107 protein-coding genes (2 of these 107 cut by a window edge) are annotated in these 111,861 nt (G+C 71.3%); 59 read left to right on the top strand and 48 right to left on the bottom strand.

Going from position 1 to position 111,861, the window contains the following annotated elements; translation table 11 throughout:
* A protein-coding gene (locus ABZ848_RS10435) for a LacI family DNA-binding transcriptional regulator (RefSeq protein ID WP_360828640.1) crosses the window boundary here: on the bottom strand, positions 1-202 show its 5' end (the start). It extends 809 nt beyond the left edge of the window; only the first 202 of its 1,011 coding nucleotides appear in the window; its start codon is at positions 200-202; its stop codon lies beyond the left edge, outside the window.
* A gap of 269 nt (positions 203-471) precedes the next feature.
* Here ABZ848_RS10435 and ABZ848_RS10430 point away from each other — a divergent pair, with 269 nt between their 5' ends.
* From ABZ848_RS10430 to ABZ848_RS10405, 6 genes are read left to right on the top strand one after another with little or no spacing between them, the layout of a single operon-like run.
* A complete protein-coding gene (locus tag ABZ848_RS10430) occupies positions 472-1,767 on the top strand; it encodes a sugar ABC transporter substrate-binding protein (protein ID WP_360828431.1) in 1,296 nt (431 codons plus the stop codon).
* An 8-nt stretch (positions 1,768-1,775) separates the two neighbouring features.
* Positions 1,776-2,708 (top strand): sugar ABC transporter permease, encoded by a 933-nt coding sequence (locus ABZ848_RS10425; protein WP_360828428.1) that lies wholly within the window; start codon positions 1,776-1,778, stop codon positions 2,706-2,708.
* Complete coding sequence (locus ABZ848_RS10420) at positions 2,705-3,535, top strand: carbohydrate ABC transporter permease (protein ID WP_360828425.1); 831 nt, start codon at positions 2,705-2,707, stop codon at positions 3,533-3,535. Before ABZ848_RS10425 ends, ABZ848_RS10420 begins: the two co-directional genes overlap by 4 nt.
* Before the next feature lie 28 nt (positions 3,536-3,563).
* Entirely contained in the window at positions 3,564-4,802 is a 1,239-nt protein-coding gene (locus tag ABZ848_RS10415) for a glycosyl hydrolase (protein WP_360828422.1), read from the top strand.
* A gap of 14 nt (positions 4,803-4,816) precedes the next feature.
* On the top strand, positions 4,817-6,850 hold the full coding sequence (locus ABZ848_RS10410) for an endo-beta-N-acetylglucosaminidase (RefSeq protein ID WP_360828419.1): 2,034 nt from the start codon (positions 4,817-4,819) through the stop codon (positions 6,848-6,850).
* Positions 6,851-6,880: 30 nt separating this feature from the next.
* Complete coding sequence (locus tag ABZ848_RS10405) at positions 6,881-9,901, top strand: glycoside hydrolase family 38 C-terminal domain-containing protein (protein ID WP_360828416.1); 3,021 nt, start codon at positions 6,881-6,883, stop codon at positions 9,899-9,901.
* Between the two features lie 13 nt (positions 9,902-9,914).
* On the opposite strand, the gene ABZ848_RS10400 is transcribed toward ABZ848_RS10405, so the two are convergent.
* Positions 9,915-10,784, bottom strand: coding sequence for a helix-turn-helix transcriptional regulator (locus ABZ848_RS10400; protein ID WP_360828413.1), 870 nt, complete (start codon positions 10,782-10,784; stop codon positions 9,915-9,917).
* A 95-nt stretch (positions 10,785-10,879) separates the two neighbouring features.
* Between ABZ848_RS10400 and ABZ848_RS10395 the strand changes: the two genes are divergently transcribed.
* Complete coding sequence (locus ABZ848_RS10395; RefSeq protein WP_360828410.1) at positions 10,880-11,578, top strand: SDR family NAD(P)-dependent oxidoreductase; 699 nt, start codon at positions 10,880-10,882, stop codon at positions 11,576-11,578.
* Positions 11,579-11,581: 3 nt separating this feature from the next.
* Here the strand turns inward: ABZ848_RS10395 and ABZ848_RS10390 are convergent, their stop codons facing one another.
* Entirely contained in the window at positions 11,582-11,983 is a 402-nt protein-coding gene (locus ABZ848_RS10390; RefSeq protein WP_360828407.1) for a PPOX class F420-dependent oxidoreductase, read from the bottom strand.
* Positions 11,984-12,131: 148 nt separating this feature from the next.
* On the bottom strand, positions 12,132-12,833 hold the full coding sequence (locus ABZ848_RS10385) for a FadR/GntR family transcriptional regulator (RefSeq protein ID WP_360828404.1): 702 nt from the start codon (positions 12,831-12,833) through the stop codon (positions 12,132-12,134).
* A gap of 165 nt (positions 12,834-12,998) precedes the next feature.
* On the opposite strand from ABZ848_RS10385, the gene ABZ848_RS10380 reads away from it, so the two are divergent.
* The 8 genes from ABZ848_RS10380 to ABZ848_RS10345 are packed head-to-tail and all read left to right on the top strand — an operon-like array spanning position 12,999 to position 20,800.
* A complete protein-coding gene (locus ABZ848_RS10380) occupies positions 12,999-14,069 on the top strand; it encodes a sugar ABC transporter substrate-binding protein (protein ID WP_360828401.1) in 1,071 nt (356 codons plus the stop codon).
* The gene (locus ABZ848_RS10375; protein WP_360828398.1) at positions 14,066-15,565 is read left to right on the top strand and encodes a sugar ABC transporter ATP-binding protein; all 1,500 of its coding nucleotides are present in this window, start codon (positions 14,066-14,068) and stop codon (positions 15,563-15,565) included. The genes ABZ848_RS10380 and ABZ848_RS10375 overlap by 4 nt, the downstream gene beginning before the upstream one ends.
* Positions 15,558-16,583 carry an ABC transporter permease gene (locus ABZ848_RS10370; RefSeq protein ID WP_360828395.1) on the top strand — a complete coding sequence of 342 codons (1,026 nt, stop codon included), beginning with the start codon at positions 15,558-15,560 and terminating at the stop codon, positions 16,581-16,583. The genes ABZ848_RS10375 and ABZ848_RS10370 overlap by 8 nt, the downstream gene beginning before the upstream one ends.
* Positions 16,584-16,619: 36 nt before the next feature.
* Entirely contained in the window at positions 16,620-17,960 is a 1,341-nt protein-coding gene (locus ABZ848_RS10365; protein WP_360828391.1) for an L-fuconate dehydratase, read from the top strand.
* The gene (locus ABZ848_RS10360) at positions 17,957-18,712 is read left to right on the top strand and encodes an SDR family oxidoreductase (protein WP_360828388.1); all 756 of its coding nucleotides are present in this window, start codon (positions 17,957-17,959) and stop codon (positions 18,710-18,712) included. Before ABZ848_RS10365 ends, ABZ848_RS10360 begins: the two co-directional genes overlap by 4 nt.
* Positions 18,709-19,653 carry an aldo/keto reductase gene (locus ABZ848_RS10355; protein ID WP_360828385.1) on the top strand — a complete coding sequence of 315 codons (945 nt, stop codon included), beginning with the start codon at positions 18,709-18,711 and terminating at the stop codon, positions 19,651-19,653. Before ABZ848_RS10360 ends, ABZ848_RS10355 begins: the two co-directional genes overlap by 4 nt.
* Positions 19,653-19,967 (top strand): L-rhamnose mutarotase, encoded by a 315-nt coding sequence (locus tag ABZ848_RS10350; RefSeq protein WP_360828383.1) that lies wholly within the window; start codon positions 19,653-19,655, stop codon positions 19,965-19,967. Before ABZ848_RS10355 ends, ABZ848_RS10350 begins: the two co-directional genes overlap by 1 nt.
* Complete coding sequence (locus tag ABZ848_RS10345; RefSeq protein ID WP_360828380.1) at positions 19,964-20,800, top strand: amidohydrolase family protein; 837 nt, start codon at positions 19,964-19,966, stop codon at positions 20,798-20,800. Before ABZ848_RS10350 ends, ABZ848_RS10345 begins: the two co-directional genes overlap by 4 nt.
* Here ABZ848_RS10345 and ABZ848_RS10340 read toward each other — a convergent pair.
* Complete coding sequence (locus tag ABZ848_RS10340) at positions 20,788-22,209, bottom strand: lipase maturation factor family protein (RefSeq protein WP_360828377.1); 1,422 nt, start codon at positions 22,207-22,209, stop codon at positions 20,788-20,790. The genes ABZ848_RS10345 and ABZ848_RS10340 overlap by 13 nt on opposite strands.
* 135 nt (positions 22,210-22,344) lie before the next feature.
* Here ABZ848_RS10340 and ABZ848_RS10335 point away from each other — a divergent pair, with 135 nt between their 5' ends.
* From ABZ848_RS10335 to ABZ848_RS10325, 3 genes are all read left to right on the top strand, one after another.
* Entirely contained in the window at positions 22,345-23,544 is a 1,200-nt protein-coding gene (locus ABZ848_RS10335; RefSeq protein ID WP_360828374.1) for a DUF6777 domain-containing protein, read from the top strand.
* Positions 23,545-23,619: 75 nt separating this feature from the next.
* Positions 23,620-25,707 carry a SpoIIE family protein phosphatase gene (locus ABZ848_RS10330; RefSeq protein WP_360828371.1) on the top strand — a complete coding sequence of 696 codons (2,088 nt, stop codon included), beginning with the start codon at positions 23,620-23,622 and terminating at the stop codon, positions 25,705-25,707.
* Positions 25,708-25,748: 41 nt separating this feature from the next.
* Positions 25,749-26,612: a DNA-formamidopyrimidine glycosylase family protein gene (locus tag ABZ848_RS10325; RefSeq protein WP_360828368.1), complete on the top strand. Its 864-nt coding sequence runs from the start codon at positions 25,749-25,751 to the stop codon at positions 26,610-26,612.
* Positions 26,613-26,615: 3 nt separating this feature from the next.
* Here ABZ848_RS10325 and ABZ848_RS10320 read toward each other — a convergent pair whose 3' ends face one another.
* From ABZ848_RS10320 to ABZ848_RS10305, 4 genes are all read right to left on the bottom strand, one after another.
* Complete coding sequence (locus ABZ848_RS10320) at positions 26,616-27,848, bottom strand: protein kinase (protein ID WP_360828365.1); 1,233 nt, start codon at positions 27,846-27,848, stop codon at positions 26,616-26,618.
* Positions 27,849-28,106: 258 nt separating this feature from the next.
* Positions 28,107-28,763 carry a zf-HC2 domain-containing protein gene (locus tag ABZ848_RS10315; RefSeq protein WP_360828362.1) on the bottom strand — a complete coding sequence of 219 codons (657 nt, stop codon included), beginning with the start codon at positions 28,761-28,763 and terminating at the stop codon, positions 28,107-28,109.
* A gap of 151 nt (positions 28,764-28,914) precedes the next feature.
* Entirely contained in the window at positions 28,915-29,430 is a 516-nt protein-coding gene (locus tag ABZ848_RS10310) for a hypothetical protein (RefSeq protein ID WP_360828359.1), read from the bottom strand.
* Between the two features lie 157 nt (positions 29,431-29,587).
* The gene (locus ABZ848_RS10305; RefSeq protein ID WP_242776238.1) at positions 29,588-30,133 is read right to left on the bottom strand and encodes a sigma-70 family RNA polymerase sigma factor; all 546 of its coding nucleotides are present in this window, start codon (positions 30,131-30,133) and stop codon (positions 29,588-29,590) included.
* A gap of 233 nt (positions 30,134-30,366) precedes the next feature.
* Between ABZ848_RS10305 and ABZ848_RS10300 the strand changes: the two genes are divergently transcribed.
* The gene (locus ABZ848_RS10300; RefSeq protein ID WP_360828355.1) at positions 30,367-31,512 is read left to right on the top strand and encodes a CapA family protein; all 1,146 of its coding nucleotides are present in this window, start codon (positions 30,367-30,369) and stop codon (positions 31,510-31,512) included.
* Between the two features lie 23 nt (positions 31,513-31,535).
* Here ABZ848_RS10300 and ABZ848_RS10295 read toward each other — a convergent pair whose 3' ends face one another.
* Positions 31,536-32,009, bottom strand: coding sequence for a MarR family winged helix-turn-helix transcriptional regulator (locus ABZ848_RS10295; RefSeq protein WP_360828352.1), 474 nt, complete (start codon positions 32,007-32,009; stop codon positions 31,536-31,538).
* 72 nt (positions 32,010-32,081) lie between these two features.
* On the opposite strand from ABZ848_RS10295, the gene ABZ848_RS10290 reads away from it, so the two are divergent.
* Positions 32,082-32,900 (top strand): alpha/beta hydrolase, encoded by an 819-nt coding sequence (locus ABZ848_RS10290; RefSeq protein WP_360828349.1) that lies wholly within the window; start codon positions 32,082-32,084, stop codon positions 32,898-32,900.
* Positions 32,901-33,274: 374 nt separating this feature from the next.
* The gene (locus ABZ848_RS10285; RefSeq protein WP_360828346.1) at positions 33,275-34,351 is read left to right on the top strand and encodes a 2-oxoglutarate and iron-dependent oxygenase domain-containing protein; all 1,077 of its coding nucleotides are present in this window, start codon (positions 33,275-33,277) and stop codon (positions 34,349-34,351) included.
* Here the strand turns inward: ABZ848_RS10285 and ABZ848_RS10280 are convergent.
* Positions 34,335-34,796 carry a universal stress protein gene (locus ABZ848_RS10280; RefSeq protein ID WP_360828343.1) on the bottom strand — a complete coding sequence of 154 codons (462 nt, stop codon included), beginning with the start codon at positions 34,794-34,796 and terminating at the stop codon, positions 34,335-34,337. The two genes, ABZ848_RS10285 and ABZ848_RS10280, sit on opposite strands and share 17 nt — an antisense overlap.
* 89 nt (positions 34,797-34,885) lie before the next feature.
* On the opposite strand from ABZ848_RS10280, the gene lysX reads away from it, so the two are divergent.
* Positions 34,886-38,164, top strand: a complete 3,279-nt coding sequence (gene lysX, locus ABZ848_RS10275; RefSeq protein ID WP_360828340.1) for a bifunctional lysylphosphatidylglycerol synthetase/lysine--tRNA ligase LysX — start codon at positions 34,886-34,888, stop codon at positions 38,162-38,164.
* On the opposite strand, the gene ABZ848_RS10270 is transcribed toward lysX, so the two are convergent.
* Positions 38,109-38,939, bottom strand: coding sequence for a hypothetical protein (locus tag ABZ848_RS10270; RefSeq protein ID WP_360828337.1), 831 nt, complete (start codon positions 38,937-38,939; stop codon positions 38,109-38,111). The two genes, lysX and ABZ848_RS10270, sit on opposite strands and share 56 nt — an antisense overlap.
* A gap of 139 nt (positions 38,940-39,078) precedes the next feature.
* Between ABZ848_RS10270 and ABZ848_RS10265 the strand changes: the two genes are divergently transcribed.
* A complete protein-coding gene (locus ABZ848_RS10265) occupies positions 39,079-39,918 on the top strand; it encodes a polysaccharide deacetylase family protein (RefSeq protein ID WP_360828334.1) in 840 nt (279 codons plus the stop codon).
* Positions 39,919-39,947: 29 nt separating this feature from the next.
* Here ABZ848_RS10265 and ABZ848_RS10260 read toward each other — a convergent pair whose 3' ends face one another.
* Positions 39,948-40,607, bottom strand: a complete 660-nt coding sequence (locus ABZ848_RS10260; protein WP_360828331.1) for a class F sortase — start codon at positions 40,605-40,607, stop codon at positions 39,948-39,950.
* A 332-nt stretch (positions 40,608-40,939) separates the two neighbouring features.
* Here ABZ848_RS10260 and ABZ848_RS10255 point away from each other — a divergent pair, with 332 nt between their 5' ends.
* Entirely contained in the window at positions 40,940-41,431 is a 492-nt protein-coding gene (locus tag ABZ848_RS10255; protein ID WP_360828328.1) for a hypothetical protein, read from the top strand.
* Positions 41,432-41,534: 103 nt separating this feature from the next.
* Here the strand turns inward: ABZ848_RS10255 and ABZ848_RS10250 are convergent, their stop codons facing one another.
* The 3 genes from ABZ848_RS10250 to ABZ848_RS10240 form a co-directional block, all read right to left on the bottom strand.
* A complete protein-coding gene (locus ABZ848_RS10250) occupies positions 41,535-42,065 on the bottom strand; it encodes a hypothetical protein (RefSeq protein ID WP_360828325.1) in 531 nt (176 codons plus the stop codon).
* A 199-nt stretch (positions 42,066-42,264) separates the two neighbouring features.
* Positions 42,265-43,029 (bottom strand): DUF4239 domain-containing protein, encoded by a 765-nt coding sequence (locus ABZ848_RS10245; RefSeq protein WP_360828322.1) that lies wholly within the window; start codon positions 43,027-43,029, stop codon positions 42,265-42,267.
* Between the two features lie 17 nt (positions 43,030-43,046).
* Entirely contained in the window at positions 43,047-43,595 is a 549-nt protein-coding gene (locus ABZ848_RS10240) for a hypothetical protein (protein ID WP_360828637.1), read from the bottom strand.
* A 316-nt stretch (positions 43,596-43,911) separates the two neighbouring features.
* Here ABZ848_RS10240 and ABZ848_RS10235 point away from each other — a divergent pair, with 316 nt between their 5' ends.
* The 4 genes from ABZ848_RS10235 to ABZ848_RS10220 all read left to right on the top strand — a co-directional run bounded on the left by ABZ848_RS10235 (position 43,912) and on the right by ABZ848_RS10220 (position 48,889).
* Positions 43,912-44,868, top strand: a complete 957-nt coding sequence (locus ABZ848_RS10235) for an SCO0930 family lipoprotein (protein WP_360828320.1) — start codon at positions 43,912-43,914, stop codon at positions 44,866-44,868.
* Between the two features lie 251 nt (positions 44,869-45,119).
* Positions 45,120-45,932 (top strand): SAM-dependent methyltransferase, encoded by an 813-nt coding sequence (locus tag ABZ848_RS10230; RefSeq protein WP_360828317.1) that lies wholly within the window; start codon positions 45,120-45,122, stop codon positions 45,930-45,932.
* Positions 45,929-48,064, top strand: coding sequence for an EAL domain-containing protein (locus ABZ848_RS10225; RefSeq protein WP_360828314.1), 2,136 nt, complete (start codon positions 45,929-45,931; stop codon positions 48,062-48,064). The genes ABZ848_RS10230 and ABZ848_RS10225 overlap by 4 nt, the downstream gene beginning before the upstream one ends.
* Positions 48,065-48,109: 45 nt before the next feature.
* Complete coding sequence (locus ABZ848_RS10220; protein WP_360828311.1) at positions 48,110-48,889, top strand: oxidoreductase; 780 nt, start codon at positions 48,110-48,112, stop codon at positions 48,887-48,889.
* Positions 48,890-48,893: 4 nt separating this feature from the next.
* Here the strand turns inward: ABZ848_RS10220 and ABZ848_RS10215 are convergent, their stop codons facing one another.
* Positions 48,894-49,781 (bottom strand): LysR substrate-binding domain-containing protein, encoded by an 888-nt coding sequence (locus ABZ848_RS10215; protein ID WP_360828308.1) that lies wholly within the window; start codon positions 49,779-49,781, stop codon positions 48,894-48,896.
* Between the two features lie 120 nt (positions 49,782-49,901).
* Between ABZ848_RS10215 and ABZ848_RS10210 the strand changes: the two genes are divergently transcribed.
* From ABZ848_RS10210 to ABZ848_RS10170, 9 genes are all read left to right on the top strand, one after another.
* A complete protein-coding gene (locus ABZ848_RS10210) occupies positions 49,902-50,573 on the top strand; it encodes a succinate dehydrogenase (protein WP_242776491.1) in 672 nt (223 codons plus the stop codon).
* Between the two features lie 2 nt (positions 50,574-50,575).
* Entirely contained in the window at positions 50,576-52,522 is a 1,947-nt protein-coding gene (locus tag ABZ848_RS10205; protein WP_360828304.1) for a fumarate reductase/succinate dehydrogenase flavoprotein subunit, read from the top strand.
* Complete coding sequence (locus ABZ848_RS10200) at positions 52,519-53,268, top strand: succinate dehydrogenase/fumarate reductase iron-sulfur subunit (RefSeq protein WP_360828302.1); 750 nt, start codon at positions 52,519-52,521, stop codon at positions 53,266-53,268. Before ABZ848_RS10205 ends, ABZ848_RS10200 begins: the two co-directional genes overlap by 4 nt.
* Before the next feature lie 16 nt (positions 53,269-53,284).
* Complete coding sequence (locus tag ABZ848_RS10195; RefSeq protein ID WP_360828299.1) at positions 53,285-53,689, top strand: protease complex subunit PrcB family protein; 405 nt, start codon at positions 53,285-53,287, stop codon at positions 53,687-53,689.
* A 137-nt stretch (positions 53,690-53,826) separates the two neighbouring features.
* Positions 53,827-54,600, top strand: a complete 774-nt coding sequence (locus tag ABZ848_RS10190) for a GNAT family N-acyltransferase (protein ID WP_360828297.1) — start codon at positions 53,827-53,829, stop codon at positions 54,598-54,600.
* A complete protein-coding gene (locus tag ABZ848_RS10185) occupies positions 54,600-55,409 on the top strand; it encodes a lysophospholipid acyltransferase family protein (protein ID WP_360828294.1) in 810 nt (269 codons plus the stop codon). Before ABZ848_RS10190 ends, ABZ848_RS10185 begins: the two co-directional genes overlap by 1 nt.
* Before the next feature lie 144 nt (positions 55,410-55,553).
* Positions 55,554-56,447, top strand: coding sequence for a hypothetical protein (locus tag ABZ848_RS10180; protein ID WP_360828291.1), 894 nt, complete (start codon positions 55,554-55,556; stop codon positions 56,445-56,447).
* 58 nt (positions 56,448-56,505) lie between these two features.
* On the top strand, positions 56,506-56,883 hold the full coding sequence (locus ABZ848_RS10175; protein WP_360828288.1) for a peptidase inhibitor family I36 protein: 378 nt from the start codon (positions 56,506-56,508) through the stop codon (positions 56,881-56,883).
* A 231-nt stretch (positions 56,884-57,114) separates the two neighbouring features.
* On the top strand, positions 57,115-58,287 hold the full coding sequence (locus ABZ848_RS10170; protein WP_360828285.1) for an alanine--tRNA ligase-related protein: 1,173 nt from the start codon (positions 57,115-57,117) through the stop codon (positions 58,285-58,287).
* Between the two features lie 17 nt (positions 58,288-58,304).
* Here the strand turns inward: ABZ848_RS10170 and ABZ848_RS10165 are convergent, their stop codons facing one another.
* Entirely contained in the window at positions 58,305-59,645 is a 1,341-nt protein-coding gene (locus tag ABZ848_RS10165; protein WP_360828282.1) for a jacalin-like lectin, read from the bottom strand.
* A 167-nt stretch (positions 59,646-59,812) separates the two neighbouring features.
* Here ABZ848_RS10165 and ABZ848_RS10160 point away from each other — a divergent pair, with 167 nt between their 5' ends.
* Positions 59,813-60,580: a class I SAM-dependent methyltransferase gene (locus tag ABZ848_RS10160; RefSeq protein ID WP_360828280.1), complete on the top strand. Its 768-nt coding sequence runs from the start codon at positions 59,813-59,815 to the stop codon at positions 60,578-60,580.
* A 9-nt stretch (positions 60,581-60,589) separates the two neighbouring features.
* On the opposite strand, the gene ABZ848_RS10155 is transcribed toward ABZ848_RS10160, so the two are convergent.
* Together ABZ848_RS10155 and ABZ848_RS10150 are read right to left on the bottom strand one after the other, a co-directional pair.
* On the bottom strand, positions 60,590-62,938 hold the full coding sequence (locus ABZ848_RS10155; RefSeq protein ID WP_360828277.1) for an excinuclease ABC subunit UvrA: 2,349 nt from the start codon (positions 62,936-62,938) through the stop codon (positions 60,590-60,592).
* A 99-nt stretch (positions 62,939-63,037) separates the two neighbouring features.
* Positions 63,038-64,051: an NAD-dependent epimerase/dehydratase family protein gene (locus ABZ848_RS10150; RefSeq protein WP_360828274.1), complete on the bottom strand. Its 1,014-nt coding sequence runs from the start codon at positions 64,049-64,051 to the stop codon at positions 63,038-63,040.
* A gap of 137 nt (positions 64,052-64,188) precedes the next feature.
* Between ABZ848_RS10150 and ABZ848_RS10145 the strand changes: the two genes are divergently transcribed.
* Positions 64,189-64,755, top strand: coding sequence for a TetR/AcrR family transcriptional regulator (locus ABZ848_RS10145; protein WP_360828271.1), 567 nt, complete (start codon positions 64,189-64,191; stop codon positions 64,753-64,755).
* Here ABZ848_RS10145 and ABZ848_RS10140 read toward each other — a convergent pair whose 3' ends face one another.
* The 4 genes from ABZ848_RS10140 to ABZ848_RS10125 form a co-directional block, all read right to left on the bottom strand.
* The gene (locus tag ABZ848_RS10140) at positions 64,756-67,110 is read right to left on the bottom strand and encodes an excinuclease ABC subunit UvrA (protein WP_360828267.1); all 2,355 of its coding nucleotides are present in this window, start codon (positions 67,108-67,110) and stop codon (positions 64,756-64,758) included.
* 108 nt (positions 67,111-67,218) lie between these two features.
* A complete protein-coding gene (locus ABZ848_RS10135) occupies positions 67,219-68,220 on the bottom strand; it encodes an LLM class flavin-dependent oxidoreductase (RefSeq protein WP_360828264.1) in 1,002 nt (333 codons plus the stop codon).
* A gap of 38 nt (positions 68,221-68,258) precedes the next feature.
* Complete coding sequence (rpmF, locus tag ABZ848_RS10130; RefSeq protein ID WP_360828261.1) at positions 68,259-68,429, bottom strand: 50S ribosomal protein L32; 171 nt, start codon at positions 68,427-68,429, stop codon at positions 68,259-68,261.
* 76 nt (positions 68,430-68,505) lie between these two features.
* Positions 68,506-68,928, bottom strand: coding sequence for a (2Fe-2S) ferredoxin domain-containing protein (locus ABZ848_RS10125; RefSeq protein ID WP_360828258.1), 423 nt, complete (start codon positions 68,926-68,928; stop codon positions 68,506-68,508).
* Positions 68,929-69,064: 136 nt separating this feature from the next.
* Here ABZ848_RS10125 and ABZ848_RS10120 point away from each other — a divergent pair, with 136 nt between their 5' ends.
* A complete protein-coding gene (locus ABZ848_RS10120) occupies positions 69,065-69,556 on the top strand; it encodes an HAD family acid phosphatase (RefSeq protein ID WP_360828255.1) in 492 nt (163 codons plus the stop codon).
* 18 nt (positions 69,557-69,574) lie between these two features.
* Here the strand turns inward: ABZ848_RS10120 and ABZ848_RS10115 are convergent, their stop codons facing one another.
* Positions 69,575-69,790 (bottom strand): dodecin, encoded by a 216-nt coding sequence (locus ABZ848_RS10115; RefSeq protein WP_242776144.1) that lies wholly within the window; start codon positions 69,788-69,790, stop codon positions 69,575-69,577.
* A gap of 229 nt (positions 69,791-70,019) precedes the next feature.
* Here ABZ848_RS10115 and ABZ848_RS10110 point away from each other — a divergent pair, with 229 nt between their 5' ends.
* Positions 70,020-71,276 (top strand): extracellular solute-binding protein, encoded by a 1,257-nt coding sequence (locus ABZ848_RS10110; RefSeq protein ID WP_360828252.1) that lies wholly within the window; start codon positions 70,020-70,022, stop codon positions 71,274-71,276.
* A 66-nt stretch (positions 71,277-71,342) separates the two neighbouring features.
* On the opposite strand, the gene ABZ848_RS10105 is transcribed toward ABZ848_RS10110, so the two are convergent.
* On the bottom strand, positions 71,343-72,497 hold the full coding sequence (locus ABZ848_RS10105; RefSeq protein ID WP_360828634.1) for a Gfo/Idh/MocA family oxidoreductase: 1,155 nt from the start codon (positions 72,495-72,497) through the stop codon (positions 71,343-71,345).
* A gap of 108 nt (positions 72,498-72,605) precedes the next feature.
* Here ABZ848_RS10105 and ABZ848_RS10100 point away from each other — a divergent pair, with 108 nt between their 5' ends.
* Positions 72,606-73,625 (top strand): LacI family DNA-binding transcriptional regulator, encoded by a 1,020-nt coding sequence (locus ABZ848_RS10100; protein WP_360828249.1) that lies wholly within the window; start codon positions 72,606-72,608, stop codon positions 73,623-73,625.
* On the opposite strand, the gene ABZ848_RS10095 is transcribed toward ABZ848_RS10100, so the two are convergent.
* The 5 genes from ABZ848_RS10095 to egtA all read right to left on the bottom strand — a co-directional run bounded on the left by ABZ848_RS10095 (position 73,606) and on the right by egtA (position 78,664).
* Positions 73,606-74,082, bottom strand: coding sequence for a hypothetical protein (locus tag ABZ848_RS10095; RefSeq protein ID WP_360828246.1), 477 nt, complete (start codon positions 74,080-74,082; stop codon positions 73,606-73,608). The genes ABZ848_RS10100 and ABZ848_RS10095 overlap by 20 nt on opposite strands.
* Before the next feature lie 205 nt (positions 74,083-74,287).
* Positions 74,288-75,250, bottom strand: coding sequence for an L-histidine N(alpha)-methyltransferase (egtD, locus tag ABZ848_RS10090; protein ID WP_360828243.1), 963 nt, complete (start codon positions 75,248-75,250; stop codon positions 74,288-74,290).
* A complete protein-coding gene (gene egtC, locus ABZ848_RS10085; protein WP_360828240.1) occupies positions 75,247-76,038 on the bottom strand; it encodes an ergothioneine biosynthesis protein EgtC in 792 nt (263 codons plus the stop codon). Before egtC ends, egtD begins: the two co-directional genes overlap by 4 nt.
* Positions 76,038-77,357 (bottom strand): ergothioneine biosynthesis protein EgtB, encoded by a 1,320-nt coding sequence (egtB, locus tag ABZ848_RS10080; protein WP_360828237.1) that lies wholly within the window; start codon positions 77,355-77,357, stop codon positions 76,038-76,040. The genes egtC and egtB overlap by 1 nt, the downstream gene beginning before the upstream one ends.
* Positions 77,354-78,664, bottom strand: coding sequence for an ergothioneine biosynthesis glutamate--cysteine ligase EgtA (egtA, locus tag ABZ848_RS10075; protein WP_360828234.1), 1,311 nt, complete (start codon positions 78,662-78,664; stop codon positions 77,354-77,356). Before egtA ends, egtB begins: the two co-directional genes overlap by 4 nt.
* A 292-nt stretch (positions 78,665-78,956) precedes the next feature.
* Between egtA and ABZ848_RS10070 the strand changes: the two genes are divergently transcribed.
* Positions 78,957-79,775, top strand: a complete 819-nt coding sequence (locus tag ABZ848_RS10070; RefSeq protein WP_360828231.1) for a TIGR02452 family protein — start codon at positions 78,957-78,959, stop codon at positions 79,773-79,775.
* Here ABZ848_RS10070 and ABZ848_RS10065 read toward each other — a convergent pair.
* From ABZ848_RS10065 to ABZ848_RS10050, 4 genes are all read right to left on the bottom strand, one after another.
* Positions 79,772-80,644, bottom strand: coding sequence for an alpha/beta hydrolase (locus ABZ848_RS10065; RefSeq protein WP_360828229.1), 873 nt, complete (start codon positions 80,642-80,644; stop codon positions 79,772-79,774). The two genes, ABZ848_RS10070 and ABZ848_RS10065, sit on opposite strands and share 4 nt — an antisense overlap.
* A 195-nt stretch (positions 80,645-80,839) precedes the next feature.
* Complete coding sequence (locus ABZ848_RS10060; RefSeq protein ID WP_360828226.1) at positions 80,840-81,286, bottom strand: type II toxin-antitoxin system PemK/MazF family toxin; 447 nt, start codon at positions 81,284-81,286, stop codon at positions 80,840-80,842.
* A gap of 21 nt (positions 81,287-81,307) precedes the next feature.
* The gene (locus tag ABZ848_RS10055) at positions 81,308-81,517 is read right to left on the bottom strand and encodes an antitoxin (RefSeq protein ID WP_360828223.1); all 210 of its coding nucleotides are present in this window, start codon (positions 81,515-81,517) and stop codon (positions 81,308-81,310) included.
* Positions 81,518-81,661: 144 nt separating this feature from the next.
* Positions 81,662-83,086 (bottom strand): amidase, encoded by a 1,425-nt coding sequence (locus ABZ848_RS10050; RefSeq protein ID WP_360828220.1) that lies wholly within the window; start codon positions 83,084-83,086, stop codon positions 81,662-81,664.
* Between the two features lie 240 nt (positions 83,087-83,326).
* Here ABZ848_RS10050 and ABZ848_RS10045 point away from each other — a divergent pair, with 240 nt between their 5' ends.
* Positions 83,327-84,706, top strand: a complete 1,380-nt coding sequence (locus ABZ848_RS10045) for a glycoside hydrolase family 43 protein (RefSeq protein WP_360828217.1) — start codon at positions 83,327-83,329, stop codon at positions 84,704-84,706.
* A 31-nt stretch (positions 84,707-84,737) separates the two neighbouring features.
* On the opposite strand, the gene ABZ848_RS10040 is transcribed toward ABZ848_RS10045, so the two are convergent.
* The 3 genes from ABZ848_RS10040 to ABZ848_RS10030 form a co-directional block, all read right to left on the bottom strand.
* Entirely contained in the window at positions 84,738-86,462 is a 1,725-nt protein-coding gene (locus tag ABZ848_RS10040; RefSeq protein ID WP_360828631.1) for a SpoIIE family protein phosphatase, read from the bottom strand.
* 212 nt (positions 86,463-86,674) lie between these two features.
* On the bottom strand, positions 86,675-88,153 hold the full coding sequence (locus ABZ848_RS10035; RefSeq protein ID WP_360828214.1) for an MFS transporter: 1,479 nt from the start codon (positions 88,151-88,153) through the stop codon (positions 86,675-86,677).
* Complete coding sequence (locus tag ABZ848_RS10030; RefSeq protein ID WP_360828212.1) at positions 88,153-88,596, bottom strand: hypothetical protein; 444 nt, start codon at positions 88,594-88,596, stop codon at positions 88,153-88,155. The genes ABZ848_RS10035 and ABZ848_RS10030 overlap by 1 nt, the downstream gene beginning before the upstream one ends.
* 106 nt (positions 88,597-88,702) lie before the next feature.
* Between ABZ848_RS10030 and ABZ848_RS10025 the strand changes: the two genes are divergently transcribed.
* Entirely contained in the window at positions 88,703-89,281 is a 579-nt protein-coding gene (locus tag ABZ848_RS10025) for a TetR family transcriptional regulator (RefSeq protein WP_360828209.1), read from the top strand.
* 23 nt (positions 89,282-89,304) lie between these two features.
* Here ABZ848_RS10025 and ABZ848_RS10020 read toward each other — a convergent pair whose 3' ends face one another.
* On the bottom strand, positions 89,305-90,711 hold the full coding sequence (locus ABZ848_RS10020) for an alpha/beta hydrolase-fold protein (protein ID WP_360828207.1): 1,407 nt from the start codon (positions 90,709-90,711) through the stop codon (positions 89,305-89,307).
* 442 nt (positions 90,712-91,153) lie between these two features.
* On the opposite strand from ABZ848_RS10020, the gene ABZ848_RS10015 reads away from it, so the two are divergent.
* Positions 91,154-92,461, top strand: coding sequence for a DUF3500 domain-containing protein (locus tag ABZ848_RS10015; RefSeq protein ID WP_360828204.1), 1,308 nt, complete (start codon positions 91,154-91,156; stop codon positions 92,459-92,461).
* A gap of 52 nt (positions 92,462-92,513) precedes the next feature.
* Here ABZ848_RS10015 and ABZ848_RS10010 read toward each other — a convergent pair whose 3' ends face one another.
* On the bottom strand, positions 92,514-93,215 hold the full coding sequence (locus ABZ848_RS10010; protein WP_360828201.1) for a TetR/AcrR family transcriptional regulator: 702 nt from the start codon (positions 93,213-93,215) through the stop codon (positions 92,514-92,516).
* 249 nt (positions 93,216-93,464) lie between these two features.
* Between ABZ848_RS10010 and ABZ848_RS10005 the strand changes: the two genes are divergently transcribed.
* The 5 genes from ABZ848_RS10005 to ABZ848_RS09985 all read left to right on the top strand — a co-directional run bounded on the left by ABZ848_RS10005 (position 93,465) and on the right by ABZ848_RS09985 (position 98,594).
* Positions 93,465-94,289, top strand: a complete 825-nt coding sequence (locus tag ABZ848_RS10005) for an SDR family oxidoreductase (RefSeq protein WP_360828198.1) — start codon at positions 93,465-93,467, stop codon at positions 94,287-94,289.
* Between the two features lie 313 nt (positions 94,290-94,602).
* The gene (locus ABZ848_RS10000) at positions 94,603-97,200 is read left to right on the top strand and encodes a nitrate- and nitrite sensing domain-containing protein (protein WP_360828195.1); all 2,598 of its coding nucleotides are present in this window, start codon (positions 94,603-94,605) and stop codon (positions 97,198-97,200) included.
* Positions 97,197-97,634 carry a roadblock/LC7 domain-containing protein gene (locus ABZ848_RS09995; RefSeq protein WP_360828192.1) on the top strand — a complete coding sequence of 146 codons (438 nt, stop codon included), beginning with the start codon at positions 97,197-97,199 and terminating at the stop codon, positions 97,632-97,634. Before ABZ848_RS10000 ends, ABZ848_RS09995 begins: the two co-directional genes overlap by 4 nt.
* Complete coding sequence (locus tag ABZ848_RS09990) at positions 97,631-98,005, top strand: DUF742 domain-containing protein (protein ID WP_360828189.1); 375 nt, start codon at positions 97,631-97,633, stop codon at positions 98,003-98,005. Before ABZ848_RS09995 ends, ABZ848_RS09990 begins: the two co-directional genes overlap by 4 nt.
* A complete protein-coding gene (locus tag ABZ848_RS09985) occupies positions 97,986-98,594 on the top strand; it encodes an ATP/GTP-binding protein (RefSeq protein ID WP_360828186.1) in 609 nt (202 codons plus the stop codon). Before ABZ848_RS09990 ends, ABZ848_RS09985 begins: the two co-directional genes overlap by 20 nt.
* A gap of 15 nt (positions 98,595-98,609) precedes the next feature.
* On the opposite strand, the gene ABZ848_RS09980 is transcribed toward ABZ848_RS09985, so the two are convergent.
* On the bottom strand, positions 98,610-99,650 hold the full coding sequence (locus ABZ848_RS09980; protein ID WP_360828183.1) for an LLM class F420-dependent oxidoreductase: 1,041 nt from the start codon (positions 99,648-99,650) through the stop codon (positions 98,610-98,612).
* 124 nt (positions 99,651-99,774) lie between these two features.
* Between ABZ848_RS09980 and ABZ848_RS09975 the strand changes: the two genes are divergently transcribed.
* The 6 genes from ABZ848_RS09975 (at position 99,775) to ABZ848_RS09950 (ending at position 104,594) form a co-directional block, all read left to right on the top strand.
* Positions 99,775-100,449, top strand: coding sequence for a response regulator transcription factor (locus tag ABZ848_RS09975; RefSeq protein WP_360828180.1), 675 nt, complete (start codon positions 99,775-99,777; stop codon positions 100,447-100,449).
* 155 nt (positions 100,450-100,604) lie between these two features.
* Entirely contained in the window at positions 100,605-101,078 is a 474-nt protein-coding gene (locus tag ABZ848_RS09970; RefSeq protein WP_360828177.1) for a VOC family protein, read from the top strand.
* A 48-nt stretch (positions 101,079-101,126) separates the two neighbouring features.
* Positions 101,127-101,951 (top strand): SDR family oxidoreductase, encoded by an 825-nt coding sequence (locus tag ABZ848_RS09965; protein WP_360828174.1) that lies wholly within the window; start codon positions 101,127-101,129, stop codon positions 101,949-101,951.
* A gap of 178 nt (positions 101,952-102,129) precedes the next feature.
* Entirely contained in the window at positions 102,130-103,308 is a 1,179-nt protein-coding gene (locus tag ABZ848_RS09960) for a hydroxylase (protein ID WP_360828172.1), read from the top strand.
* Positions 103,305-103,826 (top strand): flavin reductase family protein, encoded by a 522-nt coding sequence (locus ABZ848_RS09955; RefSeq protein ID WP_360828169.1) that lies wholly within the window; start codon positions 103,305-103,307, stop codon positions 103,824-103,826. The genes ABZ848_RS09960 and ABZ848_RS09955 overlap by 4 nt, the downstream gene beginning before the upstream one ends.
* 30 nt (positions 103,827-103,856) lie before the next feature.
* Positions 103,857-104,594: a hypothetical protein gene (locus tag ABZ848_RS09950; RefSeq protein WP_360828166.1), complete on the top strand. Its 738-nt coding sequence runs from the start codon at positions 103,857-103,859 to the stop codon at positions 104,592-104,594.
* A 66-nt stretch (positions 104,595-104,660) separates the two neighbouring features.
* On the opposite strand, the gene ABZ848_RS09945 is transcribed toward ABZ848_RS09950, so the two are convergent.
* Positions 104,661-105,317: a class I SAM-dependent methyltransferase gene (locus ABZ848_RS09945; protein WP_360828163.1), complete on the bottom strand. Its 657-nt coding sequence runs from the start codon at positions 105,315-105,317 to the stop codon at positions 104,661-104,663.
* Positions 105,318-105,374: 57 nt separating this feature from the next.
* Here ABZ848_RS09945 and ABZ848_RS09940 point away from each other — a divergent pair, with 57 nt between their 5' ends.
* Entirely contained in the window at positions 105,375-105,974 is a 600-nt protein-coding gene (locus ABZ848_RS09940) for a TetR/AcrR family transcriptional regulator (RefSeq protein WP_360828160.1), read from the top strand.
* Between the two features lie 18 nt (positions 105,975-105,992).
* On the opposite strand, the gene ABZ848_RS09935 is transcribed toward ABZ848_RS09940, so the two are convergent.
* The 3 genes from ABZ848_RS09935 to ABZ848_RS09925 form a co-directional block, all read right to left on the bottom strand.
* On the bottom strand, positions 105,993-106,751 hold the full coding sequence (locus tag ABZ848_RS09935; protein ID WP_360828157.1) for an SDR family oxidoreductase: 759 nt from the start codon (positions 106,749-106,751) through the stop codon (positions 105,993-105,995).
* A 7-nt stretch (positions 106,752-106,758) separates the two neighbouring features.
* Complete coding sequence (locus ABZ848_RS09930; protein ID WP_360828154.1) at positions 106,759-107,523, bottom strand: SDR family NAD(P)-dependent oxidoreductase; 765 nt, start codon at positions 107,521-107,523, stop codon at positions 106,759-106,761.
* 133 nt (positions 107,524-107,656) lie between these two features.
* On the bottom strand, positions 107,657-108,781 hold the full coding sequence (locus ABZ848_RS09925) for an acyl-CoA dehydrogenase family protein (protein WP_360828151.1): 1,125 nt from the start codon (positions 108,779-108,781) through the stop codon (positions 107,657-107,659).
* A 98-nt stretch (positions 108,782-108,879) separates the two neighbouring features.
* On the opposite strand from ABZ848_RS09925, the gene ABZ848_RS09920 reads away from it, so the two are divergent.
* Positions 108,880-110,052 (top strand): thiolase family protein, encoded by a 1,173-nt coding sequence (locus ABZ848_RS09920; RefSeq protein WP_360828148.1) that lies wholly within the window; start codon positions 108,880-108,882, stop codon positions 110,050-110,052.
* Positions 110,053-110,303: 251 nt separating this feature from the next.
* Here the strand turns inward: ABZ848_RS09920 and ABZ848_RS09915 are convergent, their stop codons facing one another.
* The 3 genes in view from ABZ848_RS09915 to ABZ848_RS09905 are tightly spaced (each overlapping or abutting the next) and all read right to left on the bottom strand, a layout consistent with a single transcriptional unit that may run on beyond the window.
* Entirely contained in the window at positions 110,304-111,029 is a 726-nt protein-coding gene (locus tag ABZ848_RS09915; protein ID WP_360828145.1) for an ABC transporter ATP-binding protein, read from the bottom strand.
* Complete coding sequence (locus ABZ848_RS09910) at positions 111,026-111,838, bottom strand: ABC transporter ATP-binding protein (RefSeq protein ID WP_360828143.1); 813 nt, start codon at positions 111,836-111,838, stop codon at positions 111,026-111,028. Before ABZ848_RS09910 ends, ABZ848_RS09915 begins: the two co-directional genes overlap by 4 nt.
* A protein-coding gene (locus tag ABZ848_RS09905; protein WP_360828140.1) for an ABC transporter permease crosses the window boundary here: on the bottom strand, positions 111,835-111,861 show its 3' end. The gene runs 1,908 nt beyond the window's last position; only the last 27 of its 1,935 coding nucleotides appear in the window; the start codon falls outside the window, past its right edge; its stop codon occupies positions 111,835-111,837. The genes ABZ848_RS09910 and ABZ848_RS09905 overlap by 4 nt, the downstream gene beginning before the upstream one ends.

The following is a 111,861-nucleotide window of genomic DNA, read 5'->3' as shown; positions in this document are numbered from 1 at the left end:
CGGCGGGCCGGGCCAGTACGAAACCGACGGTCGCCGCGCCCTCGCCCGACAGCTGGCGCGCCGCCGCGCTGGGTCGCCAGCCCAGCTGCTCGGCGACCCGGCGCACCCGGTCACGGGTGTCCTCGGAGACGCCCGGACGGCCGTTGAGCGCGAAGGAGACCGCGCTCTGGGAGACCCCGGCGTGCCGCGCGATGTCCTTCATCGTCGGCCGACGCGCGGGCGACCGCTTCCCTGACACGGTGATTCCCCATTCGTCCAGTGGATTCCAGGTCTGATTGCGGGCGGATTCTGGGTCGGGCTCCGGGAGCGTACGCACTAATGCGGTTCAGCTGCAAGAACCTAATACGCATTAGCAACTAATGAAATTAGCTCGGCCGGCTCCATTGACGGGCCGCCGAAACGGCGTGCAGGGTCTCGGTCGTTGGCCAACCCCACTGCACCAACTCCGTTGCACAAGGAGGCCGTTCCGTCGTGCCCGTATCCCGCAGAACCCTCGCCGCCGCCGCCGCCGTCGTCTGTCTCGTCCTGCCGCTGAGCGCCTGCGGCTCCGGGAGCGACGCCGGCGGCTCGACCGACGCCTCCGGCAAGGTCGAGGGCGACATCACCTTCCAGACCTGGAACCTGCGCGCCAACTTCAAGGACTACTTCGAGGGCGTCATCGCCGAGTTCGAGAAGAAATACCCCGAGACCCACGTGAAGTGGATCGACCAGCCCGCCGAGGGCTACGCCGACAAGATCAGCGCCGACGCCGCCGGCGGCACCCTCCCGGACGTCGTCAACGTCTCCCCGGACCTGGTCGCCCCGCTCGCCAAGGCGGGCCTCGCGCTCGACCTCGACAAGGCGGCCGCCAAGTACCAGAAGGAGTACCTGGCCGGCGCCTGGGCCAGCCACCGGATACCGGGGATGACCGGCACGTACGCCTTCCCCTGGTACCTCAACACCGGGCCGCTCTTCTACAACAAGTCCCTGTTCAAGGAGGCCGGTCTCGACCCCGACCAGCCGCCGAAGACGTACGACGACCTGTTCGCCGACGCCCTCCAGATGGCGAAGAAGAGCGACGGCAAGGTCGCCACCCTCGCCAACGTGCCCACCGTCGAGGACTTCGGCCGCTACGGCGTCGAGCTGATGAACAAGGAGGGCACGGCCTTCGCCTTCAACGACGCGAAGGGCGTCGAACTCCTCACCAAGTACAAGGAGTTGTACGACGCCAAGGCCCTCGACCCGCAGGCGCTCACCGCAACCCCCGAGTCCTCCGGCAAGAAGTTCCTCACCGAGGCCGTCGCCATGAACCCCGGCAGCGCCCTCGACCTGGACAACTTCAAGAAGCAGGCGCCGAACCTGTACAAGAACATCGGCATCACCGACCAGATCACCAGCACCGGCCACGTCAACATGTACGTGATGGGCGTGATGGTCAACTCCAAGACCAAGCACACGGCTGCCTCGGTCGCCTTCGCGCACTTCGTCACCGACGCCGAGCACCAGATGTCCTTCGCGAAGAAGGTCGCCATCTTCCCGAGCACCGCAGGCTCGCTGGACGACCCGTACTTCACCGAGGAGGACGGGACCGACGTCACGCGGGTGCGGATCGCCGCCGCCAAGTCCCTGAACAACGCGGTCAATTACACACCCGTGCTGTTCAGCGAGCAGATGAAGACCGCCCTGCGCAACGAGGTGGCGAAGGCCCTGCAGGGCAAGGAGAGCCCCAAGGCCGCTCTCGACAACGCTGTCAAGCAGTGCAACACGCTGCTGCAGCAGCAGGGTTAGGTACGGAGATGGTCTCGTCCACCGTCACCGAGGCGCGGCGCGTTGCCGGAGGCGTCGAGCGTGTGCGCCGCGTCCGGCGCCAACTGCCCACCAGTCCCTGGCTGTTCGCCGCCCCCGGGCTGCTGATCACCGGCGCGTTCATCCTGTACCCGTTCGTCTCCACGCTGGTGAACGCCTTCACCGACCGGCGGACCCTGATCCCGGGCGAGTTCGTCGGGTTCGCCAACTTCCGCGAGCTGCTGCACGACGACATGTTCTGGATCGGCCTGCGCAACAGCACCCTGTACGTCCTCGGGGTCGTGCCGGCGCTGGTGATCCTGCCGCTGCTGCTCGCGCTGCTCGTGCAGAAGAACATCCCCGGCATCACCTTCTTCCGGTCCGCCTTCTACACCCCGGTCGTCGCCTCGATCGTCGTGGTCGGGCTGATCTGGGTATGGCTGCTGGACGAACGCGGCCTGATCAACTCCCTGTTGGAGACGGTCGGCATCGGCCGGGTCGGCTTCCTCAGCGACCAGTGGCTGCTCCTGCTGAGCGCCATGGCCGTGACGGTCTGGAAGGGCCTCGGCTACTACATGATCATTTATCTGGCGGCGCTGGCGAACGTGCCGCGCGAGCTGCACGAGGCCGCGGCCGTGGACGGGGCGGGAGCGGTGCGCCGGTTCGTGACCGTCACGGTGCCCGCCGTGCGCTCGACCATGGCTCTGGTGGGCGCGCTGTCGTCGGTGGCGGCCTTCAAGGTGTTCTCCGAGGTGTACCTGATGGCCGGCCCCAGCGGCGGACCGGCGGGCGAGGACACCACGCTCGTGATGCTCGTCCAGCGCACCGGCACGGGACTGACCGGGCGGGTCGGCTATGCCTCCGCGATCTCCGTGGTCGTCTTCGTCGTCACCGTCGCGCTGATGCTGCTCGTACTGCGGACCGACCGGAGGGGCGAGTCATGAGGGTGGTGCGGACGCGCGAACTGGTGCTGCGCTACGTCCTGTTGCTCGCCGTACTCGCCCTGACCGTGGGTCCGTTCCTGTGGCAGCTGTCGACCTCGCTCAAAGGCCCGACGGAGGACATCTTCAGCTCGCCGCCCAAGTTCCTGCCCAGCCATCCCACCCTGCACAACTACGAACGCGTCGCCGGCACCATCCCGGTCTGGGACTACGCCTTCAACTCCCTGAAGGTCGCCACCGCCAACGTCGTCACCAACTGCGTCGGTTCGGCCCTCGCCGGATACGCCCTGGCCCGGCTGCGCTACCGGGGCCGCCGGGTGGCCACGCTGGTCTTCATCCTGGCGATGCTCGTGCCCGTGGAGGGCATCATCATCGCCCAGTTCACGACCATGCGGGAGCTCGGCCTCAACAACACCCTCATCGGCGTCGTCCTGCCGGGCTGCATCGGCGCCATGAACGTGCTGCTGATGCGCAACGCCTTCCTCAACCTGCCGTACGAGATCGAGGAGGCGGCCTACGTCGACGGCGCCAACGCCTGGCAGCGGTTCCTGCGCATCGCGCTGCCCTCGGTGCGGGGGACCGTGGCCGTCGTCGCGATCTTCGCCTTCATGGGCGCCTGGGACGACTTCCTGTGGCCGCTGATCGTGCTCAGCGACCCGTCCAAGTTCACCCTGACCATCGGCCTCAACTATCTGCACGGCACCTTCGCCAACGACGAACGCCTCGTCGCCGCGGGCACGGTCATCGCCGTGGCACCGCTGATCGCTCTCTTCGCCTGTCTGCAGCGGTACTTCTTCCGCGGCGTGGGCGAGGGCGCGGTCAAGGGCTGACCGACGTCTACGAGTTCAAGGACACCGCATGCCTCCTGCCGTGCGCTTCGGCGTCAACTACACCCCCAGCGAAGGGTGGTTCCACCACTGGCTCGACTTCGACCTCGACTCGGTACGGGCCGACCTCGACTCCATCGCCGCGCTCGGCCTCGACCACGTCCGGGTCTTCCCGCTGTGGCCGTACTTCCAGCCCAACCGGACGCTGATCCGGCCGCGCGCGGTCGAGCAGCTCGTGGCGCTGGTCGACGCGGCCGCCGAGCGCGGGCTCGACGTCAACGTCGACGGTCTGCAAGGGCACTTGAGCAGTTTCGACTTCCTGCCGGCGTGGACCCGGACCTGGCACCGGCGCAACCTCTTCACCGACCCGGAGGTGATCGAGGGGCAGGCGACCTACCTGCGCACCCTCGCCGCCGCCCTCGCCGACCGGCCGAACTTCCTCGGCATGACCCTCGGCAACGAGGTCAACCAGTTCTCGGCGGGCCCGCACCCCGACCCCGACCGGGCCTCCGAGGCGCAGGTCGACGCGTGGCTGGAGCGCATGCTGGCCGCCTGCGCCGAGGGCGCCCCCGGCCGACTGCACCTGCACGCCGAGTACGACGCGACCTGGTACCAGGACGACATGCCGTTCACCCCGGCCCAGGCCGCCCGGCACGGCGCCGTGACCGCCGTACACTCCTGGGTCTTCAACGGCACCGCCCAGCGCCACGGCCGTACCTCCGTCCCGACCGAACACCACGCCGCCTACCTCGTCGAACTGAGCAAGGCCTGGTCCGACGACCCGCACCGGCCCGTGTGGCTCCAGGAGGTCGGCGCACCCGCCCCGCTGATCCCGCCCGAGCACGCCGCCGCCTTCACCGCGGCGACCGTCGCGAACGCCCTGGACTGCCCCGACCTGTGGGGCGTGACCTGGTGGTGCTCGCACGACGTGTCGCGGGACCTCGCCGACTTCCCCGAACTCGAGTACGGGCTCGGCCTGTTGACCAACGACCGGCGCCCGAAGGACACCGCTCGGGTGCTGGCGGAGGCGGCGGGACGGACGCACGCACCGGCCGCGCCTCGCACTACCGCACTCGTCGTGCCGGACGATCCGGCGGTGCGCTCCCGCTGCGCCCCCGGCGGGCCGGTCTTCGACGCCTACTTCCGGCTCGTCGCCGACGGCACCCGGCCCACGACCGTCCTGGACACCCGCGCCGACGACAAGGACCACCTCGCCGCGCGCGGCATCACCGAAGTCGTCACTCCCGAACAGGTACTCCCCACCCCATAAGGAGGCACCAGCTCGTGAACCCCACCAGACGCACCGTCCTGCTCGCCGGCGCGGCAGCCGCGTTCCTGCCGCCGCTGCCCGCCTTCGCGGCGGTCCCGAAGGCCGACGCGGCCGCCACCACGCCGTACGCCTCGTACTGGTACCCGGACTCGCTGCCGTCGGGGACGCCGGGCTCCGGTATCACCTGGCGCAGTCTGAAGACCTGGACGGCCGCCGGTGACGCGGACCTCGCCTTCAACGCCGCGTCCGTGCCGCTCGCGCCCCGCTTCACCCCGGCGCCGGTGAACACCACCGCCCGGTCCGGGCAGGCCCGTATCCAGTCGCTGGTCTCCTTCGGGCCGACGTCCAGCAATCCCTCGCAGGGCTCGGCGACCGCCGACTACTACGCCTTCACGCACTGGGCGTACGTGGACGAGCTGGTGTTCTGGGGCGGGTCGGCGGGGGAGGGGCTGATCCTCGCGCCGAACGCGCCGATCGTCGACGCCGCCCACCGGCACGGGGTGCCGGTCCTCGGGAACATCTTCCTGCCGCCGACCGCGTACGGCGGTCAGCTGCAGTGGACGCGGGACCTGGTACAGAAGGACTCCGCCGGGCACTACCCGCTCGCCGGTCAGCTGGTGGCGGTCGCCGCCGCGTACGGCTTCGACGGGTGGTTCGTCAACGCCGAGACCGGGGGCGGGAACGCCACGCTCGGCGCCGACATGCTCGGCTTCGTCAAGGAGCTGAAGTCGCTGGCCGGTGCGCGCGGGCAGCGGGTGACCTGGTACGACGCGATGACCGTGAACGGCAGCGTCAGCTGGCAGGGGGCGCTCAACAGCCAGAACCAGGCGTTCTTCCAGGCGGCCGACGACATGTTCGTCGACTTCCGGTGGAGCACGAGCTCGCTCGCCTCGTCCGGGACGAAGGCCGATCAACTGGGGCGCAGCCGCTACGAGTTGTGGGCGGGCGTCGATGTCGAGTCCAACGGGTCCAACACGAGTGTCAGCTGGGACGCCATCGTGCCGAGCGGCAAGGCGCATGTCGCCTCGATCGGCTTCTATCGGCCCGAGTGGACGCGGAATCATCTGCCTGCCTCGCGGACGCCGGGGGACTTCCACGCCGCCGACCAGCGGTTCTGGACGGGGCGGTCGCTGGATCCCTCGCAGCCGGATACGAGTGACCCGTGGCGGGCGCCTGCGGTGTCCGTGGCGGACCGGTCGGCGGTGGACTCGCTGCCGTTCGGGAGCGTGTTCAACACCGGGCACGGGCTGCGGTGGTACGAGGACGGGGTGGTCACCTCGGACGCGGCCTGGAACCACCTCGGGCTGCAGGACCGGCTGCCGTCACGACAGTGGGTGGTGCGGACGGAGGGGGAGCGGCCGGCGGTTTCCTTCGACTTCGCGGACGCGTGGCGGGGTGGCAGCAGCGTGCTGGTGGACGGTGAACTGGATCAACCGACGGTCGTGGATTTGTACGCGACACAGCTGCCGATCGGTGTGAACTCGGTTGTCGAGCTGACGCATCGGACGGACGCGGGGAGTGTGAACGTCGAGCTGGCCGTGGCGACCGCGGAGCCGAGCGCGCCGGGGGCGACACCGTCGTACACCTATCTGCCTGTGAACTCTGTGAACTCGGTCAACCAGTGGGAGACGATGACTGTGCCGCTCACGGGGGTGGCCGGGAGTCTGCGGAGGGTGGGGGTTCGGCTTACGGGGGTGGACGGGCCGGTGCGGTGGCGGCTCGGGAAGCTGGTGGTATGTGACATAGCACTGTCCTCCGAGCCTCCCGCGCTGTCTCCCGCGCCTCCCACCGACCTCCGTATCACCGCGGCCACCGCCGGCGACCTCCGCTTCGCCTGGAGCGCCGCCCCGGGCCCCGTCCGCCACTACGAACTCCACCGGCTCCTTCCCGACGGCACCCGGCGCTTCGTCGGCGGCACCTGCCAGCAGGCGTACTTCCTCGCCGGCCTCCAGCCCGAGCAGGGCGAGCAGGCCGCACAGTTCGAGCTGCGGTCCGTGGGGGAGCTGTACGACACGTCGGATCCCGTCACCGTGACCCACACCTGGTAACCGTCCGCCACCAGCCTTGGAGCACCCCGCATGCATGACGACCGCAGCCTGGTCGAAGCCCGTCTCAAGCGCGTTCTCGACGAGCGCATCCGCCCCGCCGTGTATCCGGAGTCCGTGCCGCTGGAGGTCGCGGTGTGGCACGCGTCCAGCGAGCCGGTGCCCGTGGAGGAGGGGCTGGCGGCCGAGTGCGAGCCGATCGCGGTCGGCGCCCGGTGGGGTGCTCCGTGGGGGACCAGTTGGTTCCGGGTGACCGGGACGGTCCCCGAGGCGTGGGCCGGGAGGACCGTCGAGGCGGTCCTCGACCTCGGCTTCGACGAGAACATGCCGGGCTTCCAGTGCGAGGGCCTGGTCCACCGGCCCGACGGCACCCCGGTGAAGGGCCTCAACCCGCGCAACCAGTGGGTGCGGATCGGCGCGCCGGTCGAGGGCGGCGAGGAGGTGCGCCTGCACGTCGAGGCCGCCTCCAACCCGGTCATCCTCGACTACCACCCTTTCCTGCCCACCCAGTTGGGCGACAGGGAGACCGCCGGCAGCGAACCGCAGTACACGCTCACCCGCATGGATCTCGCCGTCTTCGACGAGTCGGTGTGGCAGCTGGTGATCGACCTGGAGGTGCTCGGCGAGCTGATGGCCGAGCTGCCGGTGGAGTCGGCGCGGCGGTGGGAGATCCTGCGGGCGGTGGAGAAGGCGCTCGACGCCATCGACCTTCAGGACGTCAACGGCACGGCGTCCGCGGCCCGTTCGCGGCTCGCGGGTGTCCTGTCCGCGCCCGCCGTCCCCTCGGCGCACCGCATCAGCGCCGTCGGTCACGCGCACATCGACTCGGCGTGGCTGTGGCCGCTGCGCGAGACGGTCCGCAAGGTGGCGCGTACGACCTCCAACATGACGGCGCTCCTTGAGGACGAGCCCGAGTTCGTGTTCGCCATGTCCCAGGCCCAGCAGTGGGCGTGGGTGAAGGAGCACCGGCCCGAGGTGTGGGCGCGGGTGAAGAAGGCGGTCGCGGACGGGCGGTTCGTGCCGGCCGGCGGGATGTGGGTGGAGTCGGACACCAACATGCCGGGCTCGGAGGCGATGGCCCGTCAGTTCGTGCACGGCAAGCGGTTCTTCCTCGACGAGTTCGGCATCGAGAACGACGAGGCCTGGCTCCCGGACACCTTCGGCTTCGCCGCGGGACTCCCGCAGATCATCCGGGCGGCGGGCTCCAAGTGGCTGCTGACGCAGAAGATCTCCTGGTCGCAGACGAACAAGTTCCCGCACCACACCTTCCGTTGGGAGGGCATCGACGGCACCCGGATCTTCACGCACTTCCCGCCCGTCGACACCTACAACTGCTCCATGAAGGGCAGCGAAATCGCCCACGCGGCAAGCAACTTCAAGGACAAGGGGGTCGCCCGGCACTCCCTCGCCCCCACCGGCTGGGGCGACGGGGGCGGCGGCACGACCCGCGAGATGGTCGCCAAGGCGGCCAGGCTGCGGGATCTGGAGGGCTCGGCCACCGTCGTCTGGGAGACGCCGGGGGAGTTCTTCGCGAACGCCGAGGCCGAGTACCCCGAACCGCCCGTCTGGGTCGGCGAGCTCTACCTCGAACTCCACCGCGCCACCCTCACCAGCCAGGCGAAGACCAAGCAGGGCAACCGCCGCAGCGAACACCTGCTGCGCGAGGCCGAACTGTGGGCGGCGACGGCCGCCGTACGCACCGGATTCCCTTACCCCTACGAGGAGTTGGACCGCATCTGGAAGACGGTCCTGCTGCACCAGTTCCACGACATCCTGCCGGGCTCGTCCATCGCGTGGGTCCACCGCGAGGCACGGGCGACCTACGAGCGCCTCGCCGCCGAGCTGAACGCGATCATCGACGCGGCCCAACGCGCCCTCGCGGGCGAGGGATCGACACCCCTCGTCTTCAACTCGGCCCCGCACACGCGGAGCGGGGTGGCGGCGGGCGGTGCGGGCACCTCGGTCGTCGAGGGGGAGACGGTACTCGTGCCCCGCGCGGGCGGTGGGTTCGTGCTGCACAACAGCCTGCTCAGGGTGGAGATCGACGAACACGGCCTCGTCGTATCGGCCTACGACATCGCGGCCGACCGCGAGACCATCGCGCCGGGGCGGGCCGCGGGCCTCCTCCAACTCCACCCGGACTTCCCGAACATGTGGGACGCCTGGGACGTCGACGAGTTCTACCGCAACACCGTCACCGACCTGACGGACGCCGACGAGGTGACCGCCGGCGCGGACGGGTCGTCGGTGCGGATCGTCCGTACCTTCGGCGCGTCGCGTGTCACGCAGGTGCTGTCGCTGCCGCCGGAGGAGCGGCGGCTGGTGCTGGACACGGAGGTGGACTGGCACGAGACGGAGAAGTTCCTCAAGCTCGCCTTCCCGCTCGACGTGCACGCCGAACGGTACGCGTCCGAGACCCAGTTCGGGCACTTCCACCGGCCCACCCACACCAACACCTCCTGGGAGGCGGCCAAGTTCGAGGCCTGCAACCACCGCTTCGTCCATGTCGAGGAACCCGGCTGGGGCGTGGCGGTCGTCAACGACTCGACGTACGGCCACGACGTGACCCGCACGGTCCGCACGGTCGGCGACCGCGGTACGACCACCACGGTCCGGGTGTCCCTGCTGCGCGCCCCGCGTTTCCCGGACCCCGAGACCGACCAGGGCGTCCACCGCTTCCGGCACGCCCTGGTCCCGGGAGCGGGGATCGGCGACGCGGTGCGGGAGGGATGGCGCATCAACCTTCCGGAACGACGGCTCACCGGCGGCGACGAGGTCGCTCCACTGGTGACGATCGATCAGGAAGCCGTTGTCATAACGGCGTTGAAACTCGCTGACGACGGCAGCGGCGACGTGGTGGTCCGCTTCCACGAGGCACACGGCGGACGGACCAAGGCGGTGCTGACGGCCGGCTTCGAGGTGGCCGAGGTGACGGTCACCGACCTCCTCGAACGCCCGTGGACCGAGTCGGCCGCGCCGGAGCGCGACGGCAACCGCATCGTCGTACGACTGCGTCCTTTCGAGCTGGTGACGCTGCGGCTGCGGCGGGCCTAGTCACCTTCCGGCGTCACCGTGTGTCCGGCACGCCGACGAGCGCGGCGAGGCGGAGTTTCGTCTCGTCCGCGCTGCCGGGCGCGGCGCTCATGATCACGATCTTGAGTTCGGAGTCGCCGTCGGTCAGGACGTCGCAGTCCACCGTGACCGGGCCCACCGAGGGATGCTCGATCGTCTTGTGGTCCTCGCGGTGGGTGGCCACCGTGCCGCTCGCCCACAGCTCGGCGAACCGCCCGTTGCCCGCGGCCAGTTGGCGGATCAGCTCCGCCAGACGCGGGTCGTGCGGGAAGCGGCCGGTGGCCCGGCGCAGGTCGGAGACGACGGCGGCGTCGGTGGTGTCCGGGTCGAGCTCGGTCACCGGCCACTGCGCCAGGCGGGGCGGGTCCGAGTCGAGCGGGAACCTGTCGCGGGCGAAGTTGCGCAGCTGCGGTGGCGATGAGGAGGGGTCGCCGAGCAGGGCGGCCCAGCCGCGGTTCCACCAGACCAGCTGCCAGTCGGCCGCGAACACGGCGACCGCGACGTCCGCGAGCCGGCTGAGGACGCGTTGGACGCCGGGGGTGATGTGGCCGGAGATCGTGCCGTCCGCGGGCGGGGCGAGGTGGGCGAGGCGGTAGAGGTGGTCGCGCTCGGCGGCGGACAGCTGGAGGGCACGGGCCAGGGATGCCACGACCTGCGCCGAGGGTGTCGTCGCCCGCCCCTGTTCCAGCCGTACGACGTAGTCCACCGACACGCCCGCCAGCTCGGCGAGTTCCTCGCGGCGCAGACCGGCCGCGCGGCGGGTCCGGCCGACCGGCAGTGCGGCGGCGGACGGGGGCAGCCGGTCCCGCCAGGTGCGGATCATCGCGCCGAGCTCGGTACCGGGGGTCGTCGTCATGGTGTCCATCGTGCTGCACCGGGGGCGTGGACGGGTGGTACTGCTTTTCCTACCGTCGAGCCGTCCCTGGCCCGGACGTCAGGGGGCGATCGAGCATGGACGGCATGACGATCACCTTCATCACCGGAGCGAACAAGGGTCTCGGCCGCGAGACCGCCCGCCGGCTCGTCCGACTCGGGCACACCGTGCTGGTCGGTGCCCGCGATCCCGAACAGGGGGCGGAGGCGGCGGCCGCGCTGGGCGCGCGGTTCGTGCGCGTCGACGTCACGGACGACGCGTCCGTCGCCGCGGCGGCCGCCGACGTCGCCGAGCACGAGGGCCGCGTCGACGTCCTGATCAACAACGCCGGCGTCCACGGACCGTCCGGCGACCCCGGCGGCCTGACCGGCGCCGACGCCCTCGCCGTCTTCGACGTCAACCTCGCGGGAGTGGTCCGCACGACGACCGCGTTCCTGCCGCTGCTGCGCCGGTCCGCGGACCCGGTCATCGTGAATGTCAGCAGCGGCATGGGCTCTCTGGCGTACACCCACGACCCGTCCCGCCCCGAGTCCCACGTCGTCGCGCCGATCTACACCGCCTCGAAGGCGGCACTCACGATGCTGACCACGCAGTACGCCAAGGGCCTCCCGGACATCCGCGTCAATGCCGCCGACCCCGGCTACACGGCCACCGACCTCAACGGCCACAGCGGCCCGCAGACCGTCACCGAGGGCACGGACGCGATCGTGACGCTGGCGACCGAGAAGCCGGGCTCCGGCTCAGGGCGCTTCGTCGACCGGCACGGGGAGATCGCCTGGTCCTGAACGTCACGGCACGTTACGGGCGTTACGGCCGGGCCCGTCGAGATTCCACGCGACGAGCCGGTGGGCGTGCAGCCGGATCACCTCGTTGGTGAAGCCGGGCAGGAGCGGCCGGTCCAGGTCGAGGAGTTCGGCACGCCCGCGGAGCTCCAGGCCCCGGCCACGCTGCCCGCCGGGGCCGACCGGATGGTTGGCGTTGTCGTCGACGACGAACGAGATGCGCGGGTCGGCCTGGATGTTGCGGTACTTGCGGCTGCCGGCCAGCGCAGGTCCGCCGATGTCGATGGCGTCGCCGTTGAGTCGGAAGGCGACCGGGTTGACCTGCGGAGCGCCGTCGGGGCCGAGGGTCGCCAGGCGGCCGAGCGGTTGGGCGGTGAGGTAGGCGCGCTCGGATTCGGTGAAGGTCATGCCTCCACGGTGGAACCTCAAGGGTGATTGAGGTCAAGCGGGTGGGTTGGCTCGGTCGAGGCGTGGCGCGGTTGGGGCGAGGGCGTGGCGAGACGGGTCGTCTGGGTCCAGGGCGTCGCGAGGCAGGGCGGGTCCGGGCCGTGGGCGATTAGCCCCCCAACTGCGCCCGCAACCACTCCTCGACCTCCCCCACATGCGCGGCCGCCGCCGCCCGTGCCGCCTCCGGGTCGTGGGCCACCAGGGCGCGGTGGATCGCCGCGTGCTCCCGGCGTGTGCGGGCGAACGCGCCCTCCTCCTGGTAGCCCCGCCAGACACGGGCCCGGAACGTCCTCGACGACAGGCCCTCCAGGATCGCCGCCATGGTCTCGTTGCCCGCCGCCGTCGCGATCTCGCGGTGGAAGGCGAGGTCGTGGGCGAGGATCTCCTCGGGGTCGTCGGTCGCGTTCATCGCCGTGAGGTGTTTCTCGACCTCGGCCAGCTGGTCGGGCGTGATGCGGGCCGCCGCCAGGGCCGTCGCCGTCGACTCCAGGATGCGGCGGACCTCCAGCAGCTCCACCAGACGCGGGCCCCGGGAGAGGTCGGCGACCACGCCGAACGTCTCCAGCAGGTCGCCGGCCTCCAGCTGGGTGACGTAGATGCCGGAGCCATGGCGGGCCTCCAGCACGCCCAGCACCGTGAGCGCCCGGATCGCCTCGCGCATCGAACTGCGGGAGATGCCCAGCTGGACCGCGAGGTCGCGCTCGGTGGGCAGCCGCTGGCCCGGCTCCAGCCGGCCCCCCGCGATCATCGCCTTGATCTGCTCGATGGCGCGCTGCGTCACCGTGCCCTTCTGCGGGGCGATCTCGTCCACGCCGTTCCTCCCGTCGACCGGTGCGCCGAAGTCTAACCGTGGAGGTGGTCCGACCAATACCGTCAGGAACGGCGAAAATCTGCTGCCGGAGGGTGTTGCGCACCGGAAGTGGTCTGATAAGTATGCGGGCATCTGCTCGAACACGCTCAATGAGGAGCCGCCCACATGCCCGGCACAACAGCGCGGAAGCAGAACAGGTCAAGATTCCTCGGCGCGATGGCCACGCTCATCGGCGCCTCGCTCGCCCTCACCGCTTGCGGCAGCACGAAGGACACCGGCTCCGGCAGTACGGGAGGCGGCGGCACCGGCAAGGTCGGGGTGATCCTGCCCCTGCTGACCTCGCCGTTCTGGCAGTCGTACAACGACTACGTGCCCAAGATGGCCAAGTCGGAGGGCGTCGACGCGCTGAAGACGGTCAACTCCAACAGCGACCCCTCGCAGCAGATCACCGACATCAACAACCAGCTTAACCAGGGCGTGAAGGGCCTCGTCGTCGCCCCGCTGGACAGCGCCGCCATCGAGGCAGGCCTCGACCAGGCCGAGCGCAAGGGCGTCCCGGTCGTCGCCGTCGACGTCGCGCCCGACAAGGGCAAGGTCGCCATGGTCGTACGTGCCGACAACGTCGCCTACGGCACCAAGGCCTGCGACTACCTCGGGCAGCACGTCACCAGTGGCAAGGTCGTGCAGATCATGGGCGACCTCGCCTCGGTCAACGGCCGCGACCGCTCCGAGGCCTTCCGGGACTGCGTCAAGAAGAAGTACCCGAAGCTGAAGGTCCTGGAGATCCCCGCCAAGTGGGAGTCCGACACCGCGGCCTCCAAGCTCGACACGCTCCTCAACGCCAACCCCGACATCAAGGGCATCTACATGCAGGCCGGCGGCGTCTACCTCGCGCCCACCCTGCAGACCCTCAAGTCGAAGAACATGCTGAAGACGGCGGGCCAGAAGGGCCACATCGTCATCGTCTCCAACGACGGAATCCCGCAGGAGTACGACGCCATCCGCAAGGGCCAGATCGACGCGACCGTCTCCCAGCCCGCCGACGCCTACGCCAAGTACGGCATGTACTACATCAAGGCGGCGATGGAGGGGAAGACCTTCGAGCCCGGCCCGACGGACCACGACTCCACCATCGTCAAGCTGTCCAGCGGCATCCTCGAGGACCAGCTGCCCGCGCCGCTGGTGACCAAGGACAACGTCGACGACCCCAAGCTCTGGGGCAACACGGTCAAATGAGTACGCCACTTGTCGAGACGCGGGACGTCGTCAAGCGCTACGGCCCCACCACCGCCCTCGCGGACGGGCGGCTCACCGTGGTGTCCGGTGAGTCGCACGCCCTCGTCGGCCGCAACGGCGCCGGCAAGTCGACCCTCGTCAGGATCCTCACCGGCCTGGAGGCTCCCGACGAGGGCACGGTCCGCTTCGACGGCCAGCCCGCGCCCCCGCTCGCCGACCGCGACGCCTGGCGCCGCAAGGTGGCCTGCGTCTACCAACACCCCACGGTCGTCCCCGAGTTGACGGTCGCCGAGAACCTCTTCATCAACCGCCAGCCTCAGCACCGCGGTTTCATCAGCTGGCGCCGGCTGAGGACCGAGGCGGCCCAGCTCCTCGACACCTGGGACGTGCGCGTCGACCCCGACGCGCGCACCGCCGACCTCAAGGTCGAGGACCGCCAAATGGTGGAGATCGCCCGGGCGTTGAGCTTCGGCGCCCGCTTCATCGTCCTCGACGAGCCGACCGCCCAGCTCGACAACCGCGAGATCGAGCGGCTGTTCAGCCGAATGCGCGCACTCCAGGACTCCGGCGTCACCTTCCTGTTCATCTCGCACCACCTCCAGGAGGTGTACGAGGTCTGCCAGACCGTGACGGTCCTGCGCGACGCCCGCTGGATCACCACGGCAGCCGTGGCCGACCTGCCGCGCGCCTCCCTGGTGGAGGCCATGGCGGGGGAGTCCATCGAGACGATCGCCGAACAGGCCGTACAGGAACAGCTCGTCGACGACAGCGCCCCCGTCCTCCTCGACGCCCGCGGTCTCACCTCGGACGCCTACCAGGACGTCGACCTCACCGTCCGCAAGGGCGAGGTCGTCGGGCTCGCCGGCATCAGCGGCAGCGGCAAGATCGAGCTGGCCGAGTCCTTCGCCGGGCTGTACACGCCCACCGCCGGAACCGCCCGACTCGACGGCGCACGGCTGCCGTTCGGCGACGTCCAGGCCGCCCTCAAGGCCGGCGTCGGCTGCGTGCCGCGCGACCGGCACGAGCAGGGTCTGGTCGCCGGCATGACCATCGGCGACAACGCCACCATGAGCGTCCTCGACCGGCTCGGCCGCTTCGGCTTCATCGGCACCGACCGCAAACGCGGCTTCGCCACCGAGCTGATCGACCGCCTCGACATCCACACCGAGGGCCCCGAACAACCCGTCTCCGACCTGTCCGGCGGCAACGCGCAGAAGGTCGTCATGGCCCGCGCACTCGCCTCCGACCCCCGCCTGCTCGTCCTCATCAACCCCACCGCGGGCGTCGACGTGAAGTCCAAGGAGTCACTGCTGGCCCGCGTGGACACCGCCCGCGAGGACGGCACCGCCGTACTGGTCGTCTCCGACGAACTCGACGACCTGCGGCGCTGCGACCGCGTCCTCGTCCTCTTCCACGGCCGCGTCGTCGCCGAGCACCCGGCGGGCTGGCGCGACCACGAGCTGATCGCCTCCATCGAAGGAGTGGACCATGGCTGACACCAAGGCTCCGCCGGTGAAGCCGGTGAGCATGCCGGACGCCCGCTCGGCGAAAGCCGTACTGCTGCGCCGGGCGCGCGAACTCGCCCTGGTTCCGGCCCTGTTGCTGCTGATGGTGCTCGGCGCGGTGGTCAACGACTCGTTCCTGACCGAGCGCAACCTCATCTCCATCCTCGGCGCCTCCGCCGCGCTCGCCATGGTCGTCCTCGCCGAGTCGCTCGTCCTGATCACCGGCAAGTTCGACCTGTCCCTCGAATCCGTCGTCGGCATCGCGCCCGCCGTCGGCGCCCTGCTCGTCCTGCCCTCCGCGCAGTCGGGCTGGGGCACCGAACTCCCGGCCGGACTCGCCCTGTTCGCGATCCTCCTGGTCGGCGGGGCCGTCGGCGCCTTCAACGGCATCCTGGTCGTCAAGTTCAAGCTCAACGCGTTCATCGTGACCCTCGCGATGCTGATCGTGCTGCGCGGACTGCTGGTCGGCGCGACCAAGGGCAAGACCCTGTTCGGCATGCCCGACAGCTTCTACACTCTCGCCACCAGCACCTTCCTGAACGTCCCGATGTCCGTCTGGCTCGCCGGCGCCGCCTTCGCGATCGCCGGGCTGGTCCTGAAGTACCACCGCGTCGGACGCGCCCTGTACGCCATCGGCGGCAACGCGGACGCGGCCCGCGCGGCCGGCATCCGCGTCGAGCGCGTGATGCTCGGCGTCTTCGTCGTCGCGGGCGTGCTCGCCTCGGTCGGCGGGATCATGCAGACGGGCTACGTGGGCGCGATCAGCGCCAACCAGGGCCAGAACATGATCTTCACCGTGTTCGCGGCGGCGGTCATCGGCGGCATCAGCCTGGACGGCGGCAAGGGCACCATGTTCGGCGCCCTCACCGGCGTACTCCTCCTCGGAGTCGTACAGAACCTGCTGACACTCGCCCAGGTGCCGTCCTTCTGGATCCAGGCGATCTACGGCGGAATCATCCTGGTCGCCCTCATGATCGCCCGTGTGACGACAGGCCGCGCACAGGACTGACCGCCGCCCGACCTGCCCCCGACCGAAAGGCCCTCCGTGTCCCCGACGCCCGTCCGCATCACCGCGGTCGACACCCACGACATCCGTTTCCCCACCTCGCGCGAGCTCGACGGCTCCGACGCGATGAATCCGGATCCCGACTACTCGGCCGCGTACGTCGTGCTGCGCACCGACGCCGAGGACGGCCTGGAGGGACACGGCTTCACCTTCACCATCGGGCGGGGCAACGAGGTGCAGGTCGCCGCGATCCACGCGCTGCGCCACCATGTGGCGGGACGGGACGTGGACGAGGTGTGCGCGAACCCGGGGGCGCTCTACCAGGAGCTAGTCGGGGACAGCCAACTGCGCTGGCTCGGGCCCGAGAAGGGCGTGATGCACATGGCGATCGGCGCGGTGATCAACGCCGTGTGGGACCTCGCGGCCAAGCGCGCCGACAAGCCCCTGTGGCGGCTGCTCGCCGAGGCCGACCCCGAGTGGCTGGTCGCCCAGGTCGACTTCCGCTACCTCACGGACGCGCTCACCCCCGAGGAGGCGCTGGACATCCTGCGCCGGGGCCGGGAAGGAGCGGGCGAGCGCACGGAACGCCTGCTGGAGCGCGGCTACCCCGGCTACACCACCTCCGCCGGCTGGCTCGGCTACAGCGACGAGAAGCTCACCCGCCTCGCCGCCCAGGCCGTCGCCGACGGCTTCACCCAGATCAAGCTCAAGGTCGGCGCCGACCTCGACGACGACATCCGCCGCTGCCGCGTCGCCCGCGCGGTGATCGGCCCGGACATCCGCATGGCGATCGACGCCAACCAGCGCTGGGACGTCGCAGAGGCCATCCGCTGGACCAAGGCCCTCGCCGAGTTCGACCCGTACTGGATCGAGGAGCCCACCAGCCCCGACGACGTCCTCGGCCACGCGGCGATCCGCGAGGCCGTCGCCCCGGTCAAGGTGGCCACCGGCGAACACGTCCAGAACCGTGTCGTCTTCAAGCAGCTTCTCCAGGCGGGCGCCCTCGACGTCGTCCAGATCGACGCGGCCCGCGTCGGCGGCGTCAACGAGAACCTCGCGATCATCCTGCTCGCCGCCAAGTTCGGCGTCCCGGTCTGCCCGCACGCGGGCGGCGTCGGCCTGTGCGAACTCGTCCAGCACCTCTCGATGTTCGACTACGTCGCCGTCTCCGGCACCACCGAGGACCGCGTCATCGAGTACGTCGACCATCTGCACGACCACTTCCTGGATCCGGTGGTGATCCGCGAGGGCCACTACACGGCACCCACCGCGCCCGGTTTCTCGGCCGCCATGCGACCGGAGTCCATCACGCGGTACACCTTCCCCGGCGGTACCTTCTGGGCCGCCGACCTCGACGAGAAGAAGGGACGGGCGGCATGACCGACTTCCAGGGGCTGAAGGCCCTGGTCACCGGCGGAGCCTCCGGCATCGGACGGGCCACGGCCGAACTCCTCGCCGCCCGCGGCGCCCAGGTCGCCGTCCTCGACCTCGACCCGTCCTCGGTGGAGAAACCCCTGCTCGGCTTCCGCGCCGACGTCACCGACGACACGTCCGTACGGGAGGCTGTGGCGGCCGCGGTCGCCGAGCTCGGCGGCCTCGACGTCCTGGTCAACAACGCGGGCATCGGCGCCCAGGGCACCGTCGAGGACAACGACGACGCCGAGTGGCAGCGCGTCTTCGACGTCAACCTCTTCGGCATGGTCCGCACGGCCCGCGCCGCCCTCCCGCACCTGCGCGAGTCACGGCACGCGGCGATCGTCAACACCTGCTCCATCGCCGCCACGGCCGGCCTCCCGCAGCGCGCCCTCTACAGCGCGACCAAGGGCGCCGTGTACTCACTGACCCTCGCCATGGCCGCCGACCACGTCCGCGAGGGCATCCGCGTCAACTGCGTCAACCCCGGTACGGCGGACACCCCGTGGATCGGCCGCCTCCTCGCCAAGGCCCCCGACCCGGCCGCCGAACGCGCCGCCCTGGAGGCCCGCCAGCCCTCCGGCCGCCTCGTCTCGGCCGACGAAGTCGCGGGCGCCATCGCCTACTTGGCGAGCCCCCTGTCCGGAGCCACCACCGGCACCTCCCTCGCCGTGGACGGCGGCATGCAGGGCCTGCGGCTGAGGCCGGTGGGCCAGTGACCACACCCCGCGGCCTCGGCCTCGGAGCCGCCGGCATCGCGAGCCTCTACACCGAGGTCACGGACGAGCAGGCGTACGAGGCCGTCTCCGCCGCCTGGCAGCGCGGCATCCGCTACTACGACACCGCACCGCACTACGGGCTCGGCCTGTCCGAACGCCGCCTCGGCGCCGCCCTGCGCGAGCACCCGCGCGGGGAGTACATCCTCTCCACGAAGGTCGGCCGCCGCCTGGAGCCGCGGGACGGCGGCGGGGACGACCTGGCGAACGGCTTCGCCGTGCCCGCCACCCACCGCCGCGTCTGGGACTTCACCGGGGACGGCATCCGCCGCACCCTCGACGCCAGTCTGGAACGACTCGGCGTCGACCGTGTCGACATCGTCTACCTGCACGACCCCGACGACCATGCCGAACAGGCCTTCCGGGAGGGCTACCCAGCCCTGGAGAAGCTCCGTTCGGAAGGCGTGGTCGGCGCGATCGGCGCGGGCATGAACCAGGCCGAGATGCTCACCCGTTTCGTCCGCGAGACCGACGTCGACGTGGTGCTGTGCGCGGGCCGCTACACCCTGCTCGACCAGAGCGCTCTCAAGGAACTCCTCCCCGCTGCCGTCGAACGGGGCGTCTCGGTGGTGATCGGCGGCGCCTTCAACTCGGGCCTGCTGGCGGATCCGAAGCCGGGGGCGACCTACAACTACGCCGCGGCATCACCCGAGTTGCTGGACCGCGCCCTGCGCATGAAGACCGTCGCCGAGCGGCACGGCATCACCCTGCGGGCCGCCGCCCTCGCCTTCTGCGCCGCCCACCCGGCCGTCACGAGCGTCCTGGTGGGAGCCCGCTCGGCGGCGGAAGTCCAGGACTGTGCCGACCAGTTCGCGACGCCGGTACCCGACGCCTTCTGGCAGGAGCTGCGGGAGGCCGGCCTCCTGACGACCGAGGAGCCGTGATGAGAGTCGCCCTGCACACCAAGGTCCGCGCGGACCGCATCGCCGAGTACGAGGCCGCCCACCGTGAGGTGCCGAAGGAACTCACGGACGCGATCCGTACGGCCGGTGCCACCTCCTGGACGATCTATCGCAGCGGCACCGACCTCTTCCACGTCCTGGAGTGCGAGGACTACGCCCGCCTCCTCTCCGAACTGGAGAAACTCCCGGTCAACATCGCCTGGCAGGCCCGCATGGCCGAACTCCTCGACGTCGTGCACGACTACTCCGACGAGGGCGCGGACGCGGGCCTGCCCGTGGTCTGGGAGCTGCCATGACGCTCGTGGACGCCCACCACCACGTCTGGGACCTCTCGGTCCGGGACCAGGACTGGATCCCCGAACACAGCTCGCTCCGCCGGGACTTCACCGTCGCCGACCTCGAACCCGAGGCCCGCGCCGCCGGAGTCGACCGCACGGTGCTCGTCCAGACGGTCACCGTCCCGGAGGAGACCCCGGAGTTCCTCGCCCTGGCCGCCACCCACGACCTGATCGCCGGCGTGGTCGGCTGGACCGACCTCACCCGCCCGGACATCGCCGACGAACTCGCCCGCCTGCGCGAACTCCCGGGCGGCTCCTACCTGAAGGGCATCCGCCACCAGGTCCAGGCCGAACCCGACCCGGACTGGCTCCTGCGCCCGGACGTCCACCGAGGCCTCACGGCGGTCGCCGAAGCAGGCCTCGTGTACGACCTGGTCGTCCTGCCCCACCAACTCCCGGCGTGCACAAAGGCGGCCGCCGCCCTCCCCCAACTCACCCTCGTCCTCGACCACTTGGGCAAACCCCCGATCGCCTCAGCCACCCTCACTCCCTGGTCCTCCGACCTCCAGGCCCTCGCCGCCCTGCCCAACACGTTCGCCAAACTCTCCGGCCTGCTCACCGAGGCCGACCCCACTTCCTGGACGACCGACGACCTCCGCCCGTACGCAGAGACGGCCTTGGAGACCTTCGGCCCGGACCGGCTGATGTTCGGCTCGGACTGGCCGGTGTGCACGGAGAGGGCGACCTACGCGGAAGTGCTCGCCGTGACACGGGAGTTGACGGGCAGTCTCAGTCCGGCCGAACACGCGCTGCTCTTCGAGACAACCGCCGGCCGCGTCTACGACCTCTGAGCCACCCCTTCCAACCGGGTCGGCGGGAGATACTCCCGCACATAGGTCCGCTCCCAGCACGCCCCCGTCTCCCGCAACTCCCGCCAGCTCGTGTACTGGTACCGGAACAGCCGGGCGCGGATGAAGTGGGGCGGGCCGTCCGGTGGGAACGGGGAGCGGCGCAGGAGTCGCAGGGTGTCGCGGTCGTTCTCCAGGAGGCGTTCCACCAGGGCGCCGAACCAGGCGCCGGCGTACGAGGGGGAGAGCGCGGCGAACCACATCAGCCAGTCCAGGCGGAGGTGGTACGGGGCGAACTGGCGCGGCCAGTGGCGGGGGTCGCCCGGCTTGCCCCTGAACTCGTACTCCAGCCACTCCGAATCCTCGTGCGGCACCGTGTCGGCCGTGCCCTCGATCACCACCTCGTAGCGGATCCTGCTGACGCTCCCGAACGCCCCGTAGGTGTTGACCAGATGGAGCGGGTCGAAGGAACGGTTCATGATCTGGCGGCGGGAGAGCATGTTGCGGACCGGCTGATGGCTGAGGCCGAGCAGGAGTGCGGCGACCGCCAGGACCACCACCTCGTACCAGAGCGGGGTGTCCGGCAAAGAAGGCGCGTCGGACGGGAGTTGCAGTGCCGAGACCGCCAGCACGATGGTGATCCAGTTCAGCCAGGAGAAGTTGCCCGACAGGACCAGCCACAGCTGGGTGACGATCATCAGGGACGCGGCGGCCGTCGCGACCGGCTGCGGGGTGAACAGGAGGACCGGGACGACGAGTTGGGTGAAGTGGTTCGCGGCCACCTCGGCCCGGTGCAGCGGCCGCGGCAGATGGTGGAAGAACCAGCTCAGCGGGCCCGGCATCGGCTGGGTCTCGTGGTGGTAGTCCAGGCACGTCAGCTTCCGCCAGCACGCGTCGCCCCGCATCTTGATCAGACCGGCCCCGAACTCGACACGGAACAGGATCCAGCGCAGCAGGAACAGCACGACGACCGGCGGCGCCACCTCGTCGTTGCCGAGGAACACGGCGAGGAAGCCGACCTCCAGGAGCAGTGACTCCCAGCCGAACGCGTACCAGGTCTGGCCCACGTTGACGATCGACAGGTACAGCCCCCAGGGGATCAGCCACAGCAACATCCCGGCCCAGAGGGGGAGTTGAGAGTCCAGACCGGCCGCCAGTGCCGCCGAGACCGCGCAGCCCGTCCAGCAGCAGGCGGCGAAGAAGCGGTCGGAGTAGTGGAGTTGGAAGAGGCTGGGGGCCTTCTTGAACGGCACCCGCTCGACGAAGCGGGGAACCGGCAGCATTCCGCGCTCGCCCATCAGCGCGCGGAACTGCAGCGCCGCCGTCAGGAACGCCACGAGGTACACGCCGGCCAGAGCCCGCTGGAAGACCAGCCGGCTCGTCCAGTACTCGGGTGCGATGAACCAGTCCACGGCCGTGCGCTCCTCGTTCCATTGTCGCGCCGGAACTCTATGTCACTCTGCGTGTAACCCTCCTCCGCTTGCGTAACCCAAGTGAGTGAAGCAGACAATGGTGGCGCATTGCCTGTAGTGAGGCAGGAGGACGAGGTGCGGACAGTCACCGGAACCCTCGCCACCGCCTGCGCGCTCTCGGCGGCGCTTCTCGTCGCCGGCTGCGGCGGCGACGGCGGCAAGGACACGAAGTCGGGCGGAGAGGTCTTCCTGCAGCCGGTCGCGGCCCAGGGACCGGACCCCTTCACCGAGTCCACGGCCACCTCCACGGCCATCCCGCCCCCGGTCACCCGAACGCAGCAACCGACCGGCGCGTCGCGGGGCGTGCGCTCGATATCGGGCGGCACACCCGGCCTCTACGGCGGCACCGAACGCGTCGGCAGCTGCGACGTGAACCGGCAGATCGAGCACCTGACCTCCGACCAGGCCACGGCCCGCGCCTTCGCCCAGGTCGAGGGCATCCCGACGGCGTCGATCCCCTCGTATCTGCGGGGACTCGCCCCGGTCGTGCTGCGCGCGGACACCCGCGTCACCAACCACGGCTTCCGCGGCGGCCGGACGAGCAGCTTCCAGTCGGTCCTCCAGGCCGGCACCGCCGTTCTCGTCGACAACCGCGGGATACCCCGCCTCCGCTGCGCCTGCGGCAACCCGCTCAAGCCCGCCGTCGCGCAACAGGGCGGCTACGGCACCCACGGCCGCCCCTGGTCCGGCTACCGGCCCACCGAGGTGATCGTGGTGACCCCGGCACCCCAGGTGATCACCAACATCACGATCATCGACATCGTGCACAACACCTGGATCGAACGGCCCATGGGGCACGACGTGCACCACAACCACGTCGTTCCGCCGCCGCTCCCGGTGACCCCGACGCCCGCACCCACCCTCACGCCGAGCAGCAGCAGCGCCTCCCCGAGCGACACGAGCACCGGCCCCTCCAGTTCCAGTCCCTCAAGCTCCAGCCCCTCCGGGACTCCCACCGACTGCGTCACGCCGACCGTGACCGTCACCCCGGGCGCCACCGACGACGTACAGACCGAGGAGCCGGCCGTCGGACCCCCCGTCTGCCCCACGGCCACGGTCACCGCCACACCCCCGACCAGCCCGCCCACGCCCAGCACCCCCGGCCTCACCACCACGGTCCCCGGGCAGCCGCAGTCCCCGTCGGACTCGTCGGACTCGGATGAGATCGGCCCGGAGACCGTGCCGGACACCCCCGACCTCCCGGACGGCGGCGGGCTGATCCCCGACGACACCGGCAGCATCTTCGACAGCCCCACCGACGTGTTCGGCGGCTGACCGCGCACCGGAAATCCGGCGAACCATCCTGTCGTCCCGGTCGAAGAATCGGGCAAACCCTGGCAAGGTGGCCCCATGGCTGATCGGGGAGCGAGCGCCCTGTCACTCCCGGAAGACTGGCCCGCCCACCCGGACCCGATCCTGGCGCTCAACCAGATGGGCAGCTTCGACTGGGACCTGGACACCGGCCTGTTCCACATGGACGCCCAGGCCCACGAGGTCTTCGACCTGCGCCCCGAGGAGTACGACGACCACCCCGAGAGCCTCGCGATCCGTGTCCCGCGCGCGGAGGCCTACCGGCTCGACTCCCTGGTCGCCCAGGCCATGAAGGACGGCAGCGAGAACTACGGCGTCTACTTCCGCATCCGCCGCCGCGACGGCAGCCTGCGCTGGACCCACACCCAGGGCTACATCCGGCGGGACGAGACCGGCCGCCCGCGCAGGATCATCGGCATCGTCCGGGACGCGACCCAGGAGCTCAGCGAGAGCGCGGCCCGGCAGGAGCAGGCCGCGCAGGACGCGGCCCGGCGCGAGCAGACCAACGTCGTCCAGCTCACCACGGCCGCCCTCGCGCACGCCCGCACCGTCCAGGACGTCATCGACGTACTCAAGGACACCCACGGCCTCACCCACCTCGGCGCCACCAGCCTGGTCATGGGCCTGGTCGAGGCCGGCCGCATCCGGCTGATCGCCGAGGGCCCCGAGGGCAGTTTCGTCCCCGGCACCCTCGTCACCCGGATCGACGAGCCCTACCCGATGAGCGAGGTCGTCCGCACCCTCAGCCCGCGCTTCATCGAGTCCCCGGAGGAGTTCGCCGAGGGCTTCCCCGTGCTGTGGCCGCACATCACCGACCTCAACATCACCTCGGCCGCCTACCTCCCGCTGATCGTGCAGGCCCGCCCGATCGGCGCCATGGGCCTGCTCTACAGCGACCGCCGGGGCTTCTCGCCCGAGGACCGCAACGTCCTCGTCGCCCTCGGCAGCAGCATCGCGCAGAGCATCCAGCGCGCCATGTTCTACGAGCAGGAGAAGGACCTCGCCACCGGGCTCCAGCAGGCCATGCTGCCGCGCACCATCCCCAGCGTGCGCGGCGCCGACGTCGCCGTCCGCTACCGCGCCGGCACCGCCGCGGGCACCCTCGGCCGCGACATCGGCGGCGACTGGTACGACCTGATCCCGCTGCCCGGCGGCCGGGTCGGTGCCGTCATCGGCGACGTCCAGGGCCACGACACCCACGCGGCCGCCGTCATGGGCCAACTGCGCATCGTGCTGCGCGCCTACGCGGCCGAGGGCCACACCCCCGCCACCGTGATGGCCCGCGCCTCCGTCTTCCTCCACGAACTCGACACCGACCGCTTCGCGACCTGCCTGTACGCCGAAGCCGACCTGTCGACCGGCGTGGTGCAGGTGGTCCGGGCCGGGCACATCGACCCCCTGATCCGGGCCGCCGACGGCAGCAGCCGGCGCGTCGCCGTCGAGGGTGGGCTGCCGCTCGGTCTGTCCGCCGAGTTCGGCAGCCTCGAATACCCGGTCGGCACCATCGAACTCGACCCCGGCCACACCCTCCTGCTGTGCACCGACGGCCTGGTCGAACAGCCCGGCACCGACCTCGACGACGGCATGCAGACCCTCACCGCCCTCATCTCCACCGGCCCCGACGACGTACGCGACCTCGCGGACTGCCTCATCGACGTCGCCGAGGAACGCGGCGGGGACGACGACGTGGCCCTGCTCCTGCTGCGCAGGCGCGGACTGGACACCCCGAAGTCCGGCGGCCGGCTCCAGCAGCACGTGGCACCGGGCGACCCCGAAGCGCTCGCCCAGGCCCGGCACATGATCGGAGCGGCCGTCCGCGCCTGGGGCGCCAAGGACCGCGCCGACGAGATCGAACTCGTCGCCGACGAACTGATCACCAACGCCCTGATGCACACCGAGGGCGCCGCGATCGTCACCCTCAGAGCCCTCACCGGCAGCGACCGCCGACTGCGCGTCGAGGTCGAGGACTCCTCCAGCGCCCTGCCACGCCGCCGCGAGGCGGGGGAGCAGGGCGTCTCCGGGCGTGGCCTGCTGCTGGTCGACCTGCTGGCCGACGTGTGGGGAGTGGAGGCGCGGGGCGGCGGCAAGTGCGTGTGGTGCGAGTTCGTGGCACCGGTGCCGGACTGAACCCGCGTGGCGTTGTCGGTGCCGGGTGGCACTCTGGACGTATGCCGGAACTCCCCGAGGTGGAAGCCCTCAAGGACTTCCTCACCGAGCACCTGGTCGGTCACGAGATCGTCCGGGTGCTGCCCGTCGCGATCAGCGTCCTGAAGACGTACGACCCTCCGCTCGCCGCGCTGGAAGGCCGCGAGGTCACCGCCGTGCAGCGGTACGGCAAGTTCCTCGACCTCGCCACCGACGGCGGCCCGCACTTCGTGACCCACCTGGCCCGCGCGGGCTGGCTCCAGTGGAAGGACCGGCTGCCCGACGGTCCGCCACGCCCCGGCAAGGGCCCCCTCGCGCTGCGCGTCGCCCTGGAGACGGGGGAGGGCTTCGACCTCACGGAGGCCGGCACACAGAAGCGCCTCGCGGTGTACGTCGTCCACGACCCCCAGGAGGTCCCGGGCGTGGCCCGCCTCGGCCCCGACCCCCTCGCGGACGACTTCGACGAACAGTCCTTCGCGGCCCTCCTGGCCCCCGAGAGACGCCAGATCAAGGGTGCCCTGCGCGACCAGAGCCTCATCGCGGGCGTCGGTAACGCGTACAGCGACGAGATCCTCCACGCCGCGAAGATGTCCCCCTTCAAACTCGCCGCGTCCCTCACACCGGAGGAGACGAGCCGCCTGTACGACGCCCTGCGCACGACGCTCACGGAAGCGGTCGAGCGCTCCCGGGGTGTCGCTGCGGGCCGCCTCAAGGCGGAGAAGAAGAGCGCTCTGCGCGTCCACGGCCGCACCGGCGAACCCTGCCCGGTCTGCGGCGACACCATCCGCGAGGTCTCCTTCAGCGACTCGTCCCTCCAGTACTGCCCAACGTGCCAGACGGGCGGCAAGCCACTGGCGGACAGAAGAATGTCCCGCTTGCTGAAGTAGCGGTCAGTTGTCGGAGTCCTCGCCGTGCTTCCCCTTGCCTTTGCGGGGTTCCCTGTCACCGCGGTCCTCCGCCGGGGGCGCCGTGGTGGACTGAGCGGCAGTCGGCGTACTGGCCGTCGGCGTCTGGTCGGCAGGCGCGGACACGCTCGTCGTCGGTGTCGGTGAAGCGGGCGTCGAGGGCGCCTCGCCCCCGGCGTTGAGAGATGCGCCAAGCGCCGCCGCACCCGCGAACAACGCCACCGCACCGGCACCCACCCCAGCCTTCACGGCAAGGCGCCCTCGTCCACGCCGCCGGGAGCGCGAGCCACGCACACCGGCAGGACGCGGCGGCGACATCGCCGGGCCGGGCGGGACGGATACTCCACCAGGCACGGACACTCCACCCAGGACGGCCACGCTGTCCCCGGCCTCAGACCGCGTCCCCCTCCGATCCACTCCCGACAGCCACCCCGCCGCCTCCTCCGCGCTCGGTCTCGCCGTCGGGTCCTTCTCCAGGAGCCTCAGGACGAAGTCGGAGAGCGGCCGAGGTGTCTCCGGGCGGAGCCGCACCGGCGGCACCGGCGTCGCGTCCACATGCTGCTGCACCACCGCCAGCGAGGTCGCGCCCCGGAACGGCGGCTTCCCGGTGAGCAGTTCGTACAGGACGCATCCCAACGAGTAGACATCGACCGCAGGTTGCGCGGGCCGCCCCAACGCCCGCTCCGGAGCAAGGTAGTCCGCCGTGCCCAGCACCTTCCCGGTCGCCGTCATCCCCGCGGCCGCCTCGTCCGCGAACCGCGCGATCCCGAAGTCGGTGATCTTCGCCGTACCGTCCGTGGTGAGCATGACGTTGGCGGGTTTGACGTCCCGGTGGATCACGCCCTGCCGATGCGCCGCCGCGAGCCCCGCCGCCAGCTGTGCGCCGATCGCCGCCACCTCGTCCGGCGGCAGAACCCCGCGCAGCGACCGCTCCTGGGCCAGACTCCACCCGTCGACGAGCTCCATGACCAGATACAGCTGCCCGTCATACGCCCCGAAGTCGTAGACCCCCACGACATTGGGGTGGTTGAGACTCCCCGCGGTCCGCGCCTCCATCCGGAACCGCTCGCTGTCCGTGGCCTCCGCGGCCCGCAGCAGCTTGACCGCGACGCCACGCCCGAGGACCTGGTCGGCCGCCCGCCACACGTCGCCCATCGCGCCGCGCCCCAGCAGCTCGTCGAGCCGATAGCGCTCCGCCAGCAACACCTGTACTCCCACCCCGCAGTACTACGACAACTCACTCCCGCACGACCCGAAATCTCACCATTGATGATCATTTGGGCCGGGAGCGTCAGCGTACCTGGGGCGTACTCGGTACAGCGCAGCGGTCGTTCACAACGTCACGGCGGGCTAAGCGGTCCTGGCGAAGTCGGCTGCGGTTCGGCAGCGCCCTGAAGGGGCGCGGGGAACTGCGCGACCAGCCACGACGGCGCCGCGAGCGAAAGACGGCCCATCGCGGCACATCCAGCGGAGCGCTTAGTGCGCCTTCAGCGTCACGAGGTGCTCGCCGTCCGCCGTGCGCACCTCGTACCGGGCGATCTCGCTCACGTGCATCGCCGAGCTGCCCTGCATGGTGATCGCGTGGGCGTCATGGCTCGGCACGGTCCAGCTGGTCAGGATCTGTTCGGTGCCGTCGCGGCCGACCGCGACCAGACGACAGGAGCGCGGGCCCGCGCCGTCCTTGACCTCCAGCTCCACCTGGCTGCCGGAGTCCGCGTCCTGGGTCGTCACCCGGGCCCACACGCCCGAGGTCGCGTCGGTCGCGGTGAGCCGCACGGCGTTCCCGCCGCCGTCGCCGCCCGCCATCATCGCGATCCCGGGCCCGGCCACGGCGACCGCCACCGACGCGGCCAGTGCGAACAGCACCTTGCGCCGGCCGGTTCGGTGCCGCGTCGCCACCGCGGACATCAGCCGCTCCAGCAGCTGCGGCCCGGGCTTCGCCATGGGATGCACGAACCGGGGCGTCGCCCGGTGATACAGCATCAGCTGTCGGGTGACGGGACCGAACTCGGTCACGTGCGCCGCGCAGCGCGCGCACTCCATCAGGTGGTCCTCGAAGCGGAAGGCGTCCGCCTCGTCCAGCACGCCGAGCGCGTACGCGGCGACGTCGCGATGCCTCTCCTGGGACCTCATGCCGAATCCTCGTGCCGTTGGGTGCGGGTTGGGTTACTCGTTGCTCCCACCGGTACGCACCCGACCGCCGAATCACTCAAGGCACACACAGAATCGTAACCAAGGGATTCGTAGCGGCCAGGCCCGAGGATTGGTCCGGATCGAAACGAATCTAAAAGAGGTGGATGGCGAGGTGACCGAGGGGCAGCCCGAGCTGCCAGGCCTTCGTCCACACCTTCGGTCCCTCGTCCTCACCGATGCCTGCACCGCCGCCCGGCACCGCGTTCAGATCGGGCGCGAGCAGCTCGGTCTCCTCCAGCCAGCGCCAGGCCGCAGCGGCCAGGTCCAAGTCGGGCGCGGGGGCGCCGGATTCGACCGCCCGGGCCGCGAGGTCCGCCATCCGCTCGCGCACCCAGTCCTGCCACGGCTGGTCGTACGCCGTCAGCGAAAGCCAGGTCTCCAGCTGGGAGACCACCCGGATGCCCGAGAGTTCGCCGTCCGTGTCCGAGAGGAAGATGGTCAGCGCGAGGGCGTCGCGCCCGGCGCGGAACTCCATGGACGTCGGCGGCATGAGGTCGCCCGTCCGCAGCAGCTCGTCGGCGATGTACTCGGCGTACAACCAGGCCATCGGGACGACCAGTTCACCGCCGCCGGTGCCGTCCGTGCTCTCTTGACCTCTGTGCAGCATCCCTTCCTGCCCTTCCTCCGGTGCGTGCGCGTCGCCCGACTCCGGGCCCCGTTCTCGGGCCCCGAGCCCCCAGTCCGGAACACGGATGAGGACAGCCGATTACTCAACCGGGGTCCTCAGCAAGGCGCTTTACGGAGGTTTGACTGATCCGTTGGTTTCACCGCAGGTCGGCCGCATATCCGGGAAGCACCCGGCGCAGGGCGCGCAGCGCGTAGAACGCGCGGGACTTCACGGTACCGGGAGGGATGCCGAGGGCTTCCGCGGCTTCCGCAACACTCGCACCCTGGAAGTACACGAGCACCAGGACTTCACGGTGTTCCGGAGTGAGTGTCTTCACAGCCTCGCGCACATCGAGGGCGGCGGCGGCCCGCTCGGCGTGGTCGGCGATCACCCGCGCGTTCTCCAGGATCGCGTCCCCGACCTCGGCCGGCCGCGCCTGCCGGGCCCGCCGCGCGTCGATGGCGAGCCGCCGTCCCACGGTCATGAGCCACGGCCGTACGGACTCGAAGTCGTCGGCGCGCAGTGCCTCGGGGTGCTGCCAGGCGCGGACGAGGGTCTCCTGTACGAGGTCCTCGGCGCGTTGCCGGTCGCCGTCACAGAGCCGGAGGAGGAGCGCGAAGAGGGGCCGGCCGTGCTCCCGCTGCAGTGCGGCGAGCTCGTGCTCGGCGGTCGTCCCGTTCGTGAGGGTGGTTCCGGCCGTCATGGGCGTATGGCATCGCAGGGGGCCCATTCGGGACAGGGCCCGTACGGGGATCTGCGGCGGACGGTCGATCGCGTCGACGAACGGTTCGACGAACGGTCCCGGACGCGCCTGCGACCGCTCCGGGCACCTTCCTCGCGCACACCGGACGGGCTAATCGGCGTGCCGGAGTCACGTAGGGGACCATCCCGCTTCGTACGGTTTGTCAGTAAATATGACAACAGTGGGGTGAGCTGATGATTGCACGCAGACAGCAGGTTGCCCTGGCCCTGACGGCCGTCCTCGCCGGGGGCGCCGCCTGCCAGGCACAGCACCACGACAGGGCGGCCGGGGCTCCGGCCCCCGCCGCAGCCCGCGGGTTCACGCTCGTCGCCTCCGGCGACGTCCTCCCGCACAGCTCGATCATCGACCGCGCGCAGTTCGACGCGGGCGGCACCGGCTACGACTTCCGTCCGATGCTCGCCGGCGTCAAGCCCGTGGTCTCCCGCGCCGATCTGGCGCTGTGTCACATGGAGACCGTCTACGGGGCGAACGGCGCCTACACCGGCTACCCCATCTTCAAGTCCCCGCCCGAGGTGGCCCAGGGCCTGGCCGCCACCGGCTACGACGGCTGCTCCACCGCCTCCAACCACACCCTCGACGACGGCCCCGAGGGCATCCGGCGCACCCTCGACGCCCTCGACCAGGCAGGTGTGCGGCACGCCGGTTCGGCCCGCACCGAGGCCGAGGCGCGCACCGTGACGATTCTGCGCGCGGGCCGGGCCAAGGTGGCCCACCTCGCGTACACCTACGACACCAACGGCTTCCCGCTCCCGCAGGGCGAGCCCTGGGCCGTCAACATCATCGACCAGAACCGGGTCGTCGCGGACGCCCGGGCCGCCCGGCAGGCGGGCGCCGACGTGGTCGTCGTATCCCTGCACTGGGGCACGGAGTGGCAGGACGCGCCCGACGAGATGCAGCTCGCCCTCGCCCGCGCGCTCACCGCCTCCCGCACCGACGGCCGCCCCGACATCGACCTCATCCTCGGCACCCACGCGCACATCCCGCAGGCGTACGAGAAGGTCAACGGCACCTGGGTCGTCTACGGCATGGGCGACCAGATCGCCGGCGAGATGTACAACCACGAGGGCGTCCAGGACCCGCGCGGCAACCAGTCCACCATCGGCCGCTTCACCTTCGCCCCGCCGGCCAGGCCGGGCGGGCGGTGGGAGGTCACCAAGGCCGAGTTCATCCCGCAGCTCTTCGACATCGACGCCGGCCGGGTCGTCAACCTCAACCAGGCGCTGAAGCAGGGCGCGGATGTGGAGGGTGTCCGCGACCGTATCCGGGACGTCGTGCTCAGCCGCGGCGCGGCGAAGGACGGGCTGGTGATGGGGGAGTAGGGGAGTAGGCGCCTTTGGTGCCCTCAGTCCGCTTCCTCGTGGTCGAAGGTCCGCAGCATCTCCTTCAACACGCGTACGCACGCCCGCAGTTCGGCGTCGGTGAGGTCGCCGCCGACCTGCCGATTCAGGGCGTGCTCGCGTTCCAGGATGGTGTCGATCATCGCCTCGCCCGCCTTCGTGATGCGGATCAGTGAGGATCGCTGGTGCGCGGGATTGGGCGTGACCTCGACCCAGCCCTCGGCCACCGCGTCATTGACCATGCGCTGCACGAACTGCCGGGTCAGCGCCATGATCCGGCCCATCTGCGGCACCGTCATGGACCCGTACCGGCGCAGCAGGACGAGCACGGAGCGCACCCCGACGGAGACGCCCTCGACCTGTTCGCCCTGCTCGACCTTGCGCAGGCCGCGCCGGTAGAGCGCGCCGATCAGGTCGAACACCTCGGAGACGCGATGGCCGAGTTCGTCGGGGGAGAGCGGGGCGTCGTTGTCGTTCACCCGGACATCATGCACCGGGTCATCATGACAACCGGGTTGTCAAAGTCGCGCGAAGATGACACCTTGGTTGTCATGACGGTCACTTCCGAACTCAGCCACTACCCGTCCACCGACGGCGACCTCGCCTACCGCGACAGCGGCGCGGGCGACCTCGTCGTCCTCCTCCACTCCGGCTACGTCGACCACCGCCTCTTCGAGGGTCAGACGTCCGCGCTCGTCGAGGCCGGGTACCGCGTGATCGCTGCGGACGTCCGCGGTCACGGCTGGTCCGCCAACGCGAGCGAGCCCTTCCGCTGGGCCGACGACCTCGCGGGCCTGCTCCAGCACCTCGACGCGGGCCCCGCGGTCCTGATCGGCGTCTCGATGGGCGGGGCCATCGCCGGCGACACCGCGATCGAGTATCCGGAACTGGTCCGGGGGATCGTCCTGAGCGGCGCCTCGGTCAGCGACTTCAAGTACACGTACGAGGCGACCCAGCAGGTCCTGGCGGACTCCCTCCGCACCCTCCACTCGGGCGACGTCGAGGGCTGGCTAGAGGTGTTCCTGCGGGGCGTCGCCGGACCGTTCCGCACGGCCGGCGACATCGACCCCGCCATCCTCGACCGGATGCGAGAGATGGCCCTGCACACCATCGCCAAGCACGCGCCGGGAGAGCGCGACTGGCACGTGCCGATGACCGACACCTGGCCGCGCGTACCCGAGATCGACGTCCCGGTGCTCGTCGTCAACGGCGCGCTCGACTCGCCGGACCTGATCGAGGACGCGGAGCGCCTCGCCCGTACCGTCCGCAATGGGCGAGCCGTCCGGGTGCAGGACACCTCGCACTTCCCGAACCTGGAGAAGCCCGAGGAGTTCAACGCGCTCCTGCTGGACTACCTCCGCGCCCTCTGACGGCGAACGCGGCTCCGGACAGAGTGCTGCGTTTTCTGGGGGACAACCCCCAGACCCCCGGCACCCGCGCCGATGACGCCGCCTACGCCGATCGCCGTCAGCCGTCACAGCCCCGGCGACCGGTCGAGGCGTGCGCCCTCGCCGAGCTCTGTCTCCTCGATGCGCTCGATGGGTTTGCGGCGGAGAATGCCCCAGCCCGCCCGGAGCCTGGCCATGAGCCTCACCTCTTCACGTTGGGCAACGGCTGACGAGGGATCATGACGGACCAGCCGCACATACATGCCGGGGCCACGTGAACTGAATCGCTGTTCAGGAGCGAGCGGCCGCGCGTAGTTTGACGCGCAACCACTCGCATCGCTCGGGGAGTACCTCGAATGAACAGCGACAAACCAGCCCTGACGCCTCTTCGGACCTTCCGCTTACCGTCCGCCGTCACCCGCACCGACCGCCCCCTCGGCGAAGCCCTCGTCGCCGCCTGGCAGTCGGACGGCATCTTCCAGATCCACGCCACCCCCACCCAACAGGCCGCCACCGAAAGGGCGTTGGCCGCCTCCCGCGCCTTCTGCGCCAGGCCGCTGAGCGAGAAGGCCGCGCATGTCTCCGACCTCACCTACAGCGGCTATGTGGCCTCCGGCGAGGAGGAGACCGCGGGCGAGAAGGACGGTTCGGAGATCTTCACCGTCTGCCCCGACATCCCCGCCGACGACCCCCGCGTCCTCGAACACCGGCCCTGCCACGGCCCCACCCCCTGGCCGTCAGCCGCCTACGCCGACGCGATGACGGACTACATGGCCACGGTCGGCGAGATCGGACACCGGCTGCTCCAACTCGCCGCGCTCGGGCTGGGATTGGCCGACCCCGACCACTTCACCCGCCTCACCGCCGACGGCTGGCACCACATGCGCGTGCTGCGCTTCCCGCCCGCCGACGCGACCTCCGAACGCGGCATCGGCGCCCACACCGACTACGGCCTGCTCGTCATCGCCGCCCAGGACGACGTCGGCGGCCTTTACATCCGCCCGCCCGTCCCCGGCGAGCAGCGCGGCCGCAACTGGCTCCCCGGCGAGTCCATGGCCGGCCGCTACGAACACGACGAACCCTGGACCTACGTCGCCCCGGTCCCGGCCGTCTTCACCGTCTTCCCCGGCGACATCATGCAGTTCATGACCGGCGGCGCCCTGCTCTCCACCCCGCACAAGGTCCGCCTGGCCGCCCGCGAGCGCTACACCCTCGCCTACTTCCACGAACCGGCCTTCAACGCCGTGGCCCGCCCGATCGCCGCGACGGACCCCGCCGAGCACATCCACTACGGCACCCACTTCACGCAGATGTTCCGCAGGTGCTACCCCGACCGCGTCACGACCAGGAGGATGGACGAGGACGACGGCCTGAAGGTCCTCGCGCGCCTGCGCGAGGAGGCGCTGAGCGGCGGGCCTACGGCACGACCGTGACCGGCCAGCGCCCCGCCTTCACCAGGCGTACCGCCACCGAGCCCACGATCCGGTGGCCCGCCTGCTCCGACGCGCCCACCACCACCGCGTCCGCCTTGAGCTCGTCCGCCGCCTTCACCAGACCGCTGTAGGGGTCGCCGCGGAAGGTGTGGAACTCCCAGCGCACCTCGAATATCCCCTTCAGCCGCTCGGTCGCGTCCAGGATGTACGCCTTGAGGTCCTCGGCGATCTCGTCCGTCGTCTCCGCCACCGGTGCCCCCATGGCCGCACCCGCCGCCATCACCGGCTGGACGTAGACCACGGCGAGCAGCGCGTGCTGGCGCCGGGCCAGGCCGCCGGCATATGCCGCCGCGCGCAGCGAGGAGTCGGAGCCGTCCACTCCGACCACGATGACCTTGGGCCCGTCCGTGCCCCGCTCGAACTGGTGCGAGTGCTGTTCCGTCACGGCTGTGAGGCTATCGGAATCCGCAGGTCCCGACGCCGGGCGGGGCCGCTCGACGGGCGCGGCGGCCGGGGCCTTCCTACAGTCGGAACATGAGTGCCACCGCGGCCGCCGCCCCGCCCAAGGACACGACGGGTCCGATACGGCCGCCCGGCAGCGGCCGGCTGAGCAGGGTGCCGGAGGTGTTCGCCACCTTCTTCGGCGCCCTCGGCATCCTCTGCGTCCTGCTGGCCTTCATCCCGCCGCTGCGCAGACTGCTCCGCCCGGTCGTCCGCTTCCTGGACCTGCTCATCGTCCCGGTCAGCGCCAACCTCGCCTACGCCGTCTTCCTCTTCCTGCTGGCCGCCGCCACCGCCGCCCGCAAGAAGATCGCCTGGTGGCTGGTGGTCGTCTATCTGGGCCTGCTGGTCCTCACCGACGCCCTGGGCGTCGCCCTCGGCCTGTACGCCGACTCGATCCCCTCCCTCGTCGTCTGCACCCTCGCGCTCGTCGTGCTGATCGTCGCCCGCGGGGAGTTCTACGCCGCCTCCCGCCGCGGTGCCGTCCGCCGCGCCCTCCTCGTCCTGTTCGTCGGCCTGGCCCTCGGCATCCTGGCCGGCTGGGGCCTGGTCGAGCTGTTCCCCGGCACCCTGCCGCACGGCCAGCGCCTGGGCTGGGCCGCCAACCGGGTCCTCGGCGGCCTGGTCTCGGGCCAGTCCTTCGACGGCCGCCCGCCCCGCGCCCTGTTCTTCCTCCTCGGCCTGTTCGGCGCGCTCGCCCTGCTCAACGCGGCCGCCACGATGTTCCGTTCGCAGCGCATGGAGGCAGCCCTGCACGGCGACGAGGAGTCCCGCATCCGCGCCCTCCTCAAGGCGTACGGCGATCAGGACTCCCTCGGTTACTTCGCCACCCGCCGCGACAAGGCCGTCGTCTTCTCACCCAGCGGCAAGGCCGCCGTCACCTACCGCGTCGAGGCCGGCGTCTGCCTCGCCAGCGGCGACCCCGTCGGCGACCGCGAGGCCTGGCCGCACGCCATCGCCGCCTGGCTGGACGTGGCCCGCCGGCACGCCTGGGCGCCGGCCGCGATGGGCGCCTCCGAGGACGGCGCCAGGGCCTTCGCCCGCGCGGGCCTCGGCGCGCTCCAGCTCGGCGACGAGGCGATCCTGAACGCCGGTGACTTCGACCTCGACGGCCGCGACATGCGCGTCACCCGCCAGGCCGTGCACCGGGTCCGCCGTACCGGCGCCACCACCCGCATCCGCCGCCACGCCACCCTCACCGACGAGGAGATGGAGGAGGTCGTCGACAAGGCCGACGCCTGGCGCGACACCGAGACCGAACGCGGCTTCTCCATGGCCCTGGACCGCCTCGGCGACCCGGCCGACGGCGACTGCCTCCTCGTGGAGGCACTGGGCGAGGACGGCCGCCTGCTCGCCCTGCTCTCCTTCGTGCCCTGGGGCCGCGACGGCGTCTCCCTCGACCTGATGCGCCGTGACCGCAGCGCCCCCAACGGCGTCATGGAGTTCATGGTCGCCGAACTCTGCGCCGCCGCCCCCAAGCTGGGAGTGCGCAGGATCTCGCTCAACTTCGCGGTCTTCCGCTCGGCCTTCGAGGAGGGCGCCCGCATCGGCGCAGGACCGGTCCTGCGCCTGTGGCGCCGCCTGCTCCTCTTCTTCTCCCGCTGGTGGCAACTGGAGGCCCTGTACCGCTCCAACGCCAAGTACCAGCCCGAGTGGTACCCGCGCTTCATCTGCTACGGCGACACCGGCGCCCTCGCCCGGATCGGCCTCGCCTCCGGAATCGCCGAAGGCTTCGTATCCGTACCGTCGTTGCGCAAACTCTGGGGAAAGGGGCACCCGAAGGGCGCGCCCAGGCCCGCGACCACCGAGGGCCTGCCGTCGCTGTCGGCGCTCGGCCTCGCGGGAGGGGACGAGGCCGGGCCCGGCGATCCCCTCTCCGGCCTGCCCGAACAGGTCCGCATCCGGCACCACAAGCTCGACCGGCTGCGCGCCGACGGCACCGACCCCTACCCGGTCGGCATCCCCGCCCGCACCCACGCCCTCGCCGAGGTCCCCGAGAGCGGCGAAGTCACCGTCGCGGGCCGGGTGATGCTGGTCCGCGACTTCGGAGGCATCGTCTTCGCGGTCCTGCGCGACTGGTCCGGCGACCGCCAACTCGCCCTCACCCGCGCCGACTCCGGCCCCGCCCTCGGCCGCTTCACCGCCGACGTCGACATCGGCGACCACATCACCGCCACGGGCCGGGCGGGCCTCAGCGACCAGGGCGAACCGACCGTCTTCGTCACCTCCTGGCAGCTCATCGGCAAGTGCCTGCGCCCGCTGCCCGACAAACGCAGAGGCCTCGCCGATCCCGAGGCCAAGGTCCGTATGCGCTACGTCGACCTGATGTCCAGCCCCGACGCCCGCGACGTCGTCCGCGCCCGCTCCACCGCCGTACAGGCCCTGCGCCAGGGCCTGTTGGAGCGCGGCTACCTGGAGGTCGAGACCCCGATGCTCCAGCAGATCCACGGCGGCGCCAACGCCCGCCCCTTCACCACCCACATCAACGCCTACGACCTCGACCTCTATCTGCGCATCGCCCCCGAGCTGTACCTCAAGCGGCTGTGCGTCGGCGGCCTGGAGAAGGTCTTCGAGATGGGCCGCACCTTCCGTAACGAGGGCGTCTCCTACAAGCACAACCCCGAGTTCACGATGCTGGAGGCGTACCAGGCCTTCGCCGACTACGACGTCATGCTCGACCTCACCCGCGAACTGATCCAGGGCGCCGCCACCGCGGCCTTCGGCACGCCCGTCGCGCACAAGGACGGCAAGGAGTACGACATCTCGGGCACGTGGCCGGTGAAGACGGTGTACGGCGCGATCTCGGAGGCACTGGGGGAGCACGTCGACGCGGACACCCCGCCGGAGGCGCTGCACTCCCTGTGCGACCGAGCGGGCGTCCCGTACACGGTGGACGACGGCAGAGGCGACGTGGTCCTCGAAATGTACGAGCGCCTGGTCGAGGAGAGGACCCAACTCCCCACCTTTTACAAGGACTTCCCCACGGACGTCTCCCCGCTCACCCGCCAGCACCGCACGGACCCGCGCCTCGCCGAACGCTGGGACCTGGTCGCCTTCGGCACCGAACTGGGCACCGCGTACTCGGAGCTGACCGACCCGGTCGAACAACGCCGCCGTCTGACCGCCCAGTCCCTCCTCGCCGCCGGCGGCGACCCCGAGGCGATGGAACTGGACGAGGACTTCCTGGACGCCCTCGAATACGCGATGCCGCCCACCGGCGGCCTGGGCATCGGCGTGGACCGCCTGGTCATGTTCCTCACGGGCCTGACGATCCGCGAGACGCTTCCCTTCCCGCTGGTCCGCCGCCGCTGAGGGGCTGGAGCAGCCGCAGATCGTCTCCCCAGGCGTCGAGCACGTCGCCGTGCCCGGCGTCCCGCGCGGCCCGCTCGATGTCCTGGAACAGCGCGCGCTGACTGTCCGGATGACCGTCCGCGAGGATCCGCCGCAGCAGGGGGAGCAGCCGCTCGACACGCCATTCGCTTCGCTCCCCGAGCGGCTGCCGCTCCAGCTCCCATCGGAGGTACTTGTTGTACGGCCGCACCCGCCGGTGCAGCGCGAACACGACCTCCAGCGCGTACGGCACACTCTCGGCGGCATCGAGATGCCCGAGCTCGTCCCGCCCGTCCCGGAAGCTCTTCAGCGAGCGATACGTCTGATTGACATAGGCGTCGAGATGCGCGGCCGCGGCGGCCCGCGCCTCCTCGGGCTCCAGCGCCCGCTTGCGGTCGAGAATCGCGCCGATCTCCCCGCCGAGCCGGTCGAGCAGCACTTTGGCGTGCACATACGAGTAGCGGGCGAACGCCGCCACGTCACCGGGCAGCCCACGCCGGCGGAACTCGTCGAGGGTGAGCACCACCAGGTCCAGGTGCCCGGAGCGGAACCAGTCCAGCTCGCTGAGCGGCGACGCGTCGCGATCACGCAGCACGACGTGCAGGTCGTGATCGGACCGGGCGGTCACCATCCCGTCGTGCACCTGCGAACCGCTGAGGACCAGCCCGACGACGCCGGGATCGGCACGCGCGCGGGTGACGAAGGCGGCCAGGGTTTCGTCGGGGGTGGCGCCGAGGGCAGGAGGAGGCGTGGACATGAGGCGTCGACGCTACGTCTGAACATCCGCCCGCCGAAAGCGAATAAACGCCCCCTCGCTTGGGCCGTGTGGGTGTTTTCCTGCCGCCGCCCCGGTGTTGCTGGGGTGCGTCGGGCTCTTCTCGGGCGACTGATGAGTCATGAAGAAGGATCAGTTGTTCACGCGGCGCCGGGTGTTGATCGCCGGAGCCGGTGTTCTGGGGGCGGCCGGCACCGCCGCGGCGTTCGGCCTTGCCGGGGGTGACGAGGCCGCCGCGCCTCGCGCCGTACCCGCCGCCGGACCCCAGGCGCGTCCCGCGCTCAAGCCCTCCGCCTACCGGCTCCAGCCCCTGACCGGATACGGCCCACCGCGCACCACCCCGGGCCGCACCGTCGTCCGGCACGAACCGTTCCTGCGGATGTCCGGTCGTGGTCGCACCATGGTGCTCACCTTCGACGACGGCCCCGATCCCCGCTACACCCCGCACATCCTGGACACCCTCGCGGAGTACGACGTCCGCGCCACGTTCTTCGTGTGCGGGGAGCAGGCCGACTGGAACCGGGACCTGCTGGGCCGGATGGCCGACGAGGGCCATGTCGTCGGCAACCACACCTGGTCCCACCCGCTGCTGACCCGCCTGACCCGCTCCCAGATCCGCTCCGAGATGCAGCGCACCAGCGACGTCATCGAGGAGGCGTACGGGGAGCGGCCGTTGTGGTTCCGCGCTCCGTACGGCGCCTGGAACCGCGCCGCCTTCCAGCTCGGCGCCGAACTCGGCATGGAACCGCTCGCGTGGACCGTCGACACCCTGGACTGGACCGCCCCCGGCACCCGCACCATCGTCCACCGCGTCGAGGACGGCGCCGCCCCCGGCGTCGTGGTGCTCTCGCACGACGCCGGAGGCGACCGCTCCCAGAGTGTCCGGGCATTGAAGGACTATCTGCCGCAGCTGCTGGACTCCGGCTATCACATGACCGTGCCGACACGGCGTTACGCGTAACCCGTTCCGCCCGCCCGGTCGGGGAACGCTCAGCGGACCTCGACCAGGCGGGCGAAGACGACGACATTGCCGTCGTAACCATGCTGCTTGGAGAAACCGCCCCCGCACGTGATGACCCGCAGTTCCGGTGTGCCCTTCGAGCCGTAGACGCGGTCGCCGGGGAAGTCGTTCTTCGAGAAGACCTCGATGCCGTAGATCTCGAAAACGGCCGTCTTTCCGTCCTTGCGGGCGATGTCGACGCGGTTTCCCTTCTTGAGGGCGCCGAGTCCGTAGAAGACGGCGGGGCCCCTCATGTTGTCCACGTGGCCGACCACCACCGCCGTGCCCTTCTCGCCGGGCGAGACCGCGCCGGTGAACCAGCCCGCCAGGTTCGGGTCGTCCGGCGGCGGTGCCCCGACCCAGCCGTCCGTGTCCAGGCCGACCGGCATGACCGGCGCGTCGACCCGGATCGCCGGGATCCGCACCCGGTCCGGCTGCGAGAACGGCAACGGCTGGGCCTTGGCGAAGGTGCTGGGAACGCGGCTGTCCGCCGCGGCCGCGGAGGCGGGCTGCGGCGGGCCCACGTCGAATTCCCCCGAACCATTCCGAATGAGCGCGAGGCCGGTCAGCAGAACAAGCGCTATCACGCCCCAAGGAGCACGCTTCTTCGGCTGCGGCTCCTCCTCTTCGGCCAGCTCGAACGCAGACATTCGCTTTCCCCTCTCGACGTGGCCGTCGCCACGTCATTCGCGCATACGTGAACGCTAAATGCGGCGGACGGAACCGGCGACGGGACAGACGCGAACGGGTGGCCCCCGACTCCATTGGTGCGCCATCCGAGTTGCCGCGCACAGGAATTTTCTGACGGTCCGTGACCTGCGGCGATATCCGATTGTGCGGTTTTCTCTCGGCGTGTCCTCTCACCAGGACGGACCATCGCCGAAATGCGGGCGCGTGCACGGCAACTGAGGGTCTTTCTGGGAGGCGCTTTCTCGCCGACATGCCGGGGACGGGCCCCGGGGCGTCTTCCGCGGAGGATCACATGCGTACCACTCGTGCCCTGGCGGCCTCTGCCGCCGCGGTCGCCGTCCTCGCAGCCGCCGCCCCGGCGGCCGTCGCGGACGGCATGAACATCAGCCTCAGTAATCTCGTGGCGATGCCCAGCGTCATCGCGCGCGGCGGACAGCTGACCATCACCGTCGACGGCTGCCCCTCGATCGCCACCGCGACCTCGGACGCCTTCTCGATGGCGACGCTGACCCCTGTGTCGGGCAGCAACACGGCTAGGGGCACAGCGACGGTCAACCGCAACGCGAGCAACGGCTCGCACAGCATCACCGTCACCTGCGGCACCAAGACGCTGACGAACCCGACCGCCTTCACCATCATCGGCGGCGTCCGCGGCGGTCTCGGCGGCAGCAGCACCAGTGGGGCCACGCCGACCGACATGGCGATCGGCGGCGGGCTCGTGGCCGCGGCCGTCGTCGGCGGTGGGCTGTTCTGGATGCGCCGGCGGTCCGAGAAGCGCATCTGACCCGACTGATCCGGCCTTCACCCCTTCGGAGAGCGGATCGCACGTCAAAAGGCCTCGGCCCCGGGTTCCTCGTCAGGAATCCGGGGCCGAGGCCTTTCCTCCGTCAGGCGCCGTCCTGGCCGGTGCGGCGGCGCGAGAAGTGGTACGCCGCCCCGACCGAGCCCGCGATGAGCGCGGCCCCGAGCCCGATCTCCTTGAGGTCGAACCCGGCGATGCTGCCGCCCTCACCGGCGTGCACACCCCGGTTGGGGCTGACCGGATTGATCGGCACCGGCGTGGGGCCCACCGGGCGGCCGCCGGCGATCGTCAGATCCGTGGATCCGCTCACCCCGTCACAGGTGAACGTCACCTGGTACACGGCGCCCGGCTTGGCGTCCCAGTCGACCATCGCCGTCCTCGACGACTGTCCCGTGGGAATGGTGACCGTGTCGAACACCGCCGAGGTGACCGTAGCCGGCCCCTTGCAGCCGCCGTCCCGGTTGAGCTGCAGCGTGACCTGGCCGCCCGCCGCGATGGTCGAGGGCAGGACGCTGAAGCCGAACGGCGTGATGTTGCCGGCCACGGCGGCCGGCGCGGAAACAGCGAGGGCACAGGCGCCCAGCAGTGCGGCCGAAGCGACGCGTATCGCGCGCATGGTGAATCCTCCGGGTCCCCGAGGAGCAGCTGCGGACCTTTTCCGCATGCGCCTGAAATGCACCTCGATGACCGAAACGCTAGGAACACGTGTGCGTCTGCGCGATCGCAGTCGGGCGAATGGGGCAAGAGTGTGGGCCACCCAGGGGACGGGGGCGGCGTGGCGCCCGTCTCTCGGCGGCCCGTCAGGTGAGGGGTGGTCAGGCCCCGATGTGCGGGAACAGGTTCAGGAAGGGTTCCGCGGAGGCCGTGATACCGCGGGAGTAGGGCGCGTCGAAGTCCCAGATGAGGAAGAGCAGGAACGCGATCAGCGCGGAGAACAGTCCGGCGAGGGCCAGTTCGCGCACCGTGCGCCGGATCTGCAGCGCGAAGATCATGCCGATGGTGATCACGGCCCCGCCCAGCAGCCCGAACCACACCACGCCCGGCATGGTCGCGCCCATCGAGTCGGCCCGGGCGGCACGGGCCTGGTTGGCCGCGGTCACCTGGTCCAGGAGCGGCTGGTAGGCCTGGGCCTCGAAGTCCGTCCTGGGCTCGTAGTCGGTGACGTCCCGGCGGATGCGCTCGAAGAGCTCGTCGCCGCGCACGGTGACCTTGCCGTGGTCGGCCATCACCTTCCACTCCGTGTTGACGACTTGTCCGACATAGGCGTTGACATCGTCCCGAATGCGGTCACGGGGTTCGGGCGGATAGACCCGTACCCGCTCGGAGATCTCGTGCAGCGCGGCCGCCTCCGCCTGGACGTGGTCCTGGGCGGCGCTGCGCCCCTCCCACACTCCGGCGATGGCCAGGCCGAGGACGATGGCGTAGACGACCCCGATCCACATCGTCATGTACTCGATGACGTCGGGCGTCTCGGTGGTGTCCTCGTCGTCGGGAGCGGAGCGGTGCCGTACGACGGTGATGACCACCACCACCGCGCAGGCGGCCAGCATCGCGAGGATGAGAACAAGCCATTCCGGCAAGAGGTGCCTCCAGGAGGTCAGCGCGGGCGCAGCGCGGCGACGGCGATCGCGGCGGGCGCGGTGATGAGCAGGACGAAGGTGAGCGGCGACGTGGCGTCGTGGGTGGGGTGGCTGGGCGCGGGGGAGCGGTAGCGGGGATAGGCGACCGGCGTCACGGAGGGGCGCGGGGTGGGCTTGGCCGACGGCTTCGGCGTGGGGGTCGGTGGCGGGGGCGGGGTGGGGACCGGCGCCGGTGCGGGCGGCGGGGTCGGGGTCGGTTTCGGTGGCGCGGGCCGCGGCGGAGGCGGCGGCTCGGGCTTCGGCGTGGGCTTGGGGGTCGGTGTCGGCTTGGGCGTCGGAGTAGGTGTCGGTGTCGGAGTGGGCGTCGGCGTCGGGCTCGGGCACGGTGGCTCGGGCGTGGGCGTCGGCTTCGGGCAGGCCGGAGGCGTCGGCCAGGAGAGGGTTCCGGCGACCGCCACCGCCCGGGTGCCGTCCGGGCCGGTCGAGGCATACGCGCAGGCGTCGGCCCTGGCCGCGCCGGCCGGTGCTCCGACGAGCAGCCAGGTGAGCGTCGTCAACGCCAACACCCTTGCCGCGCGGGTGGTTTGGGTCGGTTCGGGTCCATGCACGACGGAGATCATGAGCCCTCGTGCGCCCGTGCACGCCCGAGCGCGCCGGGATTGGTCCGAACGGGGGATTGAGGGCGTGCAGGGGTTTGACCGGGGTGCGCCCGTGGGCGCGTAACGGCGCACGGATGTGCGAGTCGGAGCGCCGGTGTCACAGGTTCCGGAAAGAAATTTGTGGGGCGGTTGAACACAACCGCAGCTCCCATGCGTACCCATGCTCGTGCGGCGGCGCAGCAGGGCGCTGCAACACCCTTGCGATTATGGGGAGTTGTTGACGATGAAGACCTCCTGGCGGAGCGCCTCGTTCGTGGTGGGCGCCGCGGCCGTGCTGGCCCTTACTACGGCGTGCGGCCAGGAAACCACCAGTTCGGGAGTGGGCAGCCAGAACGTGGGTGCCACGGCCGCCGCCGGCGACTACGGGAGTGTCGGCGTCGGTGCGAGTGCCAGCCCGAGCAACGGCTACGGCGCGGACGGCCAGCAGGGTGCCGCCACCCAGACCAGCCCCGCGGGCAAGCTCGCCGTCACCAGCAACGCCGAGCTCGGCCAGGTGCTCACCGACGGTGCCGGGCTCACCCTTTATCGCTTCGACGCGGACACCGCCGAGCCGCCGAAGTCCAACTGCGACGGCGACTGCGCCAAGACCTGGCCGCCCGTTCCCGCGGACGACGCCACGGCCGGCGCCGGCATCGACAAGGCGCTGCTCGGCGAGGTCACCCGCACCGACGGCACCAAGCAGCTGACCATCGCCGGCTGGCCCGCGTACCGCTACGCCAAGGACACCAAGGCCGGGGACGTCGCCGGTCAGGGCGTGGGCGGCAAGTGGTTCGCGCTGGCCCCCACCGGCAAGAAGGCGACCCTCGCCAGCCTGCCGGGCCTGTCCGTCAAGAACGACCCCAAGCTCGGCAAGATCGTCGTCGACAAGAACGGCATGACGGTCTACCGCTTCATCAAGGACGTGGCCTGGCCCGACCCGATCTCGAACTGCACCGGCTCCTGCCTGGAGAAGTGGCCGGCCGTCGCCCCGGTCGCGGCGAACGACACCGAGGGCATCGAGAAGAAGGGCCTGATGGGCTTCACCCGGCCCGACGGCGTCAAGCAGATGACCGTCGACTGCTGGCCGGCGTACACCTTCTCCGGTGACACCAAGCCGGGCGACACCAACGGCCAGGGCGTGGGCGGCACCTGGTACGTCATGTCGCCCGACGGAAAGCCGATCGGCGCGCCGAAGAAGTAGGCATCACCTCCCCAGGGTTGATCGCACCGGACGCGCGCACGATCGCAGGTCCGCCCCCTCCGCACCGCACGGAGGGGGCGGACCGCTTTCGGCGTGGCGCCGTTTTTGTCGTTTTTCATCGGATGAGGAACGGCACGTGCCGCAGGCAGTGACCGGGAACGGACGGTCAATTTCCGTTTCGGCTCGCCCCGTTGGCAGGCGATCAGTAGCCTCAGCTCGAACACCGGATCGCCTACGCCTTGGAGAGATAGATGGAGCGTCCCGCCTGGGCCCCCCGGGGCATCGACATCTCGGTGCCCAGCGTCTCGCGGATGTACGACTACTACCTGGGCGGTTCGCACAACTTCGAGGTCGACCGGGAAGCGGCCCGCAAGGCGATGGAGTTCATGCCGGGACTCCCCAAGATCATGCAGGCGAACCGGGCGTTCATGCGCCGCGCGGTGCGCTTCGCCGTCGGGGAGGGCATCTCCCAGTTCCTGGACGTCGGTTCCGGCATCCCGACCTTCGGCAACGTCCACGAGGTCGCCCAGTCGGCCAACCCCGAGGCACATGTCGTGTACGTCGACCACGACCCGGTCGCCGTCGCGCACAGCGAGGCGGTCCTCAAGGGCAACGAGCGGACGGGAGTTGTCGCCGCCGACCTCCGAAAGCCCCAGGAGATCCTCGCCGGCGACGAAGTTGAGCGGCTGATCGACCTGAACCGGCCAGTGGCGCTGCTTCTCGTTGCCATACTGCACTTCGTGGAAGACGCGGACGACCCGTACGAGGCGGTGGCGGAGCTGCGCGACGCACTCGCGCCCGGCAGCCTGCTCGTCCTCACGCATGCCTCGTACGAGGGAATCCCGCTGCCACCGGAGCGGGCCGCCGGCACGGTCGACGTGTACAAGGACATCCGCAACCCGCTGATCATGCGCTCGCGCGAGGAGATCGCGCGGTTCTTCGAGGGGTACGACATGGTGGAACCGGGACTGGTGCCGATGCCCGAGTGGCGGCCGGAGACGGCACCGGAGGACGAGGATCCTTATGCCTTCTCCGGGTTCGCCGGCGTGGGGCGTACCGCGTGATCGCCGAGCCGGACGGGCCGGAGGACAGACTGCGCCGGTTCGCGACGATCTGGAGCCGGGCGGTGTTCCCGGTGACCTCGACGTCCCTGACCCGCCCCGAGCTGGAGGAGCAACTCCTGCCGCTGGCCCGGCGGTTGAGCGAGGCCCTGCACACCCGGACGCTCGACGCCGACGAGGGCAGGGCGGTGGGCGCCGCGCTGGTCGCCGCGCACTGCACCGACCCGGAGGCGCTCAGCCGCACCCTGGACTGCGTCGACGCCTATCTGGTGCTCTACTGCGGCGAGGACGGCGACCAGGAGGAGCTGCGGGTGCGCGCCGCGCGGCTGCAGCACGCCATGGCGGCCGGTTTCGCGCAGGCGCTGCGCGAGCGGACGCTGGCCGAGCAGGAGGCCATCTCGGCTGCCGCCCTGCAGGCCCAGGGCGTGGTCGCGCAGGCCCTGCACGCGAGCGAGGCCCGCTTCCGCGCGGTGTTCGAGGGCGCGGCCATAGGGATCGGCATGGCCGACCTGGACGGCAACATCCTCCAGGTGAACGGCGCGCTGCTGCGCATGTTCGGCCTCTCCGAGCAGAACCTGCGCTCCCGCAACGTCAAGGAGTGGACCCACCCCGAGGACGCCCCGCAGACCTGGACGCTCTACGAGGAACTCGTCCGCGGCGAGCGCGAGCACTACCACCTCGAGAAAGCTTTCTACCGGCCCGACGGAACGGTCCTGTGGACCAATCTGACGGTCTCCCTGCTGCGCGACGCCGACGGCAACCCGCAGTACCAGCTCGCCCTCATGGAGGACACCACCGAGCGGCGGCTGCTCAACCTCCGGCTGCGCTACGAGGCCACCCACGACGCGCTCACCGGACTGCCCAACCGGACCTTCTTCTTCGAACGTCTGGAGAAGGCGCTGGGAGCGGGCCAGGGCCAGCGCTTCGGCCTGTGCTACCTCGACCTGGACGGCTTCAAGACCGTCAATGACAGCCTCGGCCACTCGGCCGGCGACCGCCTGCTCGTCGAGGTCGCCGACCGGCTGCAGGCGTGCACGACCGCGCCCGGCGAGATGGTCGCCCGGCTCGGCGGCGACGAGTTCGTGGCGCTGACCACCGGCCCCGACACCGAGCGCGAGGTCGACGAGCTCGCCTCCCGCATCATGAACGCCCTGGTCGCCCCGATCAGCATCGACGGCCGCGAGCTCACCGTGCGCGGCTCCATCGGCATCGTCGAGGGCCCGGCGGGGGAGCGCGGTCCGGCGGAGGTGCTGCGCAGCGCCGACATCACCATGTACCGGGCCAAGTCGGCGGGCGGCAACCGCTTCGAGCTGGCCGACGAGGAGGCCGACGCCCGCGCCATCACCCGGCACGGGCTGACCACCGCGCTGCCGGCGGCCCTGGACCGGGGCGAGTTCTTCATCGAGTACCAGCCGCTGGTCCACCTCGGCGACGGCAGCGTCCGCGGCGCCGAGGCCCTGGTCCGCTGGCTGCACCCGCAGCACGGCGTCCTCGGCCCGGACCGCTTCATCCCGCTCGCCGAACACACCGGCCTGATCGTCCCGTTGGGCCGCTGGGTCCTCGAACAGTCCGTCCGCCAGGCCCGCGAGTGGCGGGAACGGTACGACGAGGCGGGCCCGCTCCGCATCAATGTCAACCTCTCGCCCTGCCAGCTCACGCACCCCGGGCTGGTCCAGGACACGGTCGACATCCTGGAGCGGGCGGGCGTCGAGCCTGACGCGCTGTGCCTGGAGGTCACCGAGTCGGCTCTCATCGGCGCCGACGACGACCTCCTCAAGCCGCTGCGCCGCCTCGCGGAGATGGGCGTCGACATCGCCCTCGACGACTTCGGCACCGGCTACTCGAACCTGGCGAACCTGCGCCGGCTCCCGGTCAGCATCCTCAAGCTGGACCGCTCCTTCACCCAGAGCATGCAGCAGTTCCCCGCCGACCCGGTCGACCTCAAGATCGTCGAGGGGATCGTCTCCCTCGCCCACAGCCTGGACCTCGCGGTCACGGTGGAGGGCGTGGAGACGGGCGCCCAGGCCGAGCAGCTGCGCATACTGGGCTGCGACACGGCCCAGGGCTGGTACTACGCCCGCCCGGGCCCACCGGAGCGACTGCACGAACTGGCGCTGGTGGACGCGACGGGCTGAGCGGCGGCCTGGGCCGACCCCCGCGGACCGAGGGAGTTGGACTCGATGAGCAGCGAACTTCAGGGCAGGACCGCCGTGGTGACGGGCGCCAGCAAGGGCATCGGGCTCGCGGTCGTGGAGGCCCTCGCCCGGGCCGGCGCCCATGTCGTGGCCGGGTCGCGCGGCAGCTCCGAGCGCCTTGACGCGCTGGTGAAGGAGGGGGCGGCGACCTGGGTGCCGGTCGACCTCGCGCAGCCGGAGGCGGCCGGGGAACTGGTCGCGGCGGCCGACGGCCGCGTGGACGTCCTGGTCAACAACGTCGGCACCGCTCCCGCCCGCACCGGCGGCTTCCTCTCGGTCACCGACGAGGACTGGCGCCGTACCGTCGACCTGAACCTGCTGGCCGCAGTCCGCGTCACCCGTGCCGCGCTGCCCGCCATGCTGGCGGCCGGCCGCGGCTCGGTGGTCACCGTCGCCTCCGTCAACGCCACACTTCCCGACCCGCTGGTCATCGACTACAGCGCGGGCAAGGCCGCCCTGGTCGCCTTCTCCAAGGCGCTGTCCAAGGAGGTCGGCCCCCAGGGCATCCGCGTCAACACCGTCAGTCCCGGTCCGGTCGAGACGGAGCTGTGGCTCGGCGGCGGGGGAGTGGCCCAGACCGTGTCGGCCGCCGCCGGGATCACCCCGGACGAGGTCGTGGCCCAGGCCCGCGCCGCCATGGTCACCGGCCGGTTCTCGACGCCCACCGAGATCGCCGAGGCGGTCCTGTTCCTGGCCGGCGACCGCGCCGCCAACATCACCGGCAGCGACCTGGTGATCGACGGGGGCTTCATCCCGACCTGGTGAGCGCTCAGCGCTCCAGCAGCATCCGCTGCAGCTCCCGTGCCGCCCGCGGCGGAGCCACGTCGCTGCGGTGCGCCAGCGCGATGATCCGGTGCAGGCCGGGGCGGGCGAGGGGGGTGACCCGCAGGCCCCGGCCCGTCCGGGTCGCGACCATGCGTGGTACGACGGCCACGCCGAGGCCCGCCCGGACGAAGCCCAGTACCGCGTCCATCTCCCCGCCCTCCACCGCGAACGCCGGCTCGAAGCCCTCGGCGCGGCAGGCCGCCACGGTCAGTTCGCGCAGGTCGTAGCCGTGCCGGAACATCACCAGGCGTTCGCCCTCCAGGTCGGCGATGCGCACGGTGCGCCGACCCGGTCCGCCCGGTGCCGGTGCCTCCGGTGACGACACCACCACCAGGTCCTCGCGCAGCAGTTCCACCGTGGTCAGCGCGGGCGACGGCGTCGGAAGGGGCAGTACGACCAGCGCGAGGTCCAGCGCTCCGCGCGCGAGCTCCCGGACCAGGTCGTGCGATCCGCCCTCCTCGATCAGCAGCCGGATGCCGGGGTAGCGGTCGTGGAAGGCGCGCAGCACGTCCGGCAGCAGTCCCGTGCACAGACTCGGCGTCGCACCCAGCCGCACCCGCCCGCTGCGCAGCTGCACCAGCTCCTGCACCTCGTGCCGGGCTGTGTCCGCGTCGGCCAGGATCCGCCGGGCCAGCGGCAGCAGCGCCTCGCCCGCGTCGGTGAGGGTGATGTTCCCGCGCGCCCGCAGGAACAGATCGGCCCCCAGCTCCCGCTCCAGCGCCTTGATCTGCTGCGAGAGGGAGGGCTGGGCCACATGCACCAGATCGGCGGCCCGGGTGAAGTGCCGGGTCTCGGCGACGGCGACGAAATACTGAAGCTGCTGGAACTGCATGGTGTCACGATAGCTTCCGCCTATTGAATCCAGCCGGACCATGTCTTGGACCGATGGGGCCGTTCGGCCCTAGCGTCTTGACCCATGGCTCTGGCAACGCGGACGGACCGACGGCCGTCCATGGCACGCACCGTGTGGGACAGCTCCGTCGGCAAGAAGACCGTGATGGCGGTCAGCGGACTGATCATGCTGCTGTACCTGGTCGTCCACATGATCGGCAACCTGAAGATCTACTTCGGGCCGGGCGAGTTCAACCACTACGCACACTGGCTGCGCACCATCGGCGAACCGTTCATGCACTACGAGTGGACGCTCTGGCTCATCCGCGTGGTCCTGGTCGTCGCCGTGGTCGCGCACGCCACCTCCGCCTACCAGCTCAGCCGCCGTGACATCAGGGCACGGCCCACCAAGTACGTGCACAGCAGGCCCCGGGCCAGTTACGCCACGCGCACCATGCGCTGGGGCGGCATCATCCTCGGCCTGTTCATCGTGTGGCACATCCTCGACCTGACCACGGGCACCGTGCACTCCGGCGGCTTCCAGGAGGGGCACCCGTACCAGAACGTCGTGGACACCTTCTCCACCTGGTACGGCAACGTCATCTACATCGTCGCGATGCTCGCGCTCGGCCTGCACGTCCGGCACGGCTTCTGGAGCGCCGCCCAGACCCTCGGCGCCGGCAGCCGCACCCGCGACCGCGCCCTGAAGGCCACGGCCAACGTCCTCGCGCTGCTGCTCACGGCCGGCTTCATCGCCGTACCCGTGGGCGTCATGACCGGAGTGGTGAGCTGAACATGACCTACGTCGACTACACGACCGGCGCACAGCTGACAGACGACAAAGCACCCTCCGGACCCGTCAACGAGCGCTGGGACAAGCGCCGTTTCGAGGCCAAGCTGGTCAACCCGGCCAACCGCCGCAAGCACACCGTCATCGTCGTCGGCACCGGTCTCGCGGGCGGCTCCGCGGGCGCCACCCTCGCCGAACAGGGCTACCACGTCGTCCAGTTCTGCTACCAGGACTCCCCGCGCCGCGCCCACTCCATCGCCGCCCAGGGCGGCATCAACGCGGCCAAGAACTACCGCAACGACGGCGACTCCATCCACCGGCTCTTCTACGACACCGTCAAGGGCGGCGACTTCAGGGCGCGCGAGTCCAACGTCCACCGCCTGGCGCAGATCTCGGTCGAGATCATCGACCAGTGCGTGGCGCAGGGCGTGCCCTTCGCACGGGAGTACGGCGGACTGCTCGACACCCGCTCCTTCGGCGGCGTCCAGGTGTCGCGGACCTTCTACGCCCGCGGGCAGACGGGCCAGCAGCTCCTGCTCGGCGCGTACCAGGCGCTCAGCCGGCAGATCGCCGCCGGGAACATCGAGATGCACCCGCGCACCGAGATGCTGGACCTGATCGTCGTCGACGGGCGGGCGCGCGGGATCGTGGCCCGGGACCTGATCACCGGGAAGATCGACACCTACTTCGCGGACGCCGTCGTACTCGCCAGCGGTGGTTACGGCAACGTCTTCTACCTGTCGACGAACGCCATGAACTCCAACGCCACCGCCATCTGGCGAGCCCACCGGCGCGGCGCGTACTTCGCCAACCCCTGCTTCACGCAGATCCATCCGACCTGCATCCCGCGCACCGGCGACCACCAGTCCAAGCTCACCCTGATGAGCGAGTCGCTGCGCAACGACGGCCGGATCTGGGTGCCGAAGGCCAAGGGCGACGACCGGCCGCCGAACCGGATCCCCGAGGACGAGCGCGACTACTACCTGGAGCGCATCTACCCGTCCTTCGGCAACCTGGTCCCGCGAGACATCGCCTCCCGCGCCGCGAAGAACGTCTGCGACGAGGGGCGCGGGGTCGGCCCCGGCGGACAGGGCGTCTACCTCGACTTCGCCGACGCCATCAAGCGGATGGGGCGAAAGGCCGTCGAGGAGAAGTACGGCAACCTCTTCGACATGTACGCGCGGATCACCGCAGAGGACCCGTACACGGTCCCCATGCGGATCTACCCCGCCGTGCACTACACGATGGGCGGGCTGTGGGTCGACTACGACCTCCAGACCACGGTCCCGGGGCTGTTCGCGATCGGTGAGGCCAACTTCTCGGACCACGGGGCGAACCGGCTGGGCGCCTCGGCGCTGATGCAGGGCCTCGCCGACGGCTACTTCGTCCTCCCGGCGACCATCAACGACTACCTCGCCCGCAACCCGCACCAGGACGCGGTGACCGACGAACACCCCGTCGTCCAGGAGGTGTTGGCGGAGACCGAGGACCGGCTCAACCTGCTCCTCTCCGTCGACGGCGACCGCACCCCGGACTCCTTCCACCGCGAGGTCGGCGAACTCATGTGGGAGTTCTGCGGCATGGCCCGCACCGAGGCCGGCCTGCGCAAGGCGCTGGAGCGGATCCCGCAGATCCGGGAGGAGTTCTGGCGGCGGATCAAGGTCCCCGGCACCGGCGAGGAGTTCAACCAGTCGCTGGAGAAGGCCAACCGGATCGTCGACTACCTGGAGCTCGCCGAGCTGATGTGCCTCGACGCGCTGCACCGCGCCGAGTCCTGCGGCGGCCACTTCCGCGAGGAGTCCCAGACCCCGGACGGCGAAGCGGCGCGCAGGGACGAGGAGTTCGGCTACGCGGCCGCCTGGGAGTTCACCGGCACCGGCGAGGCACCCACCCTGCACAAGGAAGACCTGGTCTTCGAGTACGTCCACCCCACCCAGCGGAGCTACGCATGAAGCTCACCCTGCGCGTCTGGCGGCAGAAGAACGCCGACGCCGACGGCGCCATGTCCACGTACGAGGTGGACGGCATCTCGCAGGACATGTCGTTCCTCGAAATGCTCGACACGCTCAACGAGGAACTCATCCTGCGCGGTGAGGACCCGGTCGCCTTCGATCACGACTGCCGCGAGGGCATCTGCGGCGCGTGCTCCCTCGTCATCAACGGGGACGCGCACGGCCCGGAGCGGACCACCACCTGCCAGCTGCACATGCGGTCCTTCCAGGACGGCGACACGATCGACATCGAGCCGTGGCGGGCGTCCGCGTTCCCGGTGATCAAGGACCTGGTCGTGGACCGGTCCGCCTTCGACCGGATCATCCAGGCCGGCGGCTACATCACCGCCCCGACCGGCGCCGCGCCCGAGGCCCACGCCACGCCCGTGCCCAAGCCGGACGCCGACTTCGCCTTCGAGCACGCCGAGTGCATCGGCTGCGGGGCGTGCGTGGCCGCGTGCCCCAACGGGGCGGCGATGCTGTTCACTTCGGCCAAGGTCAACCACCTGAACGTGCTGCCGCAGGGGGCGCCCGAGCGGGAGACGCGGGTGCTTGACATGGTGGCGCAGATGGACGAGGAAGGGTTCGGGGGCTGCACCCTCACCGGGGAGTGCGCGACGGCCTGCCCGAAGGGCATCCCGCTGGTCTCCATCACGAGCATGAACAAGGAGTGGCTGCGGGCTACGCGGAAGGTGGCGAAGCGGTAGCCCGGGGGAGGGAGCCATGGGACGTACCGTCGAGATCCCGTTCCGTGAGCTGGTGCGGGCACACTGGTCCACCGCGCGCACGCCGTTCGCCGAGGCCGTGAAGGACCAGGGGAGCTGGGACGTGCTGTGGCGGAACGTCTCGGGCGACGGAATCCCGCCCGCGGTGGACTGGGCCTCCTCCATGGTGCTGTTCGTGGCCATCGGCACCCGCAACACCGGTGGCTACAAGGTGGAGATCACCCGGCTGATCCGTGAGGACGACGTCGTCCGGGTCGAGGCGCGCGAGATTCGCCCCGGCCCGCGGCAGCCGGTCACCTGCGCCATTACCCAGCCTTTCCACGCCGTCACCCTGCCCACACAGCCGGACGGCGTACGCTTCGATCTCCACCTCGAAGTCGCCGTCCACCGGCCGCGAGTGTGACGTTCAACATCCGCACATCCGCTCTCCTGGCACAGGTCACGCGCTCGCCAACCGGCATCGGAAGAACTGTTGCGGCCGGACACACGGACACCGGCCCCGCTCGCAGTTCCGCCGACCCCGGTGACCAGGAGAGAGCCATGACCGGCGTAACCACGCTCGACCGTCCCCCGCAGCCCGCCGCCCCCACCCGCTACACCGTCTCCCTCGCCCGCGACGAGGCGGACGTGCGCGCCGCCCAGCGGCTGCGGCACGACGTGTTCGCCGGCGAGATGGGCGCCCTGCTGGCCACCCCCCAGCCGGGCCACGACATCGACGCCTTCGACGCGTACTGCGACCACCTGCTGGTGCGCGAGGAGGTGACCGGCCAGGTCGTCGGCACCTACCGGCTGCTGCCCCCGGAGCGGGCCGCGGTCGCCGGACGGCTGTACTCCGAGGGCGAGTTCGACCTCTCCGCGCTCGCCCCGATCCGCGGTGGCCTGGTCGAGGTCGGCCGCTCCTGCGTGCACCCCGACCACCGCGACGGCGCGGTCATCGGCCTGATCTGGGCCGGCATCGCCCGCTACATGGTGGCGGGCGGCCACGAGTGGCTGGCCGGCTGCTGCTCCATCCCGCTGGCCGACGGCGGCGCGCTCGCCTCCGCGACCTGGGACCGGGTGCGGGCCAAGTACCTCGCCCCGGAGGAGTACCGGGTACGTCCGCTGCTGCCGTGGATCCCCTCCGCGGCCGCCGCCCCCGCGGCACAGGCCGAACTCCCCGCCCTCCTGCGCGGCTACCTCCGGCTCGGCGCCTGGGTGTGCGCCGAGCCCGCCCACGACCCGGACTTCGGGGTCGCCGACCTGTACGTGCTGCTGTCGATGCGCAGGGTCAACCCGCGCTATCTGCGGCACTTCCTCTCGCTCGTCCCGGCCTGATGAGTGTCTGGCAGCCCAGCGCGCCCTGCACCCCCCGGGCGTGCATAGAGGCGACGGGATCCGTCACGGCCGTGCCCCTGGCCGTACTGCGGATCACGGCTGTCGCGGTCCTGATGCTCGTCGGGATCGCCCTGGCACCGCTCGGCGGGAGGATCCCCGCCGAGCTGGTCAAGCGGTGGTGCCGGTGGATCGTACGGGCCGCGGGGGTGCGGGTCCGTATCACCGGCGCCGCCGCGCCCACCGGCGGTCTGCTGCTGGTCGCCAACCACATCTCCTGGCTGGACATCCCGCTGCTGGGGGCCGTCCGCCCGGCCCGGATGCTCGCCAAGTCCGACATCCGCGACTGGCCGGTGGCCGGGCCGGTGGCCGCCCGCGGCGGTGTCCTGTTCATCGACCGCAACCGGCTGCGGGCGCTGCCCGGCACGGTCGCAAGCATCGCCGAGGCCCTGCGCGCCGGACAGGCCGTCGGCGCCTTCCCCGAGGGCAGCACCTGGTGCGGCCGCGCCCAGGGCAACTTCCGGCGCGCCGTCTTCCAGGCCGCCCTCGACGCCGACGTCCCCGTCCAGCCCGTACGCCTGCACTACCGTCTCACCGGCGGCGCCGCCAGCACCGCGCCTGCCTTCATCGGCGACGACTCGCTGCTCGCCTCGGTGTGGCGCGTGGTGTCGGTGCGCGGCCTGGTGGCCGAGGTGGACGTACGGCCGGTCATCCCGGCCGGCACCCACCCCGACCGCCGCTCCCTCGCCCGGGCCGCCCAGCCCGGCGCCACTCCCCAACCCGACTGGACCCACGCCGCGTTGGTGGCCTGAGCCCCCGGGTCCGGACCGTCCGCGAAGCCCGCGCAAGGTCCGCCCTATGACTTCAGAGGATCACAACCGCCTGTCCCTCCCCCTCTAATGGAGACCAAGCCGACGGGGGAGTCGGAAGACGGCTGAAGGCAGGGGGTGGCCCCGGTGCGGGCTTCCAGGATCGTGTCCACGGTGGCGCTGTCGATGTGCGTGGCGGGCCTCGTGGGCGGCTGCGCGGGCGGTGACGGGTCGGGGGACGCGATACGTTCCGTGCCGCGCACCGCCCAGGCCCAGGACGACCTGCTGAAGAGCGCCCAGAACGAGCTCGTACGGCGCTGCCTGACGAACCGTCAGGTCGAGCCACTCGCGCCGGCCGCCACCCCCGCCGCACCTCAACCGGCCGGCACACAACGCCAGTTCCCGTACGGCATCGACGACCCCGCCTGGGCCACCGAGCATGGCTTCGGCATCACGGCGGGCAGTACGGGACAGAGCCGGCCGGCCACGCAGAAGCTCGACAAACAGGCGGCGGCCGAGCAACAGCGCCTGTCCGACGCCCTGTTCGGCACCGGACGCCGCGAACTGTCCACGCGTACGGCCACCGGCCTCGTCGTCAAGGCCAACAGCGACGGCTGCCTCGCCGAGGCGCAGCGCGTCCTCTACGGCGACCAGGCCGCCTGGTTCCGCAGCGACGTCACGGTCAACAACCTCGCGGCCGCGGCACACCAGCGCGTCACCCGCGACCCGGCCTACCGCGCCGCCCTCGCCCGCTGGTCGCGCTGCGTCGCACCCGTGCACAAGGCCACGGACCCCGCCGAACTCCGCGCCGCCTGGCAGCGCGCCGCCCGCGGGCTCGACCGGCGTCAGGCCACCGCCCTGCAACGGCGGTACGCCGTCGCCGAGGCCCGGTGTGTCCGCCGCACGGATCTCGCCGCGACCGGCACCCGGCTGGAGCGAGAGCACACGGCCGAGCTGCGCGCCCAGTACGCCGACCAGCTCGACGACCACCGTCGGCTGCGCGAGCACGGGCTGCGCTACGCCGTCCGGCACGGCCTCTGAGTCCACATCACCCGCACAACCGCACGGCACAACCATGCCCATCGAAAGGAAAACCATCATGCGCAAGTCATTCATCGCCACCGCCGGTGTCCTCCTCGCCGCCGGCACCGCCCTGGCCGCCGTACCGGGCACCGCCCAGGCCGCCGCGACCTGTGCCTCCGGGAGCTTCTGCGCCTACACCGACGCCAACTTCGGCGGGCTGTCGGTGAGTTGGACGGGGGACGACAGCTGGTGGGAGGGCAACATCGCGGACGAGGACAGCTCGTGGGCCAACCACGGGATCTCCGGTCCCGGCATCAAGGACCACGTCAAGGTCTACGAAAGCGCCTTCCAGGACGGCGACGTCACCATCTGCCTGGCCCCCGGCCAGGAGGTCGGCTACAACGCGGCCGCCAACGACCGCGGCGACTCCCACATCTGGACCACCGGCTGCTGAGGGGCCCGAAAACCGCAGGACGGTCCGTGCCAGGACTGTTAGCGTCGAGTCCATGGAGGTCATGAGGCGAACCCACGGCACGGCGGCGCGAGCGACCAGCTCGCCGGCTGCCGACGCCTGACCTCACCCAGATTCCCCGGCGGCCGGAGACGGACCGCCGGGGTTCTCCGTGCCCGCCCACGCCTTCACCGCGCGGTCCTTTCCGGTCCCACGACCCGAACGGACACCGCCATGAACACCGAAGAGACCGTGCGCACCTTCACCGACTTCTACCGCGACCGCGGCCACCACCTCATCACCGGCGGCACCCTCCTGCCACCGCCCCCGGACCCGGTCCTGTTCACCACGTCGGGCATGCACCCCCTCACCCCGTACCTCCTGGGCCGCCCCCATCCCCAGGGCCGGCGCCTGGTCGACGTCCAGCGCTGTCTGCGCACCACCGACCTCGAAGAGGTGGGCGATCCGACCCATCTCACCGTCTTCGAGATGCTCGGCTCCTGGTCGCTCGGCGACTACGGCCATCCGCAGAGCCTGCGCTGGGGCCACGAGCTGCTGCGCGACGGCTTCGGCATCCCGCAGAGCAAGTTGTACGTCACCGTCTTCGGCGGCGACGACCAGGTGGGCCCCGACACCGAATCCCTGCGCACCTGGGAGGAGTCGGGACTGCCCGTGGAACTCACCCGCGACGACAACTGGTGGTCCAACGGTCCCGTCGGCCCCTGCGGCCCCGACTCCGAGATCTTCGTCTGGACCGGCGACACCCCACCCGAGGGCACCCCCACCACGGACCCCCGCTGGGTGGAGATCTGGAACCACGTCCACATGCGCTACCACCGCCACGAGGACGGCACCCTCGAACCCCTCCGGCAGCCCGGCATCGACACGGGCATGGGCCTGGAGCGCCTCCTCACCGTCCTCCACGGCCGCGACTCGGTGTACGACACCGACCTGTTCGAGCCCTGGATGCGGACGGTGCCCTCCCTCTGGCCCCTCGACGACGAGCCCTCCACCCGCCTGGTCTGCGACCACCTGCGGTCGGGCATCGTCGTACTCGGCGACGGGGTACGGCCGTCCAACACGGGACGCGGCCATGTCCTGCGCCGCCTGATCCGCCGCGTACTGACCACGCTCCTGCGCGACGACCCGACGCGCACCCTGACCGACCTCCCGGAGGAACTCCTCCGGCACACCCTCGACCACTTCCACCAGCCCGTCGGAACCGGGCCGGTACGAGACCAACTCCTCGACGAGGAAAGGCGGTTCACGCGCCTGCTCGAACGCGGCCGGCGCGTGCTCTCCCGGCCGGGATTCCGGGGGCACCTCACCGAGGAGGACTACGGGTATCTCCACGACACCCATGGCCTGCCCCGCGACCTCGTCACGGGGCTGCTCTCCACCAGGTGAGGTGCCCGGCCGGCGGCTCAGCGCTGGGTGTAGATGAAGCCGACCTTGTCGACCTCGTCGCCCGAGCGCCCGTGGAAGCCGGCGATCTGCCAGCCGGAGGGCGCGGTGCGGGTCACGCAGTCGGAGGTCGTCGTGCCGCCGGCCAGCGTGCGGCCGAGGTTCGTCGTGAACTTCGCGTAGAAGATGCGGGTGTGGTCGTCCTTCACACCCTGGCAGAGGTAGGCCGTGGTGACGTACTCGCCGCTGCCCAGGGTGAGGGAGGAGGCGGTACCGCCCGTGCCGCCGTGGGCGAGGGTCGTGCCGTTCGCGAGGGTGACGCTCATCTGGTCGACCCGCGAACCCGACCGCAGCGCGATGGTGGTGGCGCGGGCGGCCGCCGGCACGCTGTCGATGTCGTTGTAGTAGTCGCCGTGCGGCCCGCCGAACTGGTCGCTGAGCTGGAACGCCGAGTTGCGCGACCAGGAGAAGCCGACCGTGATCGGGTCGTGGTCGGAGAGCATGAGCCCGTCGTCGGTGAGGAACTTGGCGTGCTCGTTGTTGTACGAGGTCGCGTTGAGCGAGACCAGCTTGCTGCCGCGGTACAGGACCTTGTCGACGACCTCGCAGGTGTTCGGGACGGTGGCCCCGGACTGGTCGCAGACCAGCGCGTCGCTGCCCTTCGCGGGCGCGCTGCCGCCCCGTATCAGCTGGACCCAGGCGTCGGTGAGCCCGTTGGCCGCGCCGAACTCGGCGATGGTGTCGGCCGCGCGGGTGTAGCGGGCGTTGGTGTCGCCCATCACCACGACGGCGTTCCCGGCCGAGTGGGTCTTGATGAAGTCGGTCAGCTGGTTGAGGTTGTCCGCGCGGGAGGCCTCGTCGCCGTCGTTCGTACCGGCGTTGGTGTGCAGGTTGTAGAAGTCGACGTACACGCCCTCGGCGAGACGCTCCCGCATGAAGGTGAAGCCCTTGGGGGTCAGGCAGTCGCCCGAGTCGATCTGGCAGGAGTTCCAGCCGACCCGCTCGAAGTCGTCCTCGTCGTAGGAGATCTTCGAGAGCGTGTTGAGCCCGCTGCCGATGCCGGCGCCACCGCTGGTCGCGGTGCGGTAGGCGTGCGCGGTGTCCGCCGCGTACAGGTACGCGTGGTAGTTGAAGTCCTCCTGCACCTGGACGATGTCGTACGGCGCGATGCGCTGTCCGATCGTCGTGGTGCTCGACTGACGGGGCGTCGGCGCGCTGGAGAGCCCTTCGGGGAGGCCGGCCACGTTGTAGCTGAGAACGCTGAAGGTGCCCGAGTCGGCGGCCGCCGCGGACGGGGCGGCCGCGGTGAGCCCGCCGAGGGTGGCGGCTGCCGCCGCCAGGCAGGCGAGGAGTCTGCGCATGGGGGTGTTACTCCTGGGCTAGTAAGCGGTTGTGGTGGAGGAACAGGACAGAAGTTACCGCTGGTTACCCAAGCTTGTCGTGGGTCCGGCAGGGGCTCGTTCTCCACGAGTGGAAGCGGAGTTAATTGTTGGCGAACGCGCCGCGGTCGTCCCTACTGTTCGGGGTCATGGACACCACCGACGCCCCGCCGCGACTGACCCGGCTGACCTTCCACGGCCCCTTGTCGGAGGCCCGGGCTTCCGCGATGGTCGGCCGCCTCACGGCCGCGGCGCCGCCGGCCACCGTGCTCGACATCGGTTGCGGCTGGGGCGAGTTGATGCTCCGGGTCCTCGAAGCGGCGCCGGGTGCGACGGGCGTCGGGCTCGACCTGAGCGAGGACGACCTGGCCCGCGGGCGGGCGAACGCCGAGGCCCGCGGACTGTCCGAACGCGTCCGCTTCGTACGGGAGTCGGCCGTCGGCACCGCTCACGGTCCCGCCGACCTCGTCCTCTGTCTCGGTGCCACCCAGGCCCTCAGCGACGCGGAGGCTCCCGCCCACACCGCGGCAGCTCTGCACGCCCTGCGCGGCCTGGTCACCCCGAACGGCCGGGTCCTCCTGGGTGAGGGCTTCTGGCAACGCCCGCCCGCTCAGGCCGAGTTGGCGGCGATGTGGCCGGACGCCTCGGCCTGCGAACACCACGACCTCGCCGGTCTCGTGGACCTCGCCGTCGCCGCGGGCTTCCGTCCCGCCTGGATCGAGACGGCGAACGGCGACGAATGGGAGGAGTTCGAGTCCGCGTACCAGTGCGACGTGGAGGAGTGGCTCGCCACCCACGCCGATCACCCCTTGGCGAAGGAGACGCGTGAACGCGTCGACCGGCACCGGAGCATGTGGCTGCGGGGCTGTCGAGGCGTCCTGGGGCTGGCGTATCTGACGCTGGTACCCGTGGACTGACGCTCGGTCCTACGACCGTCCTCGCCCCGTAACTCCCGCCAGATACCGTGCCGTTGCGCCTTCGCTCGCTCCCGCCACCTCATCCGGCGTCCCCGTGGCCACGATCCGGCCGCCCGCGTCGCCGCCGCCCGGCCCCAGGTCGATGACCCAGTCCGCGCCGGCCACCACCGACATGTCGTGCTCGACGACGACCACCGTGTGGCCGGCGTCGACGAGGCCGTGGAGCTGGCGCATCAGGACCTCGACGTCGGCGGGGTGCAGACCGGTCGTCGGCTCGTCGAGGAGGTAGAGGGTGTTGCCCCGGCGGCCGCGCTGCAACTCCGTCGCCAGTTTGATGCGTTGGGCCTCCCCGCCGGAGAGCTCCGTCGCGGGCTGGCCCAGCCGGAGGTAACCGAGCCCGACGTCCAGGAGGGCCTTCAGGCTGCGGGTGACGGCGGGTGTGTCGGCGTCCGCGAAGAAGGCCGCCGCCGACTCCACGGTCAGGTCGAGCACCTGGGCGATGTTCCGCTCCCGGTACGTCACTTCGAGCGTCTCGGGGTTGTAGCGGGCCCCGCCGCAGTCCGGGCAGGGCGCGTAGGTGCTGGGCAGGAAGAGGAGTTCCACGCTGACGAAGCCCTCGCCCTGGCAGGTCTCGCAGCGTCCGCCCGCCACGTTGAAGGAGAAACGCCCCACACCGTAACCGCGCTCCCGTGCCTCGGCGGTGGCCGCGAACACCTTGCGTACGACGTCGAAGAGGCCGGTGTAGGTGGCCAGGTTGGAGCGCGGGGTGCGGCCGATCGGCTTCTGGTCGACGGAGACCAGGCGGTCGACGCCCGGGAGGTCCTCGGTGATCTCGCCGATCAGCGTCGACTTGCCCGATCCCGAGACGCCGGTGACCGCCGTCAGCACGCCGAGCGGGAACTCCGCCGTCACCCCGCGCAGGTTGTGCCGGGTGACCGGGCCGACCTTCAAGTGGCTCCGGGGAGTGCGTACTTGGCGTACGGGGGCGGGGGAGTCGTCGAAGAGGAAGCGGGCCGTGGCCGAGTCCGCGACCGCCGCCAGGTCCGCCACCGGGCCGCTGTGCAGCACCTCGCCGCCGTGTTCGCCGGCGCGCGGGCCCACGTCCACCAGCCAGTCGGCGCCGCGTACGACGTCGAGGTGGTGCTCGACCACGAAGACCGAGTTGCCGGCCGACTTCAGCCGGTCGAGGACGGTGAGCAGGGCCTCCGTGTCCGCCGGGTGCAGGCCCGCCGACGGCTCGTCCAGGACGTACACCACACCGAACAGGCCGGAGCGCAACTGCGTTGCCAGGCGCAGGCGTTGGAGTTCACCCGCCGAGAGGGTGGGGGTCGCGCGGTCCAGGCTGAGATAGCCCAGGCCGAGTTCGAGGACCGGCGCGATACGGGACTTGAGGTCGTCGGTCAGGACGCGGGCCGCCTCCGACGTGCCGTCCAGGCGCGCGGCCAGCTCCACCAGAGGCAGGGCCGCCAGCTCGGCGATCGTGCGGCCCGCGAAGGTCACCGCCAGCGCCTCCGGGCGCAGCCTGCTGCCGCCGCAGACCGGACAGGGCGTGCTGGTCAGAAAGCGTTCCGCCTTCGTACGCAGGGTCTGGCTCTTGGTGTCGGAGAAGGTCTTCATCACATAGCGGCGGGCGCTCATGTACGTGCCCTGGTACGGGCGTTGGATGCGGTCCGCGTCCCGCACCGGGTGGACGGTGACGACCGGCTGTTCGTCCGTGAAGAGGATCCATTCCCGGTCGCGGGCGGGGAGTTCGCGCCACGGCCGGTCCACGTCGTGGCCCAAGGTGTCGAGGATGTCCCGCAGGTTCTTGCCCTGCCAGGCGCCCGGCCACGCGGCGATCGCGCCCTCGCGGATCGACAGCGACGGGTCAGGGACCAGCAACTCCTCGGTCGTACCGTGCACTTGGCCGAGGCCGTGGCACTCGGGGCAGGCTCCGGCGGCCGTGTTGGGGGAGAAGGCGTCGGAGTCGAGACGCCCGGCGCCGGGCGGGTAGTCGCCGGCGCGGGAGAAGAGCATGCGCAGGGAGTTGGAGAGGTTCGTGACCGTGCCGACGGACGAGCGGGACGTCGGGGCCGAGCGGCGCTGCTGGAGGGAGACCGCGGGCGGCAGGCCGGTGATCTCGCTGACCTTCGGGGCACCGACCTGGTGGATGAGGCGGCGGGCGTACGGGGCGACCGACTCGAAGTAGCGGCGCTGGGCCTCGGCGTAGATCGTGCCGAACGCGAGCGACGACTTCCCCGACCCCGACACGCCGGTGAACACGGTCAGCACGTCCCGCGGGATGTCGACGTTCACACCCTTGAGGTTGTGCTCGCGGGCGCCGCGGACACGGACGTACGGGTCGTGTGGGCTCGGCATGGGGGAACTCCGTACACGGCTTCGGCTACGGCGGGACAAACCACGCGAGTCTATGTGAGCCGGGTGCTCGGCGCTCGTCGGCCGGTGTCCCGGCGGCCGTCAGACGGCGCCGTGCGCGATCAGGCTCTCGGCGCAGTCCAGCACCGTCTGCCGGGCCGGGCGCGGCTGCCAGCCGAGGAGCGTGCGCGCCTTCTCGGTGCTGTGCCGGTTGCGGCGGCCGAGCGCGGGTGTGATCTCCCGGAGGGACGGGTCCCGGAAGCGGGCCGCGAGCCGGACGGCGAAGTCCGGGACCTGCCGGGTGGACACCCGGCGACCGTGCTCGCCCAGCCCGTCTTTGAGCAGGCGGGCCATGTCCGCCATCCACAGGAACTCGCCGGTGGCCAGGAACCGTTGGCCCGCGGCCGCCGGTGACGTCATCGCCCGGATGTGCACGTCGACGAGGTCGCGCACGTCCACGACCTCCAGGCCGATCCGGGGGACGCCCGGCATCGCACCCGAGACCATGCGTGCGACGATGCCGACGGACCCGAGGTTCTCCTTGGTGAGGATCGGCCCGAAGACCGCGCCGGGCAGCACGGTGACCAGCTCGGTCGGACCGTTCTGGGCCGCCATGAAGTCCCAGGCCGCCCGCTCGGCGACGGTCTTCGAGCGCCGGTAGGGGATCAGGGTCGGATCGTCGGGGTCGGTCCACAGCGTCTCGTCGGTCACGCCCTCGGTGGCGTACGACGAGGGGCTCGCGGCGTTCGCCGCCGAGGTCATCACGACCCGCCGTACACCCGCCGCGGTCGCCGCCCGCAGCACGCGCAGGGTGCCGTCCCGGGCCGGGGTGATCAGGTCAGCGCCGTCGGAGCCGCCGAGCGGGGAGGCGACGTGCAGGACGAGGTCGACGCCCTTGAGCGCGGCCTCCCAGCCCTCGTCGGCCGTGAGGTCGGCGACGGCGAACCCCAGGCGCCCGGCGGGATCGACGACCGTCGACACGGCATCGGTGACGGCCCTTTCGCGCGCCGCGGAGCGCACGGTCGTCCGCACGTCGTATCCGCGCCGCAGCAGCTCCGCGACGCACCACCCGGCGATGTAACCGCTGCCCCCGGTGACCAGAACGAGTTCGGGCATGACTGTCCTCCATGGCCTGTGCCAGAATTGAAGCGGAGGCCCCTCCGCTACGACTCCAACGTACCGGAGGCCCCTCCGCTTAGCAATCCGCGTGCCTGCCCGCACCGCTTGCCCGACCGATGGGACGACCGACACCCGTGAACCCGCCGCCCTCCGCGAAGCCGACCCGGAAAGACGCGATCAGCAACCGGGAGCGGATCCTCACCGTCGCCCGCGACGCGCTCGCCGGATCGACCTCCGCGTCCCTCACCGCGATCGCCAAACAGGCCGGCGTCGGCATCGGCACGCTCTACCGCCACTTCCCGACCCGCGAGGCGCTGGTCCTGGAGCTGTACCGGCACGACATCCAGCACCTGATCGACCGCGCGCCCGAGCTGCTCGCCGAGCACGAACACGAGCCCCTCGAAGCGCTCCGGCTCTGGTTCGACGAGGTCGCCCACTACGGACGGCTCAAGTTCGGGGTCGCCGAGGTCATCCACGCGGCGACCGACGGCGGCCGCGACGACGAGCACTACGAGCCGTTCCTCCGGGCCATCGGCCTGCTGCTCGACGCGGGCGCCGCCGACGGCTCCCTCAAGCCGGGCCTGGACCCAGAGGACGTACTGCTGCAGCTCAGCGTGTTGTGGCGGATCGACCCGGCCCGCGGGGGCGAGGAGCGGGCCGCCCGCATCCTCGCCCTGATCGTGGACGGACTGCGCGCCTGATCAGGCGCCGACGTACGCCGCGAGGTGCTCGCCCGTCAGGGTGGAGCGGGCGGCGACCAGCTCGGCCGGAGTGCCCTCGAAGACGACCCTGCCACCGTCGTGGCCGGCCCCCGGGCCGAGGTCGATGATCCAGTCGGCGTGCGCCATGACCGCCTGGTGGTGCTCGATGACGATCACGGACTTGCCGGAGTCGACCAACCGGTCGAGCAGGCCCAGGAGTTGCTCAACGTCGGCCAGGTGCAGACCCGTCGTCGGCTCGTCGAGGACGTAGACACCGCCCTTGTCCGCCATGTGCGTGGCCAGCTTCAGCCGCTGGCGCTCACCGCCGGAGAGCGTGGTGAGCGGCTGGCCGAGGGTGAGGTAGCCGAGGCCGACGTCCGCGAGGCGTTCGAGGATCCTGTGCGCGGCGGGGGTGCGTGCCTCGCCCGCGGCGAAGAACTCCAGGGCCTGGGACACCGGCATCGCGAGCACTTCGGAGATGTCCCGGCCGCCGAGCCGGTACTCCAGCACCGCGGCGTCGAACCGCTTGCCCTCGCAGTCCTCGCAGGTGCTGGCGACCCCCGCCATCATCGCCAGGTCGGTGTAGATGACCCCCGCGCCGTTGCAAGTCGGGCACGCGCCCTCGGAGTTGGCGCTGAACAGCGCGGGCTTGACGTCGTTGGCCTTGGCGAACGCCTTGCGGATCGGCTCCAGCAGACCGGTGTACGTCGCCGGGTTGCTGCGCCGCGAACCCCGGATCGGGCTCTGGTCGACCGAGATCACCCCGAGTTCCGCGGGGATCGACCCGTGCACGAGCGAGCTCTTGCCGGAGCCCGCGACGCCGGTGATCACGGTGAGCACGCCGAGCGGTACGTCCACGTCGACGTCCCGCAGGTTGTTCGCCGTGGCCCCGCGGATCTCCAGGGCGGCGGTGGACTCCCGTACCGCGTCCTTCAGTTTGGACCGGTCGTCGAGGTGGCGGCCGGTCACGGTGTCGCTGCGGCGCAGCCCGTCGAGGGTGCCCTCGAAGCAGACGGTGCCGCCCGCCGTGCCCGCGCCGGGGCCGAGGTCGACGACGTGGTCGGCGATCTCGATGACCTCCGGCTTGTGCTCCACGACGAGCACCGTGTTGCCCTTGTCCCGCAGCCGCAGCAGCAGGTCGTTCATGCGCTTGATGTCGTGCGGGTGCAGGCCCGCGGTCGGCTCGTCGAAGACGTACGTGACGTCGGTGAGCGAGGAGCCGAGGTGGCGGATCATCTTGACGCGCTGCGCCTCACCGCCGGACAGCGTGCCCGCCGGCCGGTCCAGCGACAGATAGCCGAGGCCGATCTCGACGAACGAGTCGAGGGTCTGCCCCAGCGCGCTCAGCAGCGGAGCCACCGACGGGTCCGTCAACTCGCGTACCCAGTCGGCCAGATCGCGGATCTCCATCCTGCAGGCGTCCGCGATGGAGATCTTCTTGATCTTCGAGGAGCGGGCGTGCTCGGCGAGCCGGGTGCCCTCGCACTCGGGGCAGACGGCGAAGGTGACCGCGCGCTCCACGAACGCCCGCACGTGCGGCTGCATCGCCTCCTTGTCCTTGGACAGCATCGACTTCTGGATGCGCGGGATCAGACCCTCGTAGGTCATGTTGATGCCCGCGATCTTCATCCGGGTCGGCTCGCGGTGCAGCAGGTCGTGCAGTTCCTTCTTGGTGAACTTGCTGATCGGCTTGTCCGGGTCGAAGAAGCCGGACTCCGCGTACAGCCGGGAGTTCCAGCCGCCGCCGGTGTAGCCGGGGATGGTGAAGGCGCCCTCGTTGATCGACTTGGAGTCGTCGTAGAGCTGGCTCAGATCGAGGTCGGAGACCGAGCCGCGGCCCTCGCAGCGCGGGCACATGCCGCCGACCTTGTTGAAGGTGACCTTCTGCTTGGCACCGCCGCCCACCGAGATCGCGCCGGCCGCCGACACCGAGGGCACGTTGAAGGCGAACGCGCCGGGCGGGCCGACGTGCGGCTTGCCGAGGCGGCTGAACAGGATCCGCAGCATCGCGTTGGCGTCGGTCGCGGTACCGACGGTCGAGCGCGGATCGCCGCCCATCCGCTGCTGGTCGACGCTGATCGCCGTGGTCAGCCCGTCCAGCACGTCGACCTCGGGCCGCGCCAGGTTCGCCATGAACCCCTGGACGAAGGCCGGGTACGTCTCGTTGATCAGCCGCTGCGACTCCGCCGCGATGGTGTCGAACACCAGCGAGCTCTTGCCCGAGCCGGAGACACCGGTGAACACCGTCAGCCGGCGCTTCGGGATCTCGATGCTGACGTCCTTGAGATTGTTCTCGCGCGCGCCGTGCACGCGGATCAGACCGTGACTGTCGGCGACGTGCGGGGACGTGCTCATCGTGTCTCCATCGGCTGCGGGAAGGGGCTCACGTGCAGGGTGCTGCACATGACCGCCACGCTAGCCGGGCCTCCGGGTGCGGCGCTTCTCGAATACTGACCGGAGCCGTCAGCTCCCGCCGAGGATCCCCGCCAGCCTGCGATACGACTCCACGAGCGCCGCCCGGTCGTACGTACTGGTCGTCACCAGCACCTCCTGCGCTCCCGTCTCCTTCAGCACCGTCTCCAGCTCGTGGGCGACCTGCTCCTCGGTGCCCGCGATGTGCCCGGCGAGCCCGGACTCGTAGAAGCCGCGCTCCTTGTCGCCCAGGGCGAGACCCTCGACGCGCTCGGCGGGCGGCAGCGGCGGGAAGGTGCCGTGCGTGCGGGAGTACGCCATCGACCAGGCCTCCGGTATCAGCAGCCGCCGGGCCTGCTCGGGCGTGGCGGCCACCGCGACGGTCCCCGAGATCACGACGTACGGCTCCCGGGCCCACTCGGAGGGCCGGAAGTGCTCGCGGTAGTGGTCGATGCCGCGCTGCATCTTCTCCCGGTTGCGGAGGTCGCCGATGACCATGGGCAGGCCCGCGCGGGCCGCGATGCCGGCGCCCTCGCCCATGGCGAGCACGAACGGCGGCACGGTCAGGCCCTCGGCGGGCCGGGCGTGCACGCCGGTCGGCGAGGTCCCCCGGAACCAACCCAGCAACTCGCCGAGCTGCCCGGCGAAGTCCTCGGCGTCCCCCTTGTCCCGCCCGAGCGCCCGGCGCACGCCGTCGGTGAAGCCCACGGACCGCCCGAGCCCCATGTCGATCCGCCCGGGGAAGAGGGACTCCAGCACCCCGAACTGCTCGGCGACCACCAGCGGCCGGTGATTGGGCAGCATCACGCCCCCGGTACCGACCCGGATCGTTCGCGTCGCCCCCGCGACGGCGGCGGCCAGCACGGTGGGCGCGGACCCGGCGACCCCGGGTACCCCGTGATGCTCGGACACCCAGAACCGGTGAAACCCGAGCCGCTCCACCTCCCGGGCCAGCCCGACGGTGTCCCGCAACGCCTCGGCGTTCGTGTGCCCTTCGCGGGTGCGGGACCGGTCGAGCACGGAGAACCGGGTCTGGGCGATCAGGGAGCTCATGCAGGGTTCAACGCTGTGGAACTCCCAGGATTCCTCGCTCAGTCCTCCGGCCGCAGCAGCCCGCGCTGGTACGCCTTGACCAGGTGCTGCGGTACGAGGTGGGCGACGCCGTCGATCGTGACGGGGACCAGCGGTGGCGTGGTCGCCTTCCACTGGGCGCGGCGGTGACGGGTGTTGCTGCGGGACGTCTTCCGCTTGGGAACAGCCATGGGAACCTCCTCGGTGACGGGCACCGAGAACGCTATATGAAAATGGATCCCATTAACAATTGTTGGGGCCCGGCGCTCAGCGACGGCTGCGCACCCGGGCGTCCCGTGGTGGCTGGATGAACTGCAGCTCCAAGGTCACCGGCGGCTCCGCCAGGCCCGGTCCGCCCGCCGCCGCCCAGCCGATCAGCTCATCCGTGCAGTCGTCGTCCATGGCGAAGCCGACCCAGGTGGCCCGGCCGCCCGCCCGGCGTCCCGCGGCCGATGGCTGTACGACGATGACGTTCGCCTGGTCGCAGGGGCCGAGGCAGTCGGTCGTACGGACCAGGAAGCCGTGCTCGGCCGCGGCGGCCCGCAGGCGGTCCAGCTGCCAGGCGTGGTCGGTTCCGGGGTGCTTGCGCGGGTCGCCGCAGCAGCAGCCCCGGCATACGACGAGCGTGCAGGGGCGTTGCCCGGCCGCGCCGATCAGGGTTCGGCGGGGGGAGGGGAAGGCGGATGACATGGGAGAAGCATGATCGATGCGCCTGGCGAGCCATGCCACCGGGTCGGGCGGGCCGGAGTCGCGCTCGCCGCTGCCGCCGTCCGGATCGACGCGTTGTGGCTGGGGCCTCCCGGCGGCGGCTGCCTAAGGTGAGCGTGTGACCGATCGCAGCGCTCGCCCCATCGCAGTCTTCGACCTGGACAACACCCTTGCCGACACCAGTCATCGGCAGCGGTTCCTGGAGCGCAAGCCGCGCGACTGGGACGCGTTCTTCGCCGCCGCGCCCGACGACCCACCGATCCCGGAGGGCGTCGAACTGGTGCTGGAGAGCGTCGAGGAGTGCGAGATCGTCTATCTGACCGGTAGGCCCGAGCGCTGCCGGCGCGACACGCTCGACTGGCTCACCGCGCAGGGGCTGCCCGACGGGCGGATCCACATGCGGCGCAACGACGACCGCAGGCCCGCGCGCCGCACCAAGCTGGAGATCCTGCGCCGCCTCGCCCGCACCCGGGAGATCCGGGTGTTCGTGGACGACGACGAGCTGGTCTGCGAGGACGCCGAACGGGCCGGGTTCACCGTCGTACGGGCACGATGGACCGCCCCGTCCGCCGCGCTGGAGGCGGCACAGGAAGGAGAGGGGCGCACCTGAGTCGCCCTGCGACGGGCGTCAGTCCGACTCGTCCAGCCGGAAACCCACCTTCAGGCCGACCTGCCAGTGCGCGATCCGCCCCTCCTCGATCTGGCCCCTGACCTGCGTCACCTCGAACCAGTCCAGATTGCGCAGGGTCTGCGAGGCGCGGCTGATGCCGTTGCGGATCGCCTCGTCGACACCCTCGGGCGAGGTGCCGACGATCTCAGTGACCCGGTAGGTGTGGTTCGACATGCGGGTGCTCCTCTCCGTACGTCCGTGATGACCGGAGCGTCACGTGTGTCACGCGTCACTCCACCGTGCCCCAAGCTGCGACGGAGCGCGAGACGTCGGTTCCCCGGGCTCGGCACCCTTGACCGCCCGTATTGGTCCATACCAAAATCCTGCACACCCGTTCGAGCCTCACGCTCGTCCCCCCATGTCGGGCCCTTCGCCCTGTCCGCCAGACAGAACAGGACCCCACATGAGACGCCGCAGCCTCCTCGCCCTGGCCCCGCTCGGTCTCGTCGGCGCGTGCGGACTCGTACCGCACGGGTCCGACCGCCGCACCGTCACCGTGTGGCTGATGAAGGGCAGCGCCTCGCCGGCCTTCCTGCGCCGGTTCACCGAGGCCTTCGAGCGCGAGCACGCGAACCTGCGCCTGGACATCCGCATCCAGCAGTGGACCGGCATCGGCCCGAAGGTGCAGGCCGTGCTCGACGCCGACCCGGGCAAGGGGCCCGATGTCATCGAGGTCGGCAACACCCAGGTCCCGCAGTACGTGGAGGGCGACCGGCTGCTCGACCTGACCCTGGAGTCGGCGCTGCACTGGGGGAGCGACGACTGGCTGCCGGGCCTCGCCGAACCCGGGAAGTCCCTGTCCCACCAGTACGGCATCCCCTGGTACGCGGCCAACCGCGTCGTCGTCTACCGCAAGGACCTCTTCACCCGGGCCGGCGTGAAGACCCCGCCGCGCACCCGCGACGAGTGGCTCACCGTCACCGAACGGCTCAACTCCGGTGGGAATCAGGGCATTTATCTCGCCGGACAGGACTGGTACACCCTCGCGGGCTTCATCTGGGACGAGGGCGGCGACCTCGCGGACGACGGCGGCAACGGCGGTGGCTGGCGGGGCACGCTGGACACCCCGGCGGCCCTGCGCGGCATGGACTACTACCGGCGCCTCCAGTCCCTCGGCGGCGGCCCGGCCCGCGCGGACGAGGAACACCCGCCCCAGGCAGGCGTGTTCGCCAAGGGACGGGTCGCACAGATCGTGGCGGTTCCCGGACTGGCCCGCACGGTCGTGCAGCAGAATCCGGACCTGGAAGGGAAGTTGGGCTTCTTCCCCGTACCGGGCGGGACCGCGGCCAGGCCCGGTGCGGTCTTCACCGGCGGCTCCGACCTCGTCGTACCGAACAACACCGGCGAACGGGACGGCGCCGTCGCGGTGGTGGCCGCCCTCACCGGCGCCAAGTGGGACACCGAGCTCGCCCGGACCATGAACTACGTCCCGAACAAGAAGAAGCTCGCCACGTCCGTCGCCGGCGAGGAGGGGGTCGCGGCCATGGCGGCCGGAGCCGCGCGGGGACGGGCGACTCCGAGCACCCCCCAGTGGGGCGCGGTCGAGGCCGACAACCCGATCAAGCCCTACATGACCAAGGTCCTGCTGGGGGCCGACCCGGCGACCGAGGCGCGCCGTGCCTCCGAGCGGATCACGGTGATCCTGAACCGCCTGACCTGAGCCGCCGGCCGCGCACGCCCGATGCCAGGCGCTCTCGCGTGCCGGGCACTGAACGGCGCACGGCACTCACGCGAGGCTCACCCAGCTGCCCTGCTCGGCCGAGCGGGTCATCGCGTCCAGGGCGGTCGCGCTGTGCACGGCGTCGGCGAGGGTCGCCCCGTGCGGGGAGTTCTCGGCGATGGAGCGCAGGAAGTTGTGCGCCTCGACCACCTTGAGGTCGTCGTAGCCCATGGGGTTGGCGGCGCCGGGCTGGAAGGCCGCGTACTCGCCCTGGCCGGGGCCGACGAAGACCGTGCTGACCGGCTGGTCCTGGTACGCCGTGCCGCGGCTGACCGCGATCTCGCCCATCCGGCGGTAGTCCCAGAACACCGCCCCCTCGGTGCCGTGCACCTCGAAGCCGTAGTTGTTCTGCTCGCCCACCGAGACCCGGCAGGCCTCCAGGACACCACGCGCGCCGGAGGCGAAGCGGAGCAGACAGTTGACGTAGTCCTCGTTCTCGACCGGGCCCAACTCGCCACCCGTGGCCCGGGTGTGGCCCGCTGTAGCGCCGGTGGGCCGGGCCCGCTCCGGGATGAACACGGCCGTGTCGGCAGCCAGCGAGGTGATCTCGCCGAGCAGGAAGCGGGCCAGGTCCACGCCGTGCGAGGCCAGGTCGCCCAGCACTCCGCTGCCGCCGCGCTCACGCTCGTAACGCCAGGTCAGTGCGCCCTCCGGATGCGCCGCGTAGTCGCTGAAGAGGCGGATGCGGACGTGCGTGACGGCGCCGATCCCGCCGGAGGCGATCAGCTCGCGGGCGTACGAAACCGCGGGAGCGTTACGGTAGTTGAAGCCCACCGTGCCCTGGACGCCCGACTTGGCGACCGCGTCGGCGACCGCGCGGGCGTCCGCCGCGCTCAGTCCGACCGGCTTCTCGATCCAGATGTGCTTGCCCGCCTCGGCCATCGCGACGCCGATCTCCCGGTGCAGGAAGTTCGGCGCGGTGATGCTGACGGCCCGCACCCGCGGGTCGGCGGCCACCTCCCGCCAGTCACGGACCCCGGAGGCGAAGCCGTACTGCGCCACGGCCTCCTCCGGACGGCCGGGCACCTCGTCGGCCACGGACACCAGCTCCGGGCGGACGGACAGCTGCGGGAAATGGTGCAGGACACGGGCGTACGCCTGGGTGTGCACCCGTCCCATCCAGCCGAATCCCACGACGGCGACGCCGAGCGTACTCACGATGACTGCCCTTCTTTGGACCGGTCCATAACCTGAGGCCACACGATGGAGCGCATAGGTCCATGTGTCAAGGTCTTTACAAGGCCGCATGGGCTATGGAACGGTCCAAGGATGAAACCGCCCACGATCCGCGACGTCGCCGAGCGCGCCGGTGTCTCGAAGTCACTGGTCTCGCTGGTGCTGCGCGGCTCGGAGCAGGTCCGGCCCGAGAAGCGGCAGGCCGTGCTCACGGCGGTCGAGGAGCTCGGCTACCGGCCCAACGCGGCCGCCCGCAGCCTCAGCGAGCGCCGCACCCGCACCGTGGGCGTGCTCCTGAACGACATGCGCAACCCCTGGTTCGTGGACCTCCTCGACGGACTCCACGCCCGCCTGTACGACAGCGGTCTGCACGTGCTGCTCGCCGACGGCCACCTCAACCGGCGCCTCGGCGAGGACCTCACCCACACCTTCACCGAGCTGCGCGTGGACGGCCTGGTCGCGGTCGGCACCCTGCAGGACCCCGGCGTGCTGCGCACCGCGGCCGACCGCGTCCCCACCGTCGTCGCGGGCACCCGGGAGCCCGACCTGCCGGCCGTGGACATCGTCGCCAACGACGACGAGCTCGGCGCCCGCCTGGCCACCGAGCACCTCATCGGCCTCGGTCACCGGCACATCGCCCACATCGCGGGCCAGGGCGCCATCGGCGAGCTGCGCCGCCGGAGCTTCGAGGCGACGATGCGGGAGCACGGCCTGGCCGGGTCGGCCGTGGTGGAACAGGGCGACTTCACGGAGGAGGGCGGCTACCGGGCCACCGTCCGGCTCCTGAGCCGCCCGCAGCGCCCGACCGCCGTCTTCGCCGTCAACGACGTGACCTGCGTCGGCGCCCTGTCGGCGGCCGAGGAGACCGGACTCGTCGTGCCCCGGGACCTGTCGCTGGTCGGCTACGACAACACGTACCTCTCCCAGCTGCGCCACCTGTGGCTCACGACCGTGGACAACGCCGGCCACGACGTCGGCCGGCGTGCCGCCCAGTACCTCCTCGACCGGATCGCGGACCCGGGCCGCCCGGCCCGGGTCGACCTCGCGACCCCGTCTCTTGAGGTGCGCGGCAGCACGGCGCCGCCGCCCGGCCTCAGCCCACCGCCCTCTTGACCAGCGCGGCGACGAACGCCTCGTCGGCGGCGGTCAACTCCCGTACCGCGAAGGCGGTCGGCCACAGGGAGCCCTCGTCGAGCCGTGCCTCGTCGTTGAAGCCGAGCGTGGCGTAGCGCGCCTTGAACTTCTGCGCGGCCTGGAAGAAGCAGACGACCTTGCCGTTCCTGGCGTACGCGGGCATCCCGTACCACAGCTTCGGCGCCAGCTCCGGCGCGTTCTCCCTGACGATCGCGTGGATCCGCTCCGCGAGCACCCGGTCCGCCTCCGCCATCTCGGCGATCTTCGCGAGCACCTCGGCCTCGGGATCGGCCTTGCCCGCCCGCGACCCGCGCCGCGCGGCGGCCTTCAGCTCCTGCGCGCGCTCCTTCATCGCGCCGCGCTCCTCGTCCGTGAATCCGTCGTACGACTTCCCGGTCGCGGAGGTGCTCTCGGCGGGCGTCTGCGTGCGCTTCATGGGTGCCTCCTGGGCCGGATCCGATCGGGACAATCCCATGCTAGGAACCGGCCACGGGCGGAGGCTTCTCGAAAACTGACCGTCATCGGCCGACCGTCATTCACGAAAGGACGGGCAGGCGGGTCGGGCGCCCGCGGACACGGAGGCGGGGCGGATGCCCGTCCGGACACCCGCCTCGCCGTGTGAAGAGGTCAGCGCACCACGCTCAGCGCACCTTGCTCAGCGACAGTGCGAAGCGGCCCTCCTCGTCCGTCCACCAGTGCGCGAGATCGAGCCCCGCCGCGGCCAGCTCGGCCCGCACGCCCTCCTTGCGGAACTTCGCCGACACCTCGGTGCGCAGTTCCTCGCCCTCGGCGAAGTCGACGGCGAGGTCCAGTGCCGGGATCTTGACCGTCTGAGTGGTGCGGGAGCGCAGCCGCATCTCGATCCACTCGTTCGCGGTGTCCCACAGGGCGACGTGGTCGAAGGCGGTGGGATCGAAGTCGGCGTGCAGCTCGCGGTTGACCACGGTGAGGACGTTCTTGTTGAACGCCGCCGTCACCCCGGCCGCGTCGTCGTACGCCTCGACCAGCACCTTCTCGTCCTTCACCAGGTCCGTGCCGAGCAGCAGCGCGTCACCGGGGGAGAGGAGGGAGCGGACGGCGGCGAAGAAGGCGGCCCGCTCCGGCGGCAGCAGGTTGCCGATCGTGCCGCCGAGGAAGGCGAGCAGCCGGGGGCCGGGAGTGTCCGGCAGGGTCAGTCCCGCGGTGAAGTCGGCGATCAGGGCGTGCACCTGGAGCCCGGGACGCTCCGCGACGAGCGCTTGGCCGGCCTGCGTGAGCGCGCTCTCGCTGACGTCGACCGGGACGTACGTGTGCAGTCCGGTCAGCGCGTCGAGCAGGTACCGCGTCTTCTCCGAGGATCCGGAGCCGAGCTCGACCAGGGTGCGGGCGTGTGTCGCCGCGGCGATCTCGCCGGAGCGGGCGATCAGGATCTCCCGCTCGGCGCGGGTGGGGTAGTACTCGGGCAACTCGGTGATCTGCTCGAAGAGTTCGCTGCCGTGGGCGTCGTAGAACCATTTCGGCGGCAGTGTCTTGGGGGTGCCCGTGAGGCCGTGGTGGACGTCGGCGCGCAGCGCCGCCTCCGTGGCGTCCTCGGGCAGGGTGCGGGTGAGAAGGAACGGACTCACGTACGGGGCTCCTTCGGCAGTGCGGTGGCCAAGGCGTCGCTCGGCTCTTTCAGAGGCGTCAGCAGTACGTCGGTGCGGCTCGCCGCGAGGAGAGTGCGGTCGGGGACCTCCTGCCAGTGCGGGTCGTCGTCGTAGGGCTCGGAGGCCACGACGGTGCTGCGGCCGGGGCGGCTGAGGTACCACAGGGTGTCGCCCCAGGTGGTCGCGGTGATGCTCTCGCCGTTGGTGAGCAGCAGGTTCAGCCGGGAGCCGGGGGCCGCCTCGGCGACCTCCAGCACCGTGTCGGCCAGCGCCTGCCCCTCGTCGTCACCGGCCCGCAGTCGTGCCAGGACCAGCGCCCACACCAGCGCGGAATCGTTTCGCGCCTCCAGTGAGAGCACGTCCGCCGCGGGCAGGCTCGGCACGAGCGGGGCCAGCGAACGCGGCCATCCCCTGACCGCCCCGTTGTGGCTGAACAGCCAGGGCCCGCTCGCATAGGGCGCCGCCGCGGCCTCCGCGTCGGCACCCGACAGGGTCGCGTCGCGTACGGCGGCAAGGAGCGCGCCGGTGCGGATCACCCGGGCCAGGTCGGCGAAGGACAGGTCCGCCCAGATGGGCCCGGCCCGGCGGTAGCGGGCCGGCACCGGATCGCCCTCGGCGTACCAACCCACCCCGAAACCATCGGCGTTGACCGTCCCGTACCGCTGCCGCCGGGGCTCCCACGACTGCCGGTACAGGCTGTGCGCGGGCTCCACGAGGAGTCTGCCGAGCGGCTCCTCGGGGCCCAGATAGGCCAGGTGACGGCACATCAGACGGCCTCCGCGGACCGGGCGGTGCGGAACCCGGAGAAGATCTGCCGCCGGATCGGGTAGTCCCAGTTGCGGAACGTCCCCCGGCAGGCCACCGGGTCCACGGCGAACGAACCGCCGCGCAGCACCTTGTACTCCGGCCCGAAGAACACCTCCGAGTACTCCTTGTAGGGGAAGGCCTGGAAGCCCGGGTACGGCGTGAGGTCGCTGGAGGTCCACTCCCACACGTCGCCGATCAACTGCCGTACGCCGAGCGGCGATTCACCGGCCGGGTAGCTGCCTGCCGGGGCCGGGCGCAGATGGCGCTGGCCGAGGTTGGCGTGCTCCGGCGCCGGGTCCGCGTCGCCCCACGGGTAGCGCATCGAGCGCCCGGTCGCCGGGTCGTGCCGGGCGGCCTTCTCCCACTCCACCTCGGTGGGCAGCCGCCGACCTGCCCAGCGGGCGTAGGCGTCGGCCTCGTACCAGCACACGTGCAGCACCGGCTCGTCGGCCGGTACCACCTCGGTGACACCGAAGCGGCGCCGTAGCCACTGCTTGCCGTCGCGCTTCCAGAACAGCGGTGCCTGGATGGAGTGTTCACGGATGTGCGCCCAGCCGGCCGCCGTCCACCAGCGCTCGTTGTCGTAGCCGCCGTCGTCGATGAACGCCCGGTAGGCGCCGTTGGTGACCGGTGTCGTGTCGATGCGGAAGGGGGCCACCTCGCGCCGGTGCGCGGGGCGTTCGTTGTCCAGTGCCCACGGCTCGGTGGAGGTGCCCATGGTGAACGGGCCGCCGGGGACGAGGACTTCGGACGGACCGGTGTACAGCGGCACCGGCTCCGGGTCCGGGGCGGTCAGGGCCTGCGGCCCCTTCCGCAGCTGATGGGTGATCAGCATCGTTTCGTCGTGCTGCTGTTCGTGCTGCGCGATCATCCCGAAGGCGAAGCCCGCCTCCGTCAGCCGCGTCCCGTGGAAGTCGGCGCTCTCCAGCACGTCCATCACCCGGCCGCGCACCTCGGCCGCATAGGCGCGGGCCTCACCGGGCGGCAGCAGGGGCAGGGTGGGGCGTTCGGAGCGCGGGTGCTCGAAGGCGTCGTACAGGCCGTCGATCTCGGGGCGCATCGCGTCCCGGCCGGCGACGGCCCGCAGCAGCCACAGCTCCTCCTGGTTGCCGATGTGCGCGAGGTCCCAGACCAGCGGGGACATCAGCGGGGAGTGCTGGGCGGTGAGGTCGGGGTCCTCGACGCAGCTGGTCAGCAGCGTGGTGCGGTCCCGGGCGGTGGTGAGGGTGGTCAGGGCCCGCTCCCGGAGCGCTTCGGCGTCGATGGCGGGGTCGGTCATGTGCGGGTGTCCTTCCCATGAGCGCGGTCGTCCGTGCCGCGCGGTCGGTCCAGCAGGTCGTCGGCGGGGGTGCGGCCCTGGACGACATAGCGGTCCAGGTACGCCGTCACGGCGTCGGTGACGGCGGTGGTCGCGCCGAGCCGGGGCAGGGCCTCCAGCGCCGCCTCGAAACAGACGACGGCCGCCTCCTGCAGCTCCGGATCGGCGAGCCCGTGCCGGGCCGCGTCGGTCCACAGCGGGTTGTGCGGGGCCGGCAACCCGACGGAGCGCTCGGCCAGCGGCTTCACGGTCCGGTAGGCGGTCTCGGCGGCCTCCGCGTCCTCGAACAGCGCCGCCGTCACGGCCAGCGGCACGATCCACCCGTCGTCGCCGGGCTGCGCGTCGATCATCCGCAGTTCCAGGAACCCGCGCGGTCTGACCGGCGGGAACAGCGTCGTGATGTGGTAGTCGAGGTCCTCCCTGGTCGGCGGCCGCGGCGCCCCCGACCTGGTCCACTCCCGGAAGGTCAGCCCCTCGGGCACGTCCCAGGGGCCGGCGTCCCGCCGTACGCACATCACCGGGGAGTCCAGGACGTGCCGGGCCCAGGACGTGCGCGGATCGCCGTCGAGCTCGGGCGCGCCCGCCCGGCCCGGGCCGATCTCCATCCACAGCAGCTGCCGGGTGGAGTGCCAGCCCGTGGGCTCGTGGACGGCCAGCGGGGAGTTGGCGAAGGCGGCCACCAGGACCGCGCCGAGCTGGTGCGCCAGCCACCAGCGCCGCCCGTGGCCGAGCGGGCCGGGCTCCTCGTACCCGGCGTCCAGGCAGACCTGGACGGAGGCCGAGGTGCACATCATGCGGCGACCGGCCGGTCCGGTCCGGTCGAGGCAGGTCTCCATGGCGTCGTAACGCGGTTCGCGCAGGAACCGGCGGGGCGGGTGCCAGGGGTCGTGGCCGAGGCCGACGAGGCCGAGACCGTGCCCGGCGAGCGCCGTGCGGACGGCGTCGAGGTCGGCGGAGACGGTACCGATGCACTCCATCAGGGAGGTGGCGGGCGGCGAGCTCAGCTCCAGCTGGCCGCCGGGCTCAACGGTGAGCGCCGACCTCAGGGGCACGGTACGCAGTGCGGCATAGGCCGCCGCGAGTCGTTCGGGTGTCACGGGGAGCTGCGGTGTCCGCAGCTCGTGGACGAGCCATTCCACTTCGACCCCGATGCCGCGAGGTGGGCCGGTCTTGAAGCAGATGCCCCTGACCAGGGCCTCCACCTCGGCTTCGGTCAGGGCGGTGCGTGGCTCCGTACAGTCGCTGCAGTCGGTGGCGGAATCGGACATGTCGGGATCCCTTCTGAGGTTCCACCATGCCGCCGACCCGGCCCGTCAGGCGCCCGGACGGCGGCACTCGTCCCACCCAAAACCCTGATGTCGATTCGCACAAGGGTGCGTACCGGCACGTTCCGGCTCGGTAATCTCCTCGTTCCCGACGTTTCCTGCGGCTTTCCCGGGTGTTCGCGGACGCGGAAAAAACTCCGTTGCACCGCAAGTCCAGCATCGCCCACGATGCGTGCATGAGCACGACGGGGGAGCGCGCAGGGCGTGCGAGCGTGGCGCACACGGGGGTGGCGCCATGAGCGCGCGCCTGCGCGGCATCGCGCGCGAGACGGAACAGATCGTCGCGGCGGGCGTGTACCGCTCGTCCGACGGCCGCGAGGTGTCGATCGGTACGAGGGTGGAGGCGGCCCGAGCCGGTACGCGCATGTACGGCCCGGAGCCCGTGCCCGTCCCGGAGATCCCTCCCGCCGACACGTTCTTCGAGGTCACGGGGGAGAGCAGCCTGGAGGCCGCCCGCCGGCTCGGCGGCGAGGTAGCCGTCCTGAACTTCGCCTCGGCCCGCAATCCCGGCGGCGGCTTCCTGAACGGCGCGCAGGCCCAGGAAGAGGCCCTGTGCCGCGCCTCCGCGCTGTACACCTGCCTGCTGCGGACCCCGGAGTTCTACGCCCACCACCGCTCCCACCGCGACGCCTTCTACACGGACCGTGTCATCCACTCGCCGTCCGTCCCCGTCTTCCGCGACGACCGCGGCCGCCTGCTGGACGAGCCGTACACGGCGGGCTTCCTGACAGCCGCGGCCCCGAACGCGGGAGTCGTACGCCGTACGACCCCGGAGCGCGCCGCGGACATCCCGGGAGCCCTGGCCGCCCGCGCCGAGCGGGTGTTGGAGACGGCCGCGGCGAACGGCTACCGGCGGCTGGTGCTGGGCGCCTGGGGTTGCGGGGTGTTCCAGAACGACCCCGCGCAGGTGGCGGACGCCTTCCGCGTCCTGCTCGCCGGCCACTTCGCCCGGACCTTCGAGCACGTGACCTTCGGGATTCTCGACCGTACGGCGGGCAGCACGACCCGTGCCGCCTTCGTACGGGCGTTCCCGGAGCGCCAGTTGCAGCCCTAGCGTTCCGGCAGGGACCGCTCCAGGAAGCCCCGGATGATCCCGGCGGCGGCGTCGAGGTGGCTCTCCAGCAGGAAGTGCCCGCCGTTGAGGAGGCAGATCTCGGCGTCCGGGGCGTCCTCGGCGAAGGCCAGCGCGCCCGGTGCCTGGAAGATCTCGTCGTTGCGGCCCCAGACCGCCAGCAGTGGCACACGGCTGTCGCGCAGGTAGGCGTGCAGCTTCGGGTAGAGCGGCAGGTTGCCCGCGTAGTCGGCGAACAGCTGGAGCTGCACCAGGTCGTTGCCGGGCCGGGACAGCAGCGCGAAGTCGTGCTGCCAGGTGTCGGGGCTGACCAGGCTCTCGTCCGGCACCCCGTGCAGGTACTGCCACTTGGTGACCTCCAGCGTCAGCGCCTCGCGCATCGACGCCTCGGTCTCGGGGGTCCGGGCCTGCCAGTACGCCCGTATCGGCGCCCAGAACTTCTCCGCGAACCCCGCCTCGTAGCCGTTGCCGTTCTGGCTGACGATCGCCGTGACCGCGTCGGGGTCGGCGAGTGCGAGCCGCCAGCCGACGGGGGCGCCGTAGTCCTGCACGTACAGGGCGTACCGGCCGACCCCGAGCTGTGCCAGCAGGTCGCGGGTCAGGTCCGTCAGGGCGTCGAAGGTGTAGTCGAACTCGTCGACGGACGGCGCGTCGGACTGGCCGAAGCCGAGGTGGTCCGGGGCGATCACGTGGTAGCGGTCGGCGAGCAGCGGGATGAGGTTGCGGAACATGAAGGAGCTGGTGGGGAAGCCGTGCAGCAGCACGATGGCGGGCGCGTCGGAGGGCCCCGCCTCCCGGTAGAACAGCCGCCGGCCGCGAACGGTCGCGTAACGGTGGTGGATGGTCGTCATGCCGGACTCCGTCTCTAACCGTTGTTGTTGCTTTTAGTGGTTACAGATGGAGTCAATCATCACCCGGCTAACCGGTCAAGGGGAATTAGAGAGTTAGGCAGACAAGGCGAGTCCCCCGCAGACGGGGGACGGCTGCGGGGGACTCACCCAGGAAGATGGCGGAGGGACGGGTCGGGTTCCCGTCCCGCGTGTTGTTCAGTTCCAGCCGTAGCGCTCGTGCAGCCGGTGGCGGACCAGGTTGAACCTGCCCCGGTCCAGGGCGCACGCCTCGCGGCGCATGCCGGCCTCGTGCAGGCGCAGTACCCGGTCCACGTCGACCCAGGAGTCGCGCCCCGACTTGTCCCACGGGCCGCTGCCGATGGCCACCCACTCGCGGTCGCCGTCGTGCCGCTTGCTGGACAGCTGCACCGCGAGCAGTGTGCCGGCCGCCTCACGGGCGACGACCAGGACCGGCCGGTCCTTGCCGCGGCCGTCGTTCTCCTCGAAGGGGACCCAGGTCCACACGATCTCGCCGGGGTCGGGGTCACCGTCGTGCGCCGGCGCGTACTCGGTGCGCACCTTGCCGACCTCGCGCGGATCGGCCTCGGTGGTGGCGGTGGGCCCGAAGCGGCCCGGGACGTTCTCATCGGTAAACGCAGTCACGCACGCACCCTAGAGGACAGGTCAGTTGGCGGAGTCCCTGGCCTGTTCGCCCAGGCGCTCGACCAGGGCCTGGGCCTTGTCCACGCCGGTGTCGATCTGGTCGCCGTACTTGCCGTCCGTCTTCTCGTCGATCAGGTCGCCCGCCTTCTCCAGTCCGTCGCCGATGGCCTCGCCGTGGGCCTCGGCGACGTCCTCGGCCTTGTCCTTGAGGTTCTTCAGGGACTCGAACATCGGGGTGTCCTCCTCCGGTTGGGCCCGTGACCGTGCACATGGCGATGCTCCTGGCGCGCAAAGCGAGCGGACAAGAGGGCGCTCGAAGCACTGGGGGCACGAACGCGGGGGCGCGAAAAGGTGGGGACCACGGGCCCAACCCCCTTACGCCGCCGGGGAATCCGTCACCGCCCACCCCGGTGGCCACGCCTCGTGCCAGCGCAGCTCCGCCTCCAGCTGCGCGGCGAGCGAGATCAACAACGGCTCGCTGCCCGCCGGGCCGAGCAGCTGCGCGCCGACGGGCAGCCCGTCGCCGACGAAGCCCGCGGGGACGTTGACACCGGGCCAGCCCAGCACGTTCCACGGCCAGGCGTAGGGGCACGCGGCGATCATCGCCCGGTCGGTCGCGAAGCCGCTCAGCGGCAGCATCGCTCCGACGCGCGGCGGGGGAGCGGCTGTTGTGGGCGCGAGGACCACGTCGTACGACTCGAAGAATCCGCCGATACGACGGTGCAGCACCGCCTCCGCCCGCCGTGCCGCCCGCAGGGGTGCCCCGTCCAGCAGCCGGCCGAGCCGGGCGGCGTCGCGGGTGCGGCGGTCGAGGAGCGCGGGGAAGGGGGCGTCGCCGACGCGCTCGGCGAGGCCGACGGTGGCGCGGGGGATGAAGGTGAGCCCGATCTGGCCGTAGGGCGGGTCGGCCTCCTCGACCACATGCCCCAACCCGCTGATCTTCTCGGCGAGTTGAAGGACCTGGCGGCGCACCTCCGGCTGGAGGCGGGCGGGCAGGGCGGTGAACGGCGGCTTGAGGGAGAGCGCGATGCGCAGCCGCCCGGGGTCGCGGCCGACTGCCCCGGAGGCGTCGATGGCCGGCGGCCGGTGCGGGTCCCGCTCGTGGTTGCCGCTCGCCGCGTCGAGGAGCAACGCCGCGTCGGCGACCGTGCGTGCCAGGGTGCCGTTGACGGTGATGCCCTGGAAGGACTCGCCGCGCGGCCAGGTCGAGATGCGGCCGCGCTGCGGCTTGATGCCGATGAGGTGCGTCCAGGAGGCGGGGATGCGCACGGACCCGGCACCGTCCGAGCCGAGCGCGGCGGGCACGAGCCCGGCGGCCACGGCGGCGGCCGAACCCCCCGACGAACCGCCCGGCGTGTGCTCGGTGTTCCAGGGGTTGCGGGTCGCTCCGAACGCCGGCCCTTCGGTGAACGGCCACTGCCCGAACTCGCAGGTGTTGGTCTTCCCGACGATGACGGCCCCGGCCGCGCGCAGCCGCCGTATCGCCTCCCCGTCCTCGGCGACGGACGGCCACTCGCCTTCGCAGCCGAAGGCGGTCGGCTCGCCCGCGACGTCCATGTCGTCCTTGACGGCGACGGGGACGCCGAGCAGCGGCTTGCGCGCTCCGGCGGCCAACTCCTTGTCTGCGGCCTCCGCTTCGGCGAGCGCGGCCTCGGTGCGAACGATCCGGAAGGCGTTGAGGGAGGACTGGGTCGCCTCGATCCGTGCGAGGGTCTGCTCGACGAGCGCCCGGGAGGTGAAGTCGCCGTCGGCCAGCGCACGCGCGGTCTCCAGCAAGCCTGCGGAACGGTCGGGCGTCATGCGGCACACCTCCGGGACGACACTGTCTACCGAACGGTAACGTCCGAAAGCGCTTCGCCGGAACGCCTTGCGGGGAGCGGCAGTTGGGCGGGCGCGCCACAGTGTTCACACAGGGCTCATCGAGTCGTGCGCGAAGCATTGACGTCCCAGAAACCTCACCCTTACCTTCTGATCGACTTTCCGAACCATGTTCGGCATGTCGGACATTGGAGCGCTGTTTTCGTACCAGGGAGAGCCGCCGTGACCACACGTCCCCCCAGCCTGTCCCGCCGTACCCTGCTGCGCGCGATGGCGGCGCTGCCCGCCTCGGCCGTGCTGCTGGGCGAGCTGCCCGGCGGTGCCTTCGCCGCCGCACCGGCGAGCGGCTCCGCCACCCGGTACACGATCGTGCCGTTCCTCAACAGCGACGACGGCACGGTCAACGTCTACCAGTCCGACGACGCCACCGACTTCCGGCTCGTGCAGTCCTCCGCGTACACCCCGCCGAGCAACCGCATCCGCGACGCGAGCGTGTTCAAGCACACGGACGGCTACTACTACCTCACCTACACCACGCACACCTGGCAGGACGTCAGCACGACCATCGGCTTCGCGCGCAGCTCGGACCGCGTCAACTGGACCTTCCTGTACGACTACACGGTCCCGATCACCAATCTGTCCCGGGCGTGGGCGCCGGAGTGGTTCGTCGACAGCGACGGCAGCGTCAACGTCATCGTGTCCTGCTCGGTCACCAGCGACGAGTGGATCTTCACGCCGTATCTGCTCACGGCGACCAACTCCGCGCTCACGGCGTGGACTTCACCGGTGGCGCTGTCCGGCATCGGCTCGAACCACATCGACACGTACATCGTGAAGGTCGGCTCGACCTACCACGCCTTCACCAAGAACGAGACGGCGAAGTACATCGAGTACGGCACGGCGTCCAGCCTCGCCGGCCCGTACACGATCTCGAAGACCGGTGACTGGGCCGGCTGGGGCAGTTACCGCGAGGGCCCGTCCGTGATCCAGCTGGACAACGGCGGCTGGCGGATCTTCTTCGACGGCTACGGCGACGGGAACTACTACTACAGCGACAGCTACGACACCTTCGCCACCTGGAGCGCCCCGAAGGCCCTCCCGTCCATCTCCGGCACGGCCCGCCACTTCACGGTCATCAAGGAGACGGTGTCGGGCGGCCCGAGCCTGGCGAAGAACGTCACGCGTTCCTTCCAGTCGGCCAACTACACCACCCGCTACTGGCAGGAGCAGTCCTCTCTCCTCAACCTCCCCGTGGTGACGAGCTCCAGCACCAGCGCGGAGAAGTCGGCGTCCACCTTCACGGTGGTGGCCGGCCTCGCCGACTCCAACGGCTTCTCCTTCCGCGACGCGTCCGGCAACTACCTGCGCCACTACAACTACCGCGCCCGCTTCGACGCGAACGACGGCACGTCGACCTTCGCCAAGGACGCGACGTTCATCGCCCGCACGGGATCCTCGTCGGGCTCGATCCGCTGGGAGTCGTACAACTACCCCGGCTACTACCTCCGCCACTACAACTACCAACTGGTCCTCAACGCGACGGACGGGACGGACCTGTTCCGCCAGGACGGCTCGTTCGTACCGGTGACTGCCTGGAGCTGAGCCGGGCGGCGGTCATTCGGCCAGTCGGCCCTCAGCGGCTGTGCTCCGGCGCAGGCGTGCGCAGGGCCAGCAAGGCGACGTCGTCGTCGTTCGTGGTCGGGCGGACGCGGTGCAGGAGTTGGTCGGTGAAGGCGGTCAGGGGGCGGTGGACGAGGGCGGCTGCGTGGCGGCGCAGTCGGTTCAGGCCCGTGTCGAGGGTGTGGCCGGGGGCTTCGATGAGGCCGTCGGTGTAGAGGACCAGCGTCGAGCCGGGCGGCAGGACGGCCATCGCGTCGGGACGCGGGGCGGTGGCTCCGACGCCCAGGAGGATGCCGTGGCCGTCGGTGAGGTACTGGGCCAGGCCTTCACGCGTGATCAGCAGCGGCGGCGGATGTCCCGCGTTGGTCCACGACAGCCGCCAGTCCCCGGCCTCGGACGCCTCGATCCGGCCGAAGATCATGGTGGCCATGGTGACGTCGGTGATGTGCTGGACCGCCTGGTCGAGCCGCTCCACGATCCGGCTGGGCGGCTCCTGCTGGGACCAGGCGTAGGCGCGCAGCATGTTGCGCACCTGGGCCATGCCGGCCGCCGCCTCCAGGTCGTGGCCGACGACGTCGCCGATGGCCAGGGCGGTGGACCCGTCGGACAGCAGGAAGGCGTCGTACCAGTCCCCGCCGACCTGCGAGGCGTCGGGCGCGGGCAGATAGCGGGCGGTCAGCTGCAGATCCGGTGCGCCGGGCATCTGCGGCAGCAGATGGTTCTGCATGGTCTCGGCGACCTTGCGCTGGCGCTGGTAGAGCCGGGCGTTGTCGAGAGCGAGGCCGGCCCGGCGCGCGATGTCCTCGATCAGCGGGAGCTCGGCCGCGGTGAACGGGACCGGGTTCTCGGCGCGGCCCAGCGTGAGGGCGCCCAGGACGGCGCGGGTGCTGCGGATGGGGGCGATGGCCGCGGAGTGCATGCCGGTGGCCTCGAACAGGTGGCGTTGCTCGACGGCGATGCCGGAGTCCGGGGTGCGTCGGTAGGTCTGGGGCCCGGCCAGCGTGGAGGCGACACCGCGCAGGGCCCGGGACAGCGGCATCGGGGACGTCTCGGGGACCGGGGGCATCGGCCCCTGGAGATCGTCGCGGCGCACCAGGCCGTCGCCGTCGGCGTGCACGACGACCGCGCGCCACACCTCGTCCCGCTCCGTGATCAGGTCGACGACCGCCCAGTCCGCGAGCCGGGGCACGACCAGGCGGACCAGCCGTTGGAGCGTCTCGTCGGCGTCGAGGGTGGAGGACAGCCGGGTCGTGGTCTCGGCCAGCAGCGTCAGCCGTTCGAGCTCGGTGAGCGATGCGGCGGCCGGCTCGGGCGGGGGAGCGGTGACCGGTTCCTGCCGGGCGGTGTGGAAGACGACCAGCGTCCCGGTGCCGTCGTCGCCGAGGTCGTACGGGCTGATCAGCCAGGAGACGCGCAGCAGCGAGCCGTCCGGGCGGGCGAAGTGCTCCCCCTCGCCCTGGGCCGCGTGCCCGGCGTGGAAGGCCCGCCGCATGCTGCACTGGGTCCTCGGCATCGACTGGCCGTGCGGCCCCCGGTGCAGCAGGTCGTGGGCGTCGCGGTCCAGGAGCTGATCGGCGGACCGGGCCAGGAGCCGTTCGGCGTGGCTGTTGACGGCGACGATGCAGCCCTCTTCGTCGACGACGTACGCCCCGGTGCCGATGGCCTCCAGCGCGCGCCCGAGACCGTCGGAGAGCGCGGACCGCCTCCGAGTGGTCTCCGGGTTCTCCGGGACGACCATGTCCTCGCCTCGCCTCCTCCTGGCCGACGGGGCCGCCGCCCGTACGGTCCGCACGCGGCCCTCCCCGCGCGCACCCTCCGAGTGCCCTGTTTGCCCTCCGTTTACCCGGCCCGGCCGGGACCCGCCACCCGGAGGAACATCCTGCCGGGCGTGAAGTCCCCACTGACCAGGGGCAGTTCGGCCATTCCCGAAGGCTTCCGGGCCCGACCGCGTCACGTCCGCGCCGGCTCGGCACGGCGAGGGAGCTCCACGACCGCCGGCAGGGCGAGGAAGACGATGGCCGCGGCGACGAGGAAGGCGGTGCGGTAGCCGGACTCGGACGGCACGGCGGCGTGCGCGGAGGTGGCCCCGGCCACGATCGCGGCGGCGATCTGGGCGCCGAGCGCGCCCCCGATGGTCCGCAGGATCGTGTTCATCCCCGTCGCGACCCCGGTGCTCCCCGCGTCGACGGCGCCCACGACCAGGTTTCCGACGGAGGCGAAGGCCAGCCCGTACGCGATGCCGAGCACCGCCCCGGCCGCCGCGAGCTGCCACGGACGGTCGTGGGCGAGCGCCAGAGCCAGCAGGGATACGGCGCCCAGGGCGGCGCCGGTCCGGAACACCCGCCTCGCCCCGACCGCCGCGGTGAGCCGGGCGGCGAGCGGCGCCGCAAGGACCATGAAGGCCGCGATCGGCGCGATGAGCAGGGCGGTCCGCGCGGGGGAGTAGCCGAAGCCGTACCCGGCGGTGCTGGGGGTCTGGGCCAGCGCCGGCAGCAGCGTGACGGCGGCGAACATGCCCACGCTCACGACCAGCGTGGCGACGCTGACCGGCGCGAGCCGCCGCCCCGCCAGAACACGCAGGTCCACCAGCGGCTCGCGGGCCCGCGACTCCGTCACCGTGAACGCCACCGCGGACACCAGCGTCACGGCGCCCAACAGGAGGATCGCCGCCGACGACCAGCCCCACAACCGACCCTGACTGATCATCAGAAGCAGGCCGACCACGGCGACGGTCAACAGCAGAGCGCCGGGTACGTCGATGCGCGCACGCTCGCCCGGCAGGCCGGGCGCGGGCAGCCGCGCCGTTCCGGCCAGCGCGAGCAGCGCGACGGCCAGACAGCCCCAGAACAGCCAGGCCGGCGCGGCGACTTCGACGACCGGACCGGCGGCGACCATGCCGACCGCACCACCGACACCGAACATCGCGCTCAGAGCGGCGACGACCCTCCCGAGCCGCTCCCGCGGCACCGCAGCCCGCGCCAGACCGAAGGCGGCAGGGAAGACCGCGCCGGACAGCCCCTGGACCGCCCGGCCCGCCAACACCCCGGGGAACCACCCGGCGTTCGCACCGACCGCGGCCAGCGCACTGCCCACGGCCAGACAACCGAGCCCGGCGGCCAGCACGGTCCGGTGCCCGTGCTGGTCCCCGAGGCGGCCGGCGATCGGCGTGGCCACGGCCGAGGTCAGCATGAAGGCCGTCAGCAGCCAAGTGGCCGACGGCGTACTCACGTTGAGATCGTGGGCCAGCACGGGCAGCGCGGCGAGCACGATCGTCTGGGAGGCGGCGACTCCGAACGCGGCCAACAGCAGTACCGGTACGGCCAGTTGACCGCCGGCCTGCTCATGTCCACCCGCTTCCCGCGACGCGCGACGCCGAAGCGAGCGGCGGGCGGACAGGATCAGACCGCCCACGGCGACGAGGATCCACATCAGGCGCCGCTCCCGCCCTGCGCGCGAGCGTCCGGCCCGTCCCCCGTCTTGAGCTGTTCCCGTACCCACGCATGCGCGGCCGCCACGGTGTCGACCGTGTGCGTGGGGCAACCCCACAGCTTCGCGCCCGCGCGGATCGCCTTCGCGTTGGCCTGCTGCATCTCGGCGGAGACCACGAACGCCAGCCCGAGGCAGGACTCGGCCAGCCCGGGACGCAGCCGCCGGAGCATGCGCACCCGCTCCGTCGCGGCGGCCAGGCGCGGCCCGCGCCGCACCGCCGAGGGCATGCGTACGACGGCGGCGAAGCCCTCGCCCCGGGCCCTGGCCGCTTCCACGGCGGCGCCCAGCGCGCCCGCCACCGCGGCCGGCGCTTCGTCGCCGGTCAGTTCCGATACGTCCACGACCACCAACGGCCATGTGGGGAAAGCCGGTTCAGGGGTCACCCGTCCACCTCCGTCACTCGCAGGGTTAGGTGACCCTAACATGATAGTGACCGTTGGTCACTAAGTAGTCCGACGGGCATCACCTCCTGGCCGTTAGGGTCGGATCATGCAGCCCCGCACCCCCAAGATCGGGCGCCCCGCCCGCCTGAGTCACGAGCTGATCGTGGCCACCGCCATGCAGAGCGACCTGGCCACACTCACCATGCGGGAGCTCGCCGGACGCCTCGGTGTCTCGCACTCGGCGCTGTATCGCTGGGTCGCCGACCGCGACCAGCTCCTCGACCTGATCAGCGAGACCGTGGTCGAGCGGATCCTGCCGGAGGGCGAGCCGACCGAGGACTCCTGGCGGGACTGGCTGGCCGAGCTGGCCTGGTCCATGCACGACCAGTTCCTGGCCGTCCCCGGGTACGCGACCCACGTCGCGCGCCCGCACCGGCACAACCCGGCCTCCTTCGCGCGGCTGCGCGACCGGGTCGTCGGGGCGTTCCGTGTCGCCGGCTGCGACCAGGCCCTGGCCGAGCAGAGCTGGACCGTCTTCGGCCTGAGCGTGGTGCAGTGGATCGGCGCCGTGGAGTCCGCCGGTGAACTCCACGGCCTGACACCGCGCTTCGACCTCTTCCTGGACGTACTGCTGCGCGGCCTGCCGGCCCGCCCGTCACCCGGCTGTCCGCGCCCTCCGGCGTAGCCGCCCGGCACGGGCGAGGGTGCTCACAGGGACTGCTTCATCAGCCAGTCGCGGATGCCGGGGATCGAGTACGCGATCTGCCAGGTGCCCGTGTGCGCGTTGAGGGCGCCGGTCGTGTCGGTGACCGTCCCGGTCTGGAAGGCGGCGTAGTTCACCGGCGCCTGCTGCTTCTTGAGGTTGCGTACGTCCGCCGCGAACTGGGCGGCGGTGGATCCCGCGTCCCACACCGCCGTGCCGACCTTGGTGCCTGCCGCCTCGATGACCTTGGTGATGGCGTTCTCGCCGGGGTAGGCCTTCGTGTCGTCCTGCGCCACGAGGATCCACAGCTTCTTCTGCGCCAGAGGTGCGGCCTCGCTGTCCGGCCACTGTCCGGCGACGATGTAGGCCGCCGCGAAGAGGTCCGGGTACCGGATGTTCAGTCCGAGGGAGAGCATCGCGCCCATCGACTGACCGGTGGTGTACCGCCGCTTGGGGTCGATGGCGTACTTCTTTGTCACCGCCTCGACGAGATGGGCGGTGGTCTCGAAGAGCGTGGTCGGCTTGTAGTTGTCGTCGATCACCACCTCGCCGTACTCGGGCGCGAGCACGAACGACTCGTGCCTGGCCTGGTCCTCGGGACTGGCCCAGCAGACCGCGCCGAGCCCCTGGACCAGCGGGCCCACGGTGTCGACGTTGACGACGCTCGCGTCGTGCATGAACAGCACCAGCGGGTACTTCCTGCGCGGGTCGTAGCCCTTGGGCACGAACAGGTTGTACTTGAGCGTGCGCCCGGTCGCCGGGTCCTCGAAGGTGAACTGCCGGAAGTCGTCGACGATCAGGTTCACCACCGCGCTGGTGGCCACCGCGGTGCCGCTGGCCGGATAGCGCCCGCCGCGGCTGGTGCTGATCGTGCCGGTCTGGGTGACCGTGGCCTGCGCGGGCACGATCGGTCCGCCGGGGGTGGTGTCGCCGGCCGTCGGTCCGCCGGTGCCGGGATTGGTGCCGGAACTGCCGGACGGGCTGGGCTGGGGTGACGCGGACGCGGACGCGGAGGCGGTCGGGCTCGGCGACGCGCCGACCGCGTCCTTGCCCCACAGCAGGGCCGCCTTGTCGTCGGGTGACAGTTCGACGACGACATACCGGCCGTCCCGGCCCCGGTCGGCGAGTTCGGCGGTCCGGTTCGCGTAGACCTTGGTGACCGTGCGGTCCGCGACTGCGAACGACGAGACCGAGAGCGAAGAGTCGGCGATGTCGTGGTCGTACTCGACCGCCACGGCGATGAGCTTCTGCCCCTCGCCGTAGACCCTGGTGATCGCCGTGGCGCCGGCGATGTGCCCGCTCTCCGACGCGGGGGCGTCCGAGCCGGAGGCGACCGCGACGGCACGGCCGCCGAACACGGCGGCGGTGCCGATCCCGGCCGATCCGGCGATGAGAGTACGCCTGGTGACCAAAACAAACTCCTTCATCGGTGGGGGGAATGAGACTGCCTGGCCGGATTCGATCCCCGGTATATGGCGGGCGACAACGAGCCACTTTTCCCGGCGCGGGGAAGCGGAAAAGGGAATGTCGATCCGGCGCTCCGTGAGCCTGGCACCGGTGAGGTGGGCGGTCAACGACGGAGGCGCGGGATCTATGGTTGCGCAGGCTGACGACACGGCCCCCACCTGCGGGGCGGCCCCGTGCCGCGTGAAGACTCCGAGGAATCCCACAGAAACCACAGGAAGTTCAGAGACGCGGTTCATTCGGGCGGACAGTACAAATTGCCCGCGATATTTTCGGCCTCATGGCCGGCTGCGCGACGTCGATTCATGGATCTCTCATTCTTCTCGGTCATAGTCGTCCGCAGCCGCTGACATGAACCGTCCGTTATCGAGAATTGTGAGGTGCGACAGGATGACCGACAGCGAGACGAACGGAATCAGAGAGGCGGACCGGCGCAGCTTCATGCGCCGGGTGTTCCTGGCCGGCGGCGCCACGGCCTTCACCGCGATGGGCGGCGCGAGCGCACTGGCCTTCGCCGACGACGCCACCCCCTCCGCCACGCCCACCGACAGCGCGAGCCCGTCCCCCAGCGCGAGCGCGACCCGCGCGCCCGGCGGTGGCGGACCCGGTGTGCAGGCCATCACCGAGGACTTCTTCGGCCTGACCACCGACGGCCGCCGGCTCGACGACCTGTTCACGATCCACTCCCAGGGCGTCGACACCGCCCCGGTCGTCGCGGCCGCGAACGCGTTCCTGGCCGGCCTCACCGACACCCAGAAGAAGGCGACGCAGTTCACCCTGCGCTCCACCGAGTGGCGGACGTGGAGCAACCTCGACCCGGGCGAGTTCCCGCGCAAGGGCGTCTCCCTGGCCGATCTGTCGGACACTCAGAACGCGCTGGGCACGGCCCTGTTGAAGGCCGCGCTGAGCGCCGACGGGCTGGAGACCACCGAGAAGATCCGCCGCATCAACAACGCCGCCGGTGAACTCCTCGGCAAGAGCGACAACTTCAACGACGTCCTCTTCTACTGGACCGTGATGGGCACGCCCTCCGAGACCGAGCCCTGGGGCTTCCAGCTCGACGGACACCACCTGGTCGTCAACTACTTCGTGCTCGGCGACCAGGTCGTCATGAGCCCCTGCTTCTGGGGCTCCGAGCCCACCTCCATCGAGATCGACGGCGAGACCGTCTCGGTCTGCCAGGAGGAGGTCACGGCGAGCCTGGCGTTCATCCAGTCGCTCACCGCCGACCAGCGGGCGACCGCGATCATCTCGGCCACCAAGGCGGACGAGGACATGAAGGCGGGCGCCTTCGCCGACAACGCGGTCCTGGCGTATGCCGGTATCCGCGCCACCGCGCTGACCGGGGCTCAGAAGAAGAAGCTGCTCGCGGTCGCCGAGGCGTTCGTGGACCGCGCGAAGGCGGACGTCGCGAGGGCGCGGATGGCCGAGATCCGCGCCCACCTGGACGACACGTATGCCGCCTGGATCGGCGGTACCGGCGACGACGATCCCTTCTACCTGCGGGTGCACAGCCCCGTCGTGTGGATCGAAGTCGACTGCCAGGCGGCAGGGCCGCTGGGCGGGGCGTACGGCAAGACCCGGGCCGACGGCCCGAGCCAGCTGCACATCCACTCCGTCATCCGCACGCCGAACGGCAACGACTACGGCAGCGAGCTGCTGCGGCAGCACTACCTGACGTCGCCGCACCACCGCTGACATCCAGATCCGCTACGGCCCGGACGCGAGAGTGCGTCCGGGCCGTGTGCCGTCAGCCGGTCGCGGCGCCCCACTCCGCCTCGGGGTCCAGCGGCAGCTCGGGGCGGTCCCGCTTGAACTCCGCCGCCTGCTCCTCGACCTTGGGCAGCGCGTGCTCGGGCGCGCCGAACCCGCGGAACAGGGTCGTGCAGTACTCCCGGGCCAGATAAGCCGCGTCCCACTTCCCGTCCGGGTTGACCCACTGGTACGTGTGGTTGTGGAGGTTGAGGAACTGCAGCGTGGCCAGCCGGGGCGGCAGCGCACGGAACATGCCCTGGTCGACGGCCTCCGCGAGCAGGTCGGAGATCAGCTGCTCGAAGTCGGAACGCTGGCCCAGCAGAGTCTTCAGCTCGGGCCCGCTCAGGCTGCGGTAGTCGTGCTCGTAGACCCAGATGTGGTCCAGCCGACGGAAGATGATCGTCAGCAGCGACTCCGACAGCAGCCGCAGCCGCAGCAGCGGATCCGCGTCGAGCTCCGTGATCTCCCGGGTGCGGGTCAGCAGCGGGCCCATCACCCGCCCCTGGATCTCGACGAGGAGGTTCTCCTTCGAGCCGATGTAGTAGTACAGGGCTCCCTTGGCGAGCCCGACCGCGCGGCCCAGATCGTTGATGGACGTCGCGGCGTACCCCTGCCTGGCGAACAGCTCCGCCGCGACGTCGATGATCTTCTGTCGTCTGACCTCGAAACCCGGTCCGTGGCCCGGCGGTCGTGGCATGGGTCCTCTCCCCGCTCGCTGCTTACGAGCTGTCTCCTGAAACCGACTCCCGGCACCACGTCGGACGGCTTGCGCGCATCCGGGGGAAGCGGTCTCCGGGGACGTCACCTGGTTTGCTGGACCCAACGGTACGTTAAAGGGTGAGGCCCGGGCGGGACATGGGTACGCTGCCAGCGCGAACAGGGGTCCGGACACCGACAGCCGCGGGACACTCTTCCTGTGACGGGTGTCCCGAGTGAGGAGCGGCGCATGACCACGGTAGGGATCGCCACCGGTGCCGGTCGCGGGACCGGGGAGGCATGCGCGAGGCGCCTCGCCGACATGGTGGACGTGCTGGTGCTCGCCGACCGGAACGAGGCGGCGGCCGCCGCGCTCGCCAAGGACCTGGCCGGCTCCGGCCGCAGGGCCGTCGCCGAGCCGTTCGGCGTGGACGTCACCGACCCGGAGGACCTCGCCCGCCTGGCCGACCGGGTCGCCGGCCTCGGTACGCTCCGCGCCGTCGCGCACGCCGACAACGTGGAGCCGGAGGGGGTCGACTGGCGCGGGATCATCGAGGTCGACTTCGTCGGCACCGTCCTGCTCGCCGAGGCGCTGCGCCCGCTGGCCAGGGCCGGCACGGCCTTCGTGTACTGCGCGTCGGTGTCACCCCTGATCGCCCACATCGACCCCGACCCGGAGGTCGCGGCCGTCCTGGACGGACCGCCCGAGGAGGACTTCGTCGAGCGGATCCGCGAGGCGATCGGCCCGGCCCTGGAGGATCCGGCGTGGGCCTACCCGTGGGCCACCTACGGGGTCCACCGCTTCGCCCGCGCCGAGGCCGTGCGGCTCGGCCCGGCGGGCGCCCGCGCCTGCTCCGTGTCGCCCGGCGCCATCGACACCCCGCAGACCCGGCTGGAGACGGCCCGGCACGCATCGGTGCGGCAGCTCATCGAGCGCACCCCGCTGGGCCGTGTCGGCCGATACGAGGAGGTCGCGGCCGTCGTCGCGTTCCTGCTGTCGGACGAGGCGAGCTTCGTGAACGGTGTCGACATCGTCGTCGACGGCGGGCTCTACGCCGCTGTCCGGGACGAATGACGCCGCCTCCGGTGCGTGTGATCTAGTTCACATTCCAAAGTCTCCGGTTTAACGCCATCAGGGGTTCTACGCGCGTAGTGGACTGATCGTCCCAATCGAAGGGGTCGGTCCGTTTACGCGGTCTCTTGACCGCGGTCACAGGGATCGGTTTAGTACCTAACCGTCTGTCACATCTCCTGCACCTTCTGGCGCGTTCCCGCATGTCCGGACGCTTCGCCGTGCCACGCGCCACCCCGAAAGGAAATACCCCGGTGCCCCCGTTCATCGCGCCAGTCCATGCCCACAGCCGTGCCCTTCGACGCGGGTGGGTGAGATGAGCCGACACCGGGTCAAAGCCGCCCGGACCAAGTCGAACGCCGGCCGTGGCCGCAGTATCCGGGCCTCCCTCATCGCCCTCGCGGTGGTCCCGGCGGCCGGCATGGCCCTGCTGTGGGCCAGCGGCTCGGCCGTACAGCTCGACCAGTGGCACAAGCTGCAGCAGGACGGGTACGCGGCGGACACCACCTACGCCCTGGTCCCCGGCGTCAGCGCCTTCCAGGAGGAACGGCGGCTGACGATCCGCGAGTTGTCCTCGCAGGGCGGCAAGGACGCGCTGGCGGCGCAGCGGCGCCGCACCGACGCCGTACTCGCCGCCTTCCGCAAGGCGGACTCCGCCTCCGCCGGGGAGGGTTCGGCGCAGTACCAGGCCCAGCTGGCCGTCGTACGCAAGCGCCTCGCCGCCCTGACCGCCGAACGCGCCAAGGTCGACAAGGGGAAGACCACCCGGGAGCACGCCTACACCGTCTACTCCGACGCCGTGGCCTCCGTACTGAACCTCTTCGGCATGCTCAACACGGACAACAGCACCGGGGCCACGGCCGCCGAGGCGACCCGTGCGGTGGCGTTCATGCGGGGCACCGAGGCTCTGTCACAGGAACAGGTGATGCTCGACGGCGCCGTCGCCAGTGGGCGGTTGAGCGTCGCTGAGCGCACGGACCTGTCGGGCGCCGCCGCCGTCCGGGACTCCGTCTTCTCCAACGAGGTGGCGCCGTACCTGCCCACCGACCTGCAGACGTCGCTGGCCAAGGTCATCGGCGGACCGGACTGGGCCGCGCTCACGGCCACCGAGAAGGCGGTGAACGAGGCGGCCGTGTCGAGCGACGGCACCATCGACGTCCCGCGGACCGCCACCGAGCAGGCGGCCGTTCCGGGGCGGATGTCCGAGGCGGTGCAGGCCATCCAGAACCGGTTCCTGCCCACCGTCACCAAGAACGCCCAGGACCGCAACGACGAACTGCTGGCCCGGGTGCTGGGCGGCAGCGCCCTCGCACTGGTCGCGGTCATCGTGGTCGGCTTCCTGTCCTGGCGCATCACCCGCTCGCTCATCGGCCGCATGGCCGGCCTGCGCGCCGAGACGCTCGAACTCGCCCAGGACCGGCTGCCCGAGCTGATCACCAAGCTGCGTACCGAGGGCAGCCGCGCCGACATCGACGAGCTGCCCGAACTCGACTACGGCACCGACGAGTTGGGCAAGGTCGCGGAGGCCTTCAACAGCGCCCAGCGGACCGCGGTGAGCGTCGCACTGGAACAGGCCTCGCTGCGCGAGGGGGCTCGCCTGGTGTTCCACAACATGTCCCGCCGCATCCAGATCCTGGTGCACCGCCAGCTCACCGTCATCGACGGCATGGAACGCAAGGAGCAGAACCCGCAACTGCTGGCCGACCTCTACCGCGTCGACCACCTGGCCACGCGCATGCGGCGCAACGCCGAGAGCCTGACCGTGCTGTCCGGCGCGCCGCCGCGGCGCCGCTGGAAGCAGGCGGTGCCCCTCGCGGACGTGCTGCGCAGCGCGGTCTCCGAGATCGAGGGTTACGCCCGGGTCGTGGTCGAGCCGATGCCGCCGGTCGCGGTGGCCGCACCCGCGGTCGGCGACGTGATCCACCTGATGGCCGAACTCATCGAGAACGGCGTCACCTTCTCGCCCCCGCACACCGAAGTACGGGTCCGTGCGCTGCCGGTGGCGCAGGGGTACGCCGTCGAGGTCGAGGACCGGGGTCTGGGCCTTTCGGCCGAGGAGTACGAGGCGGCCAACGAACTCCTGCACGAACCCAAGGACTTCAGCTTCACCGCGCTCGGCCAGGACCCGCGCCTGGGCCTGTTCACCGTCGGCCACCTCGCCCAGCGGCACGCGATCACGGCCGGGCTGCAGGCCTCGTCGTACGGCGGAACGCTGGCCGTCGTCGTACTCCCGCACGCGCTCACCGAGCCGGTCACCGAGACGGCGGAGCCGCTGGACCCCCGGGCGGAACGCCATCTGGCGTCGGTCACCGACCCGTCGGACGCCGTCGGCGCGACGACCGGGGGACTCCCGAGACGCACCCGCACCACCGGGCGCCCGCTGGCCGTGCCCACGGACTGGGAACCCACCGAACCCGCAGCCCCGGCCGAGTCCCCCGCACCTGCCGTCCCGTCCGCCCGCCCACCCGCGTCCGTCCCCGGCGACCGCGCCACCGCCGTACGCCGCGTCCGTGATGCCGTGCCCACGCACGGCGGCGCCCAACCGGCGGCGCACGAAGGCGCGTTCCTGGCGGGTGGCCGGCCCCCTGCCCACCCGTCCGCGCATCCCCAAGGCTCCGAGCCGCCCACCGCCCCCGGCGTCACCCGCCCCAGCCGGCTGCCGCGCCGGGTGCGTCAGGCGAGTCTCGCGCCTCAGTTGAGGGAGCGGCCCCGGGACCCGGACGGGGCCTCGGAGGCCGGCCGGCCCGCCCCGGAGCGTCGGCCCGAGCAGGCGCGGTCGATGCTCGCCGCCCTGCGGGACGGCACCCGCCGGGCCCGGGCCCAGGAGGAAGTCCCCGCACCCGTCTGGCCCTCGGCCCCGTCCGAGCGGCGTCCGCTGCCCACCCGCAACCGCCCGACAAGGAACACCCCATGACAGCGACCAACACCACGCACGGCGGACTGGCCTGGCTTCTGGACAGCCTGATCGAACGGATCCCCGAGACGCTGCACGCCATCGTCCTGTCGGAGGACGGCCTGCTCGTCGGCAGCTCCGCCGACCTCGAACGGGCCGACGCCGAGCAGCTCGCCGCCATCGCCTCGGGTGTGCACTCGCTGGCGCAGGGCACCAGCCGCCACTTCGGCGGGGGCCGGGTCCAGCAGACCGTCATCGAGATGGACGACCTCTTCCTCTTCGTCACCACCGCCGGCGGCGGCGCCCGCCTCGCCGTGCTCGCCACCTCCGCGGTCGACGTCGGCAACGTGGGCTATGAGATGACCATGCTGGTGCGCCAGGTCGGCCAGTTCCTCAGCGCCGCCCCGCGGTTCCCCGAGTACGACGGCACAGCCTTCGCGGGTGAGCATGAATGAGGCACTGGTCGGAGGAAGACCCCTGGGCGGACGACGACCCCGGTCCGCTCGTCCGCCCGTACACCGTCACGCGCGGCCGGACCTCGTCCACCCGCCCCGGCCTCGAACTGATCTCCCTGATCAGCACCGTCCGGCCACCCACCCGCGACCAGCGGCTGCAGCCCGAACAGAACCGGCTGCTCGCCCTGTGCCGCACCCCGACCGCACTGGTGGAGGTCGCCGCCCGGCTCGACCTGCCCGTCGCCGTCGTCCGGGTCCTCCTCGACGACCTCCTGGACCATCAGCTCGTCTCCGTCTCCCAGCCCTCCGCGGTCGGTTCCACCGACGCCCGTTTCATCCAGGCAGTGATCGATGGCATACGCAGACTCTGACCCCGGCCGCACCGCGCTCGCGCCCGACGCGGCCACGGCCAAGATCCTCGTCGCCGGCGGCTTCGGGGTCGGCAAGACCACCCTGGTCGGCGCGATCAGCGAGACGGAGCCGCTGCGCACCGAGGAGCTGATCACCGAGGCCAGCGTCGGCATCGACGATCTGGCCGGCGTGGAGCGGAAGACCACGACCACGGTCGCCATGGACTTCGGCCGGATCACCCTCAGCCCGGCCCTGATCGTCTACCTCTTCGGCGCTCCCGGCCAAGACCGCTTCTGGTTCATGTGGGACGACCTCTCGCGCGGGGCGCTCGGCGCGGTCGTCCTGGCGGACACCCGGCGGCTGGAGAGCTGCTTCCCGTCCGTCGACTTCTTCGAGCACCGCGGGATCCCCTTCGCCATCGGCGTCAACTGCTTCGACGGCCGTTGCGAGGAGGACGAGGACGAGATCCGCGCGGCGCTCGACCTCGGCCCCGACGTCCCCCTGGTGCTGTGCGACGCCCGTGACCGGGAGTCGGTGAAGTCGGTGCTGCTGGCCCTGCTCGAACACGTCATGCGGGGCCTGGCGGTGGAGGCTTCGGCGAGCTGGTGAACGCGCGGAGGCGGCTCAGGACACCATCGTCCTGAGCCGTTCGACGTCGGCCAGCCGCCGGGCCTTGGTCGGGGCCAGGGGGCGGATCTGGAGGGTGGTGACCCCGGCCGCGCGGAAGGCCGCGACCCGTTCGGCGACGTGCGAGGCGGGCCCGACGAGGGAGATCGCCCGCAGCAGGTCGGCTGGCACGGCGGCCGCGGCCTCGTCCTTGCGGCCGGAGAGGTACAGGTCCTGGACGGTGGCCGCGGCCGACTCGTAGCCGTAACGGCAGGCGAGGTCGTTGTAGAAGTTGTGGCCGCGCGCCCCCATCCCGCCGATGTACAGGGCGAGTTGGGGCCGGGCCAGGTCGATCAGGTCGTCGACGTCCTCGCCGATGGCCAGCGGCGGCGAGACCACCACGTCGAGGGGACCGAGGGCGGGATCCCGCCGGGCCGAGCCTTCGGCCAGCGCCGGTCCCCACACCTCGGCCGCCCGCTCGGGGTGGAAGAACATCGGCATCCAGCCCTCGGCGATCTCGGCGGCGAGGGCCACGTTCTTCGGCCCGATGGCGGCCAGCACGATCGGGATCCGTTCGCGCACCGGGTGGTTGATCAGCCGGAGCGGCCGGCCGAGTCCCGTGCCTTCCCCGGGCGGCAGCGGGATCCGGTAGTGCCGCCCCTCGTGCACGACCTTCTCGCGGCGCCACACCGACCGGCAGATCTCCACGATCTCCCGGGTCCGGGCCAGGGGAGCGGTGTACGGCTGCCCGTGGAAGCCCTCGATCACCTGCGGCCCGGAGGCGCCGATGCCCAGCGTGAACCGGCCGTCGGAGACGTGGTCGAGCCCGGCCGCCGTCATCGCGGTCAGCGTGGGCGTGCGGGTGTAGATCTGGAGGATCCCGGAGGCGATCTCCAGGCGCTCGGTGCGCGCCGCGATGAACCCGAGCTGGCTGATCGCGTCGAAGGAGTACGCCTCGGGCACGAAGACGATGTCCAGCCCGGCCTTCTCGTATTCGCCGAGCTCGGCGACGGCCTCCTTGAAGCCGCCGCTGTAGCTCAAGGGCATACCGATGCGCATCCGACCCCACCCCTTCCCGCCACGGTAGCGGCAATAAAGTACACTCTATTGGTCGCAAGTCGATAGGGTCGTCGAGTCTGCTGCGTATTACTTGAGTCAAGCAACTTTATGCTACGATGTCCCCATGCGCGACGTCCTCATCGTGGCGGGCGACACCGGCGAGACCGATCTGCTGACCACGACACTGCAGTTGGCGGGCTACACCGTGGCCGACACGGCCGGCACCGGTGTGGAGGGGATCGAGCGGATCCGGCGGCGCCGGTTCGACCTCGTGGTCTGGGACGCGACTCTGCCCGACCTGAAGGACGTGGCGCGGGGACCCAAACCCGACTCGGACGACCTGCCGCCGGTGCTCTTCCTGATCACCTGCGACTACCTCCACACCTTCCTCCCCGGATTCGGGAAGCGGAACGAGGACTACGTCACCAAGCCCGTGCGGACCACCGAGATGCTGGCCCGGGCCGAGGTCCTGCTACGCGGGCGGTCCGCCAAGGGCGTCGCGGGAGCGGTCGGTTACGGCGACCTGGTCCTCGACGACGCCACCTGCCAGGCCCGGCGCGGTGCCAGACCGCTCGGCCTCACGCCCGCCGAATATCGACTGCTGCGGCACCTGCTGGCCAACGCCGAGTGCGTGGTGTCGAAGGAGCAGATCAGCCGGCACGTCTGGGGCGACTTCCGGGCGGGCGACGCCATCGAGAAGCTCGTCTCGCGGCTGCGGCAGAAGGTGAACCAGGACGGGCCCGCGCTGATCCACACCAGCCGCGGGTTCGGCTACTGGCTCGGGCGCGCCCGCGGCTGAACCCGTCACGACCCGGAGATGTGACGCCCGTCACGTCCGGAAATTGTCGGGAAGCCGTCCGTGAAGCGTCAGGCCTCCTCGCTTACCTGTGCCCCACGCACTGACCGCCCGTTTCCGGCCGCCACGCGCCCGGAGCTCGGCAGCGAGGAGACATCATGGCCGGCACCCTGCGACCCGCGGACCAGTTCCATGTGGGCATCGTCGCGGAGGACTTCGAGGCGACCAAGGAGCAGCTCTCCAAGCTGTTCGGCTTCGAGTGGTGCGCGGACATGGGCGGGCCCACCGAGGTGGCCCTGCCCACCGGCGACGCCGTCATCGACTTCCGGTGCGCCTACGCGCGCTCGTCGAGCACGGCGCCCCGGCTGGAGATCGTCCGCAAGACACCCGGAACGCTGTGGGAACCGACCCCCGGCTCCGGCATCCACCACTTCGGCTACTGGTCCGACGACGTCGCGGCCGACGTCGCCGAACTCGAACGCCACGGCTACGTCACCGAGGCGACCCGCGAAGGACCCGACGGCGGACTGTTCTTCGCCTTCCTGCGCAGCGGCGACACGACGGGCTTCCGTGTCGAGCTGGTCAGCAGGGCGGCGCAGCCGTCGCTGGAGCGCGTCTGGGCCACCGACTAGCCCCGGCCCGCCCGAACTCAAGGAACACGCATCACCTAGGAGCAACCCATGACGACCGTAGGGATAGTGACCGGCGCAGGCCGCGGGATGGGGGAGGCGTGCGCACGGCGGCTCGCCGACACCGTGGACGTGCTGCTGCTCGTCGACCTGGACGCCGAGGCCGCCGCGCGCGTGGCGAAGGACCTCAACGACTCCGGAGCGCGGGCCGCGGCCGAGCCGTTCGGCCTCGACGTCACCGACCGCGAGGGGCTGGCCCGGCTCGCCGCGCGGGTCGCCGAGGCCGGCACACTGCGCGCCGTCGCCCACGCGGCCGGTATCTCGCCCACCATGGCCGACTGGCGCCGTATCTTCGAAGTCGACCTCGTCGGCACCGCGCTGCTGGCCGAGGCGCTGCGCCCGCTCGCCACCGAGGGCACCGCGCACGTCTACTTCTCCTCCATGTCCCCGCTGCTCGCCGGGGTCGACCCCGATCCGGCCGTCGGCGAGATCCTCGACGAGCCGCTGCGGGAGGACTTCCTGGACCGGATCCGCGAGGCCGTCGGGCCGGATCTGGAGCAGTCCACCCTCGCCTATCCGTGGGCCAAGTACGGAGTCGCCCGCTTCGCCCGCAAGGAAGCGGTACGGCTCGGACCGGTCGGCGCCCGGGTGTGCTCCCTCGCGCCCGGCATCATCGACACCCCGCAGGGCCGGCAGGAGGCGGCCAAGCAGTCGTCCATGCGGCGGCTGGTCGAGGCCACGCCGCTGGGCCGGACCGGGCGTTCGGAGGAGGTCGCGGCCGTCGTCGCGTTCATGCTCTCCGACGAGGCGAGCTTCCTGAACGGCATCGACGTCCTCGTCGACGGCGGTGTGTTCGCCGCCGTACGGGACAGGTGACCGAAAGAATCCGGACACACATGGGGGCGGACGGGGCGAGCGGCCCGTCCGCCCCCACTCATGTCCCGGTCAGCGGAAAGCGCCCGGCGAGGGTCCCGCGCACGCCCCGACACTGAGGCCGTCTGGCCGCCGGCGACGTGCGGCACAGCGTGGGAACTGTGACCGGGAGGTGTGCGGAGTGACGCATGAAGTGGTCGGCCGTGTCGAGGAGTTGGGCGCCGAACTGGCCGAGCTCGCCGACGAGAACGAGTCACTCGGCAAGCTGAGCGACCGGACCGTCGAACTGCTCCGTTCCGCGGGTGTCATACGGCTCCTGCAGCCCAAGGAGTTCGGCGGCTTCGGCGCCCACCCCCGGGACTTCGCCGAAGCGGTGATGGCGGTCGCGCGGCACGACGGCGCCGCCGGCTGGGTCTGCGGCGTGGTCGGCGTGCACCCCTGGGAGCTGGCCCAGATGGACCCGCGCCTCGCCCACGAGGTGTGGGACGAGGACCCGGACACCTGGATCGCCTCGCCGTACATGCCCAACGGCGTCGCCGACCCGGTGGACGGCGGCTATGTCCTGAGCGGACGCTGGCCGTTCTCCTCCGGCAGCGACCACTGCCGCTGGGACTTCCTGGGCGCCCTCCTCGGCGACGGCAAGGGAAGGCCCGCCGGGCCCATCACCGTGATGCACGTCGTCCTGCCGCGCGACGACTACGAGATCATCGACGGCACCTGGGACGTCGTGGGCCTCGGCGGCACCGGCAGCAAGGACGTCGTCGTCGACAAGGCGTTCGTCCCCGAGTACCGCACGATCCGTCAGGAGGCCGTCCAGGACGGGGCCGCGGCGGGTGCGGCCGGGCTCGACACGCTCTACCGGCTGCCGTTCACCTCCATGTTCCCGCTCGGCATCACCGCCGCGGTCATCGGCATCTGTGAGGGCGCCCTCGCCATCCACCTCGCCCAGCAGAAGGACCGCGTCGCCGTCACCGGCGTCCAGGTCCGCGACGACCCGTACGTCCTCTACGCCGCGGGCGAGGCCGCCGCCGAGATCGCCGCCTCACGCGTCCAGCTCATCGACGGCATCAGCCGGCTGTACGACCAGGTGGAGGCCGGCAAGCCGGTCACCATCGAGGACCGCGCCGACGTACGGCGCAACCAGGTCCGCTGTGCCTGGCGTGCCGTCGCCGCGCTGGACGAGATCTTCGCCCGCTCCGGCGGCAACGCCATCCGGCGCTCCAACCCGATCCAGCGGTACTGGCGGGACGCCCACGTCGGTCTCCAGCACATGATCCACGTGCCCGGGACCGCCTATCACGCCGACGTCCTGGCCAAGATGGGACTCGAGGTGCCCGAGTCGATGCGCGCCGTGATATGAGCCGGCACTTCCGCGACGTGCTCGGCAACTTCCCCACGAGCGTGGTCGCGATCACCACCACGGACACCGAGGACCGGCCGCAGGGCATGATCGTCGGTACCTTCACCTCCGTGTCGCTGGACCCGCCCCTGGTGTCCTTCCTCGCCGACCGCTCCTCCTCGACGCTGCCGACCATCACGGCGGCGGGCCGGTTCTGCGCCAACGCGCTGGCCGGCAACCAGGAACGGCTGTCCCGGCGGATGGCGGGCCCGGCGCAGGAACGCTTCACGGACACCATCTGGCAGGCCTCGGACCTGGGCAATCCCGTGCTGGACGGGATCGTCGCCTGGGTCGACTGCACGGTCGAACAGGTCGTCGAGATCGGCGACCACCTGTTGGTCGTCGGGCGGGTCCAGGACCTGCGCGTCGAATCGCCGAAGACCCCGCTGCTGTTCTTCCGGGGCGGCTACGGCGACTACCTGTCGAGCGCGGGACTGCTGCTCGACAGCCTCGTGGGCTGGCACGAGATCGGCCGGTAGACACCGGCCGGCAGAAGATAGGGAGCCGTAGTGCGAAAAGACCTCTACATAAGACTTGAGCGCATCTCCGCGTGGTGCGGAGTCGTCCTCATGGTGGGCTTCATCGTCGCCTTCAGCGCGGGGCACCTGCTCACCCCGGTGGACCCGCAGATGAGCCCCGCGGACCTCGTCACCTTCCTGCACGACCACCGCACGGGGATCCTGTGGTGCACCGTCATCATGGTGCTGGCCGTGCCCTTCGAGTACCCGTACGTCGTCGTGACGAGCCTTCAGATGAAGCGCGTGGAGGGCGGCTGGGGACTGCTGTCCATGATCCAGCTGACCACCGGTGTGGTCGCTCCGCTGGGCTTCTTCTTCCCCTTGGCCATCCTCTCCGCCGCCGCGTACCGGCCGGAGATCCACTCGCCCGACGTGCTGTCCGCGATGACCGACACCTTCAACCTGATGCTGGTCGGCAACGCGTGCATCTTCGTCCTCCAGGTCTGGTCGATCGGCTACACGGCCTTCATCGACCACCGTGAGAAGCAGGTGTTCCCCAGGTGGTACGGCTGGCTGAGCATCGTGCTGGGCGTCCTGCTCATCCCGGGCGCCTTCGTCTTCGTCGTCCACAGCGGCCCGTTCGCCTGGAACGGCCTGCTCGCCAACGTCATCCCCTCGCTGACCTACTTCGTCTGGAAGGTCGCCACCCCCTATGTACTGCTCAAGGCGATCAAGTCGGAGGAGCAGGAGCTGACCGAGAACGCACCGTCCGAGCCCGCGACGGTGTAGACAGCGCCAACCCCTGTGGCCGTGCCCCGAGTCGGACTCGCGGGGCACGGCCGCTGCGGTTGCGTGTCACAGGCGGCAGCTGATCTCCATCCCGTCCTCGACGGGGAAGCTGACGCTGCGATAGCCGCTCGCAGGGTCCCGTACGTGGTCGAGGTACGGCCGCATGCTCTCGAAGGTCACGTCGTCGGCCACCACGAGGGTGCCCGGCGCCAGGCGCGGCTCCAGCAGCCGGAGCACCGGCAGGCAGAGGTCCTTCCAGCCGTCGAGGAGCACGAAGTCGGCCGGCGCGTCGAGGCCGCCGAGGCTTTCCCGGGCATCCCCCTCCAGCACGGTGATGAGGTCGTCGAGGCCGGTCTCGGCGAAGGTGCGGTGCGCGGCGGCGATCTTCTCCTTGCTGAGCTCCGTGGTGACGACCCGTCCGGTGCCGTTGTCCCGGACCGCGGCCGCCAGATACAGAGTGGAGATGCCGTACGACATCCCGAACTCGACGACCGTGGCCGGGCGGACGGCGCGGACCAGGCTGTAGAGGAGATCCCCGCCCGAGGCCGAGACCGGCATGTAGATCCGCGCGGCGGCGTCGGCCTGCTCCTGCGGGGACATCGACGCCCAGCCGGATCCCCAGCCGGCCCGGTCCGCGACGTCGCCGTCCTGCTCGGCCTGCGCGAACATCCGGCGCAGTGCGGTCTCGACCCGGGGGTCGGCGAGCGTGTGTGTATGCGTCATGCGCGCTAGAGTAGACGCAACGTTGCGTCAGCTCTAGAGGATTACGGAGGCGGCGGCATGACACCCGGTGCGGTACGGCGTCACCACGGCAACCGGCACGGCCGCAGCGAAGAGGCCCGGCAGGCCGTACTGGAGGCCGCCGACGACCTCCTCGTGGAGAAGGGCTTCGCCGGAGTCACCATGGAGGGCATCGCCGCGCGCGCCGGGGTGGCCAAGCAGACGATCTACCGGTGGTGGAGCACCAAGACCGAGGTGCTGATGGACACCTTCCTCCAGGACGCCGTCGAGGACCTGACCCCGCCCGACACCGGCGACCTCGCCGCCGATCTGCGCGCCTACCTGCGCCAACTGGCCTGGTTCATCGGCGAGTCCGACCCCGGTGCCGTCTTCCGGGCGTTGCTCGCCCACGCGCAGCACGACGCGGCGTTCGCCGGGGAGTTCCGGTCCCGCTGCCTGGCCCCGCAGCGCGAACGCGACCGGCTGCTGCTCGAACGGGCCGTGGCCGACGGCCGGTTGCCCGCCGGGCTCGACGTGGACGCCGAGGCGGACCTCCTCGTCGGCCCGCTGTACTACCGCGTCCTGGTGTCGTCCGGACCGGTCGACGAGGGGTTCACCGACACCCTCGTCGACGCCTTCCTCCTCCGGCACGGCGGCTGAGCCACTCCGCTGCCGTGCCTACACCGACAGCGCGAACCCACCCGTTACCCGCAGGGTTTCGCCGGTCACGAAGGACGCCTTCGACGAGACCAGGTACAGCAGCGCCTCGACGATGTCCTGCTCCCGGCCCGCCTGACGCAGGATCTGCTCACCGAGCACACGTTCCGCCTCGGCCTCGGACAGCTGCGCGCGCACGGTGTCGGTGAGGATGAGGCCCGGCGCGATGGCGTTGACCCGGATGCCGGCGTCCGCGAACTCCCGCGCGAAGGCGACCGTCAGGCCCCGTACGGCGAGCTTGGAGACGCCGTAGATGCTGCGGTTCGCGTACGCCGCCGAGGACGAGATGTTGACGATGGAGGCGCCCGGGCGGCCCCGCATGACCTCCCGGGCGGCGAGCGAGCAGATGATGACGCCCATGACGTTGACGTCGAGCACGCGTCGCACGTTGGCGAGGCCGAGTTCGGTGAACGGCCTGTTGTAGGCGGCGTGCAGACCGGCGTTGTTGATCAGGATGTCGAGTCCGCCGTGCAGTTCGGCGATCTCGGCCACGACGGCGCCGACCTGGTCCTCGTCGGCCACGTCGCAGGCGACCCCGGTCGCGCTCCCGCCCTTGGCGGTGATCTCCGCCGCCGCCTGCGCCGCGACCTCGCCGTCGATGTCGGCGAGCACGACATGCGCGCCGAGCGCCGACAGCGCCTCGCCGAAGGCCTTGCCGAAGCCCCGCCCGCCTCCGGTGACGAGGGCGACCCGGCCCGCGTGTTCCGTGTTGTCCGGCATCAGCACCTCACCTGGGTCCGAACCGCTGGCCGGCGTCCAGCCGCAGGCACTGTCCGTTCAGCATCGGGTTGTCGACGACGGCCAGGGCGAGCCTGGCGTACTCCTCGGGCCGGCCGAGCCGCCGCGGGAACGCCGCGTCCTTCACCAGCGCGGCGCGCGTCTCTGCGGGGATCTTCTCGGTGGCGCCCGTCTCGAACAGGCTCGGCGCGATGGCGACCACGCGGATGCCGAGCGAGCCGAGGTCGCGGGCCATGGTCAGGCTCATCCCGGCGATGGCCGCCTTGGCCGCCGAGTAGGCGACCTGGCCGATCTGTCCCTCGAACGCGGCGATCGAGGACGTGTTGACGATGACACCGCGTTCACCGTCGGGTTCCTCGGGTTCGTTGCGGCTCATGTGGGCGGCGGCGAGACGGCTGATGTTGAAGGTCGCCACGGCGTTGAGGTCGAGCACCCGGCGGAAGGTCTCCAGGTCGTGCGGGCCGTCCTTGCCGAGCGTGCGGCGTACGGTGCCCCCGCCCGCCGTGGTGACCGACACGTGCAGTCCGCCTAGCGCGTCCACGGCCTCGGCCAGCGCGCTCTCGGTCGCCTCGAACTCCGTCACGTCGACGGGATGGAAGCTCCCCCCGAACGCGGCGGCGACCTCGGCTCCCGCCGACGCCGGACGATCGAGTACGGCGACGTCGGCGCCGCGGGCCGCGAGCAGCTCGGCGGTGGCCCGGCCCATGCCGGAGGCGCCGCCGAACACCACGGCCTTCTTGCCCTTGATCTCCATCGGCAACCTTTCGGATCGTTCGCTCGGGTCGGTTCGCTCGCCGACGTCGGGCCGGCAGTCCCATGGCGGCGCTTGCGCTCCCACTGGCGGCTCGGGCACTCGCGGAGGCGCCCGCGTCAGCCGCCGCGAGCCCTCACGCCTTCGCGGAAGCCCCGCGCAGCAGCCCGCACAGCCGGTCGCGGTGCACCGCCGCGTCGCCGTGCAGCACGCTGTCGGTCCGGGCGCGGCGCAGGTGGAGGTGGAGGTCGTGCTCCCAGGTGAAGCCGATGCCGCCGTGCAACTGGAGTGCGCGGGCGGCGACTTCGGGGGCCCCGGACGCGACGTACGAGGCCGCGGCACAGACGGCGCGCTCGGCGTCGTCCGCGTCCGCGTCGACGGCCATCGCGGCATACGCGGTGGCGGCCCGGGCGCCATGCACCAACAGCGCCATGTCCGCGCACGCGTGCTTGACGGCCTGGAACGTGCCGATGGGCCGCCCGAACTGCACGCGAGACGTGGTGTGTTCGACGGTGAGCTCCAGCATGCGCTCCATCACCCCGAGCGCGTCGGCGCACCGCAGTACCGAGGCCTCGTCGAGGCACCGCTGGATCTCCGCGGGCCCGCCGCCCAGGCGACGCGTGCGCGGGATCCGTACGCCTTTGAAACGGACCTCGTGGAACGAGCGGGTCAGGTCCAGGGCCTGCTGCCTGCGGACGGTGACCCCGGGGGCCGTCCGGTCGACGAGGAACGACGCCGGGACCCCGTCGTGAAGTGCGGTGACCAGCAGCCGGCGGGCGCCGCCGGCGTCCTGCACCGCCGTCTTGACCCCGTCGAGGACGATCGCGTCTCCGTCGGTCCTGGCCGTGGCACGGATGCCGTCGAGCGACCACGGGGCGTGCGGTTCGGCGAAGGCCCAGGCGGCCCACTCCGATCCGGCGGCCAGCCCGGGCAGCACCTCGGCCCGCAGCTCTGGCGAGCCCGCGGCGGCCAGCGCCCGGCCGACGATCCCGGTGGGCGCGAACGGGCCCCGCCCGAGCGCCCGTCCGATCTCCTCGGCGACGAGGGCGAGTTCCACCAGGCCCTGTCCCGCGCCGCCGTACTCCTCGGGCAGCCCCAGTCCGGGCCAGCCGAGGTCGGCGGTCAGCCGCCACACCTCGGGATCGACGTCCTCGTCACGGTCCGCCCACGCCCGTACGTGCTCGATCGGGGCCCGGTCCGACAGCAGGTCGCGCGAGGCCTCGCGCAGCATGTCCTGCTCCTCGCTGAGCTCGAAGTTCACCCCAGCAAGGTATCCTCTTTTATCTCCAAGGTCGAGGTGTTGGCGCGATATGCGAGACCACCTATCGGCCGCCCACTCATTTAAGTACTCTGAATTACATGGTTGATGCCGTTCTTCTCTCCGCGTGCCGCACCGCGATCGGGACCGCCCGCCGGGGAACCCTGCGGGACACCGACGCCTTCGAACTCGCCACCGTCGTCGTCCGCGAGGCCGCGCAGCGCAGCGGGCTGCCGCCCGAGACGATCGACGACGTGGTGCTCGGCGAATCCCTCGCCGGTGGCGGCGACATCGCCCGGTACGCGGCGCTGGAGGCGGGGCTGACCCACGTCCCCGGCCTGGCGCACAACCGGCACTGCGCCTCGGGGCTCGCGAGCGTGGCCACCGCGGCCGCGAGCGTGCGGGCCGGGATGGACCGGGCGGTCATCGCGGGCGGCACGCACTCCTCGTCCACGGCACCGGTGGCACGTCGGCGGATTCCGGGCACCGACGACTGGCTGGACCCCTGGATGGCGCCGACCCATGTCCCGAGGCCCGGGGCGCCGAACGACGACATGGCGGTCCTGGTCGGCTGGAACACCGCAAGGCTCGCCGGCCTCACCCGCGAGGAGATGGACGGCTGGGCGCTGCGTTCGCACGAGCGGGCCGTACGGGCCGTCGACGAGGGCCGGTTCACCGACGAGATCGTGCCGGTCAAGGTCACCGGCCGGGACGGAGCGACCTCGGTCTTCGACACCGACGAGCATCCGCGCCGCGACACCAGCGCGGAGAAGCTGGGCGCGCTGAAGGTGCTGCACCCCGAGATCGAGGGGTTCTCCATCACGGCCGGCAACTCCAGCGGCGTCAACGACGGGGCGGCGGCGGTCGTCGTCGCCGGGTCCGACCTGGCCGCCGCGCACGGACTCACGCCCATCGCGACCATCCGCTCCTGGGCGAGCGTTGGGGTGGACCCCGTGGAGACGGGGCTCGCGCCGATCGCCGCGATCTGCAAGGCCCTCGACCGGGCCGGGCTCGGCATCGACGACGTCGACCTGTTCGAGGTCAACGAGGCCTTCGCCGCGGTCGCCGTCGCCACCACCCGCGAGCTGGGCCTCGACCCCGAGCGGGTCAACCCCTTCGGCAGCGGCTGCAGCCTCGGCCACCCCATCGCGACCACCGGCACCCGCATGGTCGTGACCCTGGCGCACGAACTGCGCCGCCGGGGCGGCGGCACCGCGGTCGCGGCCATGTGCGGGGGCGGCGGCATGGGGTCGGCGATGGTGCTGTCGGTGTGAACGGCGGTGCCGCGAGCCGGAGTTGAGGGCCAGGGCGCGAGCACGGCGCCCTGACTCCGAACGGCGCCGGGCCGATGGCCGGGGCGCGAGCACGGCGCCCTGACTCCGAACGGCGCCGGGCCGATGGCCGGGGTGCGAGCACGGCGCTCTGACCCGGGACGGCGCGGGCCGAGGGGCGGGGTGGTGGCGCGGCGCCCGTCTCCCGAACGGCGCTCGCCGACGCCGGAGTTGCCGGGGCAGGGCGTCCGTGCTCAGGCAGCCGTGGCCTCCCCGAGATAGCGGCGCAGCAATTCCGGTCCGGCCAGCCGCGCCTCGCCCGCCCACGCGATCCGCCCCCGCCGCAGGACCAGGCAGTGGTCCGCGAAGTCGAGTGCCCGGCTCGCGAACTGCTCGATCATGACGACCGCCACGCCCGCGGCCCGGGCCCGGCGCAGGCTCTCGAAGACCACGTCGACCATCTTCGGCGCGAGCCCCAGCGACAGCTCGTCGGCGATCACCAGCCTCGGGTCCACCATCAGCGCCCGGGCGAGGGACAGCATCTGCTGCTCGCCGCCCGACAGCGTCCCCGCCGCCTGCCGCTGCCGCTCCCCGAGCACCGGGAAGATCGCGAAGGCCCGGTCGAGGGCCGCCTGCCTGCCGCGCCGGTCGCAGGCCGTGGCCATCCGCAGGTTCTCCAGGACGGTCAGCGTGGGGAACACCCCGCGGCCCTCGGGGAGATGGACCAGCCCGGCCCGCCGGATCGCGTCAGGCGCCAGTCCGGTGAGCTCGCGGCCGTCGAGCGTAAAGGAACCGGCGGCGGCCGGCACCAGTCCCGAAAGGGCCCTGGCCAGCGTGCTCTTGCCGGCGCCGTTCGGCCCCAGCACGGCGAGGGCGCTGTTGGGCGGCAGGTCGAAGGTGATGTCCCGCAGCGCTTGGGCCGTCCCGTAGCGGACGGTCAGGTCGCGGACGGCGAGCAGGGGAGGGGTGGTGACGGTCATGCGGACGTCCTTTCCTCGCCGTGGCCCGCGCCCAGGTAGGCCGCGCGTACGGCAGGGTCCCGGCGCACCTCGGCGGGCGAGCCCTCGCTGATCTTGACGCCGAAGTCGATGACGTGGACCACGTCGCTCATCCCCAGCACGAGTTCGACGTCGTGTTCGACCAGCAGCAGCGACACCCCGTGGTCGGCCACGACCCGGGAGAGCGTCGCGGCCAGCTCGTCCGTCTCGCGCGCGTCGAGCCCCGACGACGGCTCGTCGAGGAGCAGCACACCAGGGTCGACGGCGAGCGCCCGGGCGATCTCCAGCAGCCGGCTCGTGCCCAACGGCAGCCCGGACACCGGCCGTTCGGCCTGCGCCGTCAGCCCGAGCGCCGCGAGCAGCGCGTCGGCCCGCCGGTCCTCGTCGTCGGGCGCCCGCCGGAAGCCGCCCCCGGTGACGAGGTCCGTCCAGATCCGGTGCCGGGTGTGCCGCAGCCGGTACGCCAGCACCACGTGCTCGCGGACGGTCAGCCCCGGGAACAGCTCCGGATGCTGGAAGGTGCGCGCGAGCCCGCGTCTGGCCCGGGCCTGCGCGCTGGAACGGGTGACGTCGTGACCGTCCATCAGAACCGAGCCGGCAGTCGGCGCGAGCAGCCCGGAGAGTACGGCGAACAGCGTGCTCTTGCCCGCCCCGTTGGGCCCCACGAGGCCGACGACCGAAGCAGGCGGCACCGCCAGATCGACCTCGCTCAGCGCCACCAGCCCACCGAAGCGGACGGTGACGCCCCGGGCCTCGATGCGCGCAGGTGTCGTAACGGATGCTCCGCTCATACGAGTTCTCCCTGAGGCGTCGA

Origin of the sequence: Streptomyces sp. NPDC047081, assembly GCF_040643775.1 — a bacterium.
Taxonomy (GTDB): domain Bacteria; phylum Actinomycetota; class Actinomycetes; order Streptomycetales; family Streptomycetaceae; genus Streptomyces.
Note: the sequence above shows the minus strand (reverse complement) of the source record. Positions and strands in the feature narration are given on the sequence as shown.

What these genes read in the sequence shown, in the direction of transcription:
- ABZ848_RS09975 (WP_360828180.1), top strand. Translation starts at nt 99,775, where the DNA reads ATGCGCGACGTCCTCATCGTGGCGGGCGACACCGGCGAGACCGATCTG.
- ABZ848_RS09945 (WP_360828163.1), bottom strand. Translation starts at nt 105,317, where the DNA reads ATGACGCATACACACACGCTCGCCGACCCCCGGGTCGAGACCGCACTG.
- ABZ848_RS10160 (WP_360828280.1), top strand. Translation starts at nt 59,813, where the DNA reads ATGGACACCACCGACGCCCCGCCGCGACTGACCCGGCTGACCTTCCAC.
- ABZ848_RS10050 (WP_360828220.1), bottom strand. Translation starts at nt 83,086, where the DNA reads ATGACGCCCGACCGTTCCGCAGGCTTGCTGGAGACCGCGCGTGCGCTG.
- ABZ848_RS10380 (WP_360828401.1), top strand. Translation starts at nt 12,999, where the DNA reads ATGCCCGGCACAACAGCGCGGAAGCAGAACAGGTCAAGATTCCTCGGC.
- ABZ848_RS10055 (WP_360828223.1), bottom strand. Translation starts at nt 81,517, where the DNA reads ATGTTCGAGTCCCTGAAGAACCTCAAGGACAAGGCCGAGGACGTCGCC.
- ABZ848_RS10220 (WP_360828311.1), top strand. Translation starts at nt 48,110, where the DNA reads ATGAGCAGCGAACTTCAGGGCAGGACCGCCGTGGTGACGGGCGCCAGC.
- ABZ848_RS10400 (WP_360828413.1), bottom strand. Translation starts at nt 10,784, where the DNA reads ATGGACACCATGACGACGACCCCCGGTACCGAGCTCGGCGCGATGATC.
- ABZ848_RS10115 (WP_242776144.1), bottom strand. Translation starts at nt 69,790, where the DNA reads ATGTCGAACCACACCTACCGGGTCACTGAGATCGTCGGCACCTCGCCC.
- ABZ848_RS10095 (WP_360828246.1), bottom strand. Translation starts at nt 74,082, where the DNA reads ATGAAGCGCACGCAGACGCCCGCCGAGAGCACCTCCGCGACCGGGAAG.
- lysX (WP_360828340.1), top strand. Translation starts at nt 34,886, where the DNA reads ATGAGTGCCACCGCGGCCGCCGCCCCGCCCAAGGACACGACGGGTCCG.
- ABZ848_RS10025 (WP_360828209.1), top strand. Translation starts at nt 88,703, where the DNA reads ATGCAGCCCCGCACCCCCAAGATCGGGCGCCCCGCCCGCCTGAGTCAC.
- egtA (WP_360828234.1), bottom strand. Translation starts at nt 78,664, where the DNA reads ATGTCCGATTCCGCCACCGACTGCAGCGACTGTACGGAGCCACGCACC.
- ABZ848_RS09940 (WP_360828160.1), top strand. Translation starts at nt 105,375, where the DNA reads ATGACACCCGGTGCGGTACGGCGTCACCACGGCAACCGGCACGGCCGC.
- ABZ848_RS09985 (WP_360828186.1), top strand. Translation starts at nt 97,986, where the DNA reads ATGGCATACGCAGACTCTGACCCCGGCCGCACCGCGCTCGCGCCCGAC.
- ABZ848_RS10100 (WP_360828249.1), top strand. Translation starts at nt 72,606, where the DNA reads ATGAAACCGCCCACGATCCGCGACGTCGCCGAGCGCGCCGGTGTCTCG.
- ABZ848_RS09915 (WP_360828145.1), bottom strand. Translation starts at nt 111,029, where the DNA reads ATGACCGTCACCACCCCTCCCCTGCTCGCCGTCCGCGACCTGACCGTC.
- ABZ848_RS10390 (WP_360828407.1), bottom strand. Translation starts at nt 11,983, where the DNA reads ATGACCTTCACCGAATCCGAGCGCGCCTACCTCACCGCCCAACCGCTC.
- ABZ848_RS10415 (WP_360828422.1), top strand. Translation starts at nt 3,564, where the DNA reads ATGCCTCCTGCCGTGCGCTTCGGCGTCAACTACACCCCCAGCGAAGGG.
- ABZ848_RS10395 (WP_360828410.1), top strand. Translation starts at nt 10,880, where the DNA reads ATGACGATCACCTTCATCACCGGAGCGAACAAGGGTCTCGGCCGCGAG.
- ABZ848_RS10210 (WP_242776491.1), top strand. Translation starts at nt 49,902, where the DNA reads ATGGCACGCACCGTGTGGGACAGCTCCGTCGGCAAGAAGACCGTGATG.
- ABZ848_RS10015 (WP_360828204.1), top strand. Translation starts at nt 91,154, where the DNA reads ATGACCGACAGCGAGACGAACGGAATCAGAGAGGCGGACCGGCGCAGC.
- ABZ848_RS10405 (WP_360828416.1), top strand. Translation starts at nt 6,881, where the DNA reads ATGCATGACGACCGCAGCCTGGTCGAAGCCCGTCTCAAGCGCGTTCTC.
- ABZ848_RS10300 (WP_360828355.1), top strand. Translation starts at nt 30,367, where the DNA reads ATGATTGCACGCAGACAGCAGGTTGCCCTGGCCCTGACGGCCGTCCTC.
- ABZ848_RS10150 (WP_360828274.1), bottom strand. Translation starts at nt 64,051, where the DNA reads ATGCCCGAACTCGTTCTGGTCACCGGGGGCAGCGGTTACATCGCCGGG.
- ABZ848_RS10195 (WP_360828299.1), top strand. Translation starts at nt 53,285, where the DNA reads ATGGGACGTACCGTCGAGATCCCGTTCCGTGAGCTGGTGCGGGCACAC.
- ABZ848_RS10040 (WP_360828631.1), bottom strand. Translation starts at nt 86,462, where the DNA reads ATGGTCGTCCCGGAGAACCCGGAGACCACTCGGAGGCGGTCCGCGCTC.
- ABZ848_RS10135 (WP_360828264.1), bottom strand. Translation starts at nt 68,220, where the DNA reads ATGAGCTCCCTGATCGCCCAGACCCGGTTCTCCGTGCTCGACCGGTCC.
- ABZ848_RS10250 (WP_360828325.1), bottom strand. Translation starts at nt 42,065, where the DNA reads ATGCGCGCGATACGCGTCGCTTCGGCCGCACTGCTGGGCGCCTGTGCC.
- ABZ848_RS10215 (WP_360828308.1), bottom strand. Translation starts at nt 49,781, where the DNA reads ATGCAGTTCCAGCAGCTTCAGTATTTCGTCGCCGTCGCCGAGACCCGG.
- rpmF (WP_360828261.1), bottom strand. Translation starts at nt 68,429, where the DNA reads ATGGCTGTTCCCAAGCGGAAGACGTCCCGCAGCAACACCCGTCACCGC.
- ABZ848_RS10350 (WP_360828383.1), top strand. Translation starts at nt 19,653, where the DNA reads ATGAGAGTCGCCCTGCACACCAAGGTCCGCGCGGACCGCATCGCCGAG.
- ABZ848_RS10285 (WP_360828346.1), top strand. Translation starts at nt 33,275, where the DNA reads ATGAACAGCGACAAACCAGCCCTGACGCCTCTTCGGACCTTCCGCTTA.
- ABZ848_RS09930 (WP_360828154.1), bottom strand. Translation starts at nt 107,523, where the DNA reads ATGGAGATCAAGGGCAAGAAGGCCGTGGTGTTCGGCGGCGCCTCCGGC.
- ABZ848_RS10125 (WP_360828258.1), bottom strand. Translation starts at nt 68,928, where the DNA reads ATGTCATCCGCCTTCCCCTCCCCCCGCCGAACCCTGATCGGCGCGGCC.
- ABZ848_RS10185 (WP_360828294.1), top strand. Translation starts at nt 54,600, where the DNA reads ATGAGTGTCTGGCAGCCCAGCGCGCCCTGCACCCCCCGGGCGTGCATA.
- ABZ848_RS10370 (WP_360828395.1), top strand. Translation starts at nt 15,558, where the DNA reads ATGGCTGACACCAAGGCTCCGCCGGTGAAGCCGGTGAGCATGCCGGAC.
- ABZ848_RS09955 (WP_360828169.1), top strand. Translation starts at nt 103,305, where the DNA reads ATGAGCCGGCACTTCCGCGACGTGCTCGGCAACTTCCCCACGAGCGTG.
- ABZ848_RS10005 (WP_360828198.1), top strand. Translation starts at nt 93,465, where the DNA reads ATGACCACGGTAGGGATCGCCACCGGTGCCGGTCGCGGGACCGGGGAG.
- ABZ848_RS10070 (WP_360828231.1), top strand. Translation starts at nt 78,957, where the DNA reads ATGAGCGCGCGCCTGCGCGGCATCGCGCGCGAGACGGAACAGATCGTC.
- ABZ848_RS09935 (WP_360828157.1), bottom strand. Translation starts at nt 106,751, where the DNA reads ATGCCGGACAACACGGAACACGCGGGCCGGGTCGCCCTCGTCACCGGA.
- ABZ848_RS10235 (WP_360828320.1), top strand. Translation starts at nt 43,912, where the DNA reads ATGAAGACCTCCTGGCGGAGCGCCTCGTTCGTGGTGGGCGCCGCGGCC.
- ABZ848_RS10165 (WP_360828282.1), bottom strand. Translation starts at nt 59,645, where the DNA reads ATGCGCAGACTCCTCGCCTGCCTGGCGGCGGCAGCCGCCACCCTCGGC.
- ABZ848_RS10035 (WP_360828214.1), bottom strand. Translation starts at nt 88,153, where the DNA reads ATGTGGATCCTCGTCGCCGTGGGCGGTCTGATCCTGTCCGCCCGCCGC.
- ABZ848_RS10065 (WP_360828229.1), bottom strand. Translation starts at nt 80,644, where the DNA reads ATGACGACCATCCACCACCGTTACGCGACCGTTCGCGGCCGGCGGCTG.
- ABZ848_RS10325 (WP_360828368.1), top strand. Translation starts at nt 25,749, where the DNA reads ATGCCGGAACTCCCCGAGGTGGAAGCCCTCAAGGACTTCCTCACCGAG.
- ABZ848_RS10140 (WP_360828267.1), bottom strand. Translation starts at nt 67,110, where the DNA reads ATGAGCACGTCCCCGCACGTCGCCGACAGTCACGGTCTGATCCGCGTG.
- ABZ848_RS10205 (WP_360828304.1), top strand. Translation starts at nt 50,576, where the DNA reads ATGACCTACGTCGACTACACGACCGGCGCACAGCTGACAGACGACAAA.
- egtC (WP_360828240.1), bottom strand. Translation starts at nt 76,038, where the DNA reads ATGTGCCGTCACCTGGCCTATCTGGGCCCCGAGGAGCCGCTCGGCAGA.
- ABZ848_RS10260 (WP_360828331.1), bottom strand. Translation starts at nt 40,607, where the DNA reads ATGTCTGCGTTCGAGCTGGCCGAAGAGGAGGAGCCGCAGCCGAAGAAG.
- ABZ848_RS10315 (WP_360828362.1), bottom strand. Translation starts at nt 28,763, where the DNA reads ATGAGGTCCCAGGAGAGGCATCGCGACGTCGCCGCGTACGCGCTCGGC.
- ABZ848_RS09920 (WP_360828148.1), top strand. Translation starts at nt 108,880, where the DNA reads ATGGTTGATGCCGTTCTTCTCTCCGCGTGCCGCACCGCGATCGGGACC.
- ABZ848_RS10420 (WP_360828425.1), top strand. Translation starts at nt 2,705, where the DNA reads ATGAGGGTGGTGCGGACGCGCGAACTGGTGCTGCGCTACGTCCTGTTG.
- ABZ848_RS10425 (WP_360828428.1), top strand. Translation starts at nt 1,776, where the DNA reads ATGGTCTCGTCCACCGTCACCGAGGCGCGGCGCGTTGCCGGAGGCGTC.
- ABZ848_RS09990 (WP_360828189.1), top strand. Translation starts at nt 97,631, where the DNA reads ATGAGGCACTGGTCGGAGGAAGACCCCTGGGCGGACGACGACCCCGGT.
- ABZ848_RS10175 (WP_360828288.1), top strand. Translation starts at nt 56,506, where the DNA reads ATGCGCAAGTCATTCATCGCCACCGCCGGTGTCCTCCTCGCCGCCGGC.
- ABZ848_RS09910 (WP_360828143.1), bottom strand. Translation starts at nt 111,838, where the DNA reads ATGAGCGGAGCATCCGTTACGACACCTGCGCGCATCGAGGCCCGGGGC.
- ABZ848_RS10010 (WP_360828201.1), bottom strand. Translation starts at nt 93,215, where the DNA reads ATGCCACGACCGCCGGGCCACGGACCGGGTTTCGAGGTCAGACGACAG.
- ABZ848_RS10200 (WP_360828302.1), top strand. Translation starts at nt 52,519, where the DNA reads ATGAAGCTCACCCTGCGCGTCTGGCGGCAGAAGAACGCCGACGCCGAC.
- ABZ848_RS10155 (WP_360828277.1), bottom strand. Translation starts at nt 62,938, where the DNA reads ATGCCGAGCCCACACGACCCGTACGTCCGTGTCCGCGGCGCCCGCGAG.
- ABZ848_RS10255 (WP_360828328.1), top strand. Translation starts at nt 40,940, where the DNA reads ATGCGTACCACTCGTGCCCTGGCGGCCTCTGCCGCCGCGGTCGCCGTC.
- ABZ848_RS09995 (WP_360828192.1), top strand. Translation starts at nt 97,197, where the DNA reads ATGACAGCGACCAACACCACGCACGGCGGACTGGCCTGGCTTCTGGAC.
- ABZ848_RS10360 (WP_360828388.1), top strand. Translation starts at nt 17,957, where the DNA reads ATGACCGACTTCCAGGGGCTGAAGGCCCTGGTCACCGGCGGAGCCTCC.
- ABZ848_RS10270 (WP_360828337.1), bottom strand. Translation starts at nt 38,939, where the DNA reads ATGTCCACGCCTCCTCCTGCCCTCGGCGCCACCCCCGACGAAACCCTG.
- ABZ848_RS10290 (WP_360828349.1), top strand. Translation starts at nt 32,082, where the DNA reads ATGACGGTCACTTCCGAACTCAGCCACTACCCGTCCACCGACGGCGAC.
- ABZ848_RS10305 (WP_242776238.1), bottom strand. Translation starts at nt 30,133, where the DNA reads ATGACGGCCGGAACCACCCTCACGAACGGGACGACCGCCGAGCACGAG.
- ABZ848_RS10375 (WP_360828398.1), top strand. Translation starts at nt 14,066, where the DNA reads ATGAGTACGCCACTTGTCGAGACGCGGGACGTCGTCAAGCGCTACGGC.
- ABZ848_RS09980 (WP_360828183.1), bottom strand. Translation starts at nt 99,650, where the DNA reads ATGCGCATCGGTATGCCCTTGAGCTACAGCGGCGGCTTCAAGGAGGCC.
- ABZ848_RS10345 (WP_360828380.1), top strand. Translation starts at nt 19,964, where the DNA reads ATGACGCTCGTGGACGCCCACCACCACGTCTGGGACCTCTCGGTCCGG.
- ABZ848_RS10330 (WP_360828371.1), top strand. Translation starts at nt 23,620, where the DNA reads ATGGCTGATCGGGGAGCGAGCGCCCTGTCACTCCCGGAAGACTGGCCC.
- ABZ848_RS09970 (WP_360828177.1), top strand. Translation starts at nt 100,605, where the DNA reads ATGGCCGGCACCCTGCGACCCGCGGACCAGTTCCATGTGGGCATCGTC.
- ABZ848_RS09965 (WP_360828174.1), top strand. Translation starts at nt 101,127, where the DNA reads ATGACGACCGTAGGGATAGTGACCGGCGCAGGCCGCGGGATGGGGGAG.
- ABZ848_RS10190 (WP_360828297.1), top strand. Translation starts at nt 53,827, where the DNA reads ATGACCGGCGTAACCACGCTCGACCGTCCCCCGCAGCCCGCCGCCCCC.
- ABZ848_RS10170 (WP_360828285.1), top strand. Translation starts at nt 57,115, where the DNA reads ATGAACACCGAAGAGACCGTGCGCACCTTCACCGACTTCTACCGCGAC.
- ABZ848_RS10230 (WP_360828317.1), top strand. Translation starts at nt 45,120, where the DNA reads ATGGAGCGTCCCGCCTGGGCCCCCCGGGGCATCGACATCTCGGTGCCC.
- ABZ848_RS10110 (WP_360828252.1), top strand. Translation starts at nt 70,020, where the DNA reads ATGAGACGCCGCAGCCTCCTCGCCCTGGCCCCGCTCGGTCTCGTCGGC.
- ABZ848_RS10000 (WP_360828195.1), top strand. Translation starts at nt 94,603, where the DNA reads ATGAGCCGACACCGGGTCAAAGCCGCCCGGACCAAGTCGAACGCCGGC.
- ABZ848_RS10265 (WP_360828334.1), top strand. Translation starts at nt 39,079, where the DNA reads ATGAAGAAGGATCAGTTGTTCACGCGGCGCCGGGTGTTGATCGCCGGA.
- ABZ848_RS10310 (WP_360828359.1), bottom strand. Translation starts at nt 29,430, where the DNA reads ATGCTGCACAGAGGTCAAGAGAGCACGGACGGCACCGGCGGCGGTGAA.
- egtB (WP_360828237.1), bottom strand. Translation starts at nt 77,357, where the DNA reads ATGACCGACCCCGCCATCGACGCCGAAGCGCTCCGGGAGCGGGCCCTG.